This window comes from Pseudomonas sp. FBCC-B1565 (assembly GCF_059133265.1).
The window spans coordinates 1711778-1827120 of sequence record NZ_CP101438.1 but is presented as its reverse complement, the minus strand read 5'-3'; the positions used below and the strand labels follow the sequence as shown (position 1 = coordinate 1827120).

The window sequence follows — 115343 nt, the reverse complement described above, 5'->3', positions numbered from 1 at the left end:
CGTAGATGCCGTAGACGTAGCCGGAGCAGCCCAGGGAAATATCGAACGCAGCGACGTGGGTCGGCAGGCCGAGCTTGTCCTGGACGATGGCAGCCGTGTGCGGCAAGCCCTCTTCATCGCCGTTCTGGGTGACGACGATCAGCGCGTCGATCGACTCGCGCTTCAAATCCGGGTTGTTGGCAAACAAAGCGTTGACCGCCTCGACACACAGATCGGAAGTTTCCTGCGCGGCTTCCTTGCGCGGCAGGAACGCCGACCCGATCTTGCCAATGATGAATTCTTCATCCTTGGCGAATTTGGCACCCTGGGCGTAGTTATCGATCCCGTCTGCCGGCACGTAACTGGCGATGCTTTTTATGCCAATCATTGTGGCTTCCCAATACTAAATAGCTGGAGAACACCCCTGGGACTACGCCCGGAGTGCTGACAATAAAGGGGATAACCCCATAAAAATCTCGCTGAAAGCCGCCACGCAAGGACCCTGCGACGACTTATCCTTTTCACACGATACAGTGAAGATGCGCTTTATGACTCACAGGTCACTCAATTTTGTGTGCTTTGTGCAAAACCTTCAAACAATTAAACCCCCGAAACGACAACGGCCCGCCCTGTTTCCAGGGCGGGCCGCTTGACGTAGCGCCACTTACATCTTGTTGAACAGGCTCAACTGCGAGATTTTCACAAACGCCAGCTGGGAGGCTTGCAGCATGGTTTGTTGCAGAGCCAGGTTGATGGCCGCTTCACCCATGTCGATGTTGGCCAGATCACTCATCGTGCTGGTCGTGGCAATGCTGATGCTCGAATTCTCACTGGCCTGGATATCCAGAGCATTCTGCCGCGCCCCGACGGAACCCCGCACATTGACGATCTGGGACATCGAATTGGCCAGGTTGGCGATGCTCGAATTCATGGCATCCTTGAGCTTGACCGTCGCTGCCGGGTTGCCGTCGGCCGGCGCCTCCAGCGCCTTGCGCAACTGGCCCAGGGTATCCAGCGCATTCTGGGTCTTCTGGGTATTGGCACCCACCGAGAACTGATCGCCTGGCTGCGGCGGGCCGCTGCTCACGTCAAACGTCACGCCGGCCGCCGTCACCGTAGTACCGCCACCGGTATCGCCGGTGGCGATCGCCTTGCTGGCGCTCGAATAGGGCTGGGCATACACCTCATAGGCCGTCGCGCTGGTGAACTTGATGATCGCCCCGCTGTTGGACGGGAACGTGCTGGCATAGTCCGCCTGATTGGTGACCTGCGCGCCGGTCAACTGTGCGCTCGACGCATTGCTCGGCGTACGCGACACGCTGAACGTGTCTGGCTTGGCCTCCAGGCTGAAGGTGCGGTCCTTGACCAACGCATCGGAGTTGGCGCCCGGCGCCACGTCACCGAGGTTCATGGTGATATCGAACTTCACCCCCCGCAGTGCAACGCTGGTGCTGCCTTCCTTGGTGGCGTCGAACGTGCCATTGCCCGGTATCTCGGAAGTCACGTCATTGCCGTTCTTGTCAGACACCTTGTATTGCGTGCTGCTGGTAAAGGTCAGCTTGTAAGGCTGGCCGTCGGCGAATTTGTTGGCGTAGTCGCCGCTCGATGTCACCAGCCCGGCCGAGAGCGCCACCTTGTGGTCATTGACCGTAGGTGGCACGGTCTGCGGGTTCGGCGCAACCCAGGGGGCCTGGGTGCGACCGGCGTTGGCCGCGCCTTCAAGGATGGTCTTGCCGGTATCACCCGCGCTGACATTCAGCGTATTGGAAATCTGCAGGCTCAGCGGAGTTTCATCACCCTGGTAGCTGTAGGTGCCATCGTTGTTGCGCGCATACGGCGGCGTCTGCGTCTTGGAGCCGGAAAACAAGTAGTTGCCGGCCGAGTCCTTGCTGTTGAGCAGGCCCAGGACCTGATCTTCAATCGCACCGACCTCACTGGCAATCGAGCGACGATCAGCATCACTGCCGGCACCACCGGCCTTGAGTGCCAGCTCCGTGGCACGCTGCATGGCTTCACTGATCGCACCTAAAACACTCTCTTCGTTAGTCAGCGAGTTTTTCAGGCTGGTGATGTTGCCCGTGGACTGGGCCACCATGTCTTTTTGCTGCTGCAGCATCAACAACCGCGCCGCCGCCACAGGATCATCCGCGGCGGTCTGTACACGCACGCCGGAGCTGGCCTGGTCCTGGGCCTTCACCACACCCGAATAGTTATCCGAATACTTGGCGGAGCTGGTCTCGAAATACTGCTGTGTAGAAATACGCATCGTCCCAGGCTCCCTTAAAGACTATTGATCAATGTGCTGAAGGTTTCTTGCGCAGCCTTGATGATCTGCGACGACGCCGTGTAGTACTGCTGGAACTTGATCATGTCGCCCGCCTCTTCGTCCAGGTTGACCTGGGACACTGAGTTGCGCGCGTTCTTATTGGCGGTCAGCAATGCATTCGTCGCGGTGCTGTCGGTACCGGCAGCCGCAGCCTTGGCGCCAACGGTAGACACCAACTTGCTGTTGGCCCCCACCAGGCTGGTGCCGCCAGTGCCATCAGCGGCCGTGCCGATGGTTGCCTTGGTCTGCAGGCTGAGCAGGTCAAGGGCGTTGCGGTTGTCGGACTTGCCGGAGGCATTGAACGAGAACGTGGTGCTGTCGCCGTTGGCCGGCGAACCGCCCACCGTGGTGTCGAAACTGAAACTCTTGGCCGGCACCACCAAGGCACCGTTGGCATCGCGCATCGGCACGTTGACCGTAACCTTGTTGCCCTGCCCCGGAACAATACTGCCGGTGCCGATCGGGTTGCCCTGGGCATCATTGAGTGTGTACGGCTGGGTACCATCGGCTGCCGGCTTACCGAACACCATCTTCACCGGCATCGAGTGTTCAATACCCGTGCGCAATTGGGCAGTGGCGGCGCCGCCCTGGATATCCAGGGGCACCGTCAGGGTCGGCGGGGTAAACGTGCCGGTGCCCTGGTTGGTCTTACTGGCTTGCCCGGATAACGGCGCAGCAAAGGCGATCTTGTTCGGATCCGTCAGCACCGTGCCAATGTCCTTGGCACCATTGGCGGTCGGACTGACCTTGAAGCTGTCCCCGGTGGCCATCGGCCCCTTGCCATCGAGCGCCAAGGTGAAACCATCGATCACGGCCGGTGGCGTGGCCGTGACGTCAAAGGTCCCCATGGCCTTGCCATCGGAACGCACCACGGTGACGTTGTTCGGGTTGGCGCTGTCGCTGAAGGTGACCTTGTAATCGAAATTGGTCAGCTTGCTGCTGTCCTTGATCGTCACGTTCAGGTTGCCGGAACCCGCGCTATTGTCACCCGAAGCCTGGCTGCGCTGGGCAATGGCGGCGGCGCTGTTGATGTCCTTGAACAGCGAGCTGCCGAACTGGCTATTGAGGTCCAGACCCTGGCCCAACTGGTTGTTGATGGTATCTGCGGTGGCTATGGCAATGCGCCCCAGGTCATTGATGGCAGGCATCAGGGCATCGGTGCGATAGCGCAACAGACCGCCGATGCTACCGCCGCTGAGCACGTTGCCCAGGTCGAGCGACTCACCGCCGCCAACATTGAGCTGGATGGTGAACTGGCTGGTGTCGTTCTTGCTCGGTACGGCGGAAATCGTGTTGGACTGGTCACCCAGTACCAGCGACTGGCCGGAACCGGTGCTGACACTGAACACGCCATTCTTCTCGGTGGCGGTCACGCCAACCAATTCGTTCAGCGAACGCACGGCTTCGGCACGCGCGTCCAGCAAGTTGGCAGGGGCTGTGTTCGACGAACCCTGCACCTGGGCGATCTGCTTGTTGAGCGAGGCAATGGACGAGGTCAGTTTGTTGACCTGGTCACTCATCGAGCTCAACTGGCCGTTGATGGTTTCTTTCTGCTGGCCCAGTTGCGTAGAGATCGAGTTGAAGCGATTGCTCAGCGTCTGCGCCTTGGTGATCAACACCTGGCGGGCCGAGACATCGCTCGGGTTGGCCGAGGCCGTCTGCACGGCCGAGAAGAACTCACTGAGTACAGCCGACATACCGGTGGTCTTGTCCGACAGGGTCTTGTCGACAGCGCTGACTTGGTCGAGGTAAGCCTTGGCATCGCTGTTGAGCGAGGTGCTGTTCTGGTACGCCGCGTCGAGGAATTCGTTGTACACCCGGCGCACATCGGCCAGGGTGGTACCGCTGCCGATGTACACACCGCCGTACTGGTTCGCCGCGCTGGCATTCTGGGTGGTCTGCTGACGCGAGTAACCCGGAGTGTTGGCGTTGGCAATGTTGTTACTCAAGACCGACAGCGATCCTTGAGAGGCGTTGAGCCCTGACATCCCGATACTGAGCAAACTCATGGTTCAGACCTTATAAATGTGTGGTTGCGCCAGCGGCAGCGTAATTCTGGTAACTGTCCATCGTTTTGGCGATCTGCGAAATCTTGCTGGCATAGGCCGGGTCGGTGGCGTAACCGGCTTTTTGCAACTCGCGGACAAACTGTTCCGGGTTGTCGGCCGATTTGATGACTTCTTTATAGCGATCATTGCTTTGCAGCAAGGTCACCAGGTCATGGAAGCTGTCCTGGTAGGAGTTGTAGGAACGGAACTGCGCCGTTTCCTTGACCATCGCCCCATCGCGGAACTCGCTGGTGATCGCACGCGCCTGGCCGCCCTGCCAACTCTGGCCGGCCTTGATGCCGAACAGGTTGTGGCTGCTGCTGCCGTCTTCGGCGCGCATCACCGATTTACCCCAACCGGTTTCCAGCGCGGCCTGGGCCACCAGGTACTTCGGATCGACACCGATGCGCGCAGCGGCCGCCTTGGCCATCGGCAACATGGTGGCGACAAATTCATCCTGCGAACTGAAGGCTTTCTTCGCCGGCGCCAACGGTGGCTGGGCTACGGCGCGGCCGTAGACCTGCATGCGCCCGCTCGGCACGGCGAAGGTGCGCGCGCTGCTGTTGATCACGTTGTCATCGGCCACGCTGTTGCGCAGCGGCGCGCTTTTGGCGTCAATCGCGACAGGTGCGTTCGGTACGATGCCGGCCAGCAGGCGATCGGTCAGCTTGCTCGGCAAGGCGATACGGCGCTGGTTCATCAGCTCCATGTCATTGCTGTGGGACGCCGCAGCGCCAGCCTGAGGCTCAGCAACACGGTAAGCCCACAGCGGACGCTGGCCATTGGAGCGGCCCAGCGGCCCTTCGGCCTGGGTGCCTGCCGCAATCTCGGTCGGCACGTCGACTTTCTTCTCAGGCGTGGCGCCTGCCGGGCCCTGCAAGGTGGCGGCCTGGGCCTCCACCGGCTTGTTCTTCTGCATCTGGCGCATCAGCACGTCGGCCAGGCCGATACCCCCGCCTTCACGGGACATCGAGACGGCCAACTGCTGGTCGTACATTTCCTGGTACTGCTTGGCCGCCGGCGTGTTCATCGGGTTGTCTTTACCCAGCGCCTCGGTGGCCGAACGCATGGACTTGAGCATTTCGCTCAAGAACAGCGATTCGAACTCCTGCGCGACCTTGCGCATGTTGCCTTCGCTGTTCTTGTCGGCACCGACCTTGAGCTGGTTAAGCCGGTTCAGGTCGGAGTAAGACCCCGAATCCGCCGTGCTGCTGATCCCGCTCTTGCGCATATCCATGGCCATGGCCTCAGATCACGATCAGGTCGGCTTGCAAGGCGCCGGCCTGTTTCAATGCTTCAAGGATCGCCATCAAGTCGCCGGGCGCTGCGCCCACCTGGTTCACCGCGCGGACAATCTCATCCAGGGTGGTGCCGGGGCCGAACTTGAACATCGGCTTGGCTTCTTGCTGGGCATTCACCCGCGAACGCGGCACCACCGCCGTCTGGCCGTTGGACAATGGCCCTGGCTGGCTGACGATCGGGTCTTCGGTGATGGTCACGGTCAGGCTGCCGTGGGTCACGGCGGCCGGCGAGACCTTGACGTTCTGGCCGATCACGATGGTACCTGTGCGCGAGTTGATGATGACTTTGGCTACAGCCTGGCCTGGGTCGACTTCAAGGTTTTCCAGGATCGACAGATAGTCGACCCGCTGGCTTGGGTCCAGCGGCGCCGTCACGCGGATCGAGCCACCGTCGATGGCCTGGGCCACGCCTGGGCCGAGCATGTCGTTGATCTTGTCGACCACGCGCTTGGCGGTGGTGAAGTCGGAGCGGTTGAGGTTCAGGGTCAGGCTGTTGCCTTGGTTGAAACCACTCGGCACGGTACGTTCAACCGTGGCGCCACCCGGGATACGCCCGGCCGACGGCACGTTGACGGTGATCTTCGAGCCGTCGCGACCTTCGGCGTCAAACCCGCCCACCACCAGGTTGCCTTGGGCGATGGCGTAGACGTTGCCGTCAATACCTTTCAGTGGCGTCATCAGCAAGGTGCCGCCGCGCAGGCTTTTCGAGTTACCAATGGACGACACGGTGATATCCACCACCTGGCCCGGCTTGGAGAACGCTGGCAGGTCGGCGCTGATCGACACCGCCGCGACGTTCTTCAACTGCACGTTGCCCGAGCCCGCCGGCACTTTGATGCCAAACTGCGAGAGCATGTTGTTGAAGGTCTGCAGGGTGAACGGGGTCTGGGTGGTCTGGTCACCCGTACCGTTGAGCCCCACCACCAGGCCATAGCCGATCAACTGGTTGGAACGCACGCCGGAGATGCTGGCGATGTCCTTCAGGCGTTCGGCCTGGGCGACAGCGCTCAAGGAAAGCAGGAGTGCGGCCGCCATCAGCTGTTTGAAGTTCAAAGTGGCCACCTAGAAAGGGAACAGCGGGCTAAGGAAGAAACGGTCGAACCAGCCCGGCTGACTCGCATCAGCAAACGAACCCGTACCCGAGTAGGTAATGCGCGCATCGGCAATGCGTGTCGACGGCACGGTGTTGTCGGTGGAAATGTCATCGGCGCGGACCATGCCGGCAATGCGTACCAGCTCGTCGCCGGTGTTGAGGGTCATCCACTTTTCACCGCGAATGGCGATGATGCCGTTGGGCAATACATCGGCCACGGTCACGGTAATCGAACCGGTCAGGCTGTTGCCCTGCCCCGCCGCGCTCTTGCCATTGGTGGCACGGTCGCCGCTGTAGCCGGCGCTCAGGCTCAAGTCACCACTGCCCAACGGGTTGTTGGTGTTAGGCACGGCACCAAACAACGAGGTCAGGCCGATACCGGTCTTGCTGGTCTTGCCCACCTGGGAGTTGGCGTTCTTGCTGGCCTGAGTCTTCTCGTTCAGGGTGATGGTGATGATGTCACCGACCCGGAACGCCTTGCGGTCGCTGTACAGGTTCTGTTCAAAACCGGCCTGGTAGATCGAGCCATTGTTGGCAGCCGCCGGCAACGGCGTGCGTGGCAACACCGGCGCGTAGTACGGGTCATTGGGTTTTGGCGTCGGGGCGACACAGCCCGCGAGCACGGCAATCCCACTCAATGCCAGAACAGAAACATAGCGATTCATGACCCTTACCTCACGGTGTTGCAGGCGCCCTCAAGAGCGCCCCATAGACTTGATTACAGATTCTGCGTTACGAACGAAAGCATCTGGTCGGCGGTGGAGATCACCTTGGAGTTCATCTCGTACGCGCGCTGGGTGGTGATCATGTTGACCATCTCCTCAACCGTGCTCACGTTGGAGGTTTCCAGGGTGCTTTGCAGCGTGGTGCCGAAACCGTTCAGGCCAGGGGTGCCGATTTGCGGCGCGCCGCTGGAGGCGGTTTCCAGGAACAGGTTGTTGCCCATGGCTTGCAGGCCGGCCGGGTTGATGAAGTCAGCGGTCTGCAGATTGCCGATCACTTGCGACGCGGGGTTGCCGGCCACGGTGATCGACACGGTGCCGTCGTTGCCGACGGTGAAGGTCTTGGCGTCGGCTGGAACGATCACGGCCGGCTCCAGGGCGAAACCGTTGGCGGTCACGATCTGGCCGTTAGAGTCCAGGTGGAAAGTACCGTCACGGGTGTAGGAGGTGGTGCCGTCCGGTTGCAGGATCTGGAAGAAACCGCGGCCGTTGATGGCCATGTCCAGCGGCTGGCCGGTTTGCTGCAGGTTACCGGCGCTGAAGTTCTTCTGGGTGCCGACGATCTGCACACCGGTACCCAATTGCAGGCCCGACGGCAGTTCGCTGTCCTGGGTCGACTGGGCGCCTGGCTGCTTCTTGATCTGATAGAGCAAGTCCTGGAACTCGGCACGGTCACGTTTGAAACCCGTGGTCGACACGTTGGCCAGGTTGTTGGAAATGGTGGTCAGGTTGGTGTCCTGGGCGGACAGGCCTGTTTTGGCAACCCATAGAGCCGGAAGCATGCTGTTCTCCTTCGTGCGCCTGTTTGTTGGCGCTGCGCCGCAAAATTAGTGTGTTGGATCAGCTCATCTGCATGACGCGCGTCATGGCCTGATCGTCTTCTTTAGCGCTGTTCATCATCTTGATGTGCAGCTCGAACTGCTTGGAAAGCGCCAGCACCGCAGTCATTTCTTCCACGGCATTGACGTTGCTCGCCTGCAGGAAGCCCGAGGTCAGCTTGACGTTCGCGTCGGCCTGGGCCGGCTGGCCATCCTTGGTATGGATGGTGCCGTCGAGGCCCTTATTCATGTTCTTCAGGTCCGGCTGGACCAGCTTGATGCGGTCCACTTCAGCCATCACCCGCGGGCCTTCGCCCATGGCGCGGATGCTGATGGTGCCGTCGGAACCCACTTCGATTTTCTGCTGGGGCGGCACGGCAATCGGGCCACCATTGCCCATGATCGGCATACCGTTGCCGGCGCGCAGCACGCCCAATGCATCAACGTTCATGCTGGCGCTGCGCACGTAGGCTTCGCTGCCATCAGGGGTCTGCACGGCCATCCAGCCGTCGCCGTTGACGGCCACGTCCAGGTCACGACCGGTCTCGATCATTGCGCCAGGGGTGAAGTCGGTGGCCGGACGCTCAGTCATGGCAAACGCCCGCGCCGGAAAGCTGTCGCCGAACACCGGCATCGAACGCGCCTGCTCCAGGTCACGTTGGAAACCATTGGTGGAAATGTTCGCCAGGTTGTTGGCATGGGCCTTCTGCGCCAGAGCATTCTGGCTGGCGCCGGTCATTGCCACATAAAGGTACTTGTCCACGCTTCTTCCTCTTTCTGACGGACGCTTGCCGCCCACCGCTGTACTGATGAGGCTTAAGCAATTTGCGAACCAACTTTTGAAAAGAGGGAGAAGTGCAGGCGGGGCGGGGGTTTGCCGTGAGGTGGGGGGATTTCAGGGTTGAGCGTGAGTCGAAAAAACGGCGGACTACTGCCGCCTGCGGCAAGCCCCCTGCCACATTGGGTTATTTATCAGCCTTCAGGATTTCGTAATCGCGCAGCTTATTGGCGATGGTGGTGTGCGACACCCCCAGACGCTTGCCCATCTGCCGACTGCTGGGATGCTCGGCATACAAAGCTTCCAGTACCGCCTTCTCAAATCGCCCGACAATCTCATCCAGGCCACCCTCCAGCGAAAAATCGCCAAGCGGCTGACGCACGCCATAATCCGGCAACCGGATATGCTCGGCCTTGACCGTCCCGCCGTCGCACAACGACACCGCCTGGAACAGCACGTTTTCCAACTGCCGCACGTTGCCTGGCCAGTGGTAGTGACTCAGGCGCTCCATCGCGGCGGGCGCCAACCTGGGCAGCGGGCAACCGATCTGCCGGCTGGCCTGGTCGAGAAAGTGCTCGACCAACGGCGCCAGGCCATCGAGGCATTCGCGCAATGGCGGGATATGCAGGGACAGCACATTGAGGCGGTGGTAGAGGTCCTGGCGGAATTCGCCACGGGCGCACAGCTCGGACAAATCCACTTGGGTGGCGCAGATCACCCGCACATCCAGGTACACCTCTTCATCGCTGCCGACGCGACGGAAGCAGCCGTCCTGCAAAAAGCGCAGCAGCTTCACCTGCAAGCGCGCACTCATTTCCCCCACACCGTCGAGAAACAACGTACCGCCCGCCGTCAGCTCCAGCAGGCCCAGCTTGCCTTCAGCCCTGGCCCCCTCGAAGGCGCCAGGGCCGTAGCCGAACAACTCGGTCTCGGCCATCGACTCAGGCAGGCCGGCGCAGTTGAGCGCCATCAACGGTGATTGCCCACGCGGGCTGGCCAGGTGACAGGCCCGCGCCAGCAGCTCCTTGCCAGTGCCGGTTTCGCCTTCTATTAATAGAGGCGCATCCAGCGGCGCCATGCGTCGGGCTTCACGCACTACGGCGGCCATGACTTTGGAGCTCTGGAAGATACTGTCAAAGCCGCGCAGCTCCTGCTTGCGCACGTTGTAGATGCGCTCACCGACGCGGTCGGCGCGGTGCAGGGTCAGCACAGCGCCGGCCATGGCTTCGCTGTCGTCATGCTCGGAGGATTGCAGCGGTGCGATGTCCGCCAGAAACACGTCGCCCTTGACCTTGACCCGCAGGCCGTTGATCCGCGACTTGCTCGCGCGCACCAGCTCCGGCAAGTCAAAGTCCTCGGCGTAGCGCGACAACGGAATGCCCGGCACCTCATCCACCCGCACCCCGAGCAACTGCGCCGCGGCGCGGTTGGCAGCGACGATGGAACCGCCCATGTCGATGGACAGCACCGGAAACTCCAGGGCACCCAGCAGTGCATTGAGCTCCATATGCCGGCGCTCGCTGGGCATCAGCCCTACCCTCTTTACGCCAAACACCCCGGCAATCGCCTCGAATTGCGGGCGCAGCGCCTGGAACTGCATGTTCACCAGATTCGGACAAAACAGGTAGATGGCATTGCCATGCTCACCGCCGACCTCGCCCTTGGCGACGTTGACGCCGTATTCCACCAGCAGGTTGAGGATGTCCCGCAGGATGCCGATGCGATTCTGGCAGTGCACTTTGATACGCATGAAGAGGCCCGAAAAGTGGGGAGGCGCCGCGTCTTTTTGTCGCTGGGCGCAGATAGTCGTCAAGATTATGTGACAGCCACAGCGACTTTCCCAGCCCAATGCAGCGGTCAACCTCACAAGCGTAACGAATAGTTTACGAAAAGCAGTAAATTTTCCTACATCGAGGCGTTTTAAACAGATGGAATCTGGCCCCGCACGGGTTATCAATAGGCTCATCGCAGGACATAACAAGAACGAATGCCTAGCAGGAGAGCCGTATGAAGCAGACGCAGTACGTGGCCCGCGAGCCCGATGCGCAAGGTTTTATCCACTACCCGCCGGAAGAACACGCGGTGTGGAACACCCTGATCACTCGCCAGTTGAAAGTGATCGAGGGTCGCGCCTGCCAGGAATACCTGGACGGCATCGATAAACTCGACCTGCCCCACGATCGCATCCCGCAACTGGGCGAAATCAACAAAGTGCTGGCCGACACCACCGGCTGGCAGGTAGCCCGTGTGCCGGCGCTGATCCCCTTCCAGACCTTCTTCGAATTGCTCGCCAGCAAGCAGTTTCCAGTGGCGACCTTTATCCGCACCCGCGAAGAACTGGACTACCTGCAAGAGCCGGATATTTTCCACGAGATCTTCGGCCACTGCCCGTTGCTGACCAACCCCTGGTTCGCCGAATTCACCCACACCTACGGCAAGCTCGGCCTGGCGGCCACCAAGGAGCAACGGGTGTACCTGGCGCGCCTGTACTGGATGACCATCGAATTCGGTCTGGTGGACACCCCCGAAGGTCGACGCATCTACGGTGGCGGCATTCTGTCGTCGCCCAAGGAAACGGTGTACAGCCTGTCGTCCGAGCCCGAACACCAGGTGTTCGACCCGCTGGAAGCCATGCGTACGCCGTACCGCATCGACATCCTGCAACCGCTGTACTTCGTGCTGCCCAATCTGAAGCGCCTGTTTGAAGTGGCACAGGAGGACATCATGGGCATGGTCGAGCGCGGCATGCAGTTGGGTCTGCACGCGCCGAAGTTTCCACCGAAACCCAAAGCGGCTTGAACCTTACATCTTCAGGCCAGGTGAGTCTGTTCCCTGGCCGCGCGTTGCTTTAGGGTGACGCTACTGATCTTCAAACACTCGAATTCAGGACACCATCATGACCACCTTGAACCAAGCCCATTGCGAAGCCTGCCGCGCCGATGCCCCGCAAGTCAGCGACGAAGAACTGCCGGTACTGCTCAAGCAGATCCCTGACTGGAACATCGAAGTGCGCGACGGCGTGATGCAACTGGAAAAGGTTTTCCTGTTCAAGAACTTCAAATTCGCCCTGGCGTTCACCAACGCCATGGGTGAAATCTCCGAAGCCGAAGGCCATCACCCAGGCCTGCTCACCGAGTGGGGCAAGGTCACCGTGACCTGGTGGAGCCACTCCATCAAGGGCCTGCATCGCAACGACTTCATCATGGCCGCGCGCACCGACGAAGTGGCCAAGGACGCCGAGGGCCGCAAGTAATGCACTTCGATGCCATTGGTCGCGTGCCCGGCGACCCGATCCTCGGGCTGATGGACCTGTACGCCCAGGACGCCAACCCGAACAAATTCGACCTGGGCGTGGGCGTTTACAAGGATGACCAGGGCCTGACGCCGATCCCGCACTCGGTGAAGTTGGCCGAGCAGCGCCTGGTGGACACACAGACCACCAAGACCTACATCGGCGGCCACGGCAATGCCGCGTTCGGCAAGCTGATCAGCGAGCTGGTGCTCGGCGCCGACTCCCCGCTGCTGCGCGACCGGCGTGCCGGCGCCACCCAGACCCCAGGCGGCACCGGTGCCCTGCGTTTGAGCGCCGATTTTATCGCGCAAAACCTGCCGGGCCGTGGCGTATGGCTGAGCAACCCGACCTGGCCGATCCACGAAACCATCTTCGCCAAGGCCGGCCTCCAGGTCAGTCATTACCCCTACGTGGGCGCTGACAATCGCCTGGACGTGGCGGCGATGCTCGCCAGCTTGTCCAGCGTGCCCCAGGGCGATGTCGTGCTGCTGCATGCCTGCTGCCACAACCCGACCGGGTTCGACCTGTCCCAGGATGACTGGCGCCGGGTGCTGCAGATCGTGCGCGAGCGCCAGTTGCTGCCACTGATCGACTTCGCCTATCAAGGCTTTGGCGACGGCCTGGAACAGGACGCCTGGGCGGTCCGGCTATTTGCGGCCGAGTTGCCGGAAGTGCTGGTCACCAGCTCCTGCTCGAAAAACTTCGGCTTGTACAGCGACCGTGTCGGCGCGCTGATCGTCTGCGCGGCGGATGCCGAGAAACTGACAGACGTGCGCAGCCAACTGGCGAACACAGCGCGCAACCTGTGGTCGACGCCGCCGGACCATGGTGCCGCAGTGGTGGCGACCATCCTCGGCGATGCAGGGCTGAAAAAGCAGTGGAGCGACGAGGTTGAAGCCATGCGCTCGCGGATCGCACACCTGCGCTCCGGCTTGGTGGAGGCGTTGGCGCCACACGGCCTATCGGAGCGTTTTGCGCATATCGGCGCGCAGCGTGGGATGTTTTCCTATACCGGCTTGAGTGCCGAGCAGGTGAAGCAACTGCGTGAGAAGCACAGTGTGTATATGGTGAGTTCGGGAAGGGCTAACGTGGCCGGGATTGATGCCACGCGGTTGACGCTGCTGGCCGAAGCCATCGCCGACGTTTCCCGCTGACGAAACCCGGAATAAATGTGGGAGGGGGCTTGCCCCCTCCCACATTTGGCTTGTGTGCAACTTCAGCCGGCGACCATCTCGGCCTTGAGCTGCGCCTCTTTTGCCTGCGCATCCGCCAACCGATACAACTCGATACTCCCATCCCAGTGCTCGATCAACGCCGTGCATGACTCCACCCAATCCCCGCAATTGAGGTAATCCACCTCGCCCACCTTGCGAATCTCCGCATGGTGAATATGCCCGCACACCACTCCATGCAACTCGCGTTTGGTCACCTCGTGGGCGATGGCTTCTTCGAAATCGCTGATGAAGTTCACCGCCGTCTTGACCTTGTGCTTGAGGTACGCCGACAGCGACCAATAGCCATAGCCATAGCGCGCGCGCCAATGGTTCAGCCAGCGGTTGAGCGTGAGGGTGAATTCGTAGGCCGAATCGCCGAGGAACGCCAGCCAGCGGTGATAGCGGGTGATCACGTCGAACTGGTCGCCGTGGATCACCAACAGATGCCGACCATCGGCCGTCACGTGAACGGCTTCGTCCACCAGCTGGATATTGCCCAGGATCAGTTTGGAATAACGGCGCAGGAATTCGTCATGGTTACCGGTGACATAGATGACCTCGGTGCCGCGCTTGGCCATGGTCAGCAGGCGACGGATCACGTTGGTGTGGGCCTGGGGCCAATACATGCCGCCACGCAGTTTCCAGCCGTCAATGATGTCGCCGACCAGGTAGACCTTGTCGGCGTGATAGCCCTTGAGAAATTGCGACAGATGCTCAGCCTGGCAATCCCGGGTGCCCAGGTGCACATCGGAAATCCACAGGGTACGCACCCGTTGCTTGCGGCTGGGCTTGGTGAACTCGGCACTGGTCATGGGCATCCCTCGACGGTGTTTTCGCGAGCTTGCGCCCTGGCGATTAATAGCCCATGACAACTGTGCGTCAGTCTGATGACAGCGCCTGCCGGCCGCAAAGCGTTGTAGACTGCCGGCTTGCCGCCCCGGAGATCACTATGGGACCCGCCCTCACCCTGCGCCATTACCTCGAAGCGCCCCTCGCCCACAGCCATGATCATGCGCAGTTGGTGTTCGGCCTGTCCGGGCACCTGGACCTGGAAGTCGATGGGCGTGGCAGCCAGGTCCGCGAAAGCAGCGTGATGGTGCTGCCCTTCTCGGCCCACCATGCGTGCGGCAGCCGTGATGGCAGCCGGTGCCTGGTGCTGGATGTGCCCACCGAGCATTGGGTGCTGCAATCGCTGGGCGAACATGCCGACGCCAGCCGCCGCCTGCTCGACCAACCGGCGCGGCTGGCCCTGGATACGCGGCAGAGCCAGTTGGTGCAATGGCTGGCGCAAAGCCCGGTGCATGACCCGCTGATCGTCCAGCAAGGGGCGGTGCTGTTGCTGGCCAGCCTCAATCATCCCCAGGCCCAACCCCTGCCGGGACGGCGCCTGCCGTACGCGGCGTTCAATGCGCACATCGAGCGCCACCTTGCGCACCCGCTGCAGGTGGCGGACCTGGCGCGTATCGCCGACCTGTCGGTGGCACGTTTACACGCACGCTTTATCGCCGAATGCGGGCAAACGCCGATGGACTACATCCGCAGCCGTCGCCTGCAGATGGCCTTGGACCTGCTGCGCAAAACGCCGCTACCCATCGGTGAAGTCGCCGATCGCGTCGGCTACACCTCGCAAAGCGCCTTTGCCGCCGCGATGCTGCGTGAGTTCGGCGCATCACCGGGGGCATTGCGCCGCAACGCGTAGGAAGAGTCCTGCGATAAAAAACGCGAGCCGCACGACAGACATCCACACCGGCGACCCACTAGACTGCGCACTTGCCACCCGCTTGTCTCAAGGATCGCAATGACTCCCCGCTCAGCCCTCGGCGCCCTGCATATCGGCGCATTGATGTTTGGCCTTACCGGCGTATTCGGCAAACTCGCGGCCGCTTCGCCGGCCATCATCGTGTTTGGTCGCGCGGTGTTTGCCGTGGTGGCTCTTGCGGTGTTTGCCCGGTTCGCCAGCAACACGGCGTGGAAGACACTGGAACTGCGCGACTGGCGCCGGCTGCTGGTGAGCGGCGTGTTGCTGGCAGCGCACTGGGTGACCTTCTTTATCGCCGTCAAGGTGGCCGGCGTGGCCGTCGCGACACTGGGCTTCACCGCGTTCCCGGCGTTTACCGTGATCCTCGAAGGGTTGATTTTCCGCGAGCGGATCCGCCCCAACGAAATCGTGCTGGTGGTGCTGGTCAGCGTCGGGCTGGTGCTGGTCACCCCAGACTTCAACCTCGCCAGCGAAGCCACTGGCGGCTTGCTCTGGGGGATCGCCTCGGGGCTGTTGTTTTCACTGTTATCGCTGAACAACCGCGCCAGCTCCGGCCGCATCCCCGCAGTGCAGGCGGCGTTGTGCCAGAACGTGGTGGTCGCTGTTTGCCTGTTGCCGGTGGCGGCACCGGGGCTGACCGAAGTACGGGCAATCGACTGGCTGTGGATCGGCTTGCTCGGCGTGTTCTGCACCGGCCTGGCCCACAGCCTGTTTGTCGCCAGCCTCGCGGTGATCAAGGCACGCACCGCCTCGGTGGTGTTCGCCATGGAGCCGGTCTACGGCATCACCGCCGCCTGGCTGCTGTTTGCCGAAACGCCGACGCTGCGCATGCTGCTGGGTGGCGCGCTGATCATCGTCGCCATTGTGCTGTCGGGGTTGATGGGCAGCGCCAGCCAGGCCAAACAGCCCACTGCAACGGCCTGATCTATACTTTCAATATCCGCAACAGTCAGCAGTCGTTCAACGGATAACCGACAGCTCGACGACAGCCAGGGTGTGTTCTGAAGTTGCTGCAAGCGAGTGGTCACAACCTCAACGCGATGCGGGAGCTTTACCATGGAAATGCTCATCAGCTTATTGGTACAGATCATCAGCGGGGCGGTCGGCGGCAACGTCGCCGGCATGACCAAACAGAGCCTCGGGACCGGGCTCAATACACTGATCGGTGGTGTCGGCGGACTGGTGTTGGGTCAGGTCGCCGCGGCATTCACGGGCACCTCGGGCGGTGAAGCGCTGGATGTAGCGGCAGTTGGCAGCAACATTGTGGGGGGTGGGATAGGCGGCCTCATACTGACGTGGCTGGTTGGCTTCATCAAACACAAGATGGCCGCCAAATAGGGCTGCACTAGAGGGTCACCGCCCCTAATAAGGCGGTGACTTTCACTGCGTACGGTCGTTGTGCCCCAGGTCACGCTGCGGGTCGATCCTGTCGCGTACGCGCTGCTTGAGCACCTTGGCTTCGGGGAAACCACCGTCCGCCTTGCGTTCCCAGATCTGCACGCCATCGCAGGTGATGCGAAACGCGCCGCCGGTGGCCGGCTCGAGTGAGACCTTGCCCAGGTCATCGGCAAATGTACTCAACAGCTCCTGCGCCAGCCACGCGGCGCGCAGCAGCCACTGGCACTGGGTGCAATAGGTGATGACGATCTCGGGTTTGCTTGTGGACATAACTTGAGAAGCTCCTGGCATAACGGGCTCGGCGGATCGAGTGGCTATAATACCGGCCTTTATCGCCCAGCCCCGAGATTCCTGATGCGCCGCCTGCTGTCCTGCCTGTTGCTGTGCCTGCTCCCTCTGCTTGCCGACGCCATTGAAGCGCCCCGCCCGAAAATCGGCCTGGTGCTGTCCGGCGGCGCCGCCCGTGGCCTGGCCCATATCGGCGTGCTCAAGGCGCTGGAAGAGCAAGGTATCCAGATCGACGCGATTGCCGGCACCAGCATGGGCGCGGTGATCGGAGGGCTGTATGCGTCGGGCTACAAGATCGATGAGCTGGAAAAACTGGCGCTGAGTATCGACTGGCAACAGGCCTTGTCCGACGCACCACCCCGCGAAGACGTACCGTTCCGACGCAAGCAGGATGACCGGGACTTCCTGGTCAAGCAGAAACTCAGCTTCCGCGACGACGGCAGCCTGGGCCTGCCACTGGGTGTGATCCAGGGCCAGAACCTGGCGCTGCTGCTGGAAAGCATGTTCGCCCACACCAGCAACACGCGCAATTTCGACAAGCTGCCTATCCCCTTCCGCGCGGTGGCCACCGATATCACCACCGGTGAAAAGGTGGTGTTCCACAAGGGCCACCTGCCCCAGGTGATCCGCGCCAGCATGTCGATCCCGGCGGTATTCGCCCCGGTGGAACTGGACGGCCGGCTGCTAGTGGACGGCGGCATGACCGACAACATCCCGCTGGATGTGGCGCGGGAGATGGGCGTGGACAGCGCCATTGTCGTGGACATCGGCACCCCGCTGCGTTCGCGCAAGCAACTGGCCACGGTGGTGGATGTGCTCAACCAGTCCATCACCCTGATGACCCGCCGCAATTCCGAGGAACAACTCAAGGACCTGCACCCCAAGGACGTTCTGATCCAGCCGCCCCTCGCCGCCTATGGCGTGACCGACTTCGGCCGCGCCAAGGACATGATCGACGCCGGCTACCGCGCCACCCGCGCCCTTGACGTACGCCTGGCCCACCTGCGCCCTGCCGAGCCGGTCGACCCGCAATTGGTGGCCGCCCGCACACCGGGCGAACGCACCCCGGTGATCACCGCGATCAGCGTAGAGAACGATTCGAAAGTCAGCGACGACGTGATCCGCTACTACATTCGCCAGCCCCTGGGCGAGCCGCTCAACCTGGGCCGCCTGCAAACCGACATGGGCACCCTGTACGGCCTGGATTATTTCGAGCAGGTGCAATACCGCGTGGTCAAGAAAGGCCAGGACAACACCCTGGTAATCAGCGCGCGGGGCAAGCGCAGCGGCACCGATTACCTGCGCCTGGGCCTGAACTTGTCGGATGACATGCGCGGCGACAGCGCCTTCAACCTCGGCGCCAGCTACCGCATGAATGGCATCAACCGGCTCGGTGCGGAATGGCTGACGCGGGTGCAGATCGGTGACCGCCAGGAGCTGTACAGCGAGTTCTACCAGCCGATGGACACCGGCTCGCGCTACTTTGTCGCACCGTACATCAGGGCCCAGGCGCAGAACGTCGAGCTGACCCTGGACAACGACCCGATCTCCGAATACCGCCTGGAGCGCTACGGTTTCGGCTTGAACGTCGGGCGGCAGATCGGCAACAGCGGCGAGATCCGCTTCGGCGTCGGCGAAGCCTGGGGCAAGGCGGATGTGCGCATCGGCGACCGGGATTCGCCCAGTGTGAGTTTCAGCGAAGGGTTCTATGAATTGAAATACTCCTTCGACTCCCTGGACAACGTGTACTTCCCCCACAGCGGCGAAGACATCGGCCTGGCCTTGCGCGAATTCGAACCTGGGCTGGGCTCGGACCAGCGCTACCGCCAATGGGAGTTCAAGCTCGACAAAGCCATGAGCCACGGCCCGGACACCCTGGTGCTGGGTGGACGCTACGGGCGCACCCTGGATGATTCGGATGTGGTGATTTCAAGCTTCCTGCTGGGGGGCGCGCGGCAGCTCTCAGGCTTCCGCCAGGATGCGATCTCGGGGCAGAACATCAGCCTGATGCGGGCGGTGTACTACCGCAGGCTCACGCCTCGCTCGTACTTGCCGCTGGATTTCCCGCTGTACCTGGGTGCGTCACTGGAGCGCGGCCGGGCATGGAACAACGACAATGAATTCGACAGCGGCTATATCAATGCGGCGAGTATCTTCCTGGGGTTCGATACGCCGTTGGGGCCGCTGAACTTCAGCTATGGGTTCAACGATGATAACCAGAAGGCGGTGTATCTGAACCTGGGGCAGACGTTTTAGCGTTTTGCACAGAACCCGATTGTGTAGAGCGGCGCTGTTGTGGCGAGCGGGCTTGCCCCGCGCTGGGGTGCGCAGCGGCCCCAAAAACAGACGACTGATTTCTAACTGAAAAAACGCGGTGACTTTAGTGGGGCTGCTTCGCAGCCCAACGCGGGGCAAGCCCGCTCACCACAACAGCCCTACTCACCACAGTAAGACAGCACAGTGGTTTCTTCAGGACTTTTCCAGATTCGCCAGGATGTGCCCATGCACGCGCATGCACACGCTCAAGTCGGCTTCGTCTACCCCCACAAACAGTTCGTGGCGCAGGGCGGTGGCGATGGTTTCGATTTGTTCGATCAAGGGCCGGGCGGTATCACACAGCACGATGCGCTTGGCACGACGGTCTTCCACCACGGCCTGGCGTTGCACCAGGCCTTGGCCTTCGAGGCTGTCCAGCAGGCGAGCCAGTGTCGGCCCTTCAACACCAACGCTTTGCGCCAGCTCACGCTGGGTGGGTGCTTCTTCAAAACGAGCCAAGTGCAGCAGAACCAGCCAGCGCGCCTGGGATAAACCAAGCCCCGCCAAACGGCGGTCCAGCTCGGCGCGCCACCCACGGGACATTTGCGCCAGCTGCATGCCAAAACGATGTTGATCGGTTAACGACATAAAAAACTCAATGTTTAGACTGAAAATAAAGTGTGGCTAATTATTAGTCAGCTAAGCATGAGCTTTGCCCGTAGGCAAGAGTTGCTATGTACTGATTCGTTACATTGTCGTAATTGGCACACTAAATTTCGAATTCGGACTGCAAAGCCGCGCGCACGCAGTACAAAACCCCCTCTGGAACACGCCCGGTGAACAGCGGCGCTATCTCCGCAACAGGTGGCAATTCGCCCTCTCCGTCGAGGAACGCATCCTGGATTTCGCCGAGCAGATCCTCCGGTAAATCAAGGGCTTGCTCCAACGACAATTGCTGCTTGCCGATGGATTCGGCAAGCAAGGTGTAGACGTTTTTTTCTGAACATTGCAGTTGACCGGCGATCTGCATCGGGGTCATGCCGGCGCGTGCCAGGCTGATCAGTTCGTGGCGGATATCAGCGACCTCCTTCGGCGCTTCGGCCTGGCCGCCGAGCACTTCGAGGAACGCCTGGCCGTAACGCTCCAACTTGCGCGCACCCACGCCGCTGACCCGCGCCATCTCGGCCATGGTGGTGGGTTGTTCGCGCAACATTTCCAACAGCGTCGAGTCGGGGAAAATGACGTACGGCGGCACGCTGTGTTCCTGTGCCAGTTTGCGCCGCAGGGTGCGCAAAGCTTCCCACTGCTCGCGCTCCTCGCCACGCACCAGTTGGCTGGCCTGACTGGTGCTGGTCTTGGCGGTGGTCTGCGGCTTGAGGTCGCGGCGCAACTCCAGGCTGACCTCACCCTTGAGCAACGGCCGGCAACTGTCATTCAAGCGAAGGCCGCCGAAGCCTTCGATATCGATGTCCACTAGGCCGCGCGCAACCATCTGTCGGAACAACGAGCGCCACTCGCCTTCTGCGCGGGCCTTGCCGACGCCATACACCGAAAGTTTCTCGTGGCCAAAGCTGCGCACTTTCTCGTTGTCCTTGCCCAGCAAGACATCCACCAAGTGGCCCACGCCATAACGCTGACCGGTGCGGTAGATGGCGGACAAGCCCTGGCGCGCCGGCTCGGTGGCATCCCAGGTCTGCACGCCGTCGACACAGTTATCGCAATGACCGCAGGGTTCGGGCATGTCTTCATCGAAGTACGCCAGCAAGGTCTGGCGCCGGCAGCGGGTTTCCTCACACAGCGAGAGCATCGCGTCGAGCTTGTGCTGTTCCAGGCGCTTGTGACGCTCGTCGCCCTCGGAGTTCTGCAGCATCTGCTTGAGCATCACCACGTCCTGCAGGCCATAGACCATCCAGGCATCCGCCGGCAGGCCATCACGGCCGGCGCGACCGGTTTCCTGGTAGTACGCCTCGAGGGATTTGGGCAAGTCCATGTGCGCCACGAAGCGCACGTTGGATTTGTCGATGCCCATGCCGAACGCGATGGTGGCCACCATGATCAGGCCTTCCTCGTTGAGGAAACGCTTCTGGTGCGCCGAACGCGTTTCGTTGGGCAGGCCGGCGTGGTACGGCAACGCCGGGTAACCTTGCTCGCAGAGGAATGCGGCGACTTCATCGACTTTCTTGCGCGACAGGCAATAAACGATGCCCGCATCGCTGCGCCGTTCGGAGAGAAACGCCAGCAACTGCTTGCGCGGCTGTTCCTTGGGCACGATGCGATAGAAGATATTCGGTCGGTCGAAGCTTGAGAGGAAGCGCTCAGCGTTCTGCAGATGCAGGCGCTCGACGATTTCTTCGCGGGTGCGCTTGTCGGCAGTCGCGGTCAACGCAATGCGCGGCACATCGGGAAACAGCTCCGCCAACTGGCCGAGTTGCAGGTACTCGCGGCGGAAGTCATGGCCCCATTGCGATACGCAGTGGGCTTCGTCGATGGCGAACAGGGCGATTTCCAGGCTCTGCAAAAACGCCAGCATGCGCGGCTGTACCAGGCGCTCGGGCGCCAGATAGAGCATCTTCACTTCACCGCGCTTGATGCGAGCGGCCAGGTCACGCTGCTGTTCGGCACTGAGGGTAGAATTCAACGATGCGGCGGCGACACCCAGCTCTTCCAGGGTTGCCACCTGGTCGTCCATCAATGCAATCAAAGGCGATACCACCACCGCCAAGCCATTGCGCAACAGTGCCGGCACCTGGAAACACAAGGACTTGCCGCCACCGGTAGGCATCAGGACCAGTGCGTCACCGCCACTGGCCACGCGCTCAATGATCGCACCCTGGCGGCCACGAAAACTGTCGTAGCCGAAGATGTCCTTGAGGACGCGTTGAGCCTGCTCGAGCATGTAAAACTCCAAAATGGTGCCGAAATCCCTCTGTACAGGCTGGCCGAAAAAACACGCTTTCACGGGAAATAATCCGTAAGCGAAGTTTTCGCGGGCTGGCGCTTGGCCTGCAAGGGCATCACAAAACGCGGCAGTATACCCGAGCGATCCCCGGCAAAGGGCATCACTGACGAATAGCGGCCGCGATCTAAAATGCCGTGCGGCTGGCCTGGGCGCTCAAGAAAGCCTAGAATTCAGCATCGTTTATTCCCAAGGTAACTCTTCAATGTCCTTCGCTGAGCAACTAACCCGCCTGCAAGCCTTCCTCGACGCCGATGAGCTGCATGACGAGGCGCTGGACTACGTGGCCGCCCACGGCTACCTGACCGCCTTGTCGATCTGCTCCGAGGTCGTGCCTGACCGTGAATGGATCGATGCGCTGTTCGCCGAAGAGCCGCACTACACCGACGCCGCCCAACGCGAAGAAATCGAAGCCACCCTGCTGGCCCTCAAGGCCCACATCGGTCGCCAACTGGCCTCCGACGAAGAGTTCGAGCTGCCGTGCGAACTGGACCTTGGCGAAGAGCCGGATGATTCCGACCTGCGCGGCTGGTGCATTGGCTTCATGGAAGGCGTGTTCCTGCGTGAAGCCGCCTGGTTCGAAACCGCCGAGGAAGAAGTCAGCGAAATGCTGCTGCCGATCATGGTCGGTTCGGGTCTGTTCGACGACCAGCCGGAGTTCTCCGACATCGCCGCCGACGCCAACCTGATGGACGACATGATCGTGCAGATCCCGGAAGCCCTCACCGCGCTGTACCTGCTGTGCAACGCCCCTGACGAAAAGCCGGCGATCCTCAAGCCACGTCACCACTGAGTCGCTTGCCCGTGACACCCATGGGCAACCGTCCGCTGCTCCTGCGCTACCTGCTGCTGGCCATTGGTTGGTTGAGCGTAGCGCTGGGGGTGATCGGCATTTTCCTACCGGTATTGCCGACCACGCCCTTCCTGCTGCTCGCCGCCGCCTGCTTCGCCCGAAGCTCCCCACGTTTCTACCACTGGTTGGTGCAGCACCCGCGCCTTGGCCCGTGGATCCGTGATTACCTGGACGGCAACGGCATCCCGCTCAAAGGCAAGGTCTACGCCATCGGCTTGATGTGGCTGAGCATCGGCGTGTCCTGCTATTTAGTGCCATTACCGTGGGCGCGCGGCTTCATGCTGACCAGCGCCGTGCTGGTGACAATCTACATCCTGCGCCAGAAAACCCTGCCACCGCGCTGAATGACCTGCGACATTCGATCCCACACGACCTTGGTCGACACTGACTAACCCCAAGCATCATGCGAGACTGTCCAACCGGGCCTGGAATGCCCGGGTGTTCCTATGCTCGGAGTTACCATGTCGCTGTCCAGCGGGCTGATCGCCGCCGTTGCCCTGGCCTATATGGCCATTATGTTTGCCATCGCCTTCTACGGAGACCGCCGCCGTGCGCCACTGCCGCCGCGCATGCGTGCCTGGGTGTACAGCCTGTCGCTGGCGGTTTATTGCACCAGTTGGACCTTCTTTGGCGCCGTAGGCCAGGCCGCCGAACAGCTGTGGGCGTTTTTACCGATCTACCTGGGACCGGTGCTGCTGCTGGTGCTGGCACCCTGGGTGCTGCAGAAGATGATTCTGATCAGCAAGCAGGAAAACATCACCTCCATCGCCGACTTCATTGCCGCGCGCTATGGCAAATCCCAATCGCTGGCGGTGGTGGTCGCACTCATCTGCCTGGTCGGCGTATTGCCCTATATCGCCCTGCAGCTCAAAGGCATCGTGCTCGGGGTGAACCTGTTGATCGGCGCTGGGGCCGACACCACCGGCACCCGCGCCCAGGACACCGCGCTGATCGTGTCGCTGGTGCTGGCACTGTTCACCATCGTATTTGGTACGCGCAACCTCGACGCGACGGAGCACCACCGTGGCATGGTGCTGGCGATTGCGTTTGAATCGCTGGTCAAGCTGTTCGCGTTTCTGGCGGTGGGCGCGTTTGTGACCTACGGCCTGTACGACGGTTTCGGCGATTTGTTCAGCCAGGCCATGCTGGCACCACGCCTGGAGGAGTTCTGGAAGGAGACCGTCAACTGGCCGTCGATGGTGGTGCAGACCGGCGTGGCGATGATGGCGATCATCTGCCTGCCTCGGCAGTTTCATGTCACGGTGGTGGAAAACATCGACCCTCAGGACCTGCGCCTGGCCAAATGGGTGTTCCCCGCCTACCTGATTCTGGCCGCACTGTTTGTAGTACCGATCGCCTTGGGCGGCAAGATGATGCTGCCGGGCTCGGTGCTGCCAGACTCCTACGTAATCAGCCTGCCCATGGCCGAAGCCCATCCGGCGCTGGCGGTACTAGCCTTTATCGGCGGTGCCTCGGCAGCCACCGGCATGGTGATCGTGGCAAGCATCGCCTTGTCGACCATGGTCTCCAACGACATGCTGCTGCCGTGGTTGCTGCGCCGCTCCAGCGCCGAGCGCCCGTTCGAAGTGTTCCGCCACTGGATGCTGTCGGTACGCCGGGTCAGCATCGTGATCATCCTGTTGCTGGCCTACGTCAGTTACCGCCTGCTGGGCTCGTCCGCCAGCCTGGCAACCATCGGCCAGATCGCCTTTGCCGCCGTGACCCAGCTGGCACCGGCGATGCTCGGCGCGCTGTATTGGAAGCAGGCCAACCGACGCGGCGTATTTGCCGGGCTGGCAGCGGGCACTTTCCTGTGGTTCTACACCTTGGTCCTACCGGTAACGGCGAAAAGCCTGGGCTGGTCCCTCAGCCTTTTCCCAGGACTGACGTGGATGCATTCCCACCCACTGGGTCTATCCGTCACGTCGTTGACCTTGGGTACCGTGTTTTCTCTGGCAGGTAACTTCACGCTGTTCGTGTGGGTGTCGATGCTGTCGCGCACGCGGGTTTCCGAACACTGGCAAGCCGGACGTTTTATTGGCCAGGAAATCAGCCAACGCGCCAGCGCCCGCTCGATGCTATCGGTGCAGATCAGTGATTTGCTCAGCCTGGCCGCGCGCTTTGTGGGTGAAGAACGCGCCCAGCAGAGTTTTATCCGCTTCGCCTATCGCCAGGGCAAAGGCTTCAACCCCAACCAGAATGCCGACAACGACTGGATCGCGCACACCGAGCGCTTGCTGGCTGGCGTACTCGGGGCGTCCTCGACCCGCGCAGTGGTGAAAGCTGCCATCGAAGGGCGCGAAATGCAGCTGGAGGACGTCGTACGCATCGCCGACGAAGCGTCGGAAGTGCTGCAGTTCAACCGCGCATTGCTGCAAGGCGCCATCGAGAACATCACCCAGGGCATCAGCGTGGTCGACCAGTCCCTCAAGCTGGTGGCCTGGAACCGGCGTTACCTGGAGCTGTTCAACTATCCGGACGGCCTGATCAGCGTCGGCCGGCCGATTGCCGACATCATCCGCTACAACGCCGAACGCGGCCTATGCGGGCCAGGTGAGGCCGAAGTGCACGTGGCGCGACGCCTGCACTGGATGCGCCAGGGTCGCGCGCACACCTCTGAACGCTTGTTTCCCAATGGTCGTGTGATCGAGCTGATCGGCAACCCGATGCCCGGCGGCGGCTTCGTGATGAGTTTCACCGACATCACCGCGTTCCGTGAAGCCGAGCAGGCCCTCACCGAGGCCAACGAAGGCCTGGAACAACGGGTGACCGAGCGCACCCACGAACTGTCGCAGCTGAACGTGGCGCTCACCGACGCCAAGGGCGTGGCCGAGTCCGCCAGCCAGTCGAAGACGCGGTTCCTGGCGGCGGTCAGCCATGACCTGATGCAACCGCTGAATGCCGCACGCCTGTTCTCCGCCGCCCTCTCCCACCAGAACGACGGCCTGTCCGACGAGGCCCGGCAATTGGTGCAGCACCTGGACAGCTCACTGCGTTCCGCCGAAGACCTGATCAGCGACCTGCTGGATATCTCGCGCCTGGAAAACGGCAAGATCAACCCACAGCGCCAGCCTTTTGTGCTTAACGAACTGTTCGACACCCTGGGCGCCGAGTTCAAGGCGCTGGCCCAGGAGCAAGGTCTGCGCTTCCGCCTGCGCGGCAGTCGTTTGCGCGTGGACAGCGACATCAAGTTGCTCCGCCGGATTCTGCAGAACTTTCTTACCAACGCCTTCCGCTATGCCGACGGCCCGGTGCTGCTCGGCGTACGCCGACGCAAAGGCGAGCTGTGCCTGGAAGTATGGGACCGTGGCCCGGGGATCCCGCTGGATAAACAAAAGGTGATCTTCGAAGAGTTCAAGCGCCTGGACAGCCACCAGACCCGCGCCGAGAAAGGCCTGGGGCTGGGCCTGGCGATCGCCGACGGCCTGTGCCGCGTGCTGGGCCACCGCCTGAGTGTGCGTTCATGGCCCGGCAAGGGCAGCGTCTTCAGCGTGCGCGTGCCGCTGGCCCGCAACCAGGCCAGCCCGCAGGTCAAGACGCCGCAGGAAACCGGCTTGCCGCTGAGCGGTGCGCAGGTGCTGTGCGTGGATAACGAAGAGAGCATCCTGATCGGCATGCGCAGCTTGTTGACGCGCTGGGGCTGCGAAGTCTGGACCGCCACCGACCAGGCGCAATGCGCGGCATTGCTGGCTGATGGCGTGCGCCCTCAATTGGCGCTGGTGGACTACCACCTGGACCATGGCGAAACCGGTACTGAACTGATGGGTTGGCTGCGCGCGCAATTGGCGGAGCCGATTCCCGGTGTGGTGATCAGTGCTGACGGTCGCCCGGAGATGGTGGCCGAGGTGCATGCGGCGGGGTTGGATTACCTGGCCAAGCCGGTGAAGCCGGCGGCCTTGAGGGCGTTGCTGAGCCGGCACCTGCCGTTGTAGGAGACGGCAAGCCGGCGCCTACAATTACTCGGGCAGATGGGCCACGCCATCGGAGTCGGTCATCGCCCGCTCCAGCAGATCAGCGGGAAGGCTCTTACTGGCTCGAGCACCGAGCAACCTCAATTGCTCAGTCCGGCTGACCAGATTTCCGCGTCCATCTGTCAGCTTGTTACGCGCTGCGCTGTAAGCCTTATCCAACTGCTGTAAACGGTTACCCACTTCATCCAGGTCCTGGATAAACAACACGAACTTGTCGTAGAGCCAACCGGCGCGCTCGGCAATTTCCCGGGCGTTCTGGCTCTGGCGCTCCTGCTTCCACAGGCTGTCGATCACACGCAGGGTGGCCAGCAACGTGGTCGGGCTGACGATCACGATATGGCGGTCGAAGGCTTCCTGGAACAGGTTCGGCTCGGCCTGCAACGCAGCGGAAAACGCTGCTTCAATAGGCACGAACAGCAACACGAAATCCAGGCTGTGCAGGCCTTCCAGACGTTTGTAATCCTTGCTCGCCAGACCTTTGACGTGATTGCGCAGCGACAGTACGTGCTGTTTCAGGGCCGCCTGGCCGATGACCTCATCATCCGCCGCCACGTATTGTTGGTACGCGGTGAGGCTGACCTTGGAGTCCACCACCACCTGCTTGTCACCGGGCAACATGATCAGCACGTCCGGCTGGAAGCGCTCGCCATCCGGGCCCTTGAGGCTAACCTGGGTCTGGTACTCACGGCCTTTTTCCAGGCCCGCATGCTCCAGCACCCGCTCAAGAATCAGCTCGCCCCAGTTGCCTTGGGTTTTCTGGCCCTTCAAAGCACGGGTCAGGTTGGTGGCTTCGTCCGACAGACGCAGGTTCAGTTGCTGCAGGCGCTCCAGCTCTTTAGCCAGGGAAAAACGTTCGCGGGCCTCGTTCTGGTAGCTTTCTTCCACGCGTTTTTCGAAGGACTGGATGCGCTCTTTCAACGGATCAAGCAATTGGCCCAGGCGCTCCTGGCTGGTTTCGGCGAAGCGCTGTTCGCGCTCATCGAAGATCTTGCCGGCCAGCTCGGCGAACTGCGCGCGCAGCTCATCCCGTGAGCCTTGCAGGTCAGTGAGGCGCTGTTGATGGCTGTCCTGTTGTTCGCGCAGTTCGGCGCGCAAGGCCGCTGACAGAGCGTCGAGGCGGCGCAGCTCGGTCTCCTTGGCGCTGCGGTCGAGGTTCCAGGCGTGGGCGGCGTCGCGGGCATTGTCGCGGTCGATCTGCAGCAGTTCGACTTCGCGGCGTACGGCCGCCAGGTCGGCCTGTTTGGCAGCATTCGCCTGGCTCAGATCGCTGATCTCGTCGCGGCTGGCATCCAACTGTGCGGCGAGGCCCTCCTGGGCCAGTTGCGCAGTGGCCAGGCGCTCTTCGAGCAGCTCCCAGCCGGTCATGCGCGCGGTCAGTCGCCGCTGAAGCTGCCAGCACACCGCCAATAAAGGCACGGCAGCGCCTGCGAGGCCCAGGGCAATACTGGTCCAGTCAAAAACCATAGACATGTCTGCCATCACCGAAAAAAAGCAAGGTTAGCGGAGCCCAGGGCCTGAGGACAGCTCAGTCTTCGACCTGGCCCAGTTCACGCTGGGCGCGACGGTCACCGGCGCGAGCCGCCAGGCGCAACAGGTCGTGGCCGATGCGGCGGTCACGGGCATTCCCGCACTCACGGCACATCAGTTGGCCCAGGCGGCTTTGGGCAGCGACCACGCCTTCACGGGCGGGCTGCTTGAGCAAGCGCCCGGCAAAGTGTTTGATGTTGGTGTTATGACCCAGGCGCGGACTGTCGAGCAGCCACAAGGCAACTTTCAAGGAGAAGCGCTTGGGGGCGGTAACAGTTTGAGGGGTATCGGTAACAGAAGGTGATACTGAGCGAAACTTCATAAAGCACTGTGGGACAGATCGGAAGGCGCGCCACTCTACTCTTTTTTTCGTACAGGTAAAGCTGAAAAAACTCTGCACGCCCGTTCTAGAGCAAGCGCTCGGGACAATCCACAGAAGCTGTGGATAACTCAGTGGACAACCCCCCTTTAACTCGCGCAAAGCCCCATGGAATGGGGGTCGCAGTCAAACTGACGATTTTTTCACCAATAAAAAAAAGCCAGATTTTTCATTGACTTAAATTTCCATTGCAGGCAAATGGCGGCCCGGTAGAGCAGTTGACAGCGCGGTTACACCTCCCACAACTAATGTGCACAAGTACCCATCCGACGGTTATATCGCTGGCGTTTTTTGAAGCAACTTGCTGCAAAGATGTTACCGCCGGGGCAAAACAGGGACTTTTCAAATCTTTCCTGGCTCGCCACACTCCCCGACCTACAGCGCAACGGTGGAGGGGTCGATGAAAGGAATTCTGTTGTTCGCGGTGCTGCTCCTGGCCATCTGCGCCATTTCATTGGGGATCAATGCGGCACTGCCCTCTCCGGATGGGGCACTGTTCGCCATCGCCATCCTGCTGTCGGCGGCGTTCACGGCTGTGAGCTTGTGCATTGAGCTCGGCGAAGGCCGGATCAACGATATGGATGATGTGATGAAAGTGGTCGAGACCGGCCAGTCCCTGCGCTTGACCCTCGCCGCCTATGGCCTGGGTTGCTCGCTGGCAGCAGCAGCCACTGTGCTGGTCTATCGAGGCCTGCTGGGCGGCTGACTGAAGTTTTTTGGCTAACACACTTCCCTTACCTGTTTCAATCCGTTACTATCCGCGGCGTTAGTACCAAGCTGAAAGTCAATTCTGGTCGAACAATTCCCCTGCACAACACGGGATCGACCACCTCGATGGTTTCCAGGTATCACTTGCGACGACACTGCCTTTGAACAAGCAAAGGGTGTCGCGAAGTTTCCATACTCTGACCGAACCAACCTGCAAATTGATCAGGATCTTCACCCTGGGCCCAGAACCTTTGCCCCTGTTGTGTTGCCTGCCCTCCTAAGTACCTACCTGCCAGCCCAAGCGCGCCTAACTTAATAGCGCTTCAAACTGGCTGCTTTGTTCCAGTCGGGTTCTTCGTTTGATCAATGGTGATCAACGTTACTGGAACGTTTTAATACGGCACGGATCTTATTTCGTGTCATTTGTAGGAACACCCATAATATGAACGCTCAAATCCACACTCAGGATGCCATTCGCACCCTAACCAACGCTTTTGCTCCAATGAACTGCCTGATCATGGCTGCGCGCAAAGGCTGCTTCAGCTTCACCCTGGTCAACGAACACGGCATCGCTCGTCACAGCGAACGCCTGTACCCCGATCAATACTCCAGCGCAGAACCGCTGCAGGCCGTGATCGAGCGTACCCGTCAGGCACTGACCGCCTGACCGACCCGAGTCGCTGAAACACAAAAACCCTGCTTGAACAGCAGGGTTTTTTATTGCCCTGAATTTACCGGCTGAGCTATTGCACTAAGTTCAAATAGATATAAACGTTATAACTAAATGAAGAAGATGTTTTAAAAACAGTCCTTTACATCGTAAATATGACACTACACTTCAACTCAAGCGGCATGATCCGCTTCCGGCGAGCCTGAGATCCGATCCACTGCTGCCAAGCCCCCACCTTCTCAGGCTTCGTCGACCACTTTCACGGATTGAGGCGTGTATGGGTATCGCTGCCAGCGAATTGTGTCGTTATGTGATCAGGCCGACGTTGATGTACCTCGGCCGACATAACCCGACGGCCGAGTCCCTGCTGCTGGGCATCGCCGCCAGCCAGTCGGAACTGGGTTCCGCCTTGCACGACCGGCGTGGCCACGGCCTGTACAGCATCACCGAACCGCGCCACCGTGCCTTGTGGGACAGCTACCTGGCGCTGGACCCCGAGCGCGCCAGCCTGGTACGCGGCCTCGCTAGCCAACACGCGTTCCTCAGCGCACCGCAACTTGAGCTCACGGTCAACCTGCGTTACGCCACCGCCATCGCCTGGCTCCTGGTGGAACAGCACACCCCTGCACTGCCCCCGCCCGGTGATGTGCTGGCCATGGCACGTATCTGGAAAGAAATTTTTCATCCACAAGGAAGGCTGCGCGATTTCACTCAAGCTTGGCAAACCTGTGTTTCACCCATGAATCAGGTGGTTTGCTGACCGGGCAATTTGCAAGATTCGCCAAAAAACCAGGATTTTGGTCGGATTGTCCTACAAAACCGCTCTATCTCCTGCATTACAGCCTATAGCGCGATGTTAAATTTATTGTTACTTTCCGCAGCGGTGATCACCACGGAGTTCTAATAATGAAAAAAGTAATGCTCAAGACCACACTTAGCCTCGCCGTTGCCATGGCCTCTTCCCACGTGTTCGCAAGTGGCTTTGCCCTTAACGAACAAGACGTCGCAGGAATGGGAACGGGTTTCGCAGGCCGCTCTTCTTCTGCCGAAAATGCAAGTACCGTTTATGGTAACCCTGCCGGTATGGCTCGCCTTGAAGGCCAGCAAGTCACTGGCGGTGTTGCAGCGATTGATGCCTCAAGCAACATCAAGGATGTCAGCGGCCGCTCCACAGGCACGAACAAAGGCGATATGGTGCCTTTCACTGCCGTTCCTTTTGGGTTCTACACCAATAAACTCAACGAACAATGGGCTGTCGGTTTCGGCGTCTATGCTCCGTTTGGCCTGGTGACAGACTACGAAAGTGGCTTCCAAGGCAAAGCTTTTGGCAGCAAAAGCGAAGTGACGGTCATCACCTTCCAGCCTACGGTGAGCTACGCCTTCAACGATCGGGTTTCCATTGGTTTTGGCCCGACTATCAACCGTATCGCTGGTACGCTCGAGTCCGATATCAACCTACCAGTCCCTGGTACCGGCGCCAACAACATCAAGATCAAGGGAGATGACACCGCCGTCGGCTTCAATGCCGGCCTGCTGGTTCAAGCCACTGATACAACTCGCGTGGGCCTGACCTACCACTCGAAAGTGAAATACAAGCTCGAAGGCCATACTGAAGTGACCAAAGGCACCAACGTTCCGGCTGCGCTGCTGAACAATGGCCGCTACGACGCGTCGCTGAAGATCGACACGCCTGAATCCTGGGACCTCTCGGTTACTCAAGACATGAGCGACGCGTGGAAACTCTACGCAGGCGCTACATGGACCCGTTGGAGCCGACTGAAAGACATTACCGTCAACAACGAAGGTGTATCGGCCGCAGCCGGTAGCGGTGCTTTGGCTCCGCAAATTGTCGGCACCATCAAAGAAGACCAGAACTGGCACGACACTTGGGCCTATGCCTTGGGTACCTCGTATCGCGTCACCAAGCAAGTGGTGCTGCGTACCGGCCTGACCTTCGACCAGTCGCCTACCAACAACAAAGACCGTTCGCCACGTATCCCAACCGGTGACCGGACTATCTTCAGTCTCGGCCTTGGTTACGATGTAATGCCGAACATGACCGTTGATCTGGCTTACTCCTACCTCAAGGAAGAACCAGTCAAGGTCGCTCGCGCCAACGCATTGGGCCAGTCCTACAATGCTAAGTACGAGAACAGCGCCAATGGTTTTGGCCTGGGCGTAACGTACAAGTTCTGATCTGACACCGTATAAAAAAGCCCCGCTCTCCTGCAAAGGAAGCGGGGCTTTTTAATGGCTGGCCCTCAAGGTTTGGAGGCGATCGCCTGCTCCACCGCCTTGATCAGATCCGGACTGTCCGGCTTGGTCAAACTGGAGAAATTGGCAATCACCTTGCCCTGCCGATCCACCACGTACTTGTAGAAATTCCACTTCGGCGGTGTGTCGGTCTGCTGTGCCAGTACCTTGAACAGGTGCACCGCGTCCGGCCCCTTGACCTTCTGCGGTTCGGTCATGGTGAAGGTCACGCCGTAATTCACGTAGCAGACCTTGGCAGTCTCTTCGCCGGTCTTGGCTTCCTGCTTGAAGTCATCGGACGGCACGCCGATCACTTCCAACCCTTGGCCCTTGTAACGTTGATACAAGGCTTCAAGGCCTTTGAACTGTGGGGCGAACCCGCAGAAGCTGGCGGTGTTGACGATGACCAGGGGCTTGCCGGCAAAGCGCTGGCACAGGTCGATGGATTCCTTGGCGCGCAGCTTGGGCAACTGGCCTTCCAGCAGCGGCGGGCAACTGGCGGCCAGGGCGGCACTGCCAATGGCCATCAGGACGGGTACAGCGAGCCAACGCATCTGCATGTCGTGTGTCCTTGAAAGTATTCAAACCACCAACTTAACAGATCGACATACCCAGTTGCATCAACGCCAGCCCGCCATGCTGCCAGCCCCACCAGGCCAGCAGCACCAGGATCAGCCCCGCAACGAGGATCACACCGCGTAACGCTACATTCATGCCGCCTCCATCTGCGCCTGCAAGCGCGCCACCGGCCGCTCACGTACCGGCCAGTTAAGGGCGGCGGCGAGCAGGCTCAACAGAATCGCCACCTGCCAGATCAAATCGTAGTTACCGGTTCGATCATAGACCACCCCGCCCAGCCAGCCACCCAGGAACGAACCCAACTGGTGGAACAGGAACACGATGCCACCGAGCATGGAGAGGTTTCGCACACCAAACAGTGTCGCTACGGTACCGTTGGTCAGCGGCACCGTGGATAGCCACAGGAAGCCCATCGCCATGCCAAACAGGTAGGCCGTGATCTCGGTGACCGGTGCCCACAGAAACAGCACGATCACCACCGCACGCAGCAGGTACAAGCCCGTCAGCAGGCGCGGTTTGGACATGCGCCCGCCGAGCCAGCCGGCGGTGTAGGTCCCGAAGATATTGAACAGCCCAATCAGTGCCAGCACCGTGGTGCCGACGGTGGCCGGCAAGTGTTGGTCCACCAGGTAGGCCGGCAGGTGCACGCCGATAAACACCACTTGGAAACCGCAGACAAAAAAGCCGAACGCCAGCAGCCAGAAGCCGGAATGGGAGCAGGCTTCCTTCAAGGCTTCCCGCAGGGTTTGCTGACCCGCCACCGCCGGTAATGGCCGATCCTTGAGCATGGCGACCAGCGGCAGAATCAACGCCACCATCAGGCCGAGCGCCAGCAGGGCCGCGGACCAGCCCAGCCAGCTGATCAAACCCAGCGTGCCCGGCACCATCGCAAACTGGCCGAACGAACCGGCAGCACTCGCGATGCCCATCGCCATGCTGCGTTTTTCCGGCGCCACCGCGCGACCCACCACACCGAGAATGACCGAGAACGAAGTGCCGGACAGGCCGATACCAATCAGCAAGCCCGCACTGAGGGACAACGACCACGCCGAATCGGACATGCCCATCAACACTAGGCCAACGGCGTAAAGAACACCGCCGACAAATACCGCTTTGGTGGCACCAAAACGGTCGGCCAGCGCACCGGTGAACGGCTGCGCCAGGCCCCAGATCAGGTTCTGCAGGGCAATGGCAAAAGCAAAGGTCTCACGGCCCCAGCCAAATTCACTGCTCATCGGCGCCAGGAACAGGCCGAAACCGTGACGCACGCCCAACGACAACGCCAGGATCAGCGCACTCCCCACAAGAATCCAGCCACTGGTGCGCCACATCGAGGTCATTTCTTATTCTCCGCTCGCGGGTATATACCCGCTTATATTCGAACCAACCCGCGCTCAGGCGAGTTCGTCCAGCAAGGCCAACAAGGTTTCGCGTTTTTCCGCGCCCAGTTGATCGATCAATTTCTGTTGCGCTGCCTCCCAAGCGGGTAATGCGGCGGCAAGTCGCGCCTCACCCTCTTTGGTCAACATCACCAGGCGATTGCGCAGGTCGTCGCCTTCCACCAGTTGCACCAGGCCCTCGCCTTCCAGCACCCGCAGGTTGCGCCCCAGGGTGCTGCGATCCAGGCCCATGGCTTCCGCCAGGCTGGAAATGCTCGGCTGGTCGAGCCGTTGCAGGTTGCACAACAAAGAATACTGGGCGACGTTGATCCCGAAGCCGTCGAGAGCGCCGTCGTAATGCCTGCTGACGCCACGGGCGGCACGTCGCAGGTTGGTACACAAACATTGGGAGGCAAGCATGGAACGTGTATATACCCGCGATTAAGGAAATGCAAGAAAGTGTTACAGCGCCAGGCCGACCAACACCACGACTTCCAGCAGTTCCAGCAAGGCCCCTGCGGTGTCGCCGGTGGTGCCACCGAGGCGATTGACCATCAGTTGGCGCACACCCACAAAGGCGATCGCCGCGAGCAATACCGCAACCCCGCCGCTGAAGCCACCGATCAGGATGCAGGCAAGACCACTGAGGATCAGTACCTGTTGGCCGACGATCCTCGGTAAATGATCCGACAATGCCTGGCCCAATCCTCCGGCACGCACGTAGCGCGTGGTCAGAAACAACGCCAGCATCGATGCCCGGCCGATCAGCGGGGCCAGGATCAGCGCGGCGCCGTTGTGTTGTTCGATCAACGCCACCAACGCGGTGAACTTGAGCAGCAGCACCAAGCCAAGCGTCACCACCGCAATCGGCCCGCTGCGCGGGTCCTTCATGATGGTGAGCGTGCGCTCGCGATCACCGAAGCCGCCCAGCCAGGCATCGGCGCTGTCCGCCAGGCCGTCCAGGTGCAGGCCGCCACTGAGCAATACCCAGGCCGTCAGCAACAGTGCGGCGTGCAGCAGCAATGGCGCGCCCATCAATAGGCTGTTCAGCGCCCACAACAGCACGCCGAACAACAGGCCCACGACCGGATAAAACAGCAGCGAACGCCCCAGCTCCTGAGGCTGCGGCATGCCGGGCAGGCGAATCGGCAGGCTGCTGAGAAATTGCAGGGCGATCCAGAAGGGCAGCATGTCTACGCCCCTTCCTTCAGCGTGCCGTCAGCTGCAACTTGGAGGCTGAACAGCCCACCATGACCAACTTCGACATTCAATAACTGCTCCCGGGGCAAACCACGCGCCTGCGCCAGTAACAGGCGCATCACGCCGCCGTGACTGATCAACAACATCCGCTCACCGGCATACGCCTGATACAGGCGTGAGACAGCCCCCATAACCCGCTCGGAAAAGGCGCTGACCGGCTCCCCGTCCGGCGGGGTAAAGCTATAAGGATCGGCCCAGAACAACCCCAGCCCTTCGGCGTCGGTCTCCATCAAGGCCGCTGCACTCTGCCCTTCCCAGGCACCGAAGTGCAGTTCTTGCAGGTCCTTCTCCAGCGTCACCGGCAGCTCGAGCCGGGCGCCTAATTCTTCGGCAAATCGCGCGCAGCGTTGCAACGGCGAACTGATCAAGCGGTCCCACGGCCCCTGCCCCACCACGGCCTCGCGCATCTGCGCCCAGCCGTTGGCGGTGAGTGCGTCGTCCAGGCTGCCACGCAGGCCGCCGCCCAGCTCGGTTTCGCCATGGCGCAACAGGTCCAGGTGCAAGGTCATGCCGGGCGGTCTGCCACGGCGGCTTCGGCAAAGGTCGCCATCTGCCCGTGCAATGCACAGGCCAGGCGCAACAACGGAACCGCCAACGCAGCACCACTGCCTTCGCCCAGGCGCAGGCCCAGTTCCAGCAGTGGCTGCGCGTCGAGGTGTTGCAGCACATGACGATGGCCAGGCTCGGCGCCGCAATGACCGAACACCAGCCACTCACGGCACGCAGGGTTCAGGCGCGTGGCGACCAGCGCAGCGACGGTGCAGATGAACCCATCCACCAGCACCACAATGCCCTCCTGAGCACAGGCGAGGTATGCCCCCACCAGCGCTGCAATCTCGAAGCCGCCGAGATTGAACAGGGTCTGCAAGGCATCACCGCGCTGAGCGGCATGCACCGCCAGTGCGCGTTCGATCACGGCCACTTTGTGGCTTACGCCCTGGGCATTCAAGCCGGTGCCCGGCCCCGTCAGGTCACTGACCTGGCAGTCGAGCAAGGCACACGCCAGCGCACTGGCGGCGGTGGTGTTGCCGATGCCCATCTCGCCGCCGATAAACAGCTGTGCACCACCTGCCAACGCACGCCGCGCACTGTCACGACCGACTTGCAGGGCGAGTTGCCCCTGTGCCTGGGTCATGGCCGGGCCGTTGACGAAGTTGGCGGTGCCCGCGCCGATATTCAGGTGCCGCACACCGGGAAGGTCCAGGGACGGGGTCACCGTGCCGAGGTCGACCACTTCCAACTGGGCGTCCAACTGCCGCGCCAATACGCTGATGGCCGCGCCACCGCTGACGAAGTTGTGCAGCATCTGCCCGGTGACTTCCTGGGGAAACGCCGACACGCCTTCGGCAACTACGCCATGGTCACCGGCGAAGATGGCGATCCACAGCGAGTCCACCGACGGTTTGACCTGGCCCTGCAAGCCGGCCATTTGCACCGCCAGCGCTTCCAACTGGCCGAGGGAGCCGGCCGGTTTGGTCAGTTGCTGCTGGCGTGCCAGGGCATGTTCGTACGCTTGAGTGTCAATCGCCTTGCACGGGTTGAGCCACCAGGTGTCAGTCATAACGCAGTACCTTTCAAAGTCAGGGGCAGGCCGGCGACGGTCAGGACAACACGCTGACACCGCTCGGCCAAGGCTTGATGCAGCCAACCGGCTTCATCCACATAGCGGCGAGTCAATTCGCCCAGCGGCACGACACCCAGACCGGTCTCGTTGCTGACAAAAATGATTTCACCCGGCAGCGCGGCCAGGGTTTCCAGCAGTTGATCGCGCTCGGCGGCCAGACGATCCGAGTCCTCAAGCATCAGCAGATTGGTGAGCCACAAGGTCAGGCAATCCACCAGCAGACAGCGCTCGGTTGCTGCGTTTTCACGCAGTACACGCGCCAGTTCGACGGGTTCTTCGATCAGCCCCCAATGGTTGGGGCGACGCTGGCGATGCAGGGCGACGCGCTCGTTCATCTCGCCATCCAAAGGTTGGCTGGTGGCGATGTACGTGACGGGCAAACCGCTGTCAGTTGCTAGCTTTTCGGCGAGGCGGCTTTTGCCGGAACGGGCGCCACCGAGGATCAGTTGGAGCATGACATAACACCTCGTTTGGCCAGTGGGACCCTCGAAGCTGGCACGGTTCCCTGTGGGAGGGAGCTTGCTCCCGATGGCGTGGCGCCAGTCAGCCCATTGGCTACTGACACACCGCCATCGGGGGCAAGCCCCCTCCCACCTTTGGGTTGCAGTGCAGCAGTTGAATACTCAGCGCATTCGCTCACTGTCAAATCCCACATAGTTTGCGTAACAACTCAGTATCCAAGTGGTTCTCCACCAAGTCCGCCAGGCGCTCGATATCGCGCTCGCGCAGGGCGTGGTAATCCACTTCCTGCACGTCCTGCAAACCGGCCCAGCGCAACAGGGCGCTGCACGCGGCCGGGCTTTCAAACAAGCCATGCAAGTAGGTGCCAAGAATTTGCCCATCGGCACTTTGTGCGCCATCGCTGCGGCCATCATCCAGCAGCACGGCGGCATTCGACAAAGCATCGCCGCAGGTCACGCCCGCATGGATCTCATAACCGCTGACCTCGGCATTCTCCAACAACAAACGCCCGCGCACATTGCGCAATTGCTTCTCTTCTTCCAGCGTGGTGCTGAACGCCAGCAGCCCCAGGCCATCACTGGAACCGGCAAGCCCTTCCAGGCCCAACGGGTCGTGCACTTGCTCGCCGAGCATCTGCAAGCCGCCACAAATGCCGAGCACCTTGCCGCCATAGCGCAAGTGACGCGCCACGGCGGTGTCCCAACCGTTGGCACGCAGATAGGCCAGGTCGCTGCGCACACTTTTCGAGCCGGGCAGGATGATCAGGTCGGCGGCCGGGATCGACTGGCCCGGACCAATGAATTGCAAATCCACCTGGGGGTGCAGGCGCAGCGGGTCGAAATCCGTGTGGTTGCTGATGCGCGGCAACACCGGCACCACCACCTTGAGCACCTGGGCCGCCTTGTCGATCTGGCGTTGGTCGATACCGTCCTCCGCTTCGAGGTGCAGGTCCATCACGTAGGGCAACACGCCCACCACCGGTTTGCCGGTGCGCGCTTCCAACCAGTCCAGGCCCGGCTGCAACAGCGCGATGTCACCGCGAAAACGGTTGATGATGAAGCCCTTGACCCGCGCCTGTTCCGTGGGTGACAGCAGCTCCAGGGTGCCAACCAGATGGGCGAATACCCCACCGCGATTGATATCGGCGATCAGCAACACCGGGCAATCCACCGCCTCGGCGAAGCCCATATTGGCGATGTCATTGGCACGCAGGTTGATTTCCGCCGGGGAGCCAGCGCCTTCCACCATGACCACGGGATAGGCCTGGCTCAACCGCGCATGGGAGGCCAGCACCGCCTGCATCGCGATGGCTTTGTAGTCGTGATAGGCCACGGCGTTCATGGTGGTCACGGCACGGCCGTGGATGATCACTTGGGAGCCGGTGTCGCTGTTGGGCTTGAGCAGCACCGGGTTCATGTCGGTATGGGGTGCCAGATTGGCGGCCTGGGCCTGTACTGCCTGGGCGCGGCCGATCTCGCCACCTTCGGCGGTCACGGCGCTGTTGAGCGCCATGTTCTGCGGTTTGAACGGCACCACGGCCACGCCCTGGCGTACCAGCCAGCGGCACAATGCGGTCACCAGCGTGCTCTTGCCGGCATCGGAGGTGGTGCCCTGCACCATCAGCGTACTCATGTTGCGTCCTTATAGGCGGCCAGGGCTTCGTCGAGGCGCTGCCAGTCGGCCTCGGTGTCGGGCAGGCCGAAACGCAGGCTGCTGTCGTGGACGAACAGGCGCAGCAGAATGCCGCGCTGGGCCATGAATTCGTGCAAACGCTCAGCGTGGGGCGTGATCCGCCATTGGAACAGCGCGCAGCCACCGTGGGGTGGAAAACCGTGGCGCTCCAGCAACGCGAACAAACGCTGGCCCGCCTCGACACAACGCGTGCGTTGCAGCGCATGCCCGGCCGTGTCGCGCAGGCACACTTGGCCCAGCACCCGCGTCGGCCCGCTGACCGCCCAGGGGCCGACCTGCTCGGCGAGCAACTTGAGCAACTTGCGCTCGGCCAACACAAAACCCAGGCGCACGCCGGCCAGGCCGAAGAATTTGCCGAACGAGCGCAGCACGATCAAACCGACCTGATGCGCCTGGCTGGCCAGGCTCAGTTGCGGGGTCACGTCCATGAAGGCTTCGTCCACCACCAACCAGCCGCCGCGCTGGGCCAGCCGCGAGTGCCAATCCAGCAAGCGTTGCGGGCTCAGGCTCAGGCCGGTCGGATTATTGGGGTTGACCACCACTAGTACGTCGAGGCCATCCAGGAAGAAGTCGACTTCCTGCTCCTGCACTTCGCGCACCACGTAACCGGCACGGCGCCAGGCTTCGGCGTGTTCGGCATAGCACGGCGACAGCACGCCGACCTTGCCCGCGCGACGCAGCCGCGGCAGCAACTGGATCGCCGCCTGGGAACCCGGCACCGGCAACAGATGCGCAGCGCCATAGTATTCGCTGGCGGCCTGCTCCAGGCCGTCGTCGGTTTCCGGCAGGCGCGCCCACGCGCGCAACGGGATCTCGGGGATCGGCCAAGGCCAGGGCGCGAGGCCGCTGGACAGGTCGAGCCAGTCGGCTTCGGCTATCCCGTATTGAATCGCGGCCTTGCGCAACCGGCCACCGTGCTCAAGCATAGAATTGCGCCCCCGCGCATAGGATCAGCAGCCACAACCATACGCCGCGCTGCACCAGTTGCCAGCCCCGGTCGATGGAATCGGCATCCGCCGCCGGGCCTTCGCCCAGTTGCGGACGATGGTGCACTTCACCGTGATAGATCGCGGCACCGCCCAACTCCACGCCCAGGGCGCCCGCACCAGCGGCCATGACCGGACCGGCGTTGGGGCTGTCCCAGGTCGGGCCTTGGATCCGCCAGCATTTAAGCGCCAGGCGCGTCTTGCCCAGCAGCGCGTAGGTCAACGCCACCAGGCGTGCGGGAATGTAGTTCAGCACGTCGTCGATTTTTGCCGCCGCCCAACCGAAGCGCTCAAAGCGCTCGTTGCGATAACCCCACATGGCGTCGAGGGTGTTGCTCAGGCGGTAAAGCACCACGCCCGGCACACCGGCCACCACAAACCAGAAAATCGCAGCGAACACAGCATCGCTGCCGTTCTCCAGCACCGATTCGGTAGCGGCACGGGCAACTTCGGTGCGGTCCAGCTCGCTGGTCTGGCGGCTGACCAGGTAGCTCACGCGGTTGCGCGCCTCCTCCAGGTCATCACTGCGCAGCGCCTGGGCCACCGGAATCACATGCTCGCCGAGGCTGCGCATGCCGAGGGCGCAGTACAACGCCAGGATCTCCAGCACCCAGCCGATGTACGGCGCCCACGACAAGGCCGTGGCCAGCAGCGTCAGCGGCACCACGGCGATAAACCACGCGGTCACGCCATGGCTGCGCCAGCCACGGCCACCGGTATTGAAACGCTGCTCGATGCGCCCGGCGAAATTGCCGAACGCCACCAGCGGATGCCAGCGCCTGGGTTCGCCCAGCAGCGCATCCAGCGCGACTGCAGCGACACACAGCAAGGCCACACTCATTGACTCACTCCCCACGCATTCTCATACAACATGTCACTCAACGGCCGTGGTTCGGTCCAGCCTTCGAGCTGCAACATCGGTGCCGGGTAGAACTCGGCCACTGGTCCCAGGCACAGCACGGCCAGGGGTTTCGCGCCGGGCGGCAAACCCAGCAGATCGGCCAGCGCCTGCGGTTCGAACAACGAGACCCAGCCCATGCCCAGGCCTTCGACCCGCGCCGCCAGCCACAAATTCTGGATAGCACAGGACAATGACGCCATGTCCATTTCCGGCAGGGTGCGACGCCCGAAGATGTGCCGCTCGCGATCGTCCATCAACGCCGCCACCAGCACTTCGGCGCAGTCGTGAATGCCTTCGACCTTGAGCTTCATGAACTCATCGGAGCGCTCGCCCAGGGCTTCGGCAGTGCGTACGCGTTCTTCTTCCACCAATTGTTGAATCTGCCCACGCAGTTGGCGGTCGCTGATGCGGACAAAGCGCCAGGGCTGCATCAGGCCGACGCTGGGCGCCTGGTGTGCGGCCTGGAGCAGGCGGTGGAGCAATTGCGGGGCGACCGTACCGCCGCTGAAGTGGCGCATGTCGCGGCGTTCGGCGATGGCACGGTAGACAGCCTGGCGGTCGGCCTCGGGGAAGGCGTTGTCAGTCATAGTGCTGAATCGGGCGCAAACAATGCGGCCACCGCCTGGGGATTGGATGGGAAATAGAAATGTACGTAGGACGCCGTCATCCGCCCCTGCCGGTATACCGCCTCGGCACCGCGCCCGCCGTTGGGGCTCAGGCCACGGGCGATCGGCTGCCATTCAGTGGTGGTCAGGGAATGGTGATAGGTATGGCCACGCAGGGTGCCTTCCGGCAATTCGACGCTTTGCAGGGCCAGGGCCGCCAGTTTCTTTTGCATCACCGCGTCGCCCTGGAGCAGGCCAAGCAGTTCGGCGCGGACGCCGTCGACATCGGTCAGCGAGTCCAGCAGGTAGAGCATGCCGCCGCATTCGGCAAGCAAGGGTTTGCCGGCCGCGTGGTGAGCGCGAATGGCGTCGAGCATCGGGGTATTTTCCGACAGCGCCTGGTGGTGCAATTCCGGGTAGCCGCCGGGCAGGTAGAGGCTGTCGGCGTCGGGCAACTGGCTATCGTGAATCGGCGAGAAGAACACCAGCTCAGCGCCCATCGCGCGCAGCAGGTCGAGACTTGCACCGTAGGTAAAAGCGAAGGCCTCATCGCGGGCCACGGCAATGCGCACGCCGTTGAGCAAGGGTTCGGCCTCGATCACTTGCGGCGCAGCAAATGTCACCGGTGGCGGCAAGGCGACTTCGCAACTGCTGCCCAGGGCTTGGGCGGCAGCGTCCAGGCGCACATCCAGGTCATTCAGTTCGCTGGCCTGCACCAGGCCGAGGTGGCGACTGGGCAGTTCGATACCGGTCTCGCGTGACAACGCGCCATACCAGCGCAGGCCCTCGGTGAGGCTGCCTTCGAGCAGTTGCGCATGACGCAGGGTGCCGACCCGGTTGGCCAGTACGCCAGCGAATGGCAAGTCCGGCTGATAGCGCGCCAGGCCCAATGCCAACGCACCGAAGGTCTGCGCCATGGCCGTGCCGTCGATCACCCCCAGCACCGGCACGCCGAAGTGCCGCGCCAGATCGGCGCTGGACGGTGTGCCGTCGAACAGGCCCATCACGCCTTCGATCAGGATCAGGTCTGCCTCCCCCGCCGCTTCCCAGAGCAAACGGCGACTTTCCTGCTCGCCCACCATCCACATATCCAACTGATACACCGGCGCACCGCTGGCGCGCTCGTGAATCATTGGGTCGAGGAAGTCCGGGCCGCATTTGAACACGCGCACCTTGCGCCCCAGGTTGCGATGCAAACGGGCAAGCGCGGCGGTGACGGTGGTTTTGCCCTGGCCGGACGCCGGAGCGGCGATCAATACGGCAGGGCAATGACGGGGCTGATTCAAAGTTCGACGCCCTTCTGTGCCTTGATACCGGCCTGGAACGCGTGCTTGAGCATGCCCATCTCGGTGACGGTGTCGCCCATTTCGATCAACTCGGGTTTGGCGCCACGGCCGGTGACCACCACGTGCTGCATCGGTGGACGGGCTTGCAGGTCGCTGAGGACCTGGTCCAGGTCAAGGTAGCCGTGCTTGAGCGCGATGTTCAGCTCGTCCAGCACCACCAGGCCGATGGAGGGGTCTTGCAGCAATTCGCGGGAGACCGCCCAGGCGGCTTCGGCGGCGGCGATGTCGCGCTGGCGGTCCTGGGTTTCCCAGGTGAAACCTTCGCCCATCACATGGAAACGCACTTGCTCGGGGAAGCGGCGGAAGAACAGTTCTTCACCGGTGCTGTTACGCCCCTTGATGAACTGCACCACACCACACTGCATGCCATGGCCCATGGCTCGGGCCAACATGCCGAACGCGGAGCTACTCTTGCCTTTGCCATTGCCGGTCAGCACCAGCAGCAGGCCGCATTCGTTGGGGGAGTTGGCGATGCGCTCGTCGATCACGGCTTTTTTGCGCAGCATGCGCGCCAGGTGGCGTTCGTCGCGGTCGGGGGAATCGGTCATGGCAGCTCTCCGTTGGGGCTGGACAAAAACGGCGGGCAGGAAAAAAAGAACAACAGACAGCCAAGCATCGCCCACCGTGATGCTGTTGGATGTTGCAGGCCGGTCTCCGGGCTCATGAGTGGTGTGCGGGTTGAAGGCAGGCCAACGCTGCGCCTTCCCATATCGCAGGCGATACAGTGGCAAAAAGCAGCGTCTTGACTCATTTACCGTTGCGGGGGCAGCGCCGGAATCGCGGCGGCACTGTGTAGAAGTGCGCTCACTCACCGGCTTCCCTGTTTCACTCCGTCGACCCGTGGGTCACAGAGCACCTGGAACAAGCGGCGAAGGGTAGTAGGTTGGGGGTGGAGCGTCAATTAAAGCAACTTGAAGTCGACACAAAACAATTGTGGGAGGGGGCAAGCCCCCTCCCACATTTTGATTCGTGTCTGGCGCTAAGGATTACGTGCCAGGTTGCCCGGCAACACGCGCTTGGCACTCAGGTAGGCATTCTGCCAATAGGCCTTGGACAGTGTATCCAGCTTCACCGTACCGCCGGTTTGTGGCGCATGGACAAAGCGCCCTTCACCCACGTAGATCCCGGCGTGGCTGACCTGGGAACCGCCACCGGTGGCGAAGAACAGCAGGTCACCGGTCTGCAGGTTCTGCTCGCTGACGTCCTGCGCGCGCATTACGATCAGCTCGCGGGTGGTACGCGGCAGGGAAATCCCGGCGGCATCGCGGAAGACAAACCCGATCAGGCCACTGCAATCAAACCCGGAGTCCGGCGTATTGCCACCCCAACGATAAGGCGTGCCGACCAGGCCCAGCGCCCGGAAGAGTACGTCTTCGGCCGCAGGCGAGAAATTCTGGGTGGAATAGTTGAACACCGGCTTGGGCTTCACCGCTACGGGAGCGGGCGGCGGTGTGCGGCTTGCGCAGGCGCTGAGGAGCGCGGCGCAGACAATGAGAATAAGGCGGGCCGAGGTCGACATGTGCAGAACAATCCTGGTCTGGATGCGGCTTTCGCTGCCGAACGCTGAAAACCAGAACGCGCAAGCAAAGCTCGCGCGAACGGATTACAACAATATCCAGGGATTCTAGCGCTTACACGTCAAACTTCAAGTATCACTTTAAGTTTACTTGCTAGCGGTAACCGTCGTCGGGGCCATGGCGAGTGCACGCTTGGCTTCGATGAAGGTTTTGCTCCAGTAGCTGTCACCCAGGTTATCGACCCGGACACCACCACTGCGGCGGCTGCTGGAGTGGATAAACTGGTTATCGCCCAAGTAGATACCGGCGTGGCTGACACGACCACGGCCTGCCGTACTGAAGAAAAGCAGATCACCGGGCTTGAGGTTGTTGCGTGCGACCAACGGTGCATTCACGTTGATCATTTCACGGGTGGAGCGCGGCAGGTTCATGCCGGCTTCTTCGCGAAACAGATAGCCGATGAAACCGCTGCAGTCGAAACCGGCTTCAGAGGTACCACCGAAACGGTAACGGGTACCGATCAGGGACATGCCGCGTTCGAGGATGCTGTCGGCCAGGACTGGAAGCTGGTAAGGCTTGTTGCCGGCGAAGTCGGCCAGTTCCTTTTCCGTTGCAACTTCTTCCTCATAAACAGAGGCAGATTGAGCAGCAACGAATTTTGCCTGATTTTGAACCTGTGGTTTTTGCTGATCTGCCACCTGCTGTGGGTGGGAGGCGCAACCAAACAACAGGGTAACGAGTGCGAGGGGCACGAGGGGTGCGAAGCGATTTAGCATGGGCACGACCGTGGCTGATATGTAAAGAAGTCGAGACTATGCCTTCTATCACATCGATTTGCAAATTCAATCGTGGTCTATGTGACTTCTTGTTTGGACTATGACATCTAAGCCCTTAACACCCTGTACCTGCCTTTTGCGTGGCCAAACCGGCTCAAACGCAGGTTTTCTGGCGCCTGTAATTTGCCGAAAGCCGCGAAAACAGCGGGCTAGCTACCAGCCGAGGGTTTCTTTGAGGAAGGGGATGGTCAGCTTGCGCTGGGCCTGCAAGGAGGCCTGATCGAGCTGTTCGAGCAGATCGAACAATGCGCTCATGCTGCGGGTGCCTCGAGTAAGGATAAAGTGCCCGACCTCGTCGGTGAGGTGCAGGCCGCGACGGGATGCGCGCAGTTGCAGGGCACGCAATTTGTCTTCGTCGGACAGCGGGCGCATCTGGAAGATCAGCGCCAGGGTCATGCGCGACTTGAGGTCGGCCAGCTTGATCGGCAACTCGCGGGGCGAAGTCGACGCGGCAATCAACAGGCGCCGACCGCTGTCACGCAAGCGGTTGAACAGGTGAAACAGCGCTTCTTCCCATTCCGCTTTGCCGGCGATCGCTTGCAGATCGTCCAGGCACACCAGTTCGTATTGCTCAAGATGGTCGAAGATGCCGATACCGCGGTCCATCAACTCGGCCAACGGCAGGTACACCGCCGGTTCGCCCATCTGCTCGAACCGCAGGCACGCGGCCTGCAACAGGTGGGTACGCCCTACGCCGTGCTTGCCCCACAGGTAGATCAGGCTTTCGGTCCACCCGGCGTCGGCTTCGCAGAGCCGCTCGACATAGCCGAGTGCAGCGGCATTGGCGCCTGGGTAGTAGTTGATGAAGGTGGCGTCGTCACGCAGACGCACACCCAAGGGCAGCTGAATCGGTTTCATGCTGACTGAACGGCTCCAAACGAACCGTTAGTGGCCTCTGTGTAAAGTTTGCAAAGTTTATACCCGTGACGCCGGGCGCACAATGCAACAGACCCCAAGCAAAATCAAAGGTTTGCGTTAACTTGTTGGATTTGTGCAGATTGTTTGACGGACCGCTCCCAGAAAAGACAAACCCGGCGTTGGCCGGGTTTGTGAAGAAAGGGTTACAAGTCGGGATCTTCAACCCCCGTATACGCATCCGAATCCTTGTACAGATCGTGCACATGGCGCACCAGCACCATGATCACCGCCGCCACCGGCAACGCCAGCAGGATGCCAGTGAAGCCAAACAGCTCACCGCCCGCCAGGATCGCAAAGATCACCGCCACCGGATGCAGGCCAATCCGATCCCCGACCAACAACGGCGTGAGCACCATGCCTTCCAACGCCTGGCCGACCATGAAGACGGCCACGATCCCCAGCATCGGGTACAAGTCCCCGCCAAACTGGAACAAGCCCGCGACCAGCGCCGCGCCGATCCCAATCACAAACCCCATATAAGGCACGATTGCGGCCAGGCCGGCGATCAGGCCGATCAACAGGCCCAGTTCCAGGCCGATAGCCATCAAGCCGGCCGCGTAGATGATCCCCAGGGCCAGCATCACCAGCAACTGCCCGCGCACGAAGGCGCCGAGCACCTCATGGCATTCCTCAGCCAGTGAAACAATGCGTTCCTCACGGTTGCGCGGCAGCAGGCTGCGGATCTTGGCCATCATGATGTCCCAGTCGCGCAGCAAGTAGAACGCCACCACCGGGATCAGCACCAGGTTGGTCAGCCAGCCGATCAGCGCCAGGCTGGACGCAGTCGCCTGGCTGAGGATGACCCCGACGATGTCAGTGGTCTGGCCCATATGTTCGCTGATGGCCGACTTGACCTTGTCGAACTTCCAGAAGCCATCCGCCAGCCCCAGCTTGGCCTGGGCCCATGGCATCGCCGTGTGCTGCAGCCAATCGAGCATCTGCGGCGCCAGCTCATACAAGCGGAACAACTGCTTGGCCAGCATCGGCACCAACACCAGCACCAACGCCGTGATGATCAAGGTAAACAGGGCGAACACCGCCACCACGCCCCAGGTCCGCGACAACCCGGCCTTCTCCAGACGATCCACCACCGGATCGAACAGGTAAGCCAGCAGCAACGCGACCAGGAACGGCGTCAGGATCGAATGCAGCAGGAACACAAAAACGCACAGCAGGACAAACCCGCCAAGCCACACCCAACGACGCGTATCCGCCATAAACCACTCCATATATATAAAGAAGAAAACTGCTACCAACGAAAACGCAGTTGCGCCTGAGGTTCTGGTGCAACAGCAGGCTGCGCACCCTCCGCCACGGGTTGCTGGACCGGTGCTTCACCCGCAGGAATTTCCTGCAACCTGGCCAGGCTCAACTGAGTACGCAACTGATCGGCACTGCCATTGACGCGGTACACGATGCGATTGCCATCCACTAACTGCGGCTGACCGCCGAAAGGCTCCAGCAGATGACCCAGCGCGGCATAACGCTCAAGGGTCATGCCCTGCACTTCCAGCAATTGTTCGGTGCTCACGCCGGGCTTGACCGCAAAGCGCGGCGCCAGCTTCTGGCTGACCGCCAGCATCACCGCATCGGCCACGGCGCCGGTGTCGGGCCCTTGCGCCGTGCCTTGCTCACTTTTGTCGCCCAGCCACAGACGCCATTTGGCCTGCCACTGGCTGCCTTCCTGACGCGCATGCACCGCCAGCAAGGCGTCGGCGCCGTAACGCTCGGAGGCAGCGCGCAGCGGTGTGGCGTCGGCACTTTCCAGATTCGGTGCGGTGGCGACCACCTGTTCATCCAGGTCACCCAGCGGCAGGCGCAACGGCAGGCCTCTGTGTTGCGCGGCACGGCGCAGCGCCTGGGCAACGGTCTGGCCATCGCCCACCAGGCTGCTGCCTTCGGTGGAGTCGTTCAGCCACCAGCCAAGGATCGACGGCCGATTGCTGCCCCAGATCGACAGGCCCGCTTCCCGCAGCACGCGATCGGTGCTCACCGGGTCGAAATCCACTTGCAGGCTTTCCGGCGGGCCAGCGTCGTAGCCGTACTGGCTGATGATTTGTTGCGGGTCCTTGCGAACGGCCGCCAGGCCCGGGCCATCGGCGGCCTTGGCGTCGCCGGTCAAGCGGATCACCAGGGTCTGCACGGCGCGCTGGGTCGCCTGGTCGCGCTCTTGCGGCGACTGACTGCTGACGGGCTCGAGTACTTGATAAAGGCCATTGAGGGTTTCGGCATGACTCGCCAGGCTGACCAACGACAAACAGCCTACAAAGAAGAACTTGAACAAACGCATGAAAGATTCCCGAACGACAAATTTAGCGGCTGGAACAGACCGCGCGAACTCGGCTTGGCAAGGCTGTGACCACAGCGACCGGTAAAACATTCACAGGGTCCTGGCAGTTTTTGTACTGTCATAACGATAGCGGTTTAAAGGCTATACCTTAATACGCGCCATAGCAGGGGCCATCAGCATTTTTTAACCGGCTTTTTTTACCTATATGGCCCTGCCCGTCGGCCCGAGGATGGCCGCTGCCCCTCAAGCCTGATAAAATCGCGCGCCTTCGCAGACCGTCACCGGCTGGGCCTTTTACCAAAAGCGCCTGCCCGCTCGGTCGTTACCCCTGAATCCCCCCTAAAGGCCTGGATCATGAGCAAGCAACCCTCCCTGAGCTACAAGGACGCCGGTGTAGACATCGACGCCGGTGAAGCATTGGTCGAACGCATCAAGAGCGTCGCCAAGCGCACTGCGCGCCCCGAAGTCATGGGCGGCCTGGGCGGTTTTGGCGCCCTCTGCGAAATCCCGGCCGGCTACAAGCAGCCTGTCCTGGTATCCGGCACCGACGGCGTGGGCACCAAGCTGCGCCTGGCACTGAACCTGAACAAACACGACACCATCGGCATCGACCTGGTTGCCATGTGCGTCAACGACCTGGTGGTGTGCGGCGCCGAGCCGTTGTTCTTCCTCGACTACTACGCCACCGGCAAGCTGAACGTGGACACCGCGGCACAAGTGGTCACCGGTATCGGTGCCGGTTGCGAACTGTCGGGTTGCTCCCTGGTCGGCGGTGAAACCGCTGAAATGCCAGGCATGTACGAAGGCGAAGACTACGACCTGGCCGGCTTCTGCGTCGGCGTCGTGGAAAAAGCCGAGATCATCGACGGCTCCAAAGTTGCTGCCGGTGACGCCCTGCTGGCCCTGCCGTCCTCCGGCCCGCACTCCAACGGTTACTCGCTGATCCGCAAGATCATCGAAGTGTCCGGTGCCGAGATCGAGAACACCCAGCTCGACGGCAAGCCGCTGACTGATTTGCTGATGGCCCCGACCCGCATCTACGTCAAGCCACTGCTCAAGCTGATCAAGGACACCGGCGCAGTCAAGGCCATGGCCCACATCACTGGCGGCGGCCTGCTGGACAATATCCCGCGCGTTCTGCCAAAAGGCGCCCAGGCCATCGTTGACGTCGCCAGCTGGCAGCGTCCTGCGGTATTCGACTGGTTGCAAGAGAAAGGCAACGTCGACGAAACCGAAATGCACCGCGTGTTGAACTGCGGCGTCGGCATGGTCATCTGCGTGGCTCAGGAGCACGTTGAAACCGCGCTGAACGTACTGCGCGAAGCCGGCGAGCAGCCTTGGGTCATCGGCCAGATCGCCACCGCTGCCGAAGGCGCGGCTCAGGTTGAGCTGAAGAACCTCAAGGCTCATTAATGTCTCAGACCTGTGATGTCGTGGTGCTGCTCTCCGGCACCGGCAGTAACTTGCAGGCCCTGATCGACAGCACGCGCACCGGCGACAACCCGGTGCGCATTGCTGCGGTGATCTCCAACCGCAGCGACGCCTACGGCCTGCAACGCGCCAGGGACGCGGGTATCGACACCCGCTCCCTGGATCACAAGGCGTTCGAGGGCCGTGAGGCCTTCGACCGCGCCTTGATCGAACTGATCGACGCCTTCAACCCCAAGCTCGTGGTACTCGCCGGCTTCATGCGCATCCTCAGCGCTGACTTCGTGCGGCATTACGCCGGGCGCCTGTTGAATATCCACCCTTCCCTGCTGCCCAAGTACAAAGGCATGCACACGCACCAGCGTGCGCTCGAGGCCGGCGACCGCGAGCATGGCTGCAGCGTGCACTTTGTCACCGAGGAACTCGATGGCGGGCCTCTGGTCGTACAGGCAGTGGTTCCGGTAGAGTCTGACGACTCGGCGCAGACGCTTGCGCAACGGGTTCACACCCAGGAACACAGGATTTACCCGCTGGCCGTTCGCTGGTTTGCCGAGGGGCGGTTGATTCTTGGTGACCAGGGTGCATTATTGGACGGTCAGTTACTCGCGGCCAGCGGCCACTTGATTCGAACCTAGGAGATTTTATGCGTCGCGCCTTGCTCTTCGCTTTTGCGCTGTTCGCCTTGCCAGCCGTGCAAGCAGCAGACCTTCACCCCTTCTCCGTCAGCTACACCGCCGACTGGAAACAGTTGCCCATGAGTGGTTCGGCCGAACGCAGCCTGGCCAAGAACGGCGACGGCTCCTGGACCTTGAATTTCAAGGCTTCCATGATGATCGCCAGCCTCACCGAAACCAGCGTGATCCTGTTTGACAAGGACACCCTGCAACCGAAGAGCTACACCTTCGAACGCGGTGGCCTGGGCAAGGCGAAGAAGATCAATCTGGACTTCGACCAGACCGCCAAGAAAGTCACCGGGTTTGAAAACAAAGACCCGGTCAACGTGCCCCTGCAAAGCGGCATGCTCGACAAGTCGACCTACCAGTTGGCCCTGCAGCGCGACGTGGCTGCCGGCAAGAAGAGCATGAGCTACAACGTGGTCGAAGGCACCGACGTCGACACCTACGACTTCCGCGTGATCGGCCCGGAAAAGGTCCAGACCAAGGTCGGCTCCATCGACGCGATCAAGGTCGAGCGCGTGCGTGACCCGACGCAGAGCAAGCGCATCACCCAGATGTGGTTTGCCAAGGACCAGGGCGGCATTCTGGTTGCCCTGCGCCAGGTAGAAACCGACGGCAAGGAATACAACATCATGCTGCAGGACGGCACCGTTGACGGTAAGGCTGTCAAAGGTAGCTGATCGGTAGCTGGAACAGAGAGCCTCGCGAATGCGGGGCTTTTTTTCGCCTGTCGATTGGGTTTCGCCCGACACGAACATGAAACTTTTGTCATAAAACTCAGGGCCCTGCGGCGCAATGTCGCGGTTTTCGCGGGCTGCAGCACTGTTGCATTTACCGCAATGAATTGTTGCGCGAAAAGTCGGTTTACTTAGCAAGCTAACAAATCATATAACAAAGGCCTGCGACGACTTGCCGCAGATCCACCAGAGATTGGAGCAAGCAGATGACTGTAAAAGTAACTGAACGCGACGACGAACATATGTCCCACGAAGCCCTGGGCCATGGGATTCACATCTGGGATGTACACCAGCAAGACCTGTTGGTCGGCATGTTTCACAACGAGAGCGACGCTCATAATTATAAAAACGAGCTCGAAGCCCTTGAGATGAGACGCCAGTCAGAAAGCTCCTGAAGATACCTTGTAGTGAGCGGGCTTGCCCCGCACTGGGTGGCGAAGCCGCCCCACTAAAAACGCCGCATTCTTTCTGGGAGAATGCGGCGTTTGGTTTTCAGGGTCGGCCCTTTCAAGGTCTTTAGGTAGAACAGGCGATGAGTACCCTGTGGCAAGCCCGCTCGCCCCAACAAGCCTGCTCACTACAATTAAGGCTGCAGCCTTACCACATCAGGTCATCCGGGATCTGGTAGGCGGCGTACGGATCATCCTCATCCGGCACCTGGCTTTCCGTCAGGATATTGAGCTGGACGATACGCTCCGGTGCGCGCTCCTGGATTTTCAGCGCCGCTTCACGCGGGATCACCTCATAACCGCCGCCGTGGTGCACGATCGCCAGGGAGCCGTTGCTCAGCTTGTTGCGCATCAGCGTGTTGACCGACAGGCGCTTGACCTTCTTGTCGTCCACGAAGTTGTAATAGTCCTCGGTGGTCAGCTTGGGCAGGCGCGAGGTCTCGATCAGTTGCTTTACCTGGGCCGTGCGGGCCTTGGCCTCGGCTTTTTCCTGCTGCTGGCGGTTCAGTTCCTGGTCGCGCTTGACCTTCTCGGCCTGCGCTTCAGCCGCCAGGCGGGCCTGGGTGTCGTCTGCCTCGATCTGGCCTTTATGAACCAGGCGCTGCTGTTTCTGTTTCTCTTTGCCGACCTGCTTGGCCTGCTTTTGGTTGACCAGACCTGCTTTGAGCAACTGGTCACGAAGGGAAAGGCTCATGGTGCTTACTCACTTAGGCAACTGCTCAACCGCAGCTGGACACATTCTTTTCCTGACGTTTGGCTTCGCCCCACAGGGCGTCCATCGTTTCGAGGGTGCAATCTTCTATGGATTGGTGCGTATCGCGCAATGCCTGTTCGATAAATCGGAAGCGTCGCTCGAACTTGGCATTGGCGCCACGCAGCGCGGTTTCCGGGTCGACCTTGAGGTGACGGGCCAGGTTGACCGCCGCGAACAGCAGGTCACCGACCTCATCGGCGATCGCCGCAGAATCGTTGTCGGCCATGGCTTCGAGCACTTCATCGAGCTCTTCGCGCACGTTATCCACCACCGGCAGGGCCGACGGCCAGTCGAAGCCAACCTGGCTGGCGCGCTTCTGCAATTTGGCGGCGCGGGACAGGGACGGCAGCGCCGTGGGCACGTCATCCAGCAGGGAGAGTTGCTCCGGCGCGTCGGACTTTTCCGCACGCTCCTCAGCCTTGATCTGCTCCCAGCGCTCTTTGACCTGTTCTTCACTCAGCTGTGGGATGTCCAGCGGTGCATAAAGATCGCCCGTGGGGAACACGTGGGGATGACGACGGATCAGCTTGCGCGTGATGCTGTCGATCACCCCGGCGAATTCGAAGCGCCCTTCTTCTCGCGCCAACTGGCTGTAATACACCACCTGGAACAACAGGTCGCCCAGCTCACCCTGCAGGTGATCGAAGTCGCCGCGCTCGATGGCGTCGGCGACTTCGTAGGCCTCTTCCAACGTGTGCGGGACGATGGTGGCGTAGGTTTGCTTGATGTCCCACGGGCACCCGTATTGCGGGTGCCGCAGGCGGTTCATCAGGTGCAGCAGGTCTTCGAGCGAATACATCATGGGGTACGGTTACGCCGCGTCTCGATGATATTCGGCAACTGGGAAATCCGCCCCAGCAACCGTCCCAGTGCGTCCAACCCCGGAATCTCGATGGTCAGGGACATCAACGCGGTATTGTCCTCTTTGTTCGAGCGCGTGTTGACCGCCAGCACGTTGATCCGCTCATTGAGCAGCACCTGCGACACGTCACGCAGCAAACCGGAACGGTCGTAGGCACGGATGACGATGTCCACCGGGTAGGTGAGCACCGGCACCGGCCCCCAACTGACCTGGATGATCCGCTCCGGCTCGCGCCCACCCAACTGCAGCACCGAGGCGCAATCCTGGCGGTGAATACTCACGCCGCGGCCCTGGGTGATATAGCCGACGATGGCGTCCCCCGGCAGCGGCTGGCAGCAGCCGGCAATTTGGGTCATCAGGTTGCCCACGCCCTGGATCTGGATATCGCCACGCTTGCCGGGCTTGTAGCCGGTGGCCTTGCGCGGGATCAGTTCCAGCTGTTCGCTGCCGCGTTCCGGCTCGACCAGTTGCTGGGCCAGGTTGACCAGTTGGGCCAGGCGCAAATCGCCGGCACCGAGGGCGGCGAACATGTCTTCGGCAATCTTCATGTTGGCCTTTTCGGCCAGCTTGTCGAAGTCCACCTGGGGTAGGCCCAGGCGCGCCAGTTCGCGCTCGAGCAAGGTTTTACCGGCAGCGACGTTCTGGTCGCGCGCCTGCAATTTGAACCAGTGGACGATCTTCGCCCGCGCCCGCGACGTGGTGATGTAGCCCAGGTTCGGGTTCAGCCAGTCGCGGCTCGGCGTGCCGTGCTTGCTGGTGATGATCTCGACCTGCTCACCGGTCTGCAGGCTGTAGTTGAGCGGCACGATGCGGCCGTTGATCTTGGCGCCCCGGCAGTTGTGGCCGATCTCGGTGTGCACGCGGTAGGCGAAGTCCAGCGGCGTGGCGCCCTTGGGCAAGTCGATGGCATGGCCGTCCGGGGTGAAGATATAGACCCGGTCCGGCTCGATATCCACGCGCAGCTGTTCGGCCAGGCCGCCGATGTCGCCGAGTTCTTCGTGCCATTCCAGTACTTGGCGCAGCCAGGAGATTTTCTCTTCGTACTGGTTGGACCCCGCCTTTACGTCGGTGCCCTTGTAGCGCCAGTGCGCACATACACCCAGCTCGGCCTCTTCGTGCATGGCGTGAGTGCGGATCTGCACTTCCAGCACCTTGCCCTCGGGGCCGATCACCGCCGTGTGCAACGAGCGATAGCCGTTTTCCTTGGGGTTGGCGATGTAGTCGTCGAACTCCTTGGGGATGTGCCGCCACAGGGTGTGGACGATGCCCAGCGCGGTGTAGCAGTCGCGCATTTCCGGCACCAGCACGCGCACCGCACGCACGTCGTAGATCTGGCTGAAGGCCAGGCCCTTGCGCTGCATTTTGCGCCAGATGGAATAGATGTGTTTGGCGCGGCCGCTGATGTCGGCTTCGACGCCGGTGGCCTGCAATTCGGAGCGCAGCTGGTTCATCACGTCGGCGATAAAGCGCTCGCGGTCGAGCCGCCGCTCATGCAGCAACGTGGCAATCTGTTTGTATTGATCGGGTTCGAGGTAGCGGAAGGACAAGTCTTCCAGCTCCCACTTGATATGGCCGATGCCCAGGCGGTGCGCCAGCGGCGCATAGATGTCGAAGACCTCGCGGGCGACGCGGTTGCGCTTCTCGTCGTCGGCGGTCTTCACCGCACGGATCGCGCAAGTACGCTCGGCCAGCTTGATCAGGGCGACGCGCACGTCATCGACCATCGCCACCAGCATCTTGCGCAGGTTCTCGACCTGGCCCTGGGTGCCCAGCACCATGGACTGGCGCGGGCTGAGGCTGGCGCTGATCGCGGCCATGCGCAGCACGCCGTCGATCAGCTTGGCCACCACGGTGCCGAAACGCTGGCTGACGGTGGGCAACGGGATATGCCCTTCACGCACGCCGCGATAGAGCACGGCGGCGATCAGCGAATCCTGGTCCAGCTTGAGATCGGCGAGGATCTCGGCGATTTCCAACCCGGTGCGAAAGCTGGAAGTGCCTTCGGCCCACAGGTTCTTGGCCGCATTGTCTTGCTGCTCGGACTCACGAGCGAACTCGCAGGCGGCTTTCAAGGCTTCACGGTCCAGTGCCGGGTCGACACTGATGGCATGGTCCAGCCATGCCTCGAGATTGATACTGCCGTCGGTGTTGATCGGCTGGTGTGCTCTCACCTGTACCATCTTGCTTACCTTCCCTACGACGCACCTTCGATGCGCCAAAATCATCGCCGACGTTTACTGCGAACTCCCTGGCAGATCACAGGCCCTGGAGAACGCAGGCCAGTCGGATTAAACGGGCATCCTAGCCCGCTTCAAATAACGCCATGGCCTCGACATGCGCGGTTTGCGGAAACATGTCGAGGATCCCGGCACGTTTTAGCCGGTAGCCTTGCTTGACCAACTCAACCGTGTCCCGCGCCAGCGTGGCCGGGTTGCAGGACACATACACCAGACGCTTGGCGCCCAAGGTCGCAAGCTTGCGCACAACCTCTAGGGCACCGTCACGGGGTGGGTCCAAGAGTACCGCAGAAAAGCCCTGTTTGGCCCATTCTGCGTCAATCAAAGGCTGGGACAAATCGGCCTGAAAAAACTGCGCATTATGCAAATCGTTGCTGACGGCATTCACGGCCGCCCGGTCCACCATGGTCTGCACACCTTCCACCGCCACCACTTCACGCACCTGGCGCGCCAGTGGCAGGGCGAAATTGCCCAGGCCGCAAAACAGGTCCAGCACCCGTTCGTCGGGTTGTGGCGCCAGCCATTCGAGGGCCTGGGCGACCATCGCCGCGTTGACGCCGGCGTTGACCTGCACGAAGTCTCCTGGCCGGTAAGCCAGCTCCAGATTCCACTGTTCCAGTTGAAAGCCCAACACAGCATCGGTGTCGACCGGCTCCGGCTGGCCCTCGCCATGCAGCCACAATTGAGCCTCATGGAAAGTGCAGAATTCTCTCAACACCTGCAGGTCCGCTTCGGACAACGGCGCCATATGCCGCAGCAACACCGCAACGGATGTACCGCTGAACAATTCCACATGCCCCAGGGCCTGGGGTTTGCTCAGGCGGCGCAGCATGTTCGGCAGGCGCTGCATGATCGGTTGCAAGGCCTGTACCAGCACCGGGCAATCATCGATGGCGACGATGTCCTGGCTGGCCACGGCGCGAAAACCGACGTCCAGGTGTTTCGCCTTGGCATCCCAACGCACCGCCACGCGGGCGCGGCGACGGTAGCCGAATTCCGGCCCGCTCAACGGCGCGGCCCACTCTTGCGGTTCGACACCGGCCACGCGGGACAGTTGCTCGGCGAGCATGCGCTGTTTCAGGGCAAGCTGTTCGGTGTGGGGCAGGTGCTGCACGCTGCAACCGCCACAACGACCAACGTGCGCGCACGGTGCCGGGCGACGCAGTTCGCTGGCCTTGAAGACGCGCTCGGTGCGTGCCTCGACGATTTTGCCGTGGGCACCCAGCACTCGCGCCTCGACTTCTTCGCCAGCCAGCGCGCCGTTCACAAACCAGGTGCGGCCCTCGAAGAACACGATGCCACGGCCATCATTGGCCAGGCGCTCGATGGTCAGGCGTTGTTTCTTGCCCACCGGAATCTGCGGGGCCCGGCTGCCGCCCGTCGGTTGGAAGCGCAGGCCTCTCTCGTGCTTGGCCATCAGTTGGGTTCGTCGAAGATGCCGGTCGACAGGTAGCGGTCGCCTCGGTCACAGATGATCGCGACGATCACCGCGTTTTCCACTTCTTTGGACAGGCGCAACATGCCCGCCACCGCGCCACCGGAAGACACGCCGCAGAAGATGCCTTCTTCACGCGCCAGGCGGCGGGTGGTGTCTTCGGCCTCGCGCTGGGCCATGTCGATGATGCGGTCCACACGCGTGGCGTTGTAGATCTTCGGCAGATACTCCTCGGGCCAACGGCGGATCCCCGGGATGGCCGAACCTTCCATCGGTTGCAGGCCGACGATCTGGATCGCCGGGTTCTGCTCCTTGAGGTAGCGCGAGTTGCCCATGATGGTGCCGGTGGTGCCCATGGAGCTGACGAAGTGGGTGATGGTGCCCTGGGTCTGGCGCCAGATTTCCGGGCCGGTGCTGGTGTAGTGCGCCTCGGGGTTGTCGCCATTGGCGAACTGGTCCAGCACCAGGCCACGGCCTTCGGCGGCCATGCGCTCGGCGAGGTCGCGCGCGCCTTCCATGCCTTCTTCCTGGGTGACCAGCACCAACTGGGCGCCATAGGCCGTCATCGCCGCCTTGCGCTCGGCGCTGCCGTTGTCGGGCATGATCAGGATCATCTTGTAGCCCTTGATCGCGGCGGCCATGGCCAGGGCGATCCCGGTGTTACCCGAGGTGGCCTCGATCAGCGTGTCGCCGGGCTTGATCTCCCCGCGCAACTCGGCGCGGGTGATCATCGACAGCGCCGGGCGGTCCTTCACGGAACCGGCCGGGTTATTCCCTTCGAGCTTGAGCAGCAGGGTATTGCTGGTTTCACCCGCCATGCGTTGCAAGCGGACCAGGGGCGTGTTGCCGACGCAATCGGCGATTGTAGGGTACTGCAAGGTCATGGCGTATTCGCAATCCAGACTGCGGGGCGCACATCATACCGGGAAAGGCTGGCGGGCCATATCACGCAAAGTGTGGTGCTTATTGCTTTAGGGTATAAGCACGAGAAATCATCCGATCACGAACGCTGTCCATTCCTGGTGGGTAAGGTCCCGAATCCGCTTGTTTTCGGCTGATGCCCTTGCGTCCCGCACGCCATTGAGACGATTCACGTACTGCCCTTCACTGATCAAGCCACTCGCCAGTTGTTGATCAGCAACCTCCAATAGCTTCTGGAAACGGCGGAGCCTGAATTCGAGATCTGCGGCATATTTATGTTGAATAAAATGCACCCAGAAAGGCTCCTTCTGTAACAACTCAGGCCAGTTCGTTCCCGTCTCATTATTCAGTACAGCCGTGCGCACGGTATTGACCGAATGGACATCCGGCACAGCCGCCTCAAAACGCTGAGGGAGTACTTGCGGCAAATTCAGGCTCGATGCCAGGGCGATGCGATAACTCAGGACCCGTGTGCACGCGAATGCCATGCCCTGGGGCTCAAAGTGCCTGGAAAGATACTGATCTATGTATTCAAGACGACGTCGTGCACGGTAGTAATGCAACAGATTTGGCCCGGCAGTTTGTACGCCGGCATCGAGTATCCGTAGCGGAGCTATTTGCAACTCAAGTTGATGTAAGCACAACAGGCAACCATCAATCCCTCCGCGAAGGGTGCGATAACACGGTAAGTAAGCAATTCGCTCCACGCCCTCATGGGACATCGCATCGTCAATCACTCCCCAGACTCGGTGTGAAATGATCTCCCTCATCACACGGTGGTGGGGGTCAATGAACTGCGGGTAATCGGCAATGCTTGCCAGCAACTCAAAGAAATAATCCGCCATTGGCTGGTTTTGCAAGTACGCCCAATCGAGTTGGCGCGCTTGTACTTCTCCAGGAGGGAGCAGCGCCAACCAGCGGTCGGGACGCTGATCAAAAGGAACCGTCGGTTCCCATAATCCGAAATCAACATCGGGGGGGCCACGACGCTCGCCCACTCGGCGTAACAACTGTCGCGCCTGCGCGGAAAGCGGATTACCTCTCAAGTTCATTCCCTGATGGACTTCGGGATAAATGAACAAGTCCGTCTCGGCCAGGTCCTGTATTTGATTGTCACGCAGGTCAAAGCTGCCCAACGTGGAGAGACTCACCGCACCGCGCGGTAATTGGCTCAACGCGCAATTGCGCAGGTTCAGCTCCCGCAGGTTCGTCAACCTATACACGTTCAAGCGTCGTCCTTGCCCAAGTGGGTTTCCCGACAAATCAAGGCTTCTGAGTTCCGTCAGCTCAGCCAGTCGTTCCTCGTCCACATAGTTGAACCGCAGGTGGTTGTTCGACAGATTGAGCACTGCCAGGCGCGCGTGGAGGTCCAGATTGGGCAGATGAGTGAGTCGATTACCATTGAGATAGAGAAGACGCAGCGCCGGAAAGCTGAAAAGAAAGCGCTCCGGCAACGTCGTCAGTCGGTTGTTTCTCACGCTCAGCATAGTCACATGAGCAAAGTGCGCGCGCAGGGTCGGCAAGCTTGCCAAATCCAGATCGTCCAGGTTGAGTTCCTCGGCCACTCCCTGAGTGAAACCTTCCTTGGCCCAGCAACGCTGAATCCGCTCAACCGCCAAGGCTCGTGAACGGGCCGATGCGCGGTCCGGCTGGACTGTCGACGCCTGATCCCGCCATGTTTGCAAGTCCCTGTACAGCCGATCACGCTCCTTGACCTGATAGTTGATCAAGTCTTCTCGCTCTTTGACCGTGTCGTGCGCCTCCGCAAGCATCGCCCACACCTCGGCATCCGTTTTAAAGGGGTACAACTCGCGCATGCGCTTGATCTGGTTACGCTCTGTCGGCCCGAATTCGGTTCCACCACTGAGTGGGTAGCCTTTGCGACCATTGATCAGGCGTGGTGGTGCGAGCCTCGATGGCATTGGCCGCATGTTGAGTGTCGATTGGATTCCCGACCAATCCTGTCCCAGGCGGGCTCCCATTTCCGCGCGCAATTCCTCCAGCGCGCCGGCATGGGTGTAGCCCATCGCCTGCCGCTCGGCCAGGGGCAATGCGCCGAGCAAGGCCTCCAGGAACGGCGCGCGTGCCCCCACCGCCTGCAAGCTACCATCTGCCCGTTGGACGTAGGCCAGGTACTGTCCGACGCTCGGTTTCAAGACCCGTCGAAGGTCAGCATCATCGGGACCGACGCTGTCGATTACGCGGTGGGCATCCCAGAGTTCAACCCGCAGCGATGTCGGCCAGCCCTTGAGACCAGCCAGTTCATGGAGCATCAACCGAGAACTGTCGTCATTCGCCAACGGCGACAGGTGCACGCCTTCCAGGGCACCACAGACCCGCAACCAACGGGACCACCACCGCGCCTCATGCGCCAAGGTGTGCGGTACGCGCCCCTCCCGGAGGCGCTCCAACTCAGACGCAGAAGCATGTTGCACCCAGTCCTGCGCAATCCCCACGGTCAATCCAGGGAACTGACGCACTATCACCTGTACCAAAGGGTCATCGGACCGCTGGTTCTTGCGGCGCAGCACATCGAAAAACTGCGCGTGCATCTGCAGTTTGTCCATGTGCACCTTGCTCTCCAGGGCCGCAACCTGATCTTCACGTGCAAGACCCGCCTTACCGACCAACGCATCGGCATTGTCAGGCGTTATTTCATCGAGCACCTGGACAATAAACTCCGACCCCATCTCCAGTCCTTGCTTGACCCGCTCAAAGATATTCAAGCGTTCGAACGTCTCCACCAAAAGCACCGGCGGCGGTTCGCTGCGCATATGCACCTTGCGCAGTATGTCCGGCGTCACGCCGCTGATCTGCTGGACCTTGTCGATGGCATCGGGGGTCAATGTGCGAAACCTGGGACCCAGGCGGTAAAAGGGTTTATGCCCGTTCCAGGTCAGCGGGTTCTCCCATTCATGCCGCCACGCGCCCGCGCCGTTATGGCTCAGCAGCGGCGCATACGCGTCGTCCAGGGCCGGATGGCGGATGCGCCAGGGGCGGGTTTGATCCTCCTGGGTCACTTTGAAATATTGGCTATCGATGAACAAATAGCGGTCCGACTCCAGAGAGTACAACCCCAAGGCATCGGGCTCGGGTGCAATGCGCCGGGTGTCGACGTCACTCGCGTACTGCGCGATGTCGCGCAGCACCGGGTAGAACGTGCCTTGCGGTGCACGATTGCGCAGCATCGCCTGGGCCACTTGATGACGAAACCCAGTGATGGCCGCGGGCATATCGGCGCCGAACCGGGCGCGATCGTGATCGGAGAGTTGGCTCAGTAGCACCCGGAAAAACGCATGCGCGCCACCCTGCTGCACGCCGGCGCCCTGGCTGCCCGGATCATAGGGCGAAAACTCCCCATCACCATGGTCGAGGATCAACACGGCATGCTTGTCACGATCCAGGGGAGCGTAGGTTGACGGGCGGACAATCAGTTGCTTGCCGATAGTCCTCAAGGCACTGCGGGCAAACGCCTGGACCCAGGCCTGGGTTTGCGGATCAAACCTGCGGCGGTGGTAGATGCGGTCAATGAGGGCCTCGGCACGCGCCATCTGCGCGGCAACCTTGAGCGCATCGTAGAGCGGCTCGGGTTGTTGTCGGACTTCAAGCAAACGGGTTTGCTGGTCGGCCGACAGCGGATGCTGATCCAGCACCTCCAGCAACCTCGGCAGGCTGACGCCGGGGTGCAATACGCGCAGCGCCTCGATCACCTCGGGCACCGGGTAGTCATGCCCAAGGCTGTCAGGCAACCATTTACATACGGACACCGAAGCGCGGATAGCGCTCGAGCGATGGGTGTCGGCAAACCGGGTCAAGGCTTCGAACAGATCGAACCGCGACGCCTGGGCCTGGGCCGCCAGTTGCAAACGGACCGCCTGTTCGCCGGCGGAAAAACTCGAGGGTAAAAGTTGTACCACCGCGTGGGACAGGTGCGCGGTGATGCGCTGCGGTGCAGAGTAGCCAAACTGGTGGTTCTCCAGGGCGGTAACCGTGATCACAACCGTCGTCGGGCGGGTCGCATCCCTGCTGTAGCGACGTAGCTCCTGGCCCTGTGTGTTGACGATTCTCAACGCCGTGTCCAGCGGCCACACCGGCAGCTGGGTCAGCAACGGGCCCAGGACTTCGAATGCCCCCATGGGCACTGGCCGGTTGGAATCGACCGAGTTGGCGGCCCAGTCAATCAGCCGGTCGGCGTTGAATCGATGTACCGCCTCCACCAACGAGGCTGATGGGCGTGCGCCTGCCCAGACACGTTCCAATTGTTCGCGTGATGTGCCGCTGGTTTCCAGCAAGGCCTGCAGCTCATGCGCAGGCGCCTGGGAGGGCAGCAACATGCGCTCAAGCAACTGGGGGCTACTCAGCCCCGTACTGTCCTTGATGCTGGCGGCGGGCATTTGCGAAAGGCGTTGATACAAGGCGTGATGGCGCCGCCGTACACTGAATGCCAGGCGGCTATGCAGCCGCCCGTTGATCAGCAGGTCGGCCAGGTCGGAAAAGGCCAGCACCAGTTCACCTGCATGCCCCTCCAGCACACTGGAGAGGCCATTGAGCAACCCTTCACCCAGCGCCGCGAACAACGCGATCGCCCTTACACGTGCCAACCCCTTGAGCGGACCGGGTACCGGCATCAGTAATAGCTCCAACACCTCACCGATCACGGTGCGCGCAATGCCGGCAAGGGTCGTCAGAACCCCCGGCGTCTCGTTGGCCAGGCTCTTCAGGTTAGTGCGAATGCGCGCCAGGTGGAGGTCGCCCAAACTGACGGGGGGGGCTTTGGTCACGACCTTGCGGGTATAGCCGGTCCGGTCCTCCAGGCGAGGCTCGAACACCTCGAGAAACAGATCCTGTAATGCCTCGGCAAAAGGATTAAGCCCGCTTTCACGGATGGCGCCTTGCCTGAGTCTGGTCAAGCGTGCGCTGTCGGGCTGTGACATGACCGCGTATAACCACGCCACCCGGCCCTGCCGGTAGAAAGCACTGAACGCCACATAAAATTCCTGGCAGGCTTCCCGGTGGTTGTCGAAATGACGCAGGTCGCCCCCGCCCGGCCGACGGGGAAAGTAACTGAACGCGCCTTTGCAACCATCAACGGAAAACACCAGGTGGGGGATGTTCAGGCTGTCTCCCGGCGGCCTGCTGAGTATTTGCCCGGTGTTGCCGATAAATTGAGGCACCCAACCGATGTTGTCCTTGCCGTCGGGGATGAACAGCTGCATTTCCTCGCAGTGCCCCCACCCCTCCTGCTGCTCCAGCGCTTGCTTGATAGCGCGGTATTTTTCCCGGTCGACTCGGGTGGTGTTCGAGTCTCTCAGGGCTTCAATCAGGGCGAACTCAAACTCCAGCCGCCCCAGTCTCACAATCGCCTGGCCCAACGGCTTGGCCTTGTCCAGGTTGTCGTCGAGCAGGGTTCTGAGTTGGCCACCGAGATTGAGCTCGCGCACCAACGCGATGAAATCCTCGGGGCTGAGGTCGATACTGAGCCTGCTGGACATTGCCACGCCGTCATGGCCGGGGTAATCCCAACCCGTCAGGCCGTCATAGTTCATGCAGGCGGCGTCCCACAGCGAAAGCCGGACGACCTTGGGCTCATTGGTACGGTCTGCCAGGTCGCGCCGATGTCGACGAGGGCCGAACGAATAGGTGGTGGTGATGTGCTGGGCTTTGGGGTCAACCTCTTGACCGGTGAGGTCTTTGAGGCCCGTTCGCAAACGCTCCAGGCTTTGGAGTTCAAACTGTGTGACGAATTGACGAACGTTTCGTTCGACCTCCGCCTGGGCCTCGATCAACGCCCGTTGCAGGCGTACATATTCGCGCTGGCCATCGTCATCCAGCCCGGCCATGAAAGCGGCAAATTTCTCCTGCAAGGCGTCCACGGTTTGCAGGGTCGCCCACTCGTCGCCTGCGACCAAGGGCAGCCTCGCTCGCTGCTCCGCCATGAACGCCGCCAACGGATCTGCCTGCTGCTGTGTCGCTACCGGCTCAATCATTTCACGCTCCTTGAAATGATCAGCCTATCCACTACCCGTCGATGGCTCCGGTAGCTATGTAGCGCATTGATTCAGCCATGGTTCTTTTCGAATACCGCTGCGCCCATCGCCGCGATCTGCCCCTCGATCAACGCGTCGAACGGCCGCAACAATGGCTCGAAGGAGGTGGGAGCCTCCAATACCTGCAGGGCCTGCGCAATCGCCTCGACGGTGGACAACGCACCTGGCCCGGGAGCCTTGCGCAGTCGATAGCGTGACACGGCGTCGCCCGCCAATGTCACCCGGGGCAGCGCTGCCAGCAATGGGTTGAGGTGCAACAATTTGCGCGCCTTGCGCCAGGTGCCGTCGGGCACCACCAGCAACAGCGGCGGGTCGTCCGGCGCATAGTGCTGCAAGGGCTGTGCATCGTCCGACGGAAACAACAGCCGTGCCTGATAACCGGGTGGGGTCAACAATGTCGCCAGATCGTCAAACACCTCCCCCACCACCAACTGCGCGTTGTTCAAGCCCAGCGCCGCCAGCCTCGCGGTGTTCAACGCATGGTTGACCTCACTCGGGTGCTGCAACAGCAGCACGCGGGTGCGGCTGTCGAGGCTGGGGATCAACGCGCACAGGCAATGGGTGACGGGCCGTAGGCAGCGGGAACATTGGGGTCTGGACATGGTGTTATCAGGCCTGGTTGAGCTGGGCTTTGAGTAGATCGCGGAAGGTCTGGATCAACGGTTCACGGCTGCGACCACGGCGCATGATCATCGAAAACGGCGCCTGGTAGCCGAAAGTCGCCGGCAGCAACACGCGCAAATCGCCTTTGTCGGCCCAGGCCTGGGCATAGTGCTCGGGCAGGTAGCCGATGTAGGCGCCGGACAGCACCAGGATCAGCTGCGCCTCCATACTTTCCACCGTTGCTGCGCTGTGCTTGAAGCCATGACGCGCCAGTTCGGCCTGGCTCCAGTAGCCGCGTCCGACCATGCGTTGCTGGGTAATCACTTGTTCCGGGATACGTCGTTCATTGAATAAAGGATGCCGGGTGCTGCAATACAGCCAGTGCTGTTCGCGGTACAGCGGCATGTAGACCAGCCCGCTCATGCGGTTGGAGAAGGCGCCGATGGCCAGGTCCAGGCGGTTGTCCTGCACGCCGAGTTGCAGCTCGTAGGGACTCATCACCGACAAATGCAGGTGCACCGCCGGGTGCTCCAGGCTGTAGGCGCCGATGACTTCGGCGAATGGCAACGCCTTGTCGCTCACAGTGGAGTCGAGCACGCCCAATTTGAGCGTGCCGCGCAACTCGCCTTTCAACGCGGCGGCGTATTGCTCGAAGCCTTCCAGTTCACCCAGCAGGCGCAGCGTCTCCTGATGGAACAGCTCGCCTTTGCTGGTCAGGCTGAACCCGCCGCGGCCGCGATGACACAGCACCAGGCCCAACGCCGACTCCAGTTGGCTCATGTAGGTGCTGATGGCCGAGGTGGACAGGTTGAGTTCGTGCTGGGCATTGGCGAACCCCTGGTGACGCACGACGCTGACGAAGATGCGCAGGAGTTTCAGGTCGGGCAAGGCGTTGGCCATGGGGCGGCTCCAGAGGCACACACAAAATCCTGTGGGAGGGGGCAAGCCCCCTCCCACACTTAAACGCAGTTTACCCCAGGCATTAGTTTAGAAAAATCTGAACTAAGTATTTGCCCCTGCCGATTCTTTCGTTTCCCTGTATTTCGCAGAATCAGGCCCTAATAAACAAAACAACGATGAGGCACTCCCGTGGACAAGATTTTCCACCAACCACTGGGCGGCAACGAAATGCCGCGCTTTGCCGGCATCGCCACCATGATGCGACTCCCCCACCTGCAAACGGCCAAGGGCCTGGACGCCGCCTTCATCGGCGTGCCCCTGGACATCGGCACCTCGCTGCGCGCCGGCACCCGCTTCGGGCCGCGTGAAATCCGCGCCGAATCCGTGATGATCCGCCCCTACAACATGGCCACCGGCGCCGCACCGTTCGACTCGCTGTCGGTGGCGGACATCGGCGACGTGGCGATCAACACCTTCAACCTGCTCGACGCCGTGCGCATCATCGAAGAAGCCTACGACGAGATCCTCGAACACGACGTGATCCCGATGACCCTGGGTGGCGACCACACCATCACCCTGCCGATCCTGCGGGCGATCCACAAGAAACACGGCAAGGTCGGCCTGGTGCACATCGATGCCCACGCCGATGTGAACGACCACATGTTCGGCGAGAAAATCGCCCACGGCACCACCTTCCGCCGCGCTGTGGAAGAAGGCCTGCTGGACTGCGACCGCGTGGTGCAAATCGGCCTGCGCGCCCAGGGCTACACCGCCGAAGACTTCAACTGGAGCCGCAAACAGGGCTTCCGCGTGGTCCAGGCCGAAGAATGCTGGCACCACTCCCTCGCCCCGTTAATGGCTGAAGTGCGGGAAAAAGTCGGCGGCGGCCCGGTGTACCTGAGCTTCGACATCGACGGCATCGACCCGGCCTGGGCACCGGGCACCGGCACCCCGGAAATCGGCGGGCTGACCACCATCCAGGCAATCGAGATCATCCGTGGCTGCCAGGGCCTCGACCTGATTGGTTGTGATCTGGTAGAAGTTTCGCCGCCCTACGACACAACCGGCAACACCTCGTTGCTGGGTGCCAACCTGCTGTACGAAATGCTCTGCGTATTGCCGGGCGTGGCGCACCGCTGATGAGCACCCACGAAGTGCTGCAAGCCGCCGCCGAGCTGGTGGCGGCCTTCGCGCGCAATGACCGCGCCGCCTACTTCGGCGCGTTCACGGCGGATGCCAGCTTTGTGTTCTACCCCCTCCCCCAGCCGCTGCTGACTCGCGATGCCTACCAGGCGTTGTGGGACAGCTGGCGCCGGGATGAGGGGTTCGAGGTGCTGTCCTGCACCTCGAGCAACGCTTTTGTCAGCCTGCAGGGTGACGTGGCGATTTTCATGCATGACGTGGCCACCGAGCTGCGCATGAACGGGGAGCAATTCAAAAGCCAGGAACGCGAGACCATTGTCTTCAAACGACAAGGGCTTGGCGCAGAACAACAAGAAGGCCTGTGGCTGGCCTGTCACGAACATTTGTCCGCTATGCCGGAAGGGCTGCCGCCCCCTTAGCCAATGTGATCGGAGCTGATCATGAATAATAAAAACAACGATAAAAGTATTCGAAAGATAGAAACCAACGGGGTCGAGCAGATCCCGGACCACGAACGTACCGCCGGCCCCAAGGACCTGTTCCGACTGATCTTCGGCGGTGCCAATACCTTTGCCACCGCCGTGCTGGGCTCCTTTCCCGTGCTGTTTGGCCTGTCATTCCAGGCTGGCGTCTGGGCGATTGTGCTGGGCGTGCTGGTGGGTGCGCTGATCCTGGCACCCATGGGCCTGTTCGGGCCGATCAATGGCACCAACAACGCCGTGTCTTCCGGTGCTCACTTTGGTGTGCACGGGCGGATTGTCGGCTCGTTTCTGTCGCTGCTGACGGCGATTGCGTTCTTCTCGCTGTCGGTGTGGAGTTCGGGTGATGCGCTGGTGGGTGGTGCGAAGCGCCTGATCGGCTTGCCGGAAACCGACCTGACCCTGGGCCTGGCCTACGGCGTGTTTGCCGTTCTGGTGCTGACGGTGTGTATCTACGGTTTTCGCTTCATGCTGTGGGTCAACCGCATTGCGGTGTGGGCGGCAAGCCTGCTGTTTCTGCTGGGCATCTTCGCCTTCGCGCCCGCCTTCGACAGCCACTTCGCCGGCACCGTCGCGCTGGGCCAGACCGGCTTCTGGGCCGCCTTCATCGGCGCTGCACTGGTGGCCATGAGCAACCCGATTTCCTTCGGGGCGTTCCTCGGCGACTGGTCGCGCTACATCCCGCGTGAAACACCGAAAATGCGCATCATGCTGGCGGTGGTCCTGGCACAAATCGCGACGTTGATCCCGTTCCTGTTCGGCCTGGCCACGGCGACTATCGTGGCGATCAAGGCACCGGACTACATCGCGGCGAATAACTACGTCGGCGGTTTGCTTGCAGTGGCACCGACCTGGTTCTTCCTGCCGGTGTGCCTGATCGCAGTGATCGGCGGCATGTCCACCGGCACCACCTCGCTGTATGGCACCGGGCTGGACATGTCCAGCGTGTTCCCGCGCCTGCTGTCACGGGTCAAGGCCACCTTGCTGATTGGGGTGATGTCGATTGCCTTCATCTTTATCGGACGTTTCGCCGCCAACCTGGTGCAGAGCGTGTCGACCTTCGCCGTGCTGATCATCACCTGCACCACGCCGTGGATGGTGATGATGATCATCGGCCTGATCGTGCGTCGCGGCTTCTACTGCCCGGATGACCTGCAGGTATTCACCCGTGGAGAAACCGGCGGGCGCTACTGGTTCAGCCATGGCTGGAACTGGCGCGGGCTGGGCGCGTGGATTCCGAGTGCGCTGGTGGGCCTGTGCTTCGTCAACCTGCCGGGGCAGTTTGTCGGGCCACTGGGCAACCTGGCCGACGGCATCGATATCAGCCTGCCGGTGACGTTGGGGCTGGCCTCGGTGGTGTACCTGACCTTGCTTCGCGTATTCCCGGAACCGGCGGCCGTCTACGGGCCGTCCGACCCTCGCAGCAAGCGCACGGATGCGCGCGTTAAACCGGCGCTGCAACCAGCCGCCTGATCGCCCATAAAAAAGATAATCGGAGAACCGCCGTCATGGCTTTGGATTTATTCGTCGTACTCATCTACGCCGCCGGCATGCTCGTGCTCGGCTACTACGGCATGCGCCGCGCCAAGACCCACGAAGACTACCTGGTGGCCGGGCGCAACCTGGGCCCGTCGCTGTACATGGGCACCATGGCCGCCACGGTATTGGGCGGTGCGTCCACCGTCGGCACCGTGCGTCTGGGCTACGTACATGGCATCTCCGGCTTCTGGCTGTGTGCCGCGCTGGGCATGGGCATCATTGCGCTGAACCTGTTCCTGGCCAAGCCACTGTTGAAACTGAAGATCTTCACCGTGACCCAGGTCCTGGAAAAACGCTACAACCCCATGGCCCGCCAGGCCAGTGCGGTGATCATGCTGGCCTACGCGCTGATGATCGGCGTGACCTCGATCCTGGCCATCGGCACCGTGTTGCAAGTGTTGTTCGGCCTGCCATTCTGGATTTCGGTGCTGCTCGGCGGTGGCGTGGTGGTGGTGTACTCGACCATCGGCGGCATGTGGTCGCTGACCCTCACCGACATCGTGCAGTTCGTGATCAAGACTGTCGGCCTGATGTTTATCCTGCTGCCGATCTGCCTGTACCGCGTCGGCGGTTGGGATGAGTTGGTCGCCAAGCTGCCGGCGTCGAGCTTCAGCTTCACCGCCATCGGCTGGGACACGATCATCACCTACTTCATGATCTACTTCTTCGGCATCCTGATCGGCCAGGACATCTGGCAGCGGGTGTTCACCGCCCGTGACGAAAAGGTCGCCCAGTACGCGGGCACCTTCGCCGGTTTCTACTGCATCCTCTACGGCCTGGCCTGTGCGCTGATCGGCATGGCCGCGCACGTGCTGATCCCGGACCTGGACAACGTCAACAATGCGTTTGCCGCTATCGTCAAAGCCTCGCTGCCAGACGGCATCCGTGGCCTGGTGATTGCCGCCGCACTGGCCGCGATGATGTCCACTGCCAGCGCCGGCCTGCTCGCTGCCTCCACCGTACTGACCGAAGACCTGCTGCCGCGCCTGCGTGGCGGCAAACAGTCGAGCCTGGCCGTCAATCGCCTGTTCACAATGCTGACCGGCATCGCCGTGCTGGGCATCGCCCTGGTGGTGAGCGATGTGATCAGCGCCCTGACGCTGGCCTACAACCTGCTGGTGGGCGGCATGTTGATTCCGCTGATCGGTGCGATCTTCTGGAAGCGCGCTACCACCTCTGGCGCGATCACCTCCATGACCTTGGGTTTTGTGACCGCGCTGGTGTTCATGATCAAGGATGGGCTGGATGCGAACACGCCGATCTACTACAGCCTGGCGGTGGGGCTGGTGAGCTTTGTGGTGGTGAGTTTGTTGTCGCGTCGGCCAGAAGGTGTAGCGGCCAGCGCGGTTTGAGAAAAAGCGGGTTTTAGAGGGGTTTCTTCAGCGGGCGCGACGTCGGATGTCGCGCCCGTTTTTTTCACTCAACCGCCAGGTTCTGGTTTGCCTGGATGATCTCCTGGACCAGGGAGGCCCATACCAGTCCTTGGGTTGTGCCGCCGGCGTAGGCTTCTCCGGCTGCTACTTGGTGATGGGCGCAACAGTGAACTATCGAAGTTCCGTCCTCCTCACTGGCTATAACGACGAAGTGCCCCCTGCTCTGCTCGGCGATCTGAACCCGACTCAGAAACTGTGACGGAAACCGAACCCCGGAGCCTCTCAAAAGCGCCTCGATCTCCTTCTTCAAATGGATAAGTTCCAGGCCGTAGCCCGGAACCTCAACATCCCTAGCCCGCGCGAATGGTGCGAGCGTCGGGTTGTCAGCCAGAAACTTTTCAAACAGCTCGATACCTGCACGATTGCACTCAACGGCCAAATACGGATCGGCATAACTGGCGCCATCGCTCTTCTGATCTCCCCCATACACGGTGACCTGATAATTCGCCAACCGGAGCATTACGGCCTGGAACAGGCCATTGATGCCTCTGCCGATAATCGATACACGCGGCGCACTGGAATCTACCGGCAGAGAAGGGAGCGTCAATGATTGTGCAAGTTTACGCCTGACCAGACCGCGCAAGGCCGTCAAACTCAGCTGTATTGAAACGGCATAGTCAAGGTCGCGCTGGCAGGCCTCGGTGGTTGATGCCTGGGTAGTGAGCGTCGCAGGCCTGTACCAGGTGGAGACCTCGCAGCCGAGCGTCTGCGTGCGTTGCCGGAACGCATCCAATGTCGCAGGCCCATAATCCAATACCAGCTGGATATGTTCAGCCTCGGCCAGGGCATGCAACGCACCGTCGCTGAAGACGTCCGGCTTGGCGACACAGATCAGGCGGGCTTGGCTGTGCAGGCACTGAATGCGGGCCTGATCAAGGCGATGAACGGACTCATCATTGAGGGATACGCACACTGCCACAGCAGCGGCGCCCTCCAAGGCCTCGAACCAGTCCACGACAAATGACACTCGACTGTCGGAAGCGGCATTCCCGAGAGTATCCGGCGCTCGACCTGGCCGGACCAGCACTCTGATCCGAACATTTGGATCTCGATCAAGCAACAGGTTGACCAGTTCTTTCCCCACATTGCCGTATCCCAGTACACGCACGTCACGGGGAATGGAACCATCAGCCAGTCTCAGCCAACGCAGGATATAGGCGGCCACATGCGGCGCGTTCACCCCTGGGGTGTTGAGTACTTGAATGGCGTGGGATTCACACAGGTCCAGTCGTATCTTGTCCAGGCTCGTCCCTCTGCGGATCAAACAGAGGTTTCCAAAGGGGTGGGAGGTACGCCATTGCTCCAAGACATCCGCATCGATGGGTTGGTCTCCAACAATGATGGTTGTTGGACGCAGGAGCGCGATCTGTATGAGCAACGCCTGCCTGGTCAATGCCGGGGAAAGAAACACGACGTTTCTGGGTGCCTCGGCCTTCCAGCTTTTCGACACAGGCGCAGCCTGTAAAACACAGTCGGTGGTGGTGATGAGTGACGCGGCGACCGGAGGAACTGAAGAGAGCAACATAGCTTTGTCTCCAACAACTCTGACTGACACCTCGAAAAGAGGCACTCAACAACGTTGGGGCGCTATGAAGAGGCGCTTGAGTTTCAAGCTATGGGTATTTCCAGAATTGGATAAGCCAGCCGATTCCGAGTGACAGGTAGTCCGATTCCGACAATCGAACGCCAAGGGCTAACCGGCAGACCCACAGCGCTTGCTCACTCCTCCCCGCTGCTGAGACCTTTAAACAAATCAACACAATCCTTACAGCCGAAATATTGCTCGACTGCCGGGCATTCGATCTCCCCTGTCGCCCCCGCCCTCACCCGCCACACACACGCCTTGCCATGATATTTCAGTGTGCCTTCAAGGTAACAAGGCGCCCAGTCGTACTCGTCATGCAGCGTGCCTCCATCAATGGGCTCAGCACGCTTGAAAAAGGACGCGACCTGTCGCTCATCCAGCGCAACGTCACTGGGTCGACAGCGTTCCGGCTCTTCGGAGTGAAAGCCCAAAAGGGCAATTTCGTCGATATCGGGAGGGGAAGTCGTGCATCCGGCGAGGAATACCCACACGCCAAGTGACCATCGGCGCAGACTCATTGCCACACCGCACTGCTGGCTTCGCCGGGGTGTTTGTAAGAGATTTGCGGATGCCTGTAGACGTCCTCCGGCGTCAGGCGGAAATGACCATATAACTCCCCCACCAGCCATCGCAGAGATTGACTCTGCATCGCGGTCACTTCCTCATAACGTGCAGCATCCAGATGCTTGCCGACCAATTCGATGCCCAGGGAATCCGCATTCATCGGGAATCGCTCAGGATAGCCCTTGGTGCGTTCATACCGATCCAGCGCGCGGATCTGCAAGGTCCAGGTGAGTGCTTGAATAGCTTGGATTCGGGCGGGGTCGCACGTCGCCTTGTCCGTTGCCATGCACCTGGAGCGCAGGTAGCGGCCAACGTGATAACAACGTTTCTTGAGGCTGGCCGTCTGGTAGATCACACCATTTTTCTCAATGAGAAAGTGTGCTCCGTTGCCTTTTGCAAGATAGGCGTTAAAGGTGTGCTGGGCGGTCGGGGCATCTGTCTGGTGAATCACCAGCGCGCTCACGCTGCGCAAATCCCCGTGCTCGATCGATTGAAACCGACGGAGTTCGACTCTGTCGGCAATCAACATCCCTTCGCTATCAATACTCGACATGCCACTGCCCATTCATCCATGTGAAGGCAAAAATATAGAAGGACAAACAGGGAAAAGGGCATGGATGACGGGATAAGAAGAAGGCTCTGACGATGACACGTGCCTCGTCAGACAATTGGGCACACTACCCAATGAACGGGAATACAGTCTGATTACAGGGAACCGAACACGCCCTGAAGAACAACCCAGCCATGAGCGCCCGCGCGATTCAATCGCGTGAGCGCTTCAGGACTTACCTGCGACGTGGACGACGCTGCTCGTCATCTGTGCGAATCGGTACCGGCTGCAGCGGAGGCTCGATCAAGCCCAATGCAACACCCAGGTCATGGAGCCAGTTTTGAATTTTCTCTTTCATGGTTGCCCCCTTTGAGGGTAATGCGGGTAGGCGCAAGTTCTGTCGCCCTTTCCTACAGTGATAGTAGCCCTAAGTCCTACGTATTGCTTGAACGAAAACACAACGAACTATTACTGAATTCATCAAAATCCTGACGGATCGCTCAAGCAATGGCGCGGGTGTCTTGCACAACCGCAGCCTTGCCGGCTTGCTGCAGGTCGATCCATGCGTTGAGGTTAGCGCCGAGCATACCCTTTCGCCACATCAGCCAGGTGGTCGCAGTGGCAAAAGGCCCTATCAGCGGATGAACGGACACGCTGTCCTTGCCGGGCAGGCTGTCGAGCATGGACTCGGACATCAACGCCACACCCGATCCGGCGATCACGCAGGCGAGCATACCTTGGTAGGACTCGATCTCGATCGCCCGCCCCATGGCCACGCGCTCGTGGGAAAACCAGGTCTCCAGGCGGGTGCGATAGGCGCAGCTGCGACGGAAGGTGAACACTGAACGCCCCGCCACATCCTGAGGTCCACGCACGGGCGGATGATCGGCTTCGCAAATCAGCACCAGGCGCTCTTCGCACAAGGCGATGCCGTCCAGGGAGGCGATGGTGATGGGACCGTCCACAAAGGCCGCGTCCAGGCGACCGGTGATCAACCCTTCGAGCAACTCCCCGCTGGGCGCCGATTGCACCTGAAGGTTCACCATCGGATAAGCCTTGTGATAGCCCGCCAGCAACTTCGGCAAATGCACCGCGGCCGTGCTGTACATGCTGCCCAATACAAAATCGCCAGCCGGTTGCCCACCTTGCACGGCACCGTGGGCTTCGTCATGCAGGGCGAGCAGACGGGTGCTGTAGTCCAGCAGCACCTTGCCGGCAGGAGAAAGCTGCAAGCGTTGGCGCTCACGCACGAACAGCTCTACGCCGAGCTGCTCCTCCATTTGCTTGAGGCGCGTCGACAGGTTGGACGGCACCCGATGCAAGCGGTCAGCCGCACGGGTAATGGAGCCCTCTTCCGCCACGGCCTGGAAAATGCGCAATTGACTGAACTCCATGACTTTCTCCAAAACTGAACAAGTTACTCACTATTATTCAATTTTACAGAAAGTCAATCCGTCTTAGCCTGAGGGTATTCGCTTACCTGCAGGAAACCTGACCATGTCTCCCCTGATTCGCTTAACTGCCAGCTTTGTCGCCTTGATGATGGCGATGGGTATTGGCCGCTTCGCCCTCACCCCGCAAATGCCGCACCTGCTCAGCGAAGGGCAGATCGACTTGACTGGTGCGGGCCTGATCGCCGCCGCCAATTATCTGGGCTACTTCGTGGGCGCGGTGGATTCGATCTTCGCGCGCAGCCATCACCACGTGCGTGGCCGTTTGTATGGCGGGTTGTGGCTGTGCGTGCTGCTGACCCTGGCGTCGTACTGGGCCCATGGTTTCTGGCCGCATCTGTTGCTGCGCTTTGGCACCGGTGTCGCGAGTGCCTGGGCATTGGTGATGATCACCAGCCTGAGCCAGCCGCTGGCGATCGCCGCCGGGCGTCCACGTCTGGGTGCCTTGGTGTTCGCCGGGCCGGGGCTGGGGATTCTGTTGACGGGGCTGCTGGCGCTGGGCTCCAACCTGTTGGGGCAAAGCTCGGCAACGCTGTGGCTGGTGTACGGCGTCGTGGCACTGCTGATGTTGCTGGCGGTTCTGCCGTTCCTGCCCAAGCCTTCTGCCGCCGGCGCTCCCATTGCCAGCCATAGCGAGACGGGCAGCAACGGCAGCATCGCGCATTTGTGCTGGATCTACGTGTTGTACGGTCTGGGCTACATCATCCCGGCGACATTCCTGTCGCAGATGGCCAGCGCACAGTTCAAGGGCGCCTGGCAGGCTGACCTGTTCTGGCCGTGCTTCGGCCTGGCGGCCGCGATCGGTGTGGTGGTGGCGACCCTGCGCCGCAAGGACCCGAACACCACGCGCCGCTGGTTGATGGCCACGCTATGGCTGCAAGCGGCCGGGGTGTTTGCCTGCTTGCTGGGCAATGGCTGGGGCCTGGCACTGGGGGTCCTGCTGTGTGGCGGGCCGTTCCTGGCCTGCATGCAGTTGGTGATGGCCCGGCTGCGGGACGTCGCGCCCCATGGCTACCAGCGCAGCACCGGGCTGTTGACCGCCAGCTTTGCCATCGGCCAATTGAGCGGGCCGTTGCTGGCGTCGGTCAGCAGCCACTTGAGCGGTGGCCTGCAACCGGCGCTGGTGGTCGCTGGAGCAGGCTTATTGGTAGCGGGCTCGGTGCTGATCAACCGGCAACCAGCGGCGCAGGCACACGCACCTGTTCACGCCGCGCCAGTACCAGGAAAAACAGCCCACCCAGAAAGCACCCGGTAAACCAGGCAAAATTGGCCATGCCCTGCAAGGCCGGGGTGAAAGTGATCGCCACGCCCACCAGCGTCGCGGGCACCAATGCCTTGACCGCCGTCCAGTTCACGCCACCGTCGAAGTAGTAGCGCCCGCTGGGGCTGTCATCGAACAGTGCATCCACGTCGATCTGCTGTTTTTTGATCAAATAGAAATCCACCAGCAGGATCCCGAACAGCGGCCCGATAAACGCCGCGAGGATGTCCAGGGTGTAGTGGATCATCAGCGGGTTATTGAACAGGTTCCACGGGGTGATGAAGATCGACGCCACGGCAGCGATCATCCCGCCGGCGCGCCAGCTGATCTTGCTCGGCGCGACGTTGGCGAAGTCAAACGCCGGCGAGACGAAGTTGGCGACGATATTGATACCGATAGTCGCGGTGACGAAGGCAAAGGCCCCGAGCAATACGGCCATGCTGTTGTCGATGCGCGACACGGTGGCGATCGGGTCATGCAGCATTTCACCAAACACCGGTAAGGTGCCCGAGACAATCACCACAGTCACCAGGGAAAACGCCAGGAAATTCACCGGCAGCCCCCAGAAATTGCCGCGTCGTACGTCCTGCATGCTGCGGCAGTAACGGCTGAAGTCGCCGAAATTCAAGGTCGGCCCGGAGAAGTACGACACCACCAGCGCCGTCGCCACAATCACCTGGCCAAACGCCTGCCAGCCCGACAGGGATTTTTCCGCCAGGGTAAAGCTGATGTTCGACCAGCCGGCCTTCCACACGATCCAACCCGCCAGTGCAAACATGACCGCGTAGACCACCGGCCCTGCCCAATCTATAAAACGGCGGATGGACTCCATGCCCGCCCAGAACACCGCCGCTTGCAACACCCACAGGCTGAGGAAACCAAACCAGCCAAGGTAGGACAGGCCTGCAAAATGCGGCTCTGCATACACCGCCATCTGTGGGAAGAAGCGCAGCACCACGATGATCAAGGCACTCGACGCCAGGTACGTCTGAATCCCGTACCAGGCCACGGCGATCAAGCCGCGAATCACCGCCGGAATATTCGCGCCGAACACACCAAACGCCAGCCGGCAGATCACCGGATAAGGCACCGCAGCCTGCTGGCTCGGCTTGGCCACCAGGTTGGCGATCAACTGCACGATGCAAATGCCCGTGAGCAACGCGATCAACACCTGCCAACTGGCCAGCCCCAGGGCGAACAGGCTGGCGGCGAACACATAGCCGCCGACGCTGTGCACGTCGCTCATCCAGAAGGCGAAGATGTTGTACCAAGTCCACTTCTGCGGCAGCGGGCCCAAGTCCTGGTTGTACAGGCGCGGGCTGTAGCCTTTGGGCAATTGTTCGGTCATCGCTGGGCTCCTCGAAATACCCGCCTGCGCTTCCGTCGCAGGGTGCATACGGGAGGCGGCATGGTTTGTATACGAGACAGTCAGCAGAATGCGTGCCAATTGAACGCAATCCCTCTGGCACGGCGCTCCAAAGGGTTGATAAGCGCGTATAGGGTGGCGCTACGCTCAGCAACGGTGCACGTAGATCCTGTACACAATCAGCGGTGCACTCGTTGTGCACACAGGTAACCCACCGTGCAGCATGCGGCGGTCAGGAACGTCCCCCATGCCATGTCCATGATCGCCAATTGCGCGGACCAGCCTTGCAGCGTGGCCCAGTTACTCAGGTCATAGGTGCCGTAGGCGACCAGGCCGAGCAAGGCGCCCAGGCGCGCGGCGCGTTGCCAACTTGCACTGGGCAAGACCACGAACACGACGCAACCGAGCACATAAAGGAGATAGAACAGCGTTGCCGGCAACAGCCGAGGTTGATCCAGCATCAGTGGACCCAACAGGGACTTATAGGTGGGCCCCATGATGACGCCGAGCCAGAGGCCATCCAGAATCAGGAAGGCGAGCAACGTGCCAAGGTAGGCGAACAGCGTTTTCTTATTCATTGAGGCGACCTCTGTAGACGCCAATGGGCGCCTACAGAAGAGCAAAACGCACTCAGCTTAGTTCAATGCGATCCGCATGGATCACGATCTGGCCCTGCTTATACAGCGCACCGATGGCCTTCTTGAAGTTGCCCTTGCTCACGCCGAACAAGTTGCTGATCACCGCGGGGTCGCTCTTGTCACTGACCGGCAAGGTGCCGTTGTTTTCACGCAACTTGGCGAGGATCTTCGAGTTCAGGCTGGAGGCCGCTTCCTGGCCGACCGGTTGCAGGCTCAGGCTGATGTTGCCGTCGGCGCGGATCTCTTTGATAAAGCCTTTTTCTTCTTTGCCCGGGCGCAGGAACTTGAACACTTCGTTCTTGTGGATCAGGCCCCAGTGCTTGTTGTTGATGATCGCCTTGAAGCCCATGTCCGTGGCTTCGGCCACCAGCAGGTCGACTTCCTGGCCCACCTGGTAGTTGGCCGGTGTCTTGTCCAGGTAGCGATCCAGGCGCGCGGTGGCGGTGATGCGCTTGGTGTGCTTGTCGAGGTAGACATGCACCACGCAGTATTCACCGGCGGTAAGCTGGCGCTTTTCTTCCGAATACGGCAGCAGCAGATCCTTGGGCAACCCCCAGTCGAGGAACACGCCAATACTATTGACTTCCACCACTTTCAAACTGGCGAATTCGCCGACTTGAACTTTGGGTTTTTCAGTCGTGGCGATAAGTTTGTCATCGCTGTCCAGATAAATGAAAACATTAAGCCAGTCTTCATCTTCACTGGGAATATCTTTGGGGATATACCGATTGGGCAAGAGGATTTCGCCATCTTGCGCACCGTCCAGGTACAAACCAAAGTTAGTGTGTTTAACCACTTGCAAGCTGTTGTAGCGCCCGACTAAAGCCATGTCCAATACCCTCATTACGTGGGCGGCATTCTACCCGAGTTGCGCTCGCCACGCGCGCGCGCCTGAAAAATCGCGGGCTGGCGTGGCCTTCCGATGGCAGTGCCCCGCTCGTCCGATCAATCGGCTGAATTTTCCATGGTTGGCAAGCGCCACCCGCCCCCATGGTTTCGAGTTAAAACAGTAAGTTAGGGGCTTATTGATAAGATGAACTTCGGCGATTTCCGGCCGCCGTACTTATTCTCAGGGGATATTTACCAAGCAATTGTCAAGTATTTCCTGTACGATGCCTGGCCAAGTTAATTTTCTACAGGTTAGTGGCCGCCATGCGCGTAAAAGCATCCAACAGCAAAGCAAAGCCAGCTCCCGCCGTTGAAACCAGCGAGTCGATCAACAGCCAGATTGCGGCGTTCCTCAAGTCCGGCGGCGAAATCCAGCAAATTGCCAAGGGCGTAAGCGGCCAGACTTTCGGCCCGTCCAAGCAGATCAGCCTGGGTAAAAAGTAATACCGCGCAACCCCCCTGGTCCCTAAGCGTCTTGACTCTCAAGGCGCTAGGACTAGAGCCCGAAATACCCCTTCTGTACCTCTAATCGACGAACGGGCCTCACCGCCTGGCATTCGCCGGTATGCTTGCACACGTCTAGCACGGGCATCTGCCCGATTTTCTCCGTCACTGCTCCTCGCTTTTCATGGAGTGAAGCATGTTCAAACCCTGCATCTTCCTGGTCTTTGCCCTGGTTGCCAGCCCTCTCGCCGAAGCGCAGATCTTCCAGCGCGAATTGGGCGACTTCGACCTGAAATTGGGCACCACGCCTAGCCGCAGTATGGCCCAAGGCCTGGTCAAGCCAACCTCCCCCGGCAGTGACTCGTTCCATGGCGGGCTGGACCTGAGCCACGACAGTGGCCTGTACTTCGGCCAGTTCTCACCGAACATGGGCTTGTCTTCGTCCAGCAACCTCGAAGTCGATTCCTACATGGGTTTCAAACACCCCTTCGACCAGACCCTGGGCTACGAAGTGGGCCTGATCCACTACAGCTACCCCAAGCTCAGCCCTCTCGACAGCCAGGAGTTCTATGGCGGCCTGAACCTGTTGGGCAACCGCTTCGGCGCATCCTTCAGCAACGACCCGGACCGCAAGGACAGCACCCTGTTCGCCGACCTTGGTGGCACACAACCGTTTGGTATTGGCGTCAGTATGAAATACACCACCCATCAGTTGGGCACCCCGGTGTCGGTGGACGGCGGTTCCATCCGCAGCTTCAGCGACTGGTCGGTGCAATTCTCCCGGGAATGGATGGGCGTTGACCTGAACCTGATCTACAGCGACTCCAGCCTCAGCGGCGGGGACTGCTCGGCCTATTCCGGACACAATTCGCAATGCGATGGTCTGTTGACGCTGAAGGCCGCACGGTCGTTCTATTGATGGGCTGAACTGTCGCACCCTGCGCGGGTTCACATGTGATAACCCACTTCGCGAAGGACCCGCCCATGCTGCGTCGGCTCAAACTAATGGTGCTATTGCTGACCCTGAGCCTCGTGCTCGCCGGCTGCAATCGCGTGGGCCTGGCCTACCGCAATCTGGACGTGATCATCCCCTGGACCCTCAACGACTACCTGGACATGAACGCCGGGCAGAAGAGCTGGTTCAACGACACCCTCAAGCAGCACCTGGCCTGGCACTGCACCACGCAATTGCCGGGTTACCTGGATTGGCTGGACCGCCTGCAACAGATGGCCGACGACAACCACGTCACCGACGCCGCCTTGCAGGCCCGTACCGCCGAAGCCAAGCAGGCCATCGACGACATCGCTCGAGAGATCACTCCCTCCGCCATCCAGCTGCTTCAAGGCCTGGATGATCAGCAGGTCAAGGACATGAATGACGCCTTGGCCAAGGACCTGCGCAAACGCCAGGACGAATACCTCAAGCCGCCCCTGGCCCAGCAGATCAAGGAACGCGCCGAGCGCATGAGCAAGCGCCTGGACGCCTGGATCGGCCCGCTCAGCGCCAGCCAGCAGAGCCGCGTGACCGCGTGGTCCATCGCCCTCGGCGAGCAGAACCGGGAATGGATCGGCAATCGCGCCCGCTGGCAGGCGCAATTTATCGAGGCTGTGCAACAGCGCCGCAGTGCCGATTTCCCGCAGAAGATCCAGCAGTTACTAGTGGACCGTGAAAGCCTGTGGACCCCGGAGTACAGAGCGGCCTACGCCCAGACCGAAGCGGCGGCGCGCAGCCTGATTGTCGATGTGATGGCCGAAAGTACGCTGCAACAACGGCAGAAACTCACCCAGAAAATCGACAAGGTGCGCAGTGATTTCCAGGCACTTAAATGCTTGAAGAGCACGCAGTCCTAACCGGGCGCCAACGTCCCCAGCCAAGCCACCAGCGCCAGGATCAACACCACTGCGGCAGACTCCACCACAATGCTGCGGCGCAGTGCTTTGCTTGCCACGGTAATGTCGCCCGCCGCCAGGGCGCGTTGCAGCAACGGCGTGAAGTGCGAGCGATTGAGCGCCGCCAGCCCCAGCATCAAAGCGAACAGGCCCAACTTGAAACACAACAGGACCGCGTAGGTGCCACCGGTGATGCCATCGAGCTTCGGCCCGACCACAAACAGATAATTCGCCACGCCCGTGCCGATCAGCACCGCTACGAACAGCATGCCCATCCGCTCGAAAGCCGCCAGCGCGTGTGCCAACCTGTGGAGCGTCGACAAAGACGTGCTCCTCAACGCCACCCCGAATGCAGCCAACGCACCGACCCAACCCGCCGCCGCCAGCAGGTGCGCACTGTCGCTGAGAACGTGCCATACCCCCTGCGTGCCTTCATGCATCACGCCGTGCCCCGCCCACGCCAGCGTTACCAGCGCTATCGCACCGAACAGCGGTGCCATTCGGGTATTGAGCGCAACCAGCGCCAACGCAACCATTCGCAGGCACCAGGTCCACCCCAGCTCGGTCTGCCAGAGCATCATTTGCAGGTGCGGCCACAACATTTGCCAATCTTCGGCGCCGCTCATGGCCTGGGTCATGAACAGCAACGACGCTACCGAAAGCAATCCACCCAGGCACGCAGTCAGTCGTAACAGCGACTGCAGATTCAATAGGCGGCGGTCGCCATAGAGGCCGAACAACCCCAGGCCGAACACCAGCATCAAGTCCAGATAAAGCGCAAAACGCAGGAGTATCGAGACCGCTTCACTCATGGCTGGACGCTGAACATCACATTACCCAGGATCGGGTGCGTATCGGACGACACCGCGCGCCAATCCACCCGGTAAGTACCCGCCGTCAGCGCGGACGCCGGCTTGATCAGCATCACCTTGGGATCGGTACTGGCCGCGACACTGGCCTTCACCGGCATCGGCGAATGGGACATGCCGGGCATGTCAGTCATGGTCAGTTTGGCACCGGAAAACTGCGTCAGCAGGTTTTCCGAGAAGCGCAGTTCGATCACGGCCGGCGGCGCCCCCTTGGCCCCATCCGATGGTGTAGACGACAGCAGCTTCGGATGAGCCGATACCGCCAGGCTGGTAATCAGTCCGGCGCACAGCACAGTAGTTTTCAACAATGACATGCAAGGCTCCAGGCCGCTCATGGCGGCGAGTAAGTTATAGGATGGGTAAAACCGTCAGAACCACATTCGCACACCAACCACCCAGCGCCATTGGCTGATGTCTTCGCCTTCATCCCGGGCGTATTGCGCGGTCTGGCCGTAGCTGCGGTTCCAGCTGACGCCCACGTAGGGCGCGAACTCACGGCGCACTTCATAACGCAACCTCAAGCCCAGCTCACTCTCCGACAGGCCCGAGCCGACGCCGCGCTGTGGGTCGTTGCGTCCATAGAAGTTGAGTTCAGCGGTGGGCTGCAGGATCAGCCGGTTGGTCAGCAGGATGTCGTAGTCGCCTTCCAGGCGAGCAGCGGTACGACCCGCCTCACCGACAAACAACGTGGCTTCGGCGTCGAAGTTGTACAGCGCCATGCCCTGGGCGCCGAAGGCCGCCCAGGTCTGGCCGTCGCCTGGCTTGAAGTCCTGGCGCACGCCGCCTACCAGGTCCCACCACGGGCTGATGGCATGCCCCCACAGGGCCTGGACTTCGGCGCTTTCAGTGCGACCGGCACTGCGCTCGCCTTCGCTGCGTAGCCACAGGCGGTCGATATCGCCGCCGACCCAGCCGTTGATATCCCAGTTCAGCGCGCCTGCACCGTCACCGCCCTGCCATTCCAATTGGTTGATCAGCAGCAAAGAGTTGATGCCACTGTCGTGAACCCTGTGCCCACCGGGGGCGTTGTACACCGCCGCGCGATCAGCATCGGTCAGGGCAGGAATCGGTGTCCGGCTCTCGGTGAGCGCCGGTGACGCCGGGCTCATGCCCTGGAACTCATCGGCCTGCGCCAGCGGAGCGAGCACAAGCCATAAGAAGGTCAATAAAACACGATGGCTCATGCTTGCATCCTTATTCATGCACCCGCACCTCACGGAACATGCCCATTTCCATGTGGTACAGCAGGTGACAGTGATAGGCCCAACGCCCCAGCGCATCAGCGGTTACCCGGTAGCTGCGCCGCGAGCCCGGCGGCATGTCGATGGTGTGCTTGCGCACCTGGAACTGGCCGTTTTCATCCTCCAGATCACTCCACAAACCGTGCAGGTGAATGGGATGGCTCATCATGGTGTCGTTGACCAGCACCAGCCGGACCCGCTCGCCATACGTGAGTTGCAAGGGTTCGGCATCAGAGAACTTCACGCCATTGAACGACCAGGCGAACTTCTCCATGTGCCCTGTGAGGTGCAGCTCAAGGGTGCGGCCGGGGTCGCGACCGTCAGGGTCTTCGAACGTACTGCGCAGGTCGGCGTAAGTGAGTACACGGCGGCCATTGTTGCGCAGGCCGATGCCAGGGTCATCGAGCTTGGGCACCGGGTTCATGGCCTGCATGTCCACCAGCGGGTTGTGTTGCTCGCTGGCCGGATGGGCCTGCATCGACATGGCATTGTGGTCCATGCCTGCCATGCCCGGCATATCCGCCATGGCGCCGTGGTCCATGCCGCCCATGCCCATATCGTCCATGGTGATCCAGGGGCGCGGGTCCAGCGCCGGCACCGGCGCGGTTGCCCCAGATTGCAGGGCCAGCGTGCCGCGGGCGTATCCGCTGCGGTCCATCGACTGCGCAAACAGGGTGTAGGCGGCTGCAGTAGGTTCGACCAGCACATCGAAGGTCTCCGCCACGGCAATGCGGAACTCATCGACACTCACCGGCTGCACCGGCTGGCCATCGGCGGAGATCACCGTCATTTTCAGCCCCGGGATGCGCACATCGAAATAGCTCATCGCCGAGCCGTTGATGAAGCGCAAGCGCAGGGTCTCGCCCGCACGGAACAGGCCGGTCCAGTTGTGCTCGGGCGACTGACCGTTGAGCAGGTAGGTGTAGGTCTCGCCGCTGACGTCGGCCAGGTCGGTGGGGTTCATCTTCATTTGTGCCCACATCAGACGGTCGGCGGCAGTAGCCGACCAGCCCTGCCTGCCCACATCCCGCACAAAATCGCCCACGGTGGGTTTGTGCAGGTTGTAGTAGTCGGACTGTTTCTTGAGGGTTTTCATCAGCGCGACCGGGTCTTCATCGGTCCAGTCCGACAGCATCACCACGTAGTCACGTTGGTAGGTGAAGGGCTCGGGCTCCCTGGGATCGATCACCAGCGGGCCATACACGCCTTGCTGTTCCTGGAACCCGGAATGGCTGTGGTACCAGTAGGTACCGTGCTGCTTGAGCGTGAACTGGTAGACAAACACCCCGCCTGGCTCGATGCCCTGGAAACTCAGTCCGGGCACGCCGTCCATGGTCGACGGCAGCAGAATGCCGTGCCAGTGGATCGACGTCGGCTCGGCCAGGCGGTTCTTCACGCGCACGGTGACCGTGTCGCCTTCGCGCCAGCGCAGCAAGGGGCCAGGCAGGCTGCCGTTGATGGTCAGCGCGGTGCGGTTGCGACCGGTGAGGTTGACCGGCGTCTGGTCAATGAACAGATCAAATTCGGTGCCCGCCAGCACGGTGGGTTGGCCGAGGCCGGTGAGGGCCCAGACCGGGCTGCGCCAAAGCCCGAGCCCGCTCAGCAAACTGCAGGCGGCCAGGCCTTTGACGAAGGTTCGTCGGGTGGTTGTGGGGTGCATGCCGATTCAATTCCATGAGTTGAATGGCAGCAGATTAAGCACGGCCGGCTGTCAGCCAGCTTAGCGGCAGATTACCGATCTGACAGTTTCGCCCCGGCTTTGCGACAGTGCCGGGGCGTGAAGGGGATCAGGCGATCTGCGCCTTGGAGGCCACCTCGGCAAAGGTCGTCGGGTCGAGCGCATCCGCCTGCTCGTCCAGCACCTGACGCGGGTGATCGTTGCCCGGAATCGAACTGTCGATCAGCGCCAGCAACTGTGCGCCGAGCGGGGTCAGGATAAAATTCTCACCATTGCCGCCCTCTTCTTCGGTACGCGACTCAATAAAGCCACGCTTGAACAGCAGCGCTTCATAATCGGCAGCAGTCTTTTTCAGCGCGTCCAGATTCCCAGTGGACTCGCCCGCAGTGGCCTTTTCGGCCGCTTCCTGCTCGGCGTATTTGCGCGGGGCGAAACTGCCTTCGCCGTTCTGCACTTCGTGCAGCAGACGTTCGATCAGATCCCAGTTGTAAGTCGTCATCCTGATTCCTCCTGCAGGCGGGTGGAAAGTAGCCTGTCTAGAGGTGTGACACGCCCTGTCCGCCGCCGTTCAGCTCAATAGACAGACGTCATTTCTCTGAACTTTCCAGACGTTCGCGGCCTCAACAACTCATAACCGCCAAGGAGGTGTGCCCATGAAAACCCTGATGAACCTGGCCGTCGCGGCCGCATTGGCGAGCGCCCTGCCCGCCTGGGCCTGTACGCCCGACGAAGCCACGGCCAAGCGCGAGCAACTGGCCCAGGAAGTGGCCAAACTGACGGAACAGAACCCGACCAAGGCCAAGGAGATGAACGACGAGCTGCAGAAGATGGACCTGGATACGGAAAGCGCTGAGTTCCCCGACAAATGTCAATTGATCGACGCCCGCCTCAAGGAACTCAAGGAAGCCGCCGCCAAAGCCAAAAACTGAGGCCATAAAAAAACCGGACGATCGTCCGGTTTTTTCACATCACCCGCGCCTTATTCGGCAGCCGGGGCTTCCGGCTTGCGGCGCTTGAGCGGTGCCATGCCGTCCTTGCTGACGAGCGACAGGTTGTCGGTCTTCGGCCGGTTGGCGATCTTGCGCTTGGTCGGCGACTTGGCGCCGGTTTTCTTCTTGTCGCCCTTGGCGTCGGTCTTTTTCTTCTTCACACCAACGGCCTTGCCCGATGCCTTGACCTTCTTCGGCCCGGTGTAGGTGCCTTTGACTTCCTTGATGGTGCGGCGCTCGAACGACTGCTTGAGGTAGCGCTCGATGCTCGACATCAGGTTCCAGTCGCCATGGCAGATCAGCGAGATGGCCAGGCCATCGTTGCCGGCACGCCCGGTACGGCCGATACGGTGCACATATTCGTCGCCGCTGCGGGGCATGTCGAAGTTGATCACCAGGTCCAGGCCGTCCACGTCCAGGCCGCGCGCGGCAACGTCAGTGGCCACCAGAATCTTCACGCCGCCGGCCTTGAGGCGGTCGATAGCCAGCTTGCGGTCCTTCTGGTCTTTCTCGCCGTGCAGCACGAACGCCTTGTATTCCTGGGCCACCAGGCGGCCGTAAATGCGGTCGGCGGCGGCGCGGGTGTTGGTGAACACGATGGCTTTCTGATAGGTCTCGTTGGCCAGCAGCCAATTGAGGATCTGCTCTTTGTGCACGTTGTGGTCGGCGGTGACGATCTGCTGGCGCGTGGTCGCGTTCAGGTCGCTGACGTTGTTGACCTGCAGGTGCTCAGGGTTGTTCAGCACCTTGGCGACCATCTCGCGCAGGGTGGAACCGCCGGTGGTGGCGGAGAACAGCATGGTCTGCTGGCGGTTGACGCATTCGCCCACCAGGCGCTGCACGTCGTCGGCAAAGCCCATGTCGAGCATGCGGTCGGCTTCGTCCAGCACCAGCACTTCGACTTCCTTGAGGTCGAGGTTGCCGGCGTTGAGTTGCTCGATCATGCGGCCCGGGGTGCCGATCAGGATGTCCGGTACCTTGCGCAGCATGGCGGCCTGGACCTTGAAGTCTTCACCGCCGGTAATGATGCCGGACTTGATGAAGGTGAACTGCGAGAAGCGCTCCACTTCTTTCAACGTCTGCTGGGCCAGCTCGCGGGTCGGCAGCAGGATCAGGGTCTTGATGCTGACACGAACCTTGGCCGGGCCGATCAGGCGGTTCAGTACAGGCAGGACGAACGCGGCGGTCTTACCGCTACCGGTTTGAGCTGTCACCCGCAGGTCACGCCCTTCGAGCGCGAGCGGGATGGCCGCTGCTTGCACAGGCGTAGGCTCGACAAATTTAAGCTCGGCCACGGCTTTGAGCAGGCGTTCGTGCAGGGCGAATTGGGAAAACACGGGTGCTACCTCGAAGAAATACAAAAAATCAGCTGCATAGGTTACCGGTTTCGGGCGCCCAAACCGAGTTTCTTTACGCGAACGGTGCTAATCGGCCGCTTTTTTGTCAGGACATTTGTCCACGACGTCAACTTTGTTGCACTTAAATGCTCTAATCGCCCCGTCTTGTCCCACAGAAGAATCGGTTTCACCCATGGATATCAAACAGCTCTGGCTCAACGCCCAGGACCTCTGGGGCGCCCTCGATGAACACCCGCTGCTGCACGCCAGCCTCGGCTTGCTGGTGTTGCTGGTGGTGGCGCTGGTGCTCGGACGAGTGGCGCGCTACCTCATTCTCCACGCCGTCAAACTGCTTGGCCGGCAACCGTCCCTGCACTGGCTCAACGACCTGCGGCACAACAAAGTCTTCCATCGCCTGGCCCAGATGACGCCGTCACTGGTGATCCAGTTCGGCCTGTACCTGGTGCCGGACCTGAGCAAGACCGCCATCCTGTTCATCGGTAACGTGGCCCTGGCATTGAGCATCCTGTTCCTGGTGCTGGCCATCAGCGCCCTGCTCAACGCCCTGCTGGACATCTACGCCCGCACCGAACACGCGCGTACCCGCTCGATCAAGGGCTACGTGCAGTTGGCGAAGATGGTGCTGTTCGTGTTTGGCGCGATCATCATCGTTGCCACCCTGATCGACCGCTCGCCGCTGTTGCTGCTGTCGGGCCTGGGTGCGATGTCGGCGGTGATCCTGTTGGTGTACAAGGACACGCTGCTGTCGTTCGTCGCCAGCGTGCAGTTGACCAGCAACGACATGCTGCGGGTCGGCGACTGGATCGAAATGCCCCAGGTCGGCGCTGACGGTGATGTAGTCGATATCACCCTGCATACGGTCAAAGTGCAGAACTTCGACAAGACCATCGTCTCCATACCCACCTGGCGCCTGATGTCCGAGTCGTTCAAGAACTGGCGCGGCATGCAGGCGTCCGGCGGGCGCCGCATCAAGCGCAGCCTGTTCATCGACGCCAGCGGCGTGCGCTTCCTGCGCGACGACGAAGAACTGCGCATGACCCAGGTGCACCTGCTCACTGACTACATCGGGCGCAAACAGGCCGAACTCAAGGCCTGGAACGAAGCCCAGGGGCACAGCGCGCAACTGTCGGCCAACCGCCGCCGCATGACCAACCTCGGCACCTTTCGTGCCTACGCCCTGGCCTACCTGAAAAGCCACCCGGACATCCAGCCGAACATGACCTGCATGGTGCGCCAGATGCAGACCACCGCCCAGGGCGTGCCGCTGGAGATCTACTGCTTCACCCGCACCACGGCGTGGGCGGATTACGAGCGAATCCAGGGGGATATCTTTGATTACCTGCTGGCGGTGTTGCCGGAGTTTGGCTTGAGTTTGTATCAGCAGCCGAGTGGTAATGACTTACGTACTGGGCTGCTACCGGCCTTGCTCGGCGCCAGTCATTTGCCAACGCAGGAAAACAAATCTGCCTGACACTAGTCCCACAAGGGAGTCAGCGCAGTATCGGCTGTTTGCGCCCCCCCAACCGACTGATCCACACCGCCCCCAGAATCACCAACCCGCCCAACGCCAACCGCCCCAGCGGTTCATGCTGGTTCCAGATCAGCAGATTCAGCAACAGCCCCACCGGCACATGCAGGTTATTCATCACCGCCAGGGTGCCACCCTGCACCAGGCAAGCGCCCTTGTTCCACCAGTACATGCCCAGCGCTGTACTGACCAGGCCGAGGAACACCAGCACGCCCCATTGCAGCGGCGCCTCCGGCAGAAAGTTGGCTTTGCCGAACAGCAGGAATGCCGGCAACACCACCAGCAACGCGCCGAGGTAGAAGTAACCGAAACGCCGGTAGTGCGGCAGATTACTCGGGTAACGCGCCACCAGGTGTTTGTACATCACTTGCCCGGCGGCATAGGTGAAGTTGGCCAGTTGCAGCAGCAGGAAGCCGCCAAGGAAGTGCGGGGTGATCTGGTCGAAGCGAATCACTGCGGCGCCCGCTACCGCCACCAGTGCGGCGACCAGCGCCCAGGGGTTGAAGCGACGGTTGATGGCGTCCTCGATAAGGGTCACGTGCAGCGGCGTGAGAATGGTGAACAGCAACACTTCCGGCACCGTGAGTACGCGAAAGCTCAGGTACAGGCACACGTAGGTCACGCCGAACTGCAGTGCGCCGATCACCAGCATGCCGCGCATGAAGGCCGGTTCCACCGAGCGCCAGCGGGTCAGCGGAATGAATACCAGGCCGGCCAGCAGCACACGCACCAGCACGGCGAAGTAGCTGTCAACGTGACCGGCGAGGTATTCGCCAATCAAGCTGAAGGAAAATGCCTGAATCAGGGTGACAACCAGTAAATAGCCCATGCGCGCCTCATTTCGAATGGGCGGGACATTAAAGGTTTTCGGCGGTTGAAGAAACTCGAGGCAAAAAAAACCCGACCTCGCTAAAGCGTCAGTCGGGCGGTAGCACTCAGGAGCAATAGTGCAAAGGGAGGTTCGTTACGCGTACTTGAAGGGTTGGCGTGAAGCGATATAAACACCGCGCGATTATGTGACGATTAAAGGATCAAGCCACCTTAGCCAGCAGCGCTTTGGCGTGGTTGATGCCCTTTTCCTGGAAGTCCCCGCTCAGGTTCACCCCTTCTGCATGAATGAAGGTGACGTCATGAATCCCGATGAAGGCCATGACCTGACGCAAGTACGGTTCCTGATGATCTGAGCTGGCGCCGGTGTGGATGCCGCCGCGAGCAGTCAGCACGATGGCGCGCTTGCCGGTCAGCAGACCCTGAGGGCCGGTGGCGGTGTACTTGAAGGTCACACCGGCACGCAACACGTGGTCCAGCCAGGCTTTGAGGGTGCTGGGGATAGCGAAGTTGTACATCGGCGCGGCCATCACCAGGACGTCGGCGGCGAGCAACTCGTCGGTCAATTCGTTGGAACGATCCAGGGAAGCCTGTTCGTTGCCGTTGCGCTGATCCGCCGGCTTCATCCAGCCGCCGAGCAGGTTGGCATCCAGGTGCGGGACCGGATTGAGGGCCACGTCACGTACGGTGATCTGATCTGCCGGGTGGGCGGCCTGCCATTGGCTGATGAACTGCTGGGTCAGTTGGCGGGAAATCGAATCCTGCTGGCGGGCGCTGCTTTCGATGATCAGAACGTTGGACATGGCGTTGTAGGCTCCATCTGTAATTGCTGTAAGTCGATTGAGTGAAGATTAAACAGAGCCAATTCGATTAAAAAGCGCAAAAAACTGCTATAACCCATCTATAAATTTGTTTATAGGCGGAGCATGCTCCGCTCTCGGGTTATTTCGGCGTGCAGGCCAGGCTGATACGCATCTTGATAATCGCGCGGTTGAACTTGACCGTGGTGTTGGTGCTTTTGCCCGCCGGCACCGTGACCGTACGGCGACGCGGCGATTCCGGGCCGTTGGTGAAGGTCACCGAGCACACAGCATCGTTGGTGCCGTAGTTATTGAGTTGGATCGAGCTGATATCGCCGTCCACGTCGGAGGCGGTGTAATCGATGCTCACACCGTCGATCTTCTTGGTCACGTCGATGGGGTAGGCAAACGCGCTCATCGGCAGCAGCGCCAGCAACACACAACAGAATTTTCTCATTCGGCAGTCTCCAATAAGGACAGCCAGCTTAGGACAAGAGGAGCCCATCTTGAAAGCGCCCCGCGTTACCCTCGATCAATGGCGCACGCTGCAAGCCGTGGTCGACCATGGCGGCTTCGCCCAGGCGGCCGAAGCACTGCACCGTTCGCAGTCCTCGGTGAGCTACACCGTGGCCCGCATGCAAGACCAGCTTGGCGTACCGCTGCTGCGCATTGACGGGCGCAAGGCGGTACTCACCGACGCCGGTGAAGTGCTGTTGCGCCGCTCCCGGCAACTGGTGAAAAACGCCAGCCAGCTGGAAGACCTTGCCCACCATATGGAACAGGGCTGGGAAGCCGAGGTGCGCCTGGTGGTGGATGCGGCTTACCCCAATGCGCGTCTGGTTCGCGCCCTCACCGCATTCATGCCGCAAAGCCGTGGCTGCCGCGTGCGCCTGCGTGAAGAGGTATTGTCGGGCGTAGAAGAGTTGCTGATGGAAGGCGTGGCCGACCTGGCGATCTGCGGGTTCAGCATACCCGGCTACCTCGGTACGGAAATGAGCGATGTGGAGTTTGTCGCCGTGGCCCACCCGGAGCATGCACTGCACCGCATGAACCGCGAGCTGAGCTTCCAGGACCTGGAAAGCCAGATGCAGGTGGTGATCCGCGACTCCGGCCGCCAGCAACCTCGCGACGTGGGCTGGCTCGGCGCCGAACAGCGCTGGACCGTCGGCAGCCTGGCCACCGCCGCCGCCTTTGTCGGCAGCGGCCTGGGCTTTGCCTGGTTGCCCCGGCACATGATCGAGCGCGAACTTGCCGAGGGCGTGCTCAAGCAACTGCCCCTGGAACAGGGCGGCAGCCGCCACCCCACGTTCTACCTGTATTCAAACAAGGACAAACCCCTGGGGCCTGCCACGCAGATCCTCGTGGAACTGCTGCGCACCTTTGATACCGCACCGCTGGACGCGCCTTTCGCCGCCCCCCGGCAAGCCTGAAACGGAGTTCGCCCATGGCCTGGTTCGACCATGAAGGATGCAGCCTGCACTACGAGGAATATGGTCACGGCACGCCGCTGGTGCTGATCCACGGCCTGGGCTCCAGCAGCCAGGATTGGGAACTGCAGATTCCAGTACTGGCCCGGCATTACCGCCTGGTCGTGGTGGACGTGCGCGGTCACGGCCGCTCGGACAAGCCGCGCGAACGCTACAGCATCCAGGGTTTCACCTACGACCTGATCGCCTTGTTCGAGCACCTGGGCCTGCCGCCGGCCCACCTGGTGGGCTTGTCCATGGGCGGCATGATCGCTTTCCAACTGGCCGTGGACGAACCCGCACTGATCAGAAGCCTGTGCATCGTCAATAGCGCCCCCGAGGTCAAGGTGCGCAGCGCTGACGATTACTGGCAATGGGCCAAGCGCTGGAGCCTGGCACGCTTGCTGAGCCTGTCCACGATCGGCAAGGCGTTGGGCGAGAGGCTCTTCCCCAAACCGCACCAGGCCGAGCTGCGCCGCAAGATGGCCGAACGCTGGGCAAAGAACGACAAACGTGCTTATCTCGCCAGCTTCGATGCGATTGTGGGCTGGGGCGTGCAGGAACGACTTTCGCGGATCACCTGTCCAACCCTGGTCATCAGCGCCGACCACGACTACACCCCTGTGGCGCAGAAACAAAACTATGTAAAACTGCTGCCCGATGCGCGACTGGTGGTGATAGAAGATTCCCGCCATGCCACGCCCTTGGATCAACCCGAAGTCTTTAACGCAACCTTGCTCGAATTTCTAAAGACAGTCGAAACCACTACCCAGGATCACTGACCCATGCTGAAAAAAATCGCCTTCTTTGCCGGTTCTGTTCTGTTCGCCGCCAACCTGATGGCCGCCGAGCCCGCCAAGGCGCCCCACGTTCTGATCACCACCACCAACGGCGACATCGAGATCGAACTGGACCCGGTCAAGGCGCCAATCAGCACCAAGAACTTCCTGGCCTACGTCGACAAGGGCTTCTACACCAACACGATTTTCCACCGTGTAATCCCGGGTTTCATGGTCCAGGGCGGCGGTTTTACCCAGTCGATGTCGCAAAAGCCGACTGAGGCGCCGATCAAGAACGAAGCCAGCAACGGCCTGCATAACGTGCGTGGCACCTTGTCGATGGCGCGTACCAATGACCCGAATTCGGCCACCAGCCAATTCTTCATCAACGTCGCCGACAATGCGTTCCTCGACCCGGGCCGCGATGCCGGTTACGCCGTGTTCGCCAAGGTGGTCAAGGGCATGGACGTGGTCGACATCATCGTCAACTCCCAGACCACCACCAAGCAGGGCATGCAGAACGTGCCAATCGATCCTGTCCTGATCAAGTCGGCCAAGCGCATCGACTGATGCCTGGCAGGCAGCTCCGCGCGCAGCCCACAAGGCCGCGCGCGCATTTGTAAAAGGAGAGCCCGCACGGCGGGCGTCAAACTGAATGCTCTATCGTCGCTTTGAACAACTGATCGACATCTTCCGCGACGCCCCCAGCGCCGCCCCGCCTGATAAAGTCCTCCCCTTCTACCTCTACTACCTGCGCCAGGTGTGGCCGCATTTTGCTGCCTTGCTGGTGGTGGGCCTGATCGGTGCGCTGATCGAAGTGGCGCTGTTCAGCTACCTGAGTCGCATCATCGACCTGGCCCAGGGCACGCCGCCGGCCAACTTCTTTCAGATTCACAGCACCGAGCTGATCTGGATGGCCGTGGTCGCCCTGCTGCTGCGCCCGATCTTCGGCGCCCTGCATGACCTACTGGTACACCAGACCATCAGCCCTGGCATGACCAGCCTGATCCGCTGGCAGAACCACAGCTACGTGCTCAAGCAGAGCCTGAATTTCTTCCAGAACGACTTCGCCGGGCGTATTGCCCAGCGCATCATGCAAACTGGCAATTCCCTGCGCGATTCCGCCGTGGCAGCGGTGGATGCGATCTGGCACGTGGCGATCTACGCCATCAGTTCCCTGGTGCTGTTCGCCGAGGCCGACTGGCGCCTGATGATCCCGCTGGTGACCTGGATCCTCTGCTACAGCCTGGCGCTGCGCTACTTCGTGCCAAGGGTGAAGGAGCGCTCGGTGATTTCCTCCGAGGCGCGCTCCAAATTGATGGGCCGCATCGTCGACGGCTACACCAACATCACCACCTTGAAGCTGTTCGCCCATACCCGCTATGAGCAGGAGTACGCCAAGGAAGCGATCGTCGAGCAGACCGAAAAAACCCAGTTGGCCAGCCGCGTGGTCACCAGCATGGACATCGTGATCACCACCATGAACGGCCTGCTGATCGTGACCACCACCGGCCTGGCACTGTGGCTGTGGACGCAATCGATGATTTCCGTTGGCGCGATTGCCCTGGCCACCGGCCTGGTGATCCGTATCGTCAACATGTCCGGCTGGATCATGTGGGTGGTCAACGGCATTTTCGAAAACATCGGCCAGGTGCAGGATGGCCTGAAGACCATCGCCCAGCCGCTGGCCGTGATCGACCGCGACAATGCCCCGCGCCTGAGCGTGCCCCAGGGCCAAGTGCGTTTCGAGCAGGTGGATTTCCACTACGGCAAGAAGAGCGGGATCATTGGCGGCCTCAACCTTGAGATCAAGGCCGGTGAAAAGATCGGCCTGATCGGCCCGTCCGGTGCGGGCAAGTCGACCCTGGTCAACCTGCTGCTGCGCCTGTACGACCTGCAAGGTGGGCGCATCCTGATCGACGGCCAGAACATCGCCGACGTCGCCCAGGAAAGCTTGCGCGAACAGATCGGCATGATCACCCAGGACACGTCGCTGCTGCATCGTTCGATCCGCGACAACCTGCTCTACGGCAAACCGGACGCTACCGACGAAGAACTCTGGGCCGCCGTGCACAAGGCGCGTGCGGATGAGTTCATCCCCTTGCTGTCGGACTCCGAAGGCCGCACCGGGCTGGATGCGCACGTGGGTGAGCGCGGCGTGAAACTCTCCGGCGGGCAGCGTCAACGTATCGCCATCGCCCGCGTACTGCTCAAGGACGCGCCGATCCTGATCATGGACGAAGCCACCTCAGCGCTGGACTCGGAAGTGGAAGCGGCAATCCAGGAAAGCCTGGAAACCCTGATGCAAGGCAAGACCGTGATCGCGATTGCCCACCGCTTGTCGACCATTGCGCGGATGGACCGCCTGGTGGTGCTGGAGAAAGGCCAGATCGCCGAAAGCGGCAGCCACGCCGAACTGCTGGCCCATGGTGGGTTGTATGCGCGGTTGTGGCAGCACCAGACCGGCGGCTTCGTCGGTATCGACTGACCCTTCCAAACCCATACCAACCCAACCTGTGGGAGGGGGCTTGCCCCTCCCACTTTAGAGCGCTGGATTTGTGCCATACCCGTGCTGTACTCAATGCAGTGCCCAGACGGGCGCTGAAGTAAATCTGCAGGGAGCATCACTGATTTACGGATTCGGTAGAGCGATCTATCAAGGACGGGTTGCATGTCTTTGTTCAAGCGTTCAGTCACAGAGGGGTTAGGTACGTTTTGGCTGGTGTTGGGCGGGTGCGGGAGTGCGGTGTTGGCCGCGGCGTTTCCCGCAGTCGGAATCGGGTTGCTGGGCGTGTCCCTGGCCTTCGGGCTCACGGTGCTGACCATGGCGTTCGCCATCGGGCATATCAGCGGTTGTCATCTCAACCCGGCGGTGTCGGTGGGGCTGGTGGTGGGCGGAAGATTTCCGGCCAGGGAGTTACCGGCGTACATCGTCGCGCAGGTGGTCGGCGGTACGCTCGCCGCGGCGTTGTTGTATTTCATTGCCAGCGGCAAGCCAGGCTTCGAACTGGCGTCAGGCCTGGCGTCCAACGGCTATGGCGAGCATTCGCCTGGCGGTTATTCGATGGCGGCGGGGTTTGTCTGTGAGCTGGTGATGACGGCGATGTTCGTGCTGATCATCCTCGGCGCCACCGACCGCCGTGCCCCGCCGGGCCTTGCACCGATAGCCATCGGCTTGGCGTTGACACTCATCCACCTGATCTCTATTCCCGTCACCAACACCTCGGTCAACCCGGCCCGTAGCACAGGTCCGGCACTGATCGTCGGCGGTTGGGCGATCCAGCAATTGTGGATGTTCTGGCTTGCGCCGATCCTGGGTGCGGTGATCGGTGGTTTTACCTATCGATGGCTGGGCAAGGAGGCGCCGGGCTGAGGCAAACGGGTTCAGCCCGGCCTATGAGGCAGGGCTGAACTTATCGGATCGCCAATCACCCTTGATGGGCCTGCATGTACTGGCGCAGTAGCTGGTTAATACGCGTCTGGTAACCAGATCCTTGACCTTTGAACCACTCCAGTACATCAGCATCCAGCCTGATAGTGACCGCCTGCTTCACTGGAACACGCAACTCGGCACGCCGGAAAAAATCGGCATCCAGCTCAGGAATATCGCTGGTATCGATCTCTTTATCATTCATTTTGGCCAGGCGCTCCCAATCAGTTTTCGATGTTTGCGTCATAGTATTTGGCCTCCTTCTTGGTTGCTTTTCGGGCAGAGATGATGCGAATTACGTCACCACGCCGCTCGGTGTATACGACCACACCCATTAACAATTTGATCCAGCCGATACTGATCCAACGCTCCTCGCCATAATCCGCTCGATCATCGCGTAAGGCCAGCATTGGATGCCTGAAGAGATCTGGGACGTCATTGAAGTCAATGCCGTGTTTAACAATATTGGCTTTATTCTTGGATTCATCCCACACAAATAGCATGGCACGTCCTGTATGTACTTTTGTACATACAGGATAGCGATTTCAGCCTTATCTGGAAGCGCCACAAGACCAGCGGTTCAGCCCAGCCGATACGGCAAGGCTGCCCTCGCCTCTTCGACATACGCCACAATCCCCACCCGCTCGCGCTCGAGGAAATCCTCCACGGCATTCTTCAATCCCGGATGGCGCAGGTAGTGCCACGACCGCGTGATCACTGGCTCGAACCCACGGATCAACTTGTGCTCGCCCTGCGCCCCCGCATCGAAGCGTTGCAAGCCATGGGCGATGGCGTAGTCCATGCCCTGGTAGAAGCAGGTTTCGAAGTGCAAACGGTCAAACTCTGCCAGGCAGCCCCAGTAGCGTCCGTAGAAGCTGTCGTCGCCGAGCAGGCTGAAGGCCATGGCTACCGGGCGCGAGCCTTGCTTGGCCAGTACCACGCGGATCGCTTCAGGCATGCGCTCGGCCAGCAGGCTGAAAAACGCGCGAGTCAGGTAGGGCGATTGGCGGCGCACGGCATAGGTGTTGGCGTAGCAGGCGTAGACAAAATCCCACTGCGCCTCGCTCAGTTCATGGCCTTGCAACCACTCGAAATCGATCCCCTGCCCCGCCACTTGCTCGCGCTCCTTGCGCATCTGTTTGCGCTTGCGCGAGCTCAAGGCGTCGAGAAAGTCCTGGAAGTCGCGGTAGCCGCGGTTCTGCCAGTGATACTGACAGCCCAGGCGCTGCAACCAGCCCGGTTGCCGGGCCAGTGCAGCATCGGCCAGGCCATCGGTGAAGTTTATATGGGCGCTGGAAAGCCCCTCGATCTCCAGGTAACCCGGCAGGCTCTTGAGCAGCTCAAAACCGTCTTCGGCGCTGGCGGCCAATAGACGTGGACCGCTGACCGGGCTGAACGGCACCGCTGTCAGCAACTTGGGGTAGTAGTCGATGCCGGCGCGCTCACAGGCATCGGCCCAACCGTGATCGAACACGTACTCCCCATAGGAATGCCATTTGCGGTAACTGGGCAGTGCGGCCACCAGCCGGTCACCCTCCCAGTGCAGCAAATGCTCCGGCTGCCAGCCCGATTGCGGGCCCAGGCTGGCGCTGTCTTCCAAGGCGCTCAGGAACGCGTGCCGCACGAACGGTTGCCCCTGCGGCACCAGCGCATCCCAGGCTTGCGGGGCGATTTCGGACAGGCTGTCCAGGCGTTGCAGCGGCATCGGCATCCTCACTGGTTCGGGGCGTGAAAGCCTGGCGAGTATCGCCGATTGCCGGCCCTGGCACACCCCCGTTTCGCGCGACAAGGCTCTAAACCAATAGTTCCGAACGTGAAAAATTTGTCATCTAGATGACATCACTTCGCCACTGCGCCGTCATAAACGATCGTGATACTGACGCCTGTTTTTAGAGCGCCTGGTTCTACCCGGCGGCTATTTTTCCGTCCGTCATCGGTCGGTTGTGTCCTGGATGGTTTGCCATCCCTCCTCACTTTCGGAGATTGATATGCGTCTTGCTTCCACTAAAACTGCGGCGGTCCTGTGCGGCGGCCTGTTACTGGCCCTGAGCGTTCCGGCCAGCGCTGCAGTCGACGCTAAATTGCTCGACATGCTCAAGGCCAACGGCCAGATCACCGCGGCGCAGTACACCGAACTGCAAAGCGAGCTGGCCAAAGACCAGAAAGAACAGCAGATCGCACGGCAAGCTCAACAAGAGACCAACGAACAGATCGCGGCCACCGCGAAGAAAACCAATGAGCTGAGCAGCTTCGACCAGAAGCTGGCCTGGGCCGCCAAGACTCAGTTCAAGGGTGACGTACGTTTCCGCCAGGAAACCGTGAAAATCCAGGGCGAATCCAACAACGGCGGCCGCGACAAGGACCGTCAGCGCATCCGTGCCCGCCTGGGCGCCTACACCGAGATCAACTCGCAAGTCGACACCGGTATCCGCATTGCCACCGGCAGCAGCGACGATGCGCGCTCGACCAACCAGGACCAGGACAACTATTTCGACAAGAAGTCGATCTGGCTGGACCTTGGCTACATCGACTACCACCCGGACCAGATCAAGAACCTGCACGTGATCGGCGGCAAGATGCTGCAACCGTGGGTGAACATGGGTGACGTCATCTGGGACAGCGACATCAACCCTGAAGGCCTGGCCCTGACTTACAAATACCCTCTGGGTAGCAGCGCCGAGCTGTTCGGTAGCCTCGGTAACTACAACCTCAAGGACAACGTCGACGGCGATGGCGTGCAGTTCCGTCACGACCTGCGCCTGACTTCTGGCCAGTTGGGCACACGCTTCTCGGTCACCGACAACCTGAAAATGACCCTGGGCGGCAGCGTCTACGCCTACCAGAATGACAAGGACAGCCGTTGCACAACCACCACCACGCCTTGCGCACTGGCGGTCAACGGCAACTCGGCCGACAACCAGTTCCGCTTGTATGAAGGCTTTGCCCAAGCCGACATCGGCGGTCTGGCAGTGCCGCTGGCGTTCTACGGCCAGTACGTGAAAAACAACGACGCCGTGACCGACCAAGACACCGCCTGGCTGATCGGCGCCAAGTCGAAAGTGTTCGGCTTCAACCTGGACTACAACTACCGCGACATCCAGCGTAATGCCGTGGTGGGTGCCTTCACCGACTCGGACTTCGCCAATGGAACCACCGGTTCGCGCGGTCACAAGATGAAGGTCAGCTACGACATCGACAAGAACTTCGCCCTCGGTGCCACGTACTTCCTGACCAAGGCCGACTACGCCAGCCGTACCCAGCGTGACGCCAACACCAACACCCTGCAGCTGGATGCAGAAGCCAAGTTCTAATAGTAGGTGTTGAAAGCCTTGGGCCAGGACGGCCCGAGGTGGCTGTACCAGTCTTGCGTGAGTGGATCGGTCCCCATCATCCGTTCGCTCCACCCACGCGAGCCTGTTTATTCCCCGCCTTTGTGATCCTTGAGCCGCTCGTCAGCCAGACGCTGGGCCAAGGCCTCCACACCCTCTACCGGCTCATCCGGCATTATCTTCAGCGTCGCCTGCATCAGGCGCATCTGGCGGATAAACCGGCGGCAGTTCGGGCAGAACATCAAGTGATGACGCACCAGCAGACGCTCGCGAAAGGTCAACTGCCCATCGAGATAGTCACTGGAACGTGCCACTTGTTCTTTACAGGTCAACATTCGCCCGTTTCCTCAAAATGCTCCACCGTGGCGAAGACTTTAAGCCGTGCCCGATGCAACAGCACACGGACATTGGAGAGCGACAACGTCAGAAGATTACAGATCTCTTCCAACTCCAGGCCCTGCCGTTCGCGCAGCACCAGCACGCTGCTTTGCAACTCCGACAGGCTCAGGATCGTATGCTCCAGGCATTTGCGCAGTTCATCCTCGGTGAGCAAGGCTTCCGGGGTGTCCTGGTGCCAGGCATACGGGGCGACGGCCCAGTGACCATCGTCGGGGGTGAAGCGATCGTCACCGATAGTGCCGTGGGGCGAGGGCAGATCGTCGAGCAACACTTCGCGACGGTTCTGCTTGTAGCGCCCCTTGGCAGCGTTGGCGGTAATGGTCAGCAGCCAGGTCTTGAGGCTGGAACGGCCCTCGAACCTGGCCAGGTTGCGCACCACCGACAGCCAGGCGTCCTGCACCACTTCGTCGGCGTGGCGCTGGCCGACGATGGCATAGGCCACCGCCCGCATGGCGCTCTGGTAGGTGGTGACCAATTCCTTGTAGGCCCGCTGCTCACCCTTGAGCAGGCGTTCAAGCAGGTGCGCGTCGTCCGCTGCTGCCATTCAAGACCTCGATTGTCTTAGCGTTTGCGCAGGATCACGCTGCCGATCGAATAGCCCGCGCCGAACGAACTGAGCACCGCCACGGAGCCCTTGGGCAGGTCATCCTGATTCTTGTGGAACGCAATCACCGAACCCGCCGAGCTGGTGTTGGCGTAGGTATCGAGGATCACCGGCGCTTCTTCCACCGTGGCTTCGCGGCCCAGCAGTTTCTTCACGATCAGGTGGTTCATGCTCAGGTTGGCCTGGTGCAGCCAGAAGCGCTTCACATCGGTCACGTTCAACTGATTCTCTTCCAGGTGCACGCCGATCAGCTCGGCCACCATCGGGCATACGTCGCGAAACACCTTGCGGCCTTCCTGTACGAACAGTTTGTCCGGCGCGCCGATGCCTTCTTCCGCGGTGCGGTTGAGGAAGCCGAAGTTGTTGCGGATGTTATTGGAGAACTTGGTCAGCAGCTTGGTGCTCACCACGTCGAACTGATGTTCGGAGGTTGCCAGGTCGGCGCGCTCCAGGACCACGGCGGTGGCCGCATCCCCAAAGATGAAGTGGCTGTCGCGGTCGCGGAAGTTCAGGTGGCCGGTGCAGACTTCCGGGTTGACCATCAGGATCGCCCGCGCCTGGCCTAGCTGGATGCTGTTGGCGGCGTTCTGGATGCCGAAGGTGGCCGAGGAACAGGCCACGTTCATGTCAAAACCAAACCCTTCGATGCCCAAGGCTTCCTGGACTTCAATAGCGATGGCCGGGTAGGCACGTTGCAGGTTGGAGCAGGCGACGATCACGCCGTCGATGTCGGCGGCGGTCTTGCCCGCGCGCTGCAGTGCCTGTTCGGCGGCGCCGACGGCCATCTGGCAGAGGACCGACCATTCGTCGTTGCTGCGCTCGGGCAGGCGTGGGGCCATGCGCTGCGGATCGAGAATGCCGTCCTTGTCCATCACGAAGCGGCTCTTGATGCCGGAGGCCTTTTCGATGAAGGCGGCGCTGGATTCGGTCAGCGGCTGCACGTCACCGCGCTCGATGGCGGCGGCGTTGTCGCTGTTGAACTGTTGCACGTAAGCATTGAAAGACTGCACCAGCTCTTCGTTGGAAATGCTGTTGGCCGGGGTATACAGGCCAGTGCCGCTGATGACGACGTTATGCACGGTCGTTCCTCTAAATCTGTCAGGCAGAAGATATTGGTACCGTCGTACCAAACTGTAAGTAGTCCGATTCCGCTCCGCGGACACCAAACTGGCATCGCTTTATTCCATCGCGCCGCAGCCTTTCACGACGATCCCGGCATTTATAACCGCGAAGTTTGCCACAACCCTCGGAATTTGGCGCTATCTGTGGGAGAGGGCTTGCCCCCGATAGCGGTGGGCCAGTCAACACATCCTTTACTGACAGACCGCAATCGGGGGCAAGCCCCCTCCCACACTGGACCTGTATTGCCCTGGAAACCGTGTAGATATCAGGCTTCTACCAGGCTCCACTGCTTGCTCAAACGCTTGTCGGAAATCGGCACCTTGGTGCCCAACTGCTGGGCAAACAACGACACCCGGTATTCCTCCAGCCACCAGCGATACAGCTCCAACTGGGGGTCGCGCTTGCCTTCCTGGGCGTGTTTTTTCAGACGGTTTTCGTACTGCGTCCACAGGCCGGCCAGCTCGCCGCTCCACACCCGATCCTTTTGCACTTGGCTCGGCAGTTTTTCCAGGCGCAACTCGATGGCCTTGAGGTAACGCGGCAACTCCTTAAACCACTGCGCCGGGGTTTCCCGCACAAAACCGGGGTACACCAGGTTGCTCAGTTGCTGCTTGATGTCGTTCAAGGCCACGGCCTGGGCCAGGTCGATCTTGCCTTTGAAGCGTTTTTGCAGGCCATGCCAGAGTTTCAGCACCTCCAGGGTCAGGCGCGCCAGGCGCTCGGCGTGTTCGGTCCAACTGCTGCGTTTGCGCTCGGCCAGGGCAGCCAAACCGGCGCCATCACGCGGCAGGTTGGCTTCGCCTTCGAGCACGCAGGTGTCGAGACTGGCCAGCAGGATGTCCTCCACCAGCGCATCGATGCGTCCCAATTCGCGGTACATCAGGCCCAGTTCGGTCAGGCCTGGCAGTTTGCCGCGCAGGAATTTCGCCGGTTCCGCCAGTTGCTGCATCAGCAGGCGTTGCAAGGCGCGGCGATGCTGGAACTCAGCCTCGGCAGCCGTGGAGAAACGCCCCTCCTTGACCGTGCCGTTGTCTTCCACCAGTGCCGGATATACCGTCATCGACAGCCCGGCGATCTTTTGTTGCGTCTTCTCGGCCACCGCCGCGAATACCTTGGCCTCCACCGGCTGCTGGCTTTTTGCGGTTTGCGGCACAGCCAATGCGGCCTGGCTGGCCTCGGCAAAACGCGCCGTCAGTTCGGCGAGATCCCGGCCTTCACCAAGGAACTTGCCCTGGCCGTCGACCACTTCCAGATTCATCTTCAGGTGGCTTTCCACCTGCTGCGCGGCCTCAGCCCAGGCTTCATCGCTGACCCGCGCCCCGGTCATGCGCAACAATTCGCGGCCCAGGGCCTGGGGCAATGACCCCTGGCCGAACTCGATGCGTTGCAGGGCAGCCTTGACGAAGTCCGGCACCGGCACGAAGTTCTTGCGCAGCGCCTTGGGCAGGTTGCGCACCAGGGCGATGCACTTGGCTTCGATCACCCCCGGCACCAGCCACTCCAGGCGCTCCGGGGGCAAGGCGGGCAACAGCGGCGCCGGCACACGCAGGGTCACACCGTCACGCGGGTGGTTGGGTTCGAAGTGGTAACTCAAGGCCAGTTCCAGGTCACCCAGGTGCAGGGTGTCCGGGTAATGCGCGGCGGTGACTTCGCTGGCCTCGCGGGCCAGTACGTCTTCTTCACGCATGATCAGCAGTTGCGGGTCTTTCTGGCTGTTGACCTTGTACCAGCTGTCGAAGGTCGCGGTCTGGTGGATCTCCGCCGGCAGGCGCGCATCGTAGAAGGCGAACAGCGTTTCCTCATCCGCCAGGATGTCGCGCCGACGCGCCTTGGCTTCCAGCTCATCGAGCTGCTCCAGCAATTGCTGGTTGGCCGCCAGGCACTTGGCCCGTGACTGGATCTCGCCACGTACCAGGCCTTCACGGATAAACAGCTCGCGGGACACCACCGGATCGACCGGCCCGTAGTGCACCGGCCGGCGCCCGACCACAATCAGCCCGAACAGGGTGATCTGCTCAAAGGCCACGACCTGGCCGCGCTTCTTCTCCCAATGGGGCTCGAAGTGGTTTTTCTTGATCAGGTGCCCGGCCAGCGGTTCGATCCAGTCGGCGTCGATCTTGGCGACCATGCGCGCATACAGCTTGGTGGTTTCCACCAGTTCAGCGGTCATCAGCCATTGCGGGCGTTTCTTGCCGATGCCCGACGAGGGGTGAATCCAGAAACGCCGCTGACGTGCGCCCAGGTAATCGCCGTCCTCGGTTTTCTGACCGATCTGGCTGAGCAAACCGGACAGCACCGCCTTGTGCAGTTTCGGGAAGTCCGCCGGCTCTTTATTGACGCTCAACTGCATGTCGCGGCAGATCAGGCTCAACTGGCGATGGGAATCACGCCATTCGCGCAGGCGCAGGTAGTTGAGGAAGTTCTTGCGGCACCAGTTACGCAGTGGGCTGGCAGTCAGTTCCTGACGTTGCTCTTCAAAACCGCGCCACAAATTGACCAGGCCGGCGAAGTCCGAATCCGGGTCCTTCCACTGTGCGTGGGCCTGGTCGGCGGCCTGCTGACGCTCCGGTGGGCGCTCGCGCGGGTCCTGGATCGACATGGCGCTGGCGACGATCAGTACTTCCTGCAAGCTGCCAAGCTTGGCGGCTTCGAGCAACATGCGGCCCATGCGCGGGTCCACCGGCAGGCGCGCCAGCTGGCGGCCCAGTGGGGTGAGCTGGCTGTTGCGGTCGACCGCCGACAGCTCTTGCAGCAGGTTGAAACCGTCGCTGATGGCCTTGCCGTCCGGCGGTTCGATAAACGGGAAGTCGGTGATTTCGCCGAGACGCAAATGCAGCATTTGCAGGATCACGGCGGCGAGGTTGGTGCGCAGGATTTCCGGGTCGGTAAATTCCGGGCGGCCGATAAAATCTTCTTCGCTGTACAAACGAATGCAGATGCCCGGCTCGACCCGGCCGCAACGGCCTTTACGCTGGTTGGCACTGGCCTGGGAAATCGCCTCGATCGGCAGGCGCTGCACCTTGGCGCGGTAGCTGTAGCGGCTGATGCGCGCAGTGCCGCTGTCGATCACATAACGAATGCCCGGCACGGTCAGGGAGGTTTCCGCGACGTTGGTCGCCAGCACCACACGTCGGCCCGGATGGGACTGGAAAATGCGCTGCTGCTCGGCTGGCGACAGGCGCGCGTACAACGGCAGGATCTCGGTGTGCTTGAGCTGGGCCTTGCGCAGCATGTCGGCGGCGTCGCGAATCTCGCGCTCCCCCGGCAGGAACACCAGCACGTCGCCGGGGCTGCGCCGCTCGCTGCGCTCATAGGCGGCGATTTCATCGAGGGTGGCGAGGATCGCCTGGTCGACGGTGAGGTCGTCCTCGACGCGGTTGCCCTCCTCGTCCTGCTCCAGGGTCAGCGGGCGATACCAGGTGTCCACCGGGAAGGTGCGGCCGGAGACCTCGACAATCGGCGCATCGTCGAAATGCTTGGAGAAGCGCTCAAGGTCGATGGTCGCCGAGGTGATGATGACCTTGAGGTCCGGGCGACGTGGCAGCAGGGTTTTCAGGTAGCCCAGCAGGAAGTCGATGTTCAGGCTGCGTTCGTGGGCCTCGTCGACGATGATGGTGTCGTAGCGCTCCAGATAGCGATCGTTCTGGGTTTCCGCCAGCAGGATGCCGTCGGTCATCAGCTTGATCAGGGTGTTGGAATCGCTCTGGTCTTCAAAGCGCACCTGATAGCCGACCAGCGCGCCCAATGGCGTGGCCAACTCTTCGGCGACCCGGCTGGCCACGCTGCGTGCGGCGATCCGGCGGGGCTGGGTATGACCAATGAGACCGAACTGGCCGCGACCGATTTCCAGGCAGATCTTCGGCAACTGGGTGGTTTTGCCCGAGCCGGTTTCGCCAGCAATGATCAGCACCTGATGCTTGTTCAACGCCTCTTTGATTTCATCGCGCTTGGCCGCGATCGGCAGGCTGTCGTCGTAGCGGATCACCGGCAGGCTGGCGCGCCGCGCCGTGACCTGGGCGCAGGACGCCTGCATGCGCGCGACCCACTGCGCCAACTTGTCCTCGTCGGGCTTTTTGCGCAACTCAAGCAGCTGGCGCCGCAAGCGGTGGCGGTCGGCGAGCATGGCGTGATCGAGGGTTTTGAGCAGTTGGTCGATAGTGGGCGCTTGGTCAGTCATCAGGTACGCAGGGGTCGTCTATATATGCAGGGGGCGGATTGTCGCAGAAAACCGCCCCCAAGCGTGCCCCCTCATTCGTTATCGCGGTCCTTGCGCCGGTACGGGAACACATCGATCACCTTGCCCGCCCGGATCGCCTCCTGCAGCCCCTTCCAGTAATCGGCGTTGTACAACTCGCCGTGCAGCTCGTCGAACAGCTTGCGCTGGCCGGCGTCGGCGAACAGGAACGGTGGGAATTCTTCGGGGAAGACGTCCAACGGGCCGATGGAATACCAGGGCTCGGAGGCCATTTCATCCTCCGGGGTACGCGGCGCCGGGATGTGCCGGAAGTTGGCCTCTGTGAGAAAACAGATTTCATCGTAGTCGTAGAACACCACGCGGCCATGGCGGGTGACGCCGAAGTTCTTCAGCAGCATGTCGCCGGGAAAGATGTTCGCCGCCGCCAGTTGCTTGATCGCCAAGCCATAGTCTTCGAGGGCCTCGCGCACCTGGGCGGGGTTGGCGTTGTCGAGGTAGAGGTTGAGCGGGGTCATGCGCCGCTCCGTCCAGCAGTGGCGGATCAACACGGTATCGCCCTCCACTTCGACGGTGCCCGCCGCCACATCCAACAGCTCGGCCAGGCATTCGGGCTCGAACTTGCTCAAGGGGAAACGGAAGTCGGCGAACTCCTGGGTGTCGGCCATGCGCCCTACCCGGTCGACGCTTTTGACCAGGCGGTACTTCTCGATCACCGTGGCGCGGTTGACGTTTTTCGACGGTGAAAAACGGTCCTTGATGATCTTGAACACGGTGTTGAAGCCCGGCAGCGTGAATACGCTCATGACCATGCCACGCACGCCGGGGGCCATGATGAACTGATCGTTGGTGGTCGCCAGGTGGTTGATCAGGGCGCGATAGAACTCCGACTTGCCGTGCTTGTAGAAACCGATGGAGGTGTACAACTCGGCGATGTGCTTGCCCGGCAGGATGCGCTTGAGAAAGCCGATGAATTCCGCTGGCACCGGTACATCGACCATGAAGTAGGAGCGGGTGAACGAGAAGATGATCGATACATCGGCTTCGTCGGTGATCAGCGCATCGATCTGGATACCTTGCCCTTCGCGGTGCAGCAACGGGATCACCAGCGGCCATTGTTCGTCGCGGGTGTAGATGCGCCCGACGAGGTAGGCACCTTTATTACGGTAGAGCACCGAGGAAAACAGCTCGACCTTGAGGTCCGGGTCCTTGCACACCCAGTCCGGCAGGTTTTCCCGCAGTTGGGTTTCGAGGCGTTGAAGGTCGCCTGCGAGGTCGGCGTAGGGTTCGCTGAAGCGGTAGTCGGCAAAGATCTGCGCGAGCATTTCCGGGATTTTCGCGGCGGGGGTGTAGGTGCGCGTCTGCGCGGCCCGTGCCCGACGCAGGCTAGGCCGGGTGGTGTGGATGAACATACAGCCGTCGCTGATCAGGTCGTGGCTGAACAGCCCGCAGAAGATCGAGTTGTACCAGGTCTCGGAGAGTTCATCGTCAAAGCGCCGGTCGATCAGGCCGATGTAGGCACTTTTGACCAAGGGCCACGCATCGATGTCGAGCAGGGCGGCGTCATCGAAGCGCTCACGCAACCGCTGGGTCACCTCAGTGACCTTTTCCTCATAGAGATTGATCCGCGCCGCCGACGCCGCCTGGCCCTGCTGCCACTGGGCCTTTTCGAAACGCTCGCGGGCGCCATCGGTGATCTGGCGGAAGTGTTCGCGGTAATCGTCGAAGCCATCAAGGATCATCTGGGCAATGGCGAGGGCGGATTGCGACATGCGGGAAACCTCGAGCGGGCATCGGGAAGCCCTGAGCTTAGCCAGTGTACGAACACAGGAGAAGGGTCATTTTTCGTGCAGCCTTGTACAACTCCGTTCATTTCGTACATTTATTTTCAATTTATTTAATTCGACCAATTGGTCAATAAACGCACTGAAAAGTCGCACATTGTTTTCCCCATACGCCCACAACGACGCGGCTTTGCTGCTTAGCGCCGAAAACACGTGTACTCCCCCGGGGACTCTGCTCCGCATACATCTTTGGATCCAACTAAGGGAAACCCTGATTACCACCTTGATGGCACTTTGATATATAGCGCGCCCTCTCCCACCCTAACAAGGTCCGAAGACCGATCCGGGAACAGGTTCTAATCGCCCAAGGAGCATAGAGATGTCATTGAGGAACATGAGGATCGGTCTGCGTGCCAGTCTGAGTTTTGGGGTTTTGGCCAGCTTGCTGGTGATTGTGGGCCTGTTCGGCCTGGGCCAGATGGCCAAGCTGCGACAGAGCGCGCTGGTCATCGAACAATCGTGGATGCCGAGCATCGAGAACATCCACGACAGCGCGGCCTTTGTCGCCAGCATCCGCCTGGAGGCCTTGCGCCTGGCGACCACCGACGAATCGCGGATCCGCGACAACAGCAAAGCCCTGATCACTCGCCAGCGCAGCGAGCTGCAAACCCTGCTCGACCATCACAAAAGCCTGCTCAGCAGCGACGAAGAACGCCAGATGCTCAAGCAACTCGAAGGGAACGTGAACACTTACCTGGCCCTCGTCGAACAGATCGTCACCCTGGTGGACAAGGATCAGCAGCAAGACGCCATTGACCTGCTCAACAGCCGGCTCGCTCCGCAGGGTGTGATCCTCAACAAGAGCCTGGAGGACATGATCGTGTTCAACCAGAACGGCGTGGAAACGGCGGTGGATTCAGCCGCACAGACCTATTCCAGTGCACAGTGGATCGTCGGCCTGATCATCGTATTCGCCTTGATCGCCACCTTGTTGCTCGCCTGGCTGCTGACCCGCAGCATCACCGCCCCGCTCGGCCAGGCGCTGAGCGTGGCCCGCACCATTGCCGGCGGCGACCTGAGCCAGCCGATTGCCGTCAGCGGCAAGGACGAACCGGCCCAATTGCTCAACGCCCTGGCGACCATGCAGGCGCAGTTGCAGGGCACCATTCGCGGCATCAGCGAATCGGCGCAACAGCTGGCCTCCGCCGCCGAAGAGATGAGCTCAGTGATGGAGCAAAGCACCCGTGGCCTGCAGGCGCAGAACGACGAAATCGAACAGGCCGCCACCGCAGTCACCGAAATGAGCGCGGCTGTGGACGAAGTGGCGGGCAATGCGGTGTCCAGCGCCGAGGCGTCCCAGGCCTCCGACGAGGACAGCAAGCACGGCCACTACCAGATCAGCGAAACCATCAGCTCGATCCAGAACCTGGTCGACGAAGTGCTTGGCGCCTCGAACAAGGCCGAAGGCCTGGCAGTGCAGGCCCAGGACATCAGCAAGGTGCTGGAAGTGATCCGCGGCATCGCCGGGCAGACCAACCTGCTGGCGCTCAACGCCGCCATCGAAGCGGCCCGCGCAGGCGAGGCCGGGCGGGGGTTTGCGGTGGTGGCCGATGAAGTGCGCTCCCTGGCGCAACGCACCCAGGACTCCACCGAAGAAATCGAGCAGATGATCACCGGCATCCAGCGCGGCACCCAGGATACGGTCGACGCGCTGAACAGCAGCGCCGAGCACGCGGGCCAGACCCTGCAGCGGGCCAACAGCGCCGGCAGTGCCCTGGAAAAAATCACCGCGGCCATCTCGCAGATCAGCCAGCGCAACCTGGTGATCGCCAGCGCCGCCGAGCAGCAGGCGCTGGTGGCACGCGACGTGGACCGCAGCCTGGTGAACATCCGCGACCTGTCCACCCAGACCGCCGCCGGTGCCACCCAGACCTCGGCCGCCAGCCAGGAACTGTCGCGCCTGGCGGTGGACCTGAATGCGCTGGTGACGCGGTTTGTCCTGTAATCATTAGACATGTCATGCAACACTCGCGGCCTTATTGAGGTAGGAGTGTTCCGTGAGACCTGTCGACACCTTGTACTTGCTGGGACTCGCCGCCATCTGGGGCGCGAGCTTCCTGTTCATGCGCATTATCGCGCCGGAGATCGGCACGCTGCCGACCGCATTTTTCCGCGTGTCGATCGCCGCCGCCGGGTTGCTGGTGATCCTGGCGGTGATGCGGGTGAGCTGGGACTTCCAAGGCAAGTTCAAGACTGTATTGCTGCTCGGCGTGATCAACTCCGGGATCCCGGCGACCATGTATTCAGTCGCCGCCCAGGTGCTGCCGGCGGGTTACTCGGCGATCTTCAACGCCACCACGCCGTTGATGGGTGTGCTGATCGGCGGGCTGTTTTTCAGCGAACGTCTGACCCCGTCGAAAGTCGCCGGGGTGTGCCTGGGCCTGCTGGGCGTGGGGGTACTGACCCGCGCCGGGCCGGTGGCGTTTGACCTGCAATTGCTGATGGGCGCGCTGGCGTGTTTGCTGGCGACCACCTGTTACGGCTTTGCCGGGTTCCTGGCAAGGCGCTGGCTGGATCAGCGTGGTGGCTTGGACAGCCGCCTGTCGGCCCTGGGCAGCATGCTCGGCGCTACGTTGTTCCTGTTGCCGTTCTTTGCCTACAGCGCGATCAGCCAACCGCCGGCGAGTTGGGGTGGATGGCAGGTGTGGGGGTCGTTGCTGGGGTTGGGGCTGGTGTGTACGGCGTTCGCCTACATTCTTTACTTCCGGTTGCTGACGTCCATCGGGCCGGTTAAGTCGATGACGGTGACGTTCATGATTCCACCGTTCGGAGTGCTGTGGGGGGCGTTGCTGCTGGATGAGCCGTTGTCCATGGCGCATCTGTATGGCGGGGTGTTGATTGCGGGGGCGTTGTGGTTGGTGTTGCGGCCGCGAAAATTGTAGGAGCCCGGCTTGCCAGGCTCCTACAGTGCGGTGTCAACGCTTACGGAAGACAAACACCAAACCGATGATGATCAACCCCATCCCCAACAGGCTCAACAGCGCGAGCCTATTGCCAAAGATCAGGTAATCCATCACCGCCGTCACCGCCGGCACCAGATAGAACAAACTAGTGACATTCACCAGGTTGCCCCGGGCGATCAAGCGGTACAGCAATAGCGTGGCCAGCAACGACACCACCAAGCCCATCCACAGTACCGGCAGGTAGAAGCCGCTGCTGTGTTCAAAATGAAACGTCTGGAACGGCACAAACACCGAACACAGCAACAACCCCGCCAGGTACTGCACCGGCAGCGTGCCCAAGGGGTTGTCGGTGATGCGCTTCTGCATGATCGAGCCGAAGGTCATGCTGGCCAGGGCCAGCAGCCCGAACAGCATGCCCGCCAGGGACATGCCAGAGAGGCCGATGCCTTGATACACCACCATGATCAGCCCCGCCAACCCGAGGCCCAGGCCGAACACCCGGCTGAAAGAACGCTGGCGCTCCATCAGCACCACGGTGAGGATCGGCTGTACGCCCATGATAGTTGCCATCACGCCGGGAGTGACGTTGAGGTCCAGGGCCAACAGATAGAAAATCTGATAGGCGCCCAACAACACCAACCCCGTCGCCGCCGCATACAAAAGAGGCTTGCCGGGGCGCGGCAGTTTCAACTTGAGGATCGGTATCAGCACCACCAGGCCCACGAGGGCGATGGCAAAACGGATTAACAGAAACGCAAAGGGTGACGCGTGGGCCAGCCCCCATTTGGAGAAGATCGCCCCGCTGCTCCACAGCAATACAAACAGGCTCGTCGAGGCCGCCGCGGCCACGGATTGTTTCGAAAGAACAGACATGGTTACCACCTGTCATCAGGCAAAAAAAGCCGATTCAGCAGACGCTGAAATGCATTAGGTTTTTTTCAGGCGGGCAGACGGGAACAGCAATCAGCTGATCAGCCCAAAATGCCAACACCCGGCGGTGATACGACTGCGTACACCGGCGTGCTACTGACAGGTGGGGGGTAGTGACTGATCTGCGCAGGCTGCTTGTTCGCGCACGGCACGACCACAGCGTTGACCGCTGAATCGACTACCGCTGTGCGCTGGAGAGCTGGCATGGGCTGATCTTGTGTGAAGGGATGAAGAAGCTCGGACTATAACCACCCGGTGATACGTTTTGCAATCGGCATGAATGGAGGAGTTTTCATGTGGGGCCTGCCGGACCGGTCGCTATAATGCCGCCCAGCATTTTCCAAGGAGTTCCCATGTTCGCATTGCCCTGGCTGTACCTGGCGCTTCTTTCCATCGGCTATCTGCTGGCGTTGATATACGGGCAACTGGGGGTGTTGGCAGCCGTGTCCGTCGCCCTGCTGCTGATCGCTGGCTACGCGGTACGCCAGCAACGCACGCACTGGGCGCGTTACCTGGGCCACGGGCTGTTCATCGTGTTGGCGCTGAGCCTGGCGATGCACTGGTTGCCGGGCTTCTACAACGGGAGGGGCATTGCCTCGCACCGCTTCACCGAGGATGCCGTGCCCTTCTCGATGTATTTGAACCAGGACAAACCTCTGATCGGCTTCTGGCTGTTGCTGGCCTGCCCATGGATTGTGGCACGGCGCTCGTTGCGCTTGTCGATCTGCGTGGCCGCCCTGGCATTGACCCTCACCGCCATCGCCGCCCTCGGCGGAGCGGCCTTGCTGGGCGTGATCAGTTGGGCACCGAAGTGGCCGGAACAAGCCTGGCTGTGGGTACTCAATAACCTGTTGCTGGTGACGCTGGTGGAAGAAGCCTTGTTCCGCGGTTATGTGCAGGGCGGCTTGAGCCGACGTTTCAAACACCTGCCTTACGGCGAGAACCTGGCGCTGCTGCTGGCCTCGCTGCTGTTCGGCCTGGTGCACATCGGCGCAGGCTGGCATTGGGTATTGCTGGCGAGCATCGCCGGGGTGGGTTACGGCCTGGCCTATCGTTTTGGCGGCCTGGGCGCGGCGGTGGCCACGCACTTTGGCTTGAATCTGCTTCACTTCGGGTTGTTTACCTACCCGATGCTGGCCGGTTGATCCCCTGCAGGGGAACGTGCGTACCGCCGATTGTTGCAAAAATTAAGTTAAATAAACCGCCGTTCCTGCCGATACCCCCTGAAAGCCTTGCGGATTGAACAATCATGCGTAATAACCAACCCGTTACCCAGCGCGAACGTACCTTCCCCGCTCAGCAACGGTTGATCTCCACCACAGATGCCAAAGGCGTGATCACCTACTGCAACGACGCCTTCGTCGAAATCAGTGGGTTCTCTCGCGACGAACTGGTGCGTGCCCCGCATAACCTGGTGCGTCACCCGGACGTTCCGGCGGCGGTGTTCGCGCACATGTGGTCAACGCTCAAACAAGGCTTGCCATGGATGGGCATTGTCAAGAATCGCTGCAAGACCGGTGACCATTACTGGGTTAACGCCTATGTGACGCCGGTTTTCGAAGGCAACCAGGTGGTCGGCTACGAATCGGTGCGCATCAAGCCCACCGCCGAGCAGATCCGCCGGGCCGAAGCGCTCTACCAACGCATCAACCAGGGCAAGTCGGCGATCCCCCAACGTGACAAGTGGCTACCGGTGTTGCAGGACTGGCTACCGTTTATCCTGGTGAGCCAGTTGAGTTTCATGATCGGCGCCTCACTCAACTCCCACTGGGGCTTTGCCCTGGCGGCGGGATTGTCGGTGCCGTTGGGCCTGCTCGGCCTGAGCTGGCAACAACGCGGCCTCAAGCGTTTGCTGCGTCTGGCCGAGCAGACCACCTCCGACCCGCTAATCGCGCAGATGTACACCGACAGCCGTGGCGCCCAGGCGCGTCTGGAAATGTCGATCCTGAGCCAGGAGGCGCGTCTGAAGACCTGCCTTACCCGCCTGCAGGACACTGCCGAACACCTCAACGACCAGGCCGCGCAGTCCAACACCCTGGCGCATAACAGCTCGAGCGGCCTGGAACGCCAGCGCGTCGAGACTGAGCAGGTGGCGACCGCCGTTAACCAGATGGCGGCCACCACCCAGGAAGTCGCCAGCCATGTGCAGCGCACAGCGGACGCAACCCAGGAAGCCAACCGCCTCACCGGCCGTGGCCGCGACATCGCCGGGGAAACCCGCGAGGCGATTCAGCGTCTGTCCGTAGCAGTGGGTGAGACCGGTGTGACCGTGACCCAGTTGGCCAAGGACAGCGATGAAATCGGCGGCGTGGTCGACGTGATCAAGGGCATTGCCGACCAGACCAACCTGCTGGCGCTCAACGCCGCCATTGAAGCGGCGCGTGCCGGTGAAATGGGCCGGGGTTTTGCGGTGGTTGCCGACGAAGTCCGCCAATTGGCTCAGCGCACAGCCGAGTCGACCGGGCAGATCCATGCCCTGATCGCCAAGCTGCAACAAACCGCCGCCGCTGCCGTACAGACCATGGACGCCGGGCATCGCCAGGCCGAAGAAGGCGTGGCACGGGTGATGGAGGCGGATCAGGCGCTGGTAGGGATCAGTGAGGCGGTGGCGCATATCACCGACATGACTACCCAGATCGCGGCTGCCACCGAAGAGCAAAGCTCGGTGGCCGAAGAGATCAGTCGCAACATCAGCACCATTGCGCTGTTGGCAGACCAGACCTCGGAGCAAGCGTCGAACTCGGCGCAGTTGAGTGAAGAATTGACGCATACGGCGAATACCCAGTATTCGTTGGTGGAGCGCTTCAACCGGTAGACCGTTATCGGGGCGGTGCGACGATTCGACAACCCCCCTCCCACACTTTGACTGTATTCACAAATCAAAATGTGGGAGGGGGCTTGCCCCCGATAGGGCCCTAGAGGACGCCGAGAAACCTGGCCACCTTCACCGCCGCCACCTCCAAATGCTGCTCATGACTAAACCCCGACGCCTTCAACGGCTTCAGGTCATGATCCCCCGCCACCAGCCACATCACCTCGATGCTCGGCGACAATTCATACCCCTCAACCGCCGCCCGATTACCCAGCGCATCGCGCTCGCCCTGCACAATCAAGGTTGGCGTCTTCAACCCCGCCAAATGCTCAACCCGTGGTTTCTCCGGCTTGCCCACCGCGTAGAACGGATACCCCAGGCACACCAGCCCATCGGCGCCCAGTTGATCGGCCAACAAACTGGCCATGCGCCCGCCCATGGACTTGCCACCAATGGCCAGTTTCCCAGCGACATGACGTCGCACCTCGGCATGCACCTCACGCCAGGTTTCCAGCAGTTTCGGCGCCGGGTTCGGCGGACGCTTGCCACCGTCCACACGGCGTTGGGCCATGTAGGGAAACTCGAAGCGCAACACGTTGACGCCATGCCCGGCAAGGCGCGCAGCCATGTCGTTCATGAAGGATGAGTCCATCGGTGCGCCAGCGCCGTGGGCCAGGATTAGCGTGACGGGATCGCTCGAAAGCGCCTCCACCGCGACATCCCACAACCACCCATGTTCCCGCACACACTGCGCCCATTGATCCCCGTCAATACTGGCCTTGTGCTCTTTGCCCATGCTTGCCTCGCTTTTTAGTCTGCCTATAACTCCAGCCCAAGTGCCGCATTTGCTTGGGTTGAACCGTGGATGGGGAACCATGAACACTACTTTAAGTACCGCCTATAACTACAAGGTGGTCCGCCAATTCACCATTATGACGGTGGTGTGGGGCATCGTCGGCATGGGGCTCGGGGTTTTT

107 protein-coding genes and 1 riboswitch (2 of these 108 running past the window's edge) are annotated in these 115343 nt (G+C 61.2%); of the genes, 39 read left to right on the top strand and 68 right to left on the bottom strand.

The genetic code is table 11. The annotated features are described in order from the left end of the window. From NL123_RS08720 to NL123_RS08680, 9 genes are all read right to left on the bottom strand, one after another. Positions 1–367, bottom strand: partial view of a ketoacyl-ACP synthase III gene (locus NL123_RS08720; RefSeq protein ID WP_353632297.1) — the 5' portion only. It extends 563 nt beyond the left edge of the window; only the first 367 of its 930 coding nucleotides appear in the window; its start codon is at positions 365–367; its stop codon lies off the left edge, out of view. 276 nt (positions 368–643) lie between these two features. Further along, on the bottom strand, positions 644–2245 hold the full coding sequence (locus tag NL123_RS08715) for a flagellar hook-associated protein 3 (protein ID WP_071493764.1): 1602 nt from the start codon (positions 2243–2245) through the stop codon (positions 644–646). A 14-nt stretch (positions 2246–2259) separates the two neighbouring features. After that, complete coding sequence (gene flgK, locus NL123_RS08710; RefSeq protein WP_494357587.1) at positions 2260–4314, bottom strand: flagellar hook-associated protein FlgK; 2055 nt, start codon at positions 4312–4314, stop codon at positions 2260–2262. Positions 4315–4324: 10 nt separating this feature from the next. After that, entirely contained in the window at positions 4325–5596 is a 1272-nt protein-coding gene (gene flgJ, locus NL123_RS08705) for a flagellar assembly peptidoglycan hydrolase FlgJ (protein WP_494357586.1), read from the bottom strand. Between the two features lie 4 nt (positions 5597–5600). Beyond that, on the bottom strand, positions 5601–6689 hold the full coding sequence (locus tag NL123_RS08700) for a flagellar basal body P-ring protein FlgI (RefSeq protein WP_033901075.1): 1089 nt from the start codon (positions 6687–6689) through the stop codon (positions 5601–5603). A 27-nt stretch (positions 6690–6716) separates the two neighbouring features. Beyond that, the gene (gene flgH, locus NL123_RS08695) at positions 6717–7412 is read right to left on the bottom strand and encodes a flagellar basal body L-ring protein FlgH (RefSeq protein WP_016976553.1); all 696 of its coding nucleotides are present in this window, start codon (positions 7410–7412) and stop codon (positions 6717–6719) included. A 53-nt stretch (positions 7413–7465) separates the two neighbouring features. Then, positions 7466–8251, bottom strand: coding sequence for a flagellar basal-body rod protein FlgG (flgG, locus tag NL123_RS08690; protein ID WP_025855853.1), 786 nt, complete (start codon positions 8249–8251; stop codon positions 7466–7468). Positions 8252–8309: 58 nt separating this feature from the next. Beyond that, positions 8310–9050 (bottom strand): flagellar basal body rod protein FlgF, encoded by a 741-nt coding sequence (locus NL123_RS08685; protein ID WP_248483420.1) that lies wholly within the window; start codon positions 9048–9050, stop codon positions 8310–8312. A 202-nt stretch (positions 9051–9252) separates the two neighbouring features. Beyond that, on the bottom strand, positions 9253–10815 hold the full coding sequence (locus NL123_RS08680) for a sigma-54-dependent transcriptional regulator (protein WP_494357585.1): 1563 nt from the start codon (positions 10813–10815) through the stop codon (positions 9253–9255). Between the two features lie 257 nt (positions 10816–11072). Here NL123_RS08680 and phhA point away from each other — a divergent pair, with 257 nt between their 5' ends. The 3 genes from phhA to NL123_RS08665 all read left to right on the top strand — a co-directional run bounded on the left by phhA (position 11073) and on the right by NL123_RS08665 (position 13511). After that, positions 11073–11864: a phenylalanine 4-monooxygenase gene (gene phhA, locus NL123_RS08675; protein WP_248483425.1), complete on the top strand. Its 792-nt coding sequence runs from the start codon at positions 11073–11075 to the stop codon at positions 11862–11864. Positions 11865–11961: 97 nt separating this feature from the next. Then, positions 11962–12318, top strand: coding sequence for a 4a-hydroxytetrahydrobiopterin dehydratase (locus NL123_RS08670; RefSeq protein ID WP_010208721.1), 357 nt, complete (start codon positions 11962–11964; stop codon positions 12316–12318). Continuing rightward, on the top strand, positions 12318–13511 hold the full coding sequence (locus tag NL123_RS08665) for an amino acid aminotransferase (protein WP_494357584.1): 1194 nt from the start codon (positions 12318–12320) through the stop codon (positions 13509–13511). The genes NL123_RS08670 and NL123_RS08665 overlap by 1 nt, the downstream gene beginning before the upstream one ends. 62 nt (positions 13512–13573) lie before the next feature. Here NL123_RS08665 and NL123_RS08660 read toward each other — a convergent pair whose 3' ends face one another. Next, a complete protein-coding gene (locus NL123_RS08660; protein ID WP_025855848.1) occupies positions 13574–14383 on the bottom strand; it encodes a UDP-2,3-diacylglucosamine diphosphatase in 810 nt (269 codons plus the stop codon). 137 nt (positions 14384–14520) lie between these two features. On the opposite strand from NL123_RS08660, the gene NL123_RS08655 reads away from it, so the two are divergent. The 3 genes from NL123_RS08655 (at position 14521) to NL123_RS08645 (ending at position 16668) form a co-directional block, all read left to right on the top strand. Next, positions 14521–15270, top strand: a complete 750-nt coding sequence (locus tag NL123_RS08655; RefSeq protein WP_494357583.1) for an AraC family transcriptional regulator — start codon at positions 14521–14523, stop codon at positions 15268–15270. A gap of 99 nt (positions 15271–15369) precedes the next feature. Next, positions 15370–16254 (top strand): DMT family transporter, encoded by an 885-nt coding sequence (locus tag NL123_RS08650; RefSeq protein WP_248483431.1) that lies wholly within the window; start codon positions 15370–15372, stop codon positions 16252–16254. Between the two features lie 132 nt (positions 16255–16386). Then, positions 16387–16668, top strand: a complete 282-nt coding sequence (locus NL123_RS08645; protein ID WP_248483433.1) for a hypothetical protein — start codon at positions 16387–16389, stop codon at positions 16666–16668. 42 nt (positions 16669–16710) lie between these two features. Here the strand turns inward: NL123_RS08645 and NL123_RS08640 are convergent, their stop codons facing one another. After that, positions 16711–16998, bottom strand: coding sequence for an Rdx family protein (locus NL123_RS08640; RefSeq protein WP_058424930.1), 288 nt, complete (start codon positions 16996–16998; stop codon positions 16711–16713). Positions 16999–17082: 84 nt separating this feature from the next. Between NL123_RS08640 and NL123_RS08635 the strand changes: the two genes are divergently transcribed. Next, positions 17083–19272: a patatin-like phospholipase family protein gene (locus tag NL123_RS08635; RefSeq protein ID WP_494357582.1), complete on the top strand. Its 2190-nt coding sequence runs from the start codon at positions 17083–17085 to the stop codon at positions 19270–19272. Positions 19273–19485: 213 nt separating this feature from the next. On the opposite strand, the gene NL123_RS08630 is transcribed toward NL123_RS08635, so the two are convergent. Both NL123_RS08630 and recQ read right to left on the bottom strand, forming a co-directional pair. Then, positions 19486–19920, bottom strand: coding sequence for a MarR family transcriptional regulator (locus tag NL123_RS08630; RefSeq protein ID WP_058424932.1), 435 nt, complete (start codon positions 19918–19920; stop codon positions 19486–19488). Between the two features lie 121 nt (positions 19921–20041). Continuing rightward, positions 20042–22168: a DNA helicase RecQ gene (gene recQ / locus NL123_RS08625; RefSeq protein WP_248483437.1), complete on the bottom strand. Its 2127-nt coding sequence runs from the start codon at positions 22166–22168 to the stop codon at positions 20042–20044. A 265-nt stretch (positions 22169–22433) separates the two neighbouring features. Here recQ and NL123_RS08620 point away from each other — a divergent pair, with 265 nt between their 5' ends. From NL123_RS08620 to NL123_RS08610, 3 genes are all read left to right on the top strand, one after another. Continuing rightward, positions 22434–23021, top strand: coding sequence for a UPF0149 family protein (locus NL123_RS08620; protein ID WP_058424934.1), 588 nt, complete (start codon positions 22434–22436; stop codon positions 23019–23021). A 20-nt stretch (positions 23022–23041) separates the two neighbouring features. Continuing rightward, positions 23042–23425, top strand: a complete 384-nt coding sequence (locus tag NL123_RS08615; RefSeq protein WP_071491302.1) for a YbaN family protein — start codon at positions 23042–23044, stop codon at positions 23423–23425. Positions 23426–23542: 117 nt separating this feature from the next. Further along, positions 23543–27013, top strand: a complete 3471-nt coding sequence (locus NL123_RS08610; RefSeq protein WP_248483439.1) for a hybrid sensor histidine kinase/response regulator — start codon at positions 23543–23545, stop codon at positions 27011–27013. A 24-nt stretch (positions 27014–27037) separates the two neighbouring features. Here NL123_RS08610 and NL123_RS08605 read toward each other — a convergent pair whose 3' ends face one another. Both NL123_RS08605 and NL123_RS08600 read right to left on the bottom strand, forming a co-directional pair. Next, on the bottom strand, positions 27038–28402 hold the full coding sequence (locus NL123_RS08605) for a DNA recombination protein RmuC (protein WP_248488249.1): 1365 nt from the start codon (positions 28400–28402) through the stop codon (positions 27038–27040). 175 nt (positions 28403–28577) lie between these two features. Next, positions 28578–28901 carry an SEL1-like repeat protein gene (locus NL123_RS08600; RefSeq protein WP_248483441.1) on the bottom strand — a complete coding sequence of 108 codons (324 nt, stop codon included), beginning with the start codon at positions 28899–28901 and terminating at the stop codon, positions 28578–28580. A gap of 457 nt (positions 28902–29358) precedes the next feature. On the opposite strand from NL123_RS08600, the gene NL123_RS08595 reads away from it, so the two are divergent. The 4 genes from NL123_RS08595 to NL123_RS08580 all read left to right on the top strand — a co-directional run bounded on the left by NL123_RS08595 (position 29359) and on the right by NL123_RS08580 (position 32532). Further along, complete coding sequence (locus tag NL123_RS08595; RefSeq protein WP_494357581.1) at positions 29359–29664, top strand: hypothetical protein; 306 nt, start codon at positions 29359–29361, stop codon at positions 29662–29664. A gap of 444 nt (positions 29665–30108) precedes the next feature. Continuing rightward, the gene (locus NL123_RS08590; protein WP_005790139.1) at positions 30109–30333 is read left to right on the top strand and encodes a hypothetical protein; all 225 of its coding nucleotides are present in this window, start codon (positions 30109–30111) and stop codon (positions 30331–30333) included. 280 nt (positions 30334–30613) lie between these two features. Beyond that, positions 30614–31096 carry a hypothetical protein gene (locus tag NL123_RS08585; RefSeq protein ID WP_058424939.1) on the top strand — a complete coding sequence of 161 codons (483 nt, stop codon included), beginning with the start codon at positions 30614–30616 and terminating at the stop codon, positions 31094–31096. A gap of 146 nt (positions 31097–31242) precedes the next feature. Beyond that, a complete protein-coding gene (locus NL123_RS08580; protein WP_248483445.1) occupies positions 31243–32532 on the top strand; it encodes an OmpP1/FadL family transporter in 1290 nt (429 codons plus the stop codon). Between the two features lie 65 nt (positions 32533–32597). Here the strand turns inward: NL123_RS08580 and NL123_RS08575 are convergent, their stop codons facing one another. From NL123_RS08575 to NL123_RS08490, 18 genes are all read right to left on the bottom strand, one after another. After that, a complete protein-coding gene (locus NL123_RS08575) occupies positions 32598–33149 on the bottom strand; it encodes a glutathione peroxidase (RefSeq protein ID WP_248483448.1) in 552 nt (183 codons plus the stop codon). Positions 33150–33299: 150 nt separating this feature from the next. Next, complete coding sequence (locus tag NL123_RS08570) at positions 33300–34499, bottom strand: MFS transporter (RefSeq protein WP_248488250.1); 1200 nt, start codon at positions 34497–34499, stop codon at positions 33300–33302. Between the two features lie 63 nt (positions 34500–34562). After that, positions 34563–34967 (bottom strand): MarR family winged helix-turn-helix transcriptional regulator, encoded by a 405-nt coding sequence (locus NL123_RS08565; protein ID WP_248483450.1) that lies wholly within the window; start codon positions 34965–34967, stop codon positions 34563–34565. A gap of 42 nt (positions 34968–35009) precedes the next feature. Beyond that, positions 35010–35738: an adenosylcobinamide-GDP ribazoletransferase gene (locus NL123_RS08560; RefSeq protein WP_248483452.1), complete on the bottom strand. Its 729-nt coding sequence runs from the start codon at positions 35736–35738 to the stop codon at positions 35010–35012. Between the two features lie 2 nt (positions 35739–35740). Further along, a complete protein-coding gene (cobC, locus tag NL123_RS08555) occupies positions 35741–36316 on the bottom strand; it encodes an alpha-ribazole phosphatase family protein (protein ID WP_494357580.1) in 576 nt (191 codons plus the stop codon). Next, the gene (gene cobT / locus NL123_RS08550) at positions 36313–37368 is read right to left on the bottom strand and encodes a nicotinate-nucleotide--dimethylbenzimidazole phosphoribosyltransferase (RefSeq protein WP_494357579.1); all 1056 of its coding nucleotides are present in this window, start codon (positions 37366–37368) and stop codon (positions 36313–36315) included. The genes cobC and cobT overlap by 4 nt, the downstream gene beginning before the upstream one ends. After that, complete coding sequence (cobU, locus tag NL123_RS08545) at positions 37365–37886, bottom strand: bifunctional adenosylcobinamide kinase/adenosylcobinamide-phosphate guanylyltransferase (protein ID WP_248483458.1); 522 nt, start codon at positions 37884–37886, stop codon at positions 37365–37367. The genes cobT and cobU overlap by 4 nt, the downstream gene beginning before the upstream one ends. Positions 37887–38073: 187 nt before the next feature. Then, complete coding sequence (locus NL123_RS08540) at positions 38074–39525, bottom strand: cobyric acid synthase (RefSeq protein WP_248483460.1); 1452 nt, start codon at positions 39523–39525, stop codon at positions 38074–38076. After that, the gene (gene cobD / locus NL123_RS08535) at positions 39522–40511 is read right to left on the bottom strand and encodes a threonine-phosphate decarboxylase CobD (RefSeq protein WP_494357578.1); all 990 of its coding nucleotides are present in this window, start codon (positions 40509–40511) and stop codon (positions 39522–39524) included. The genes NL123_RS08540 and cobD overlap by 4 nt, the downstream gene beginning before the upstream one ends. Continuing rightward, a complete protein-coding gene (gene cbiB / locus NL123_RS08530) occupies positions 40504–41412 on the bottom strand; it encodes an adenosylcobinamide-phosphate synthase CbiB (protein ID WP_248483464.1) in 909 nt (302 codons plus the stop codon). The genes cobD and cbiB overlap by 8 nt, the downstream gene beginning before the upstream one ends. Further along, positions 41409–42059, bottom strand: a complete 651-nt coding sequence (bluB, locus tag NL123_RS08525) for a 5,6-dimethylbenzimidazole synthase (protein ID WP_494357577.1) — start codon at positions 42057–42059, stop codon at positions 41409–41411. The genes cbiB and bluB overlap by 4 nt, the downstream gene beginning before the upstream one ends. After that, positions 42056–43363, bottom strand: a complete 1308-nt coding sequence (locus NL123_RS08520; protein WP_248483468.1) for a cobyrinic acid a,c-diamide synthase CobB — start codon at positions 43361–43363, stop codon at positions 42056–42058. The genes bluB and NL123_RS08520 overlap by 4 nt, the downstream gene beginning before the upstream one ends. Further along, complete coding sequence (gene cobO, locus NL123_RS08515; protein ID WP_010208674.1) at positions 43360–43971, bottom strand: cob(I)yrinic acid a,c-diamide adenosyltransferase; 612 nt, start codon at positions 43969–43971, stop codon at positions 43360–43362. Before cobO ends, NL123_RS08520 begins: the two co-directional genes overlap by 4 nt. A gap of 80 nt (positions 43972–44051) precedes the next feature. Next, positions 44052–44298: riboswitch (cobalamin riboswitch) on the bottom strand. A 104-nt stretch (positions 44299–44402) separates the two neighbouring features. Further along, entirely contained in the window at positions 44403–44942 is a 540-nt protein-coding gene (locus tag NL123_RS08510; RefSeq protein ID WP_071491318.1) for a C40 family peptidase, read from the bottom strand. A gap of 144 nt (positions 44943–45086) precedes the next feature. Further along, positions 45087–45716: a C40 family peptidase gene (locus NL123_RS08505; protein ID WP_058424953.1), complete on the bottom strand. Its 630-nt coding sequence runs from the start codon at positions 45714–45716 to the stop codon at positions 45087–45089. 213 nt (positions 45717–45929) lie between these two features. Next, entirely contained in the window at positions 45930–46634 is a 705-nt protein-coding gene (hda, locus tag NL123_RS08500) for a DnaA regulatory inactivator Hda (RefSeq protein WP_010208669.1), read from the bottom strand. Between the two features lie 203 nt (positions 46635–46837). After that, entirely contained in the window at positions 46838–47911 is a 1074-nt protein-coding gene (locus NL123_RS08495; RefSeq protein WP_071493793.1) for an AI-2E family transporter, read from the bottom strand. Between the two features lie 32 nt (positions 47912–47943). After that, a complete protein-coding gene (locus NL123_RS08490; protein ID WP_494357576.1) occupies positions 47944–48984 on the bottom strand; it encodes a DUF2066 domain-containing protein in 1041 nt (346 codons plus the stop codon). Positions 48985–49338: 354 nt separating this feature from the next. Here NL123_RS08490 and purM point away from each other — a divergent pair, with 354 nt between their 5' ends. The 4 genes from purM (at position 49339) to NL123_RS08470 (ending at position 52221) form a co-directional block, all read left to right on the top strand. Next, the gene (gene purM / locus NL123_RS08485; RefSeq protein WP_016976515.1) at positions 49339–50397 is read left to right on the top strand and encodes a phosphoribosylformylglycinamidine cyclo-ligase; all 1059 of its coding nucleotides are present in this window, start codon (positions 49339–49341) and stop codon (positions 50395–50397) included. Beyond that, positions 50397–51047, top strand: a complete 651-nt coding sequence (gene purN, locus NL123_RS08480) for a phosphoribosylglycinamide formyltransferase (protein ID WP_248483474.1) — start codon at positions 50397–50399, stop codon at positions 51045–51047. The genes purM and purN overlap by 1 nt, the downstream gene beginning before the upstream one ends. An 8-nt stretch (positions 51048–51055) precedes the next feature. Next, complete coding sequence (locus NL123_RS08475; RefSeq protein ID WP_058424959.1) at positions 51056–51769, top strand: DUF3108 domain-containing protein; 714 nt, start codon at positions 51056–51058, stop codon at positions 51767–51769. 263 nt (positions 51770–52032) lie between these two features. Then, complete coding sequence (locus tag NL123_RS08470) at positions 52033–52221, top strand: hypothetical protein (protein WP_248483476.1); 189 nt, start codon at positions 52033–52035, stop codon at positions 52219–52221. 202 nt (positions 52222–52423) lie between these two features. On the opposite strand, the gene NL123_RS08465 is transcribed toward NL123_RS08470, so the two are convergent. The 8 genes from NL123_RS08465 to NL123_RS08430 all read right to left on the bottom strand — a co-directional run bounded on the left by NL123_RS08465 (position 52424) and on the right by NL123_RS08430 (position 66034). Further along, positions 52424–52969, bottom strand: a complete 546-nt coding sequence (locus tag NL123_RS08465; RefSeq protein WP_010208656.1) for a DUF2058 domain-containing protein — start codon at positions 52967–52969, stop codon at positions 52424–52426. A 25-nt stretch (positions 52970–52994) separates the two neighbouring features. Continuing rightward, on the bottom strand, positions 52995–53828 hold the full coding sequence (gene mazG, locus NL123_RS08460; protein ID WP_071493797.1) for a nucleoside triphosphate pyrophosphohydrolase: 834 nt from the start codon (positions 53826–53828) through the stop codon (positions 52995–52997). Continuing rightward, a complete protein-coding gene (relA, locus tag NL123_RS08455) occupies positions 53828–56071 on the bottom strand; it encodes a GTP diphosphokinase (RefSeq protein ID WP_248483478.1) in 2244 nt (747 codons plus the stop codon). The genes mazG and relA overlap by 1 nt, the downstream gene beginning before the upstream one ends. Before the next feature lie 121 nt (positions 56072–56192). Further along, complete coding sequence (rlmD, locus tag NL123_RS08450) at positions 56193–57545, bottom strand: 23S rRNA (uracil(1939)-C(5))-methyltransferase RlmD (RefSeq protein ID WP_494357575.1); 1353 nt, start codon at positions 57543–57545, stop codon at positions 56193–56195. Then, positions 57545–58447 carry a cysteine synthase CysM gene (gene cysM / locus NL123_RS08445; protein ID WP_494357574.1) on the bottom strand — a complete coding sequence of 301 codons (903 nt, stop codon included), beginning with the start codon at positions 58445–58447 and terminating at the stop codon, positions 57545–57547. The genes rlmD and cysM overlap by 1 nt, the downstream gene beginning before the upstream one ends. Positions 58448–58555: 108 nt before the next feature. Further along, positions 58556–64471: an NEL-type E3 ubiquitin ligase domain-containing protein gene (locus NL123_RS08440; RefSeq protein ID WP_494357573.1), complete on the bottom strand. Its 5916-nt coding sequence runs from the start codon at positions 64469–64471 to the stop codon at positions 58556–58558. 71 nt (positions 64472–64542) lie between these two features. After that, the gene (locus NL123_RS08435; RefSeq protein ID WP_494357572.1) at positions 64543–65133 is read right to left on the bottom strand and encodes a tRNA-uridine aminocarboxypropyltransferase; all 591 of its coding nucleotides are present in this window, start codon (positions 65131–65133) and stop codon (positions 64543–64545) included. A 7-nt stretch (positions 65134–65140) separates the two neighbouring features. Further along, positions 65141–66034 carry a LysR family transcriptional regulator gene (locus tag NL123_RS08430; protein WP_024076785.1) on the bottom strand — a complete coding sequence of 298 codons (894 nt, stop codon included), beginning with the start codon at positions 66032–66034 and terminating at the stop codon, positions 65141–65143. Between the two features lie 189 nt (positions 66035–66223). On the opposite strand from NL123_RS08430, the gene speB reads away from it, so the two are divergent. From speB to NL123_RS08410, 4 genes are read left to right on the top strand one after another with little or no spacing between them, the layout of a single operon-like run. Further along, the gene (gene speB, locus NL123_RS08425) at positions 66224–67174 is read left to right on the top strand and encodes an agmatinase (RefSeq protein ID WP_033900672.1); all 951 of its coding nucleotides are present in this window, start codon (positions 66224–66226) and stop codon (positions 67172–67174) included. Next, on the top strand, positions 67174–67596 hold the full coding sequence (locus NL123_RS08420; protein ID WP_494357571.1) for a YybH family protein: 423 nt from the start codon (positions 67174–67176) through the stop codon (positions 67594–67596). The genes speB and NL123_RS08420 overlap by 1 nt, the downstream gene beginning before the upstream one ends. A gap of 21 nt (positions 67597–67617) precedes the next feature. Next, positions 67618–69129, top strand: a complete 1512-nt coding sequence (locus NL123_RS08415; protein WP_494357570.1) for a purine-cytosine permease family protein — start codon at positions 67618–67620, stop codon at positions 69127–69129. A 35-nt stretch (positions 69130–69164) separates the two neighbouring features. After that, positions 69165–70547 carry a sodium:solute symporter family protein gene (locus NL123_RS08410; RefSeq protein ID WP_248483493.1) on the top strand — a complete coding sequence of 461 codons (1383 nt, stop codon included), beginning with the start codon at positions 69165–69167 and terminating at the stop codon, positions 70545–70547. A 64-nt stretch (positions 70548–70611) separates the two neighbouring features. Here NL123_RS08410 and NL123_RS08405 read toward each other — a convergent pair whose 3' ends face one another. The 5 genes from NL123_RS08405 to ptrR form a co-directional block, all read right to left on the bottom strand. Next, positions 70612–72153: an NAD(P)-dependent oxidoreductase gene (locus tag NL123_RS08405; RefSeq protein ID WP_494357569.1), complete on the bottom strand. Its 1542-nt coding sequence runs from the start codon at positions 72151–72153 to the stop codon at positions 70612–70614. Positions 72154–72347: 194 nt separating this feature from the next. Continuing rightward, a complete protein-coding gene (locus NL123_RS08400; RefSeq protein ID WP_179030081.1) occupies positions 72348–72731 on the bottom strand; it encodes a hypothetical protein in 384 nt (127 codons plus the stop codon). Next, positions 72728–73330: a peptidoglycan recognition protein family protein gene (locus NL123_RS08395; protein WP_494357568.1), complete on the bottom strand. Its 603-nt coding sequence runs from the start codon at positions 73328–73330 to the stop codon at positions 72728–72730. The genes NL123_RS08400 and NL123_RS08395 overlap by 4 nt, the downstream gene beginning before the upstream one ends. Before the next feature lie 232 nt (positions 73331–73562). Then, the gene (locus tag NL123_RS08390; protein WP_003193089.1) at positions 73563–73685 is read right to left on the bottom strand and encodes a PA1414 family protein; all 123 of its coding nucleotides are present in this window, start codon (positions 73683–73685) and stop codon (positions 73563–73565) included. 142 nt (positions 73686–73827) lie between these two features. Continuing rightward, complete coding sequence (gene ptrR / locus NL123_RS08385) at positions 73828–74721, bottom strand: putrescine utilization regulator PtrR (protein ID WP_179030082.1); 894 nt, start codon at positions 74719–74721, stop codon at positions 73828–73830. A 103-nt stretch (positions 74722–74824) separates the two neighbouring features. On the opposite strand from ptrR, the gene NL123_RS08380 reads away from it, so the two are divergent. Further along, positions 74825–76033, top strand: coding sequence for an MFS transporter (locus tag NL123_RS08380; protein ID WP_494357567.1), 1209 nt, complete (start codon positions 74825–74827; stop codon positions 76031–76033). Here NL123_RS08380 and NL123_RS08375 read toward each other — a convergent pair. The 3 genes from NL123_RS08375 to NL123_RS08365 form a co-directional block, all read right to left on the bottom strand. Beyond that, entirely contained in the window at positions 75945–77387 is a 1443-nt protein-coding gene (locus NL123_RS08375; RefSeq protein WP_248483501.1) for an NCS1 family nucleobase:cation symporter-1, read from the bottom strand. The two genes, NL123_RS08380 and NL123_RS08375, sit on opposite strands and share 89 nt — an antisense overlap. Before the next feature lie 197 nt (positions 77388–77584). Continuing rightward, the gene (locus tag NL123_RS08370) at positions 77585–77983 is read right to left on the bottom strand and encodes a DUF2177 family protein (protein WP_179030085.1); all 399 of its coding nucleotides are present in this window, start codon (positions 77981–77983) and stop codon (positions 77585–77587) included. Between the two features lie 52 nt (positions 77984–78035). Further along, positions 78036–78872, bottom strand: coding sequence for a CvfB family protein (locus tag NL123_RS08365; protein WP_017134857.1), 837 nt, complete (start codon positions 78870–78872; stop codon positions 78036–78038). Between the two features lie 323 nt (positions 78873–79195). Here NL123_RS08365 and NL123_RS08360 point away from each other — a divergent pair, with 323 nt between their 5' ends. The 3 genes from NL123_RS08360 (at position 79196) to NL123_RS08350 (ending at position 81226) form a co-directional block, all read left to right on the top strand. Then, a complete protein-coding gene (locus NL123_RS08360; protein ID WP_003193095.1) occupies positions 79196–79375 on the top strand; it encodes a PFL_1563 family small protein in 180 nt (59 codons plus the stop codon). Positions 79376–79571: 196 nt separating this feature from the next. Beyond that, positions 79572–80294: a TorF family putative porin gene (locus NL123_RS08355; protein WP_248483503.1), complete on the top strand. Its 723-nt coding sequence runs from the start codon at positions 79572–79574 to the stop codon at positions 80292–80294. A gap of 65 nt (positions 80295–80359) precedes the next feature. Then, positions 80360–81226 carry a DUF6279 family lipoprotein gene (locus NL123_RS08350; RefSeq protein WP_248483505.1) on the top strand — a complete coding sequence of 289 codons (867 nt, stop codon included), beginning with the start codon at positions 80360–80362 and terminating at the stop codon, positions 81224–81226. Here NL123_RS08350 and copD read toward each other — a convergent pair. The 5 genes from copD to NL123_RS08325 all read right to left on the bottom strand — a co-directional run bounded on the left by copD (position 81223) and on the right by NL123_RS08325 (position 85552). Beyond that, a complete protein-coding gene (copD, locus tag NL123_RS08345; RefSeq protein ID WP_248483507.1) occupies positions 81223–82077 on the bottom strand; it encodes a copper homeostasis membrane protein CopD in 855 nt (284 codons plus the stop codon). The genes NL123_RS08350 and copD overlap by 4 nt on opposite strands. Continuing rightward, on the bottom strand, positions 82074–82448 hold the full coding sequence (gene copC, locus NL123_RS08340) for a copper homeostasis periplasmic binding protein CopC (protein WP_092242886.1): 375 nt from the start codon (positions 82446–82448) through the stop codon (positions 82074–82076). The genes copD and copC overlap by 4 nt, the downstream gene beginning before the upstream one ends. A 54-nt stretch (positions 82449–82502) precedes the next feature. Then, positions 82503–83318 carry a copper resistance protein B gene (locus tag NL123_RS08335; protein ID WP_494357566.1) on the bottom strand — a complete coding sequence of 272 codons (816 nt, stop codon included), beginning with the start codon at positions 83316–83318 and terminating at the stop codon, positions 82503–82505. Between the two features lie 10 nt (positions 83319–83328). Next, entirely contained in the window at positions 83329–85035 is a 1707-nt protein-coding gene (locus NL123_RS08330) for a copper resistance system multicopper oxidase (protein WP_494357565.1), read from the bottom strand. Positions 85036–85162: 127 nt separating this feature from the next. Continuing rightward, positions 85163–85552, bottom strand: a complete 390-nt coding sequence (locus NL123_RS08325) for a transcriptional regulator (protein WP_494357564.1) — start codon at positions 85550–85552, stop codon at positions 85163–85165. 154 nt (positions 85553–85706) lie between these two features. Between NL123_RS08325 and NL123_RS08320 the strand changes: the two genes are divergently transcribed. Then, a complete protein-coding gene (locus NL123_RS08320) occupies positions 85707–85982 on the top strand; it encodes a hypothetical protein (protein ID WP_248483513.1) in 276 nt (91 codons plus the stop codon). Positions 85983–86032: 50 nt separating this feature from the next. On the opposite strand, the gene NL123_RS08315 is transcribed toward NL123_RS08320, so the two are convergent. After that, positions 86033–87379, bottom strand: coding sequence for a DEAD/DEAH box helicase (locus tag NL123_RS08315; RefSeq protein ID WP_025855790.1), 1347 nt, complete (start codon positions 87377–87379; stop codon positions 86033–86035). A 193-nt stretch (positions 87380–87572) separates the two neighbouring features. On the opposite strand from NL123_RS08315, the gene NL123_RS08310 reads away from it, so the two are divergent. Further along, positions 87573–88871, top strand: coding sequence for a mechanosensitive ion channel family protein (locus NL123_RS08310; RefSeq protein WP_248483515.1), 1299 nt, complete (start codon positions 87573–87575; stop codon positions 88869–88871). 19 nt (positions 88872–88890) lie between these two features. Here the strand turns inward: NL123_RS08310 and NL123_RS08305 are convergent, their stop codons facing one another. The 3 genes from NL123_RS08305 to NL123_RS08295 all read right to left on the bottom strand — a co-directional run bounded on the left by NL123_RS08305 (position 88891) and on the right by NL123_RS08295 (position 91013). Further along, positions 88891–89757 carry a carboxylate/amino acid/amine transporter gene (locus tag NL123_RS08305; protein ID WP_248483517.1) on the bottom strand — a complete coding sequence of 289 codons (867 nt, stop codon included), beginning with the start codon at positions 89755–89757 and terminating at the stop codon, positions 88891–88893. Between the two features lie 202 nt (positions 89758–89959). After that, a complete protein-coding gene (locus NL123_RS08300; protein ID WP_248483519.1) occupies positions 89960–90559 on the bottom strand; it encodes an FMN-dependent NADH-azoreductase in 600 nt (199 codons plus the stop codon). A gap of 139 nt (positions 90560–90698) precedes the next feature. Next, a complete protein-coding gene (locus tag NL123_RS08295; protein WP_248483521.1) occupies positions 90699–91013 on the bottom strand; it encodes a 3-phosphoglycerate kinase in 315 nt (104 codons plus the stop codon). Between the two features lie 49 nt (positions 91014–91062). On the opposite strand from NL123_RS08295, the gene NL123_RS08290 reads away from it, so the two are divergent. The 5 genes from NL123_RS08290 (at position 91063) to aqpZ (ending at position 96174) form a co-directional block, all read left to right on the top strand. Next, positions 91063–91986 carry a PA3225 family LysR-type transcriptional regulator gene (locus tag NL123_RS08290; RefSeq protein WP_058425360.1) on the top strand — a complete coding sequence of 308 codons (924 nt, stop codon included), beginning with the start codon at positions 91063–91065 and terminating at the stop codon, positions 91984–91986. Positions 91987–92000: 14 nt separating this feature from the next. Continuing rightward, positions 92001–92804: an alpha/beta fold hydrolase gene (locus NL123_RS08285; RefSeq protein ID WP_494357563.1), complete on the top strand. Its 804-nt coding sequence runs from the start codon at positions 92001–92003 to the stop codon at positions 92802–92804. Between the two features lie 3 nt (positions 92805–92807). Beyond that, the gene (locus NL123_RS08280; RefSeq protein WP_213553479.1) at positions 92808–93371 is read left to right on the top strand and encodes a peptidylprolyl isomerase; all 564 of its coding nucleotides are present in this window, start codon (positions 92808–92810) and stop codon (positions 93369–93371) included. A gap of 85 nt (positions 93372–93456) precedes the next feature. Next, positions 93457–95289, top strand: a complete 1833-nt coding sequence (locus NL123_RS08275; RefSeq protein ID WP_248483527.1) for an ABC transporter ATP-binding protein — start codon at positions 93457–93459, stop codon at positions 95287–95289. Positions 95290–95472: 183 nt separating this feature from the next. Next, entirely contained in the window at positions 95473–96174 is a 702-nt protein-coding gene (gene aqpZ, locus NL123_RS08270) for an aquaporin Z (RefSeq protein ID WP_248483529.1), read from the top strand. Positions 96175–96229: 55 nt separating this feature from the next. On the opposite strand, the gene NL123_RS08265 is transcribed toward aqpZ, so the two are convergent. From NL123_RS08265 to NL123_RS08255, 3 genes are all read right to left on the bottom strand, one after another. Beyond that, complete coding sequence (locus NL123_RS08265; protein WP_016979349.1) at positions 96230–96478, bottom strand: BrnA antitoxin family protein; 249 nt, start codon at positions 96476–96478, stop codon at positions 96230–96232. Beyond that, positions 96456–96734: a BrnT family toxin gene (locus tag NL123_RS08260; RefSeq protein WP_494357562.1), complete on the bottom strand. Its 279-nt coding sequence runs from the start codon at positions 96732–96734 to the stop codon at positions 96456–96458. Before NL123_RS08260 ends, NL123_RS08265 begins: the two co-directional genes overlap by 23 nt. 77 nt (positions 96735–96811) lie before the next feature. After that, positions 96812–97936 carry a GNAT family N-acetyltransferase gene (locus tag NL123_RS08255; protein WP_494357561.1) on the bottom strand — a complete coding sequence of 375 codons (1125 nt, stop codon included), beginning with the start codon at positions 97934–97936 and terminating at the stop codon, positions 96812–96814. 283 nt (positions 97937–98219) lie between these two features. Between NL123_RS08255 and NL123_RS08250 the strand changes: the two genes are divergently transcribed. Further along, positions 98220–99542: a putative porin gene (locus tag NL123_RS08250; RefSeq protein WP_028617432.1), complete on the top strand. Its 1323-nt coding sequence runs from the start codon at positions 98220–98222 to the stop codon at positions 99540–99542. Positions 99543–99649: 107 nt separating this feature from the next. On the opposite strand, the gene NL123_RS08245 is transcribed toward NL123_RS08250, so the two are convergent. From NL123_RS08245 to aceK, 5 genes are all read right to left on the bottom strand, one after another. Beyond that, positions 99650–99895 carry an anti-sigma factor family protein gene (locus NL123_RS08245; RefSeq protein WP_058425368.1) on the bottom strand — a complete coding sequence of 82 codons (246 nt, stop codon included), beginning with the start codon at positions 99893–99895 and terminating at the stop codon, positions 99650–99652. After that, positions 99889–100503 carry an RNA polymerase sigma factor gene (locus NL123_RS08240; RefSeq protein WP_092242857.1) on the bottom strand — a complete coding sequence of 205 codons (615 nt, stop codon included), beginning with the start codon at positions 100501–100503 and terminating at the stop codon, positions 99889–99891. The genes NL123_RS08245 and NL123_RS08240 overlap by 7 nt, the downstream gene beginning before the upstream one ends. 17 nt (positions 100504–100520) lie before the next feature. Then, on the bottom strand, positions 100521–101642 hold the full coding sequence (locus NL123_RS08235; RefSeq protein ID WP_071491358.1) for a beta-ketoacyl-ACP synthase III: 1122 nt from the start codon (positions 101640–101642) through the stop codon (positions 100521–100523). 308 nt (positions 101643–101950) lie between these two features. Continuing rightward, positions 101951–105862, bottom strand: coding sequence for an ATP-dependent RNA helicase HrpA (gene hrpA / locus NL123_RS08230; protein WP_494357560.1), 3912 nt, complete (start codon positions 105860–105862; stop codon positions 101951–101953). A gap of 71 nt (positions 105863–105933) precedes the next feature. Then, positions 105934–107649: a bifunctional isocitrate dehydrogenase kinase/phosphatase gene (gene aceK, locus NL123_RS08225; protein WP_248483537.1), complete on the bottom strand. Its 1716-nt coding sequence runs from the start codon at positions 107647–107649 to the stop codon at positions 105934–105936. A gap of 391 nt (positions 107650–108040) precedes the next feature. On the opposite strand from aceK, the gene NL123_RS08220 reads away from it, so the two are divergent. Both NL123_RS08220 and NL123_RS08215 read left to right on the top strand, forming a co-directional pair. Continuing rightward, positions 108041–109666: a methyl-accepting chemotaxis protein gene (locus NL123_RS08220; RefSeq protein WP_494357559.1), complete on the top strand. Its 1626-nt coding sequence runs from the start codon at positions 108041–108043 to the stop codon at positions 109664–109666. A 52-nt stretch (positions 109667–109718) separates the two neighbouring features. Beyond that, the gene (locus tag NL123_RS08215; RefSeq protein WP_494357558.1) at positions 109719–110603 is read left to right on the top strand and encodes a DMT family transporter; all 885 of its coding nucleotides are present in this window, start codon (positions 109719–109721) and stop codon (positions 110601–110603) included. Positions 110604–110636: 33 nt separating this feature from the next. Here NL123_RS08215 and NL123_RS08210 read toward each other — a convergent pair whose 3' ends face one another. Next, a complete protein-coding gene (locus NL123_RS08210) occupies positions 110637–111497 on the bottom strand; it encodes a DMT family transporter (protein ID WP_494357557.1) in 861 nt (286 codons plus the stop codon). Between the two features lie 410 nt (positions 111498–111907). Here NL123_RS08210 and NL123_RS08205 point away from each other — a divergent pair, with 410 nt between their 5' ends. Further along, positions 111908–112699, top strand: coding sequence for a CPBP family glutamic-type intramembrane protease (locus NL123_RS08205; protein WP_494357556.1), 792 nt, complete (start codon positions 111908–111910; stop codon positions 112697–112699). Between the two features lie 104 nt (positions 112700–112803). Beyond that, positions 112804–114369: a methyl-accepting chemotaxis protein gene (locus NL123_RS08200; RefSeq protein ID WP_494357555.1), complete on the top strand. Its 1566-nt coding sequence runs from the start codon at positions 112804–112806 to the stop codon at positions 114367–114369. Between the two features lie 100 nt (positions 114370–114469). Here NL123_RS08200 and NL123_RS08195 read toward each other — a convergent pair whose 3' ends face one another. Then, positions 114470–115162 (bottom strand): alpha/beta family hydrolase, encoded by a 693-nt coding sequence (locus tag NL123_RS08195; RefSeq protein WP_494357554.1) that lies wholly within the window; start codon positions 115160–115162, stop codon positions 114470–114472. Between the two features lie 79 nt (positions 115163–115241). Here NL123_RS08195 and ccoN point away from each other — a divergent pair, with 79 nt between their 5' ends. Continuing rightward, positions 115242–115343 carry the 5' portion of a cytochrome-c oxidase, cbb3-type subunit I gene (ccoN, locus tag NL123_RS08190; protein WP_248483583.1) on the top strand. It continues 1323 nt past the right edge of the window, so the window shows 102 of its 1425 coding nt (coding positions 1–102); it begins with the start codon at positions 115242–115244; its stop codon lies off the right edge, out of view.

Coding starts and splice junctions, on each gene's coding strand:
- NL123_RS08715 (WP_071493764.1), bottom strand. CDS start 2,245: ATGCGTATTTCTACACAGCAGTATTTCGAGACCAGCTCCGCCAAGTAT.
- flgK (WP_494357587.1), bottom strand. CDS start 4,314: ATGAGTTTGCTCAGTATCGGGATGTCAGGGCTCAACGCCTCTCAAGGA.
- flgJ (WP_494357586.1), bottom strand. CDS start 5,596: ATGGCCATGGATATGCGCAAGAGCGGGATCAGCAGCACGGCGGATTCG.
- NL123_RS08700 (WP_033901075.1), bottom strand. CDS start 6,689: ATGGCGGCCGCACTCCTGCTTTCCTTGAGCGCTGTCGCCCAGGCCGAA.
- flgH (WP_016976553.1), bottom strand. CDS start 7,412: ATGAATCGCTATGTTTCTGTTCTGGCATTGAGTGGGATTGCCGTGCTC.
- flgG (WP_025855853.1), bottom strand. CDS start 8,251: ATGCTTCCGGCTCTATGGGTTGCCAAAACAGGCCTGTCCGCCCAGGAC.
- NL123_RS08680 (WP_494357585.1), bottom strand. CDS start 10,815: ATGCGTATCAAAGTGCACTGCCAGAATCGCATCGGCATCCTGCGGGAC.
- phhA (WP_248483425.1), top strand. CDS start 11,073: ATGAAGCAGACGCAGTACGTGGCCCGCGAGCCCGATGCGCAAGGTTTT.
- NL123_RS08670 (WP_010208721.1), top strand. CDS start 11,962: ATGACCACCTTGAACCAAGCCCATTGCGAAGCCTGCCGCGCCGATGCC.
- NL123_RS08665 (WP_494357584.1), top strand. CDS start 12,318: ATGCACTTCGATGCCATTGGTCGCGTGCCCGGCGACCCGATCCTCGGG.
- NL123_RS08660 (WP_025855848.1), bottom strand. CDS start 14,383: ATGACCAGTGCCGAGTTCACCAAGCCCAGCCGCAAGCAACGGGTGCGT.
- NL123_RS08655 (WP_494357583.1), top strand. CDS start 14,521: ATGGGACCCGCCCTCACCCTGCGCCATTACCTCGAAGCGCCCCTCGCC.
- NL123_RS08650 (WP_248483431.1), top strand. CDS start 15,370: ATGACTCCCCGCTCAGCCCTCGGCGCCCTGCATATCGGCGCATTGATG.
- NL123_RS08645 (WP_248483433.1), top strand. CDS start 16,387: ATGGAAATGCTCATCAGCTTATTGGTACAGATCATCAGCGGGGCGGTC.
- NL123_RS08640 (WP_058424930.1), bottom strand. CDS start 16,998: ATGTCCACAAGCAAACCCGAGATCGTCATCACCTATTGCACCCAGTGC.
- NL123_RS08635 (WP_494357582.1), top strand. CDS start 17,083: ATGCGCCGCCTGCTGTCCTGCCTGTTGCTGTGCCTGCTCCCTCTGCTT.
- NL123_RS08630 (WP_058424932.1), bottom strand. CDS start 19,920: ATGTCGTTAACCGATCAACATCGTTTTGGCATGCAGCTGGCGCAAATG.
- recQ (WP_248483437.1), bottom strand. CDS start 22,168: ATGCTCGAGCAGGCTCAACGCGTCCTCAAGGACATCTTCGGCTACGAC.
- NL123_RS08620 (WP_058424934.1), top strand. CDS start 22,434: ATGTCCTTCGCTGAGCAACTAACCCGCCTGCAAGCCTTCCTCGACGCC.
- NL123_RS08615 (WP_071491302.1), top strand. CDS start 23,042: ATGGGCAACCGTCCGCTGCTCCTGCGCTACCTGCTGCTGGCCATTGGT.
- NL123_RS08610 (WP_248483439.1), top strand. CDS start 23,543: ATGTCGCTGTCCAGCGGGCTGATCGCCGCCGTTGCCCTGGCCTATATG.
- NL123_RS08600 (WP_248483441.1), bottom strand. CDS start 28,901: ATGAAGTTTCGCTCAGTATCACCTTCTGTTACCGATACCCCTCAAACT.
- NL123_RS08595 (WP_494357581.1), top strand. CDS start 29,359: ATGAAAGGAATTCTGTTGTTCGCGGTGCTGCTCCTGGCCATCTGCGCC.
- NL123_RS08590 (WP_005790139.1), top strand. CDS start 30,109: ATGAACGCTCAAATCCACACTCAGGATGCCATTCGCACCCTAACCAAC.
- NL123_RS08585 (WP_058424939.1), top strand. CDS start 30,614: ATGGGTATCGCTGCCAGCGAATTGTGTCGTTATGTGATCAGGCCGACG.
- NL123_RS08580 (WP_248483445.1), top strand. CDS start 31,243: ATGAAAAAAGTAATGCTCAAGACCACACTTAGCCTCGCCGTTGCCATG.
- NL123_RS08575 (WP_248483448.1), bottom strand. CDS start 33,149: ATGCAGATGCGTTGGCTCGCTGTACCCGTCCTGATGGCCATTGGCAGT.
- NL123_RS08570 (WP_248488250.1), bottom strand. CDS start 34,499: ATGTGGCGCACCAGTGGCTGGATTCTTGTGGGGAGTGCGCTGATCCTG.
- NL123_RS08565 (WP_248483450.1), bottom strand. CDS start 34,967: ATGCTTGCCTCCCAATGTTTGTGTACCAACCTGCGACGTGCCGCCCGT.
- NL123_RS08560 (WP_248483452.1), bottom strand. CDS start 35,738: ATGCTGCCCTTCTGGATCGCCCTGCAATTTCTCAGCAGCCTGCCGATT.
- cobC (WP_494357580.1), bottom strand. CDS start 36,316: ATGACCTTGCACCTGGACCTGTTGCGCCATGGCGAAACCGAGCTGGGC.
- cobT (WP_494357579.1), bottom strand. CDS start 37,368: ATGACTGACACCTGGTGGCTCAACCCGTGCAAGGCGATTGACACTCAA.
- cobU (WP_248483458.1), bottom strand. CDS start 37,886: ATGCTCCAACTGATCCTCGGTGGCGCCCGTTCCGGCAAAAGCCGCCTC.
- NL123_RS08540 (WP_248483460.1), bottom strand. CDS start 39,525: ATGAGTACGCTGATGGTGCAGGGCACCACCTCCGATGCCGGCAAGAGC.
- cobD (WP_494357578.1), bottom strand. CDS start 40,511: ATGCTTGAGCACGGTGGCCGGTTGCGCAAGGCCGCGATTCAATACGGG.
- cbiB (WP_248483464.1), bottom strand. CDS start 41,412: ATGAGTGTGGCCTTGCTGTGTGTCGCTGCAGTCGCGCTGGATGCGCTG.
- bluB (WP_494357577.1), bottom strand. CDS start 42,059: ATGACTGACAACGCCTTCCCCGAGGCCGACCGCCAGGCTGTCTACCGT.
- cobO (WP_010208674.1), bottom strand. CDS start 43,971: ATGACCGATTCCCCCGACCGCGACGAACGCCACCTGGCGCGCATGCTG.
- NL123_RS08510 (WP_071491318.1), bottom strand. CDS start 44,942: ATGTCGACCTCGGCCCGCCTTATTCTCATTGTCTGCGCCGCGCTCCTC.
- NL123_RS08505 (WP_058424953.1), bottom strand. CDS start 45,716: ATGCTAAATCGCTTCGCACCCCTCGTGCCCCTCGCACTCGTTACCCTG.
- hda (WP_010208669.1), bottom strand. CDS start 46,634: ATGAAACCGATTCAGCTGCCCTTGGGTGTGCGTCTGCGTGACGACGCC.
- NL123_RS08495 (WP_071493793.1), bottom strand. CDS start 47,911: ATGGCGGATACGCGTCGTTGGGTGTGGCTTGGCGGGTTTGTCCTGCTG.
- NL123_RS08490 (WP_494357576.1), bottom strand. CDS start 48,984: ATGCGTTTGTTCAAGTTCTTCTTTGTAGGCTGTTTGTCGTTGGTCAGC.
- purM (WP_016976515.1), top strand. CDS start 49,339: ATGAGCAAGCAACCCTCCCTGAGCTACAAGGACGCCGGTGTAGACATC.
- purN (WP_248483474.1), top strand. CDS start 50,397: ATGTCTCAGACCTGTGATGTCGTGGTGCTGCTCTCCGGCACCGGCAGT.
- NL123_RS08475 (WP_058424959.1), top strand. CDS start 51,056: ATGCGTCGCGCCTTGCTCTTCGCTTTTGCGCTGTTCGCCTTGCCAGCC.
- NL123_RS08470 (WP_248483476.1), top strand. CDS start 52,033: ATGACTGTAAAAGTAACTGAACGCGACGACGAACATATGTCCCACGAA.
- NL123_RS08465 (WP_010208656.1), bottom strand. CDS start 52,969: ATGAGCCTTTCCCTTCGTGACCAGTTGCTCAAAGCAGGTCTGGTCAAC.
- mazG (WP_071493797.1), bottom strand. CDS start 53,828: ATGTATTCGCTCGAAGACCTGCTGCACCTGATGAACCGCCTGCGGCAC.
- relA (WP_248483478.1), bottom strand. CDS start 56,071: ATGGTACAGGTGAGAGCACACCAGCCGATCAACACCGACGGCAGTATC.
- rlmD (WP_494357575.1), bottom strand. CDS start 57,545: ATGGCCAAGCACGAGAGAGGCCTGCGCTTCCAACCGACGGGCGGCAGC.
- cysM (WP_494357574.1), bottom strand. CDS start 58,447: ATGACCTTGCAGTACCCTACAATCGCCGATTGCGTCGGCAACACGCCC.
- NL123_RS08440 (WP_494357573.1), bottom strand. CDS start 64,471: ATGATTGAGCCGGTAGCGACACAGCAGCAGGCAGATCCGTTGGCGGCG.
- NL123_RS08435 (WP_494357572.1), bottom strand. CDS start 65,133: ATGTCCAGACCCCAATGTTCCCGCTGCCTACGGCCCGTCACCCATTGC.
- NL123_RS08430 (WP_024076785.1), bottom strand. CDS start 66,034: ATGGCCAACGCCTTGCCCGACCTGAAACTCCTGCGCATCTTCGTCAGC.
- NL123_RS08420 (WP_494357571.1), top strand. CDS start 67,174: ATGAGCACCCACGAAGTGCTGCAAGCCGCCGCCGAGCTGGTGGCGGCC.
- NL123_RS08415 (WP_494357570.1), top strand. CDS start 67,618: ATGAATAATAAAAACAACGATAAAAGTATTCGAAAGATAGAAACCAAC.
- NL123_RS08410 (WP_248483493.1), top strand. CDS start 69,165: ATGGCTTTGGATTTATTCGTCGTACTCATCTACGCCGCCGGCATGCTC.
- NL123_RS08405 (WP_494357569.1), bottom strand. CDS start 72,153: ATGTTGCTCTCTTCAGTTCCTCCGGTCGCCGCGTCACTCATCACCACC.
- NL123_RS08400 (WP_179030081.1), bottom strand. CDS start 72,731: ATGAGTCTGCGCCGATGGTCACTTGGCGTGTGGGTATTCCTCGCCGGA.
- NL123_RS08395 (WP_494357568.1), bottom strand. CDS start 73,330: ATGTCGAGTATTGATAGCGAAGGGATGTTGATTGCCGACAGAGTCGAA.
- NL123_RS08390 (WP_003193089.1), bottom strand. CDS start 73,685: ATGAAAGAGAAAATTCAAAACTGGCTCCATGACCTGGGTGTTGCATTG.
- ptrR (WP_179030082.1), bottom strand. CDS start 74,721: ATGGAGTTCAGTCAATTGCGCATTTTCCAGGCCGTGGCGGAAGAGGGC.
- NL123_RS08380 (WP_494357567.1), top strand. CDS start 74,825: ATGTCTCCCCTGATTCGCTTAACTGCCAGCTTTGTCGCCTTGATGATG.
- NL123_RS08375 (WP_248483501.1), bottom strand. CDS start 77,387: ATGACCGAACAATTGCCCAAAGGCTACAGCCCGCGCCTGTACAACCAG.
- NL123_RS08370 (WP_179030085.1), bottom strand. CDS start 77,983: ATGAATAAGAAAACGCTGTTCGCCTACCTTGGCACGTTGCTCGCCTTC.
- NL123_RS08365 (WP_017134857.1), bottom strand. CDS start 78,872: ATGGCTTTAGTCGGGCGCTACAACAGCTTGCAAGTGGTTAAACACACT.
- NL123_RS08360 (WP_003193095.1), top strand. CDS start 79,196: ATGCGCGTAAAAGCATCCAACAGCAAAGCAAAGCCAGCTCCCGCCGTT.
- NL123_RS08355 (WP_248483503.1), top strand. CDS start 79,572: ATGTTCAAACCCTGCATCTTCCTGGTCTTTGCCCTGGTTGCCAGCCCT.
- NL123_RS08350 (WP_248483505.1), top strand. CDS start 80,360: ATGCTGCGTCGGCTCAAACTAATGGTGCTATTGCTGACCCTGAGCCTC.
- copD (WP_248483507.1), bottom strand. CDS start 82,077: ATGAGTGAAGCGGTCTCGATACTCCTGCGTTTTGCGCTTTATCTGGAC.
- copC (WP_092242886.1), bottom strand. CDS start 82,448: ATGTCATTGTTGAAAACTACTGTGCTGTGCGCCGGACTGATTACCAGC.
- NL123_RS08335 (WP_494357566.1), bottom strand. CDS start 83,318: ATGAGCCATCGTGTTTTATTGACCTTCTTATGGCTTGTGCTCGCTCCG.
- NL123_RS08330 (WP_494357565.1), bottom strand. CDS start 85,035: ATGCACCCCACAACCACCCGACGAACCTTCGTCAAAGGCCTGGCCGCC.
- NL123_RS08325 (WP_494357564.1), bottom strand. CDS start 85,552: ATGACGACTTACAACTGGGATCTGATCGAACGTCTGCTGCACGAAGTG.
- NL123_RS08320 (WP_248483513.1), top strand. CDS start 85,707: ATGAAAACCCTGATGAACCTGGCCGTCGCGGCCGCATTGGCGAGCGCC.
- NL123_RS08310 (WP_248483515.1), top strand. CDS start 87,573: ATGGATATCAAACAGCTCTGGCTCAACGCCCAGGACCTCTGGGGCGCC.
- NL123_RS08305 (WP_248483517.1), bottom strand. CDS start 89,757: ATGGGCTATTTACTGGTTGTCACCCTGATTCAGGCATTTTCCTTCAGC.
- NL123_RS08300 (WP_248483519.1), bottom strand. CDS start 90,559: ATGTCCAACGTTCTGATCATCGAAAGCAGCGCCCGCCAGCAGGATTCG.
- NL123_RS08295 (WP_248483521.1), bottom strand. CDS start 91,013: ATGAGAAAATTCTGTTGTGTGTTGCTGGCGCTGCTGCCGATGAGCGCG.
- NL123_RS08285 (WP_494357563.1), top strand. CDS start 92,001: ATGGCCTGGTTCGACCATGAAGGATGCAGCCTGCACTACGAGGAATAT.
- NL123_RS08280 (WP_213553479.1), top strand. CDS start 92,808: ATGCTGAAAAAAATCGCCTTCTTTGCCGGTTCTGTTCTGTTCGCCGCC.
- NL123_RS08275 (WP_248483527.1), top strand. CDS start 93,457: ATGCTCTATCGTCGCTTTGAACAACTGATCGACATCTTCCGCGACGCC.
- aqpZ (WP_248483529.1), top strand. CDS start 95,473: ATGTCTTTGTTCAAGCGTTCAGTCACAGAGGGGTTAGGTACGTTTTGG.
- NL123_RS08265 (WP_016979349.1), bottom strand. CDS start 96,478: ATGACGCAAACATCGAAAACTGATTGGGAGCGCCTGGCCAAAATGAAT.
- NL123_RS08260 (WP_494357562.1), bottom strand. CDS start 96,734: ATGCTATTTGTGTGGGATGAATCCAAGAATAAAGCCAATATTGTTAAA.
- NL123_RS08255 (WP_494357561.1), bottom strand. CDS start 97,936: ATGCCGCTGCAACGCCTGGACAGCCTGTCCGAAATCGCCCCGCAAGCC.
- NL123_RS08250 (WP_028617432.1), top strand. CDS start 98,220: ATGCGTCTTGCTTCCACTAAAACTGCGGCGGTCCTGTGCGGCGGCCTG.
- NL123_RS08245 (WP_058425368.1), bottom strand. CDS start 99,895: ATGTTGACCTGTAAAGAACAAGTGGCACGTTCCAGTGACTATCTCGAT.
- NL123_RS08240 (WP_092242857.1), bottom strand. CDS start 100,503: ATGGCAGCAGCGGACGACGCGCACCTGCTTGAACGCCTGCTCAAGGGT.
- hrpA (WP_494357560.1), bottom strand. CDS start 105,862: ATGACTGACCAAGCGCCCACTATCGACCAACTGCTCAAAACCCTCGAT.
- aceK (WP_248483537.1), bottom strand. CDS start 107,649: ATGTCGCAATCCGCCCTCGCCATTGCCCAGATGATCCTTGATGGCTTC.
- NL123_RS08220 (WP_494357559.1), top strand. CDS start 108,041: ATGTCATTGAGGAACATGAGGATCGGTCTGCGTGCCAGTCTGAGTTTT.
- NL123_RS08210 (WP_494357557.1), bottom strand. CDS start 111,497: ATGTCTGTTCTTTCGAAACAATCCGTGGCCGCGGCGGCCTCGACGAGC.
- NL123_RS08205 (WP_494357556.1), top strand. CDS start 111,908: ATGTTCGCATTGCCCTGGCTGTACCTGGCGCTTCTTTCCATCGGCTAT.
- NL123_RS08200 (WP_494357555.1), top strand. CDS start 112,804: ATGCGTAATAACCAACCCGTTACCCAGCGCGAACGTACCTTCCCCGCT.
- NL123_RS08195 (WP_494357554.1), bottom strand. CDS start 115,162: ATGGGCAAAGAGCACAAGGCCAGTATTGACGGGGATCAATGGGCGCAG.